81 protein-coding genes and 1 pseudogene are annotated in these 103111 nt (G+C 69.0%); 41 read left to right on the plus strand and 41 right to left on the minus strand.

Translation table 11 applies throughout. The features are described from left to right. Both QHF83_RS28080 and QHF83_RS28085 read right to left on the minus strand, forming a co-directional pair. Positions 1–312, minus strand: a pseudogene (locus tag QHF83_RS28080) (hypothetical protein); the annotation flags it as partial. 182 nt (positions 313–494) lie between these two features. Next, positions 495–2072, minus strand: coding sequence for a protein kinase (locus QHF83_RS28085; protein WP_282421036.1), 1578 nt, complete (start codon positions 2070–2072; stop codon positions 495–497). 148 nt (positions 2073–2220) lie between these two features. Between QHF83_RS28085 and QHF83_RS28090 the strand changes: the two genes are divergently transcribed. Together QHF83_RS28090 and QHF83_RS28095 are read left to right on the plus strand one after the other, a co-directional pair. After that, positions 2221–3741, plus strand: a complete 1521-nt coding sequence (locus QHF83_RS28090; protein ID WP_282421037.1) for a ferritin-like domain-containing protein — start codon at positions 2221–2223, stop codon at positions 3739–3741. Between the two features lie 112 nt (positions 3742–3853). Then, positions 3854–4927 (plus strand): hypothetical protein, encoded by a 1074-nt coding sequence (locus QHF83_RS28095; protein WP_282421038.1) that lies wholly within the window; start codon positions 3854–3856, stop codon positions 4925–4927. A gap of 360 nt (positions 4928–5287) precedes the next feature. On the opposite strand, the gene QHF83_RS28100 is transcribed toward QHF83_RS28095, so the two are convergent. The 3 genes from QHF83_RS28100 to QHF83_RS28110 form a co-directional block, all read right to left on the minus strand. Next, complete coding sequence (locus QHF83_RS28100) at positions 5288–6112, minus strand: hypothetical protein (protein ID WP_282421039.1); 825 nt, start codon at positions 6110–6112, stop codon at positions 5288–5290. Between the two features lie 477 nt (positions 6113–6589). Then, positions 6590–9922 (minus strand): ATP-binding protein, encoded by a 3333-nt coding sequence (locus tag QHF83_RS28105; protein ID WP_282421040.1) that lies wholly within the window; start codon positions 9920–9922, stop codon positions 6590–6592. Positions 9923–10183: 261 nt separating this feature from the next. Then, positions 10184–10831, minus strand: coding sequence for an HAD-IA family hydrolase (locus QHF83_RS28110; protein WP_282421041.1), 648 nt, complete (start codon positions 10829–10831; stop codon positions 10184–10186). A 137-nt stretch (positions 10832–10968) separates the two neighbouring features. Here QHF83_RS28110 and QHF83_RS28115 point away from each other — a divergent pair, with 137 nt between their 5' ends. Then, positions 10969–13131 (plus strand): hypothetical protein, encoded by a 2163-nt coding sequence (locus QHF83_RS28115; RefSeq protein WP_282421042.1) that lies wholly within the window; start codon positions 10969–10971, stop codon positions 13129–13131. On the opposite strand, the gene QHF83_RS28120 is transcribed toward QHF83_RS28115, so the two are convergent. The 5 genes from QHF83_RS28120 to QHF83_RS28140 form a co-directional block, all read right to left on the minus strand. After that, positions 13132–13581 (minus strand): hypothetical protein, encoded by a 450-nt coding sequence (locus tag QHF83_RS28120; RefSeq protein WP_282421043.1) that lies wholly within the window; start codon positions 13579–13581, stop codon positions 13132–13134. A gap of 27 nt (positions 13582–13608) precedes the next feature. Next, positions 13609–14169 (minus strand): hypothetical protein, encoded by a 561-nt coding sequence (locus tag QHF83_RS28125; protein WP_282421044.1) that lies wholly within the window; start codon positions 14167–14169, stop codon positions 13609–13611. Continuing rightward, positions 14166–14732 (minus strand): RNA polymerase sigma factor, encoded by a 567-nt coding sequence (locus QHF83_RS28130; RefSeq protein ID WP_282421045.1) that lies wholly within the window; start codon positions 14730–14732, stop codon positions 14166–14168. The genes QHF83_RS28125 and QHF83_RS28130 overlap by 4 nt, the downstream gene beginning before the upstream one ends. A gap of 188 nt (positions 14733–14920) precedes the next feature. Then, positions 14921–15988 carry a hypothetical protein gene (locus tag QHF83_RS28135; RefSeq protein WP_282421046.1) on the minus strand — a complete coding sequence of 356 codons (1068 nt, stop codon included), beginning with the start codon at positions 15986–15988 and terminating at the stop codon, positions 14921–14923. A gap of 31 nt (positions 15989–16019) precedes the next feature. After that, positions 16020–16643: a hypothetical protein gene (locus tag QHF83_RS28140; RefSeq protein WP_282421116.1), complete on the minus strand. Its 624-nt coding sequence runs from the start codon at positions 16641–16643 to the stop codon at positions 16020–16022. Between QHF83_RS28140 and QHF83_RS28145 the strand changes: the two genes are divergently transcribed. The 4 genes from QHF83_RS28145 (at position 16589) to QHF83_RS28160 (ending at position 21711) form a co-directional block, all read left to right on the plus strand. Further along, complete coding sequence (locus tag QHF83_RS28145; protein WP_282421047.1) at positions 16589–18334, plus strand: YifB family Mg chelatase-like AAA ATPase; 1746 nt, start codon at positions 16589–16591, stop codon at positions 18332–18334. The two genes, QHF83_RS28140 and QHF83_RS28145, sit on opposite strands and share 55 nt — an antisense overlap. Positions 18335–18414: 80 nt before the next feature. Further along, positions 18415–19440: a recombinase RecA gene (recA, locus tag QHF83_RS28150; RefSeq protein ID WP_282421048.1), complete on the plus strand. Its 1026-nt coding sequence runs from the start codon at positions 18415–18417 to the stop codon at positions 19438–19440. 55 nt (positions 19441–19495) lie between these two features. Continuing rightward, complete coding sequence (gene ssb, locus QHF83_RS28155) at positions 19496–20020, plus strand: single-stranded DNA-binding protein (RefSeq protein ID WP_282421049.1); 525 nt, start codon at positions 19496–19498, stop codon at positions 20018–20020. A gap of 104 nt (positions 20021–20124) precedes the next feature. Then, the gene (locus QHF83_RS28160) at positions 20125–21711 is read left to right on the plus strand and encodes a DUF4215 domain-containing protein (protein ID WP_282421050.1); all 1587 of its coding nucleotides are present in this window, start codon (positions 20125–20127) and stop codon (positions 21709–21711) included. 14 nt (positions 21712–21725) lie between these two features. Here QHF83_RS28160 and QHF83_RS28165 read toward each other — a convergent pair whose 3' ends face one another. Then, positions 21726–24101: a caspase family protein gene (locus QHF83_RS28165; RefSeq protein WP_282421051.1), complete on the minus strand. Its 2376-nt coding sequence runs from the start codon at positions 24099–24101 to the stop codon at positions 21726–21728. A gap of 20 nt (positions 24102–24121) precedes the next feature. Further along, positions 24122–24814 carry a hypothetical protein gene (locus tag QHF83_RS28170; protein ID WP_282421052.1) on the minus strand — a complete coding sequence of 231 codons (693 nt, stop codon included), beginning with the start codon at positions 24812–24814 and terminating at the stop codon, positions 24122–24124. 253 nt (positions 24815–25067) lie between these two features. Here QHF83_RS28170 and QHF83_RS28175 point away from each other — a divergent pair, with 253 nt between their 5' ends. From QHF83_RS28175 to QHF83_RS28185, 3 genes are all read left to right on the plus strand, one after another. Further along, on the plus strand, positions 25068–26063 hold the full coding sequence (locus QHF83_RS28175; RefSeq protein WP_282421053.1) for an NADPH:quinone oxidoreductase family protein: 996 nt from the start codon (positions 25068–25070) through the stop codon (positions 26061–26063). 43 nt (positions 26064–26106) lie between these two features. After that, positions 26107–27228 carry an arginase family protein gene (locus tag QHF83_RS28180; RefSeq protein WP_282421054.1) on the plus strand — a complete coding sequence of 374 codons (1122 nt, stop codon included), beginning with the start codon at positions 26107–26109 and terminating at the stop codon, positions 27226–27228. Positions 27229–27363: 135 nt separating this feature from the next. Further along, complete coding sequence (locus tag QHF83_RS28185) at positions 27364–28014, plus strand: hypothetical protein (RefSeq protein WP_282421055.1); 651 nt, start codon at positions 27364–27366, stop codon at positions 28012–28014. A gap of 1 nt (position 28015) precedes the next feature. On the opposite strand, the gene QHF83_RS28190 is transcribed toward QHF83_RS28185, so the two are convergent. Further along, positions 28016–28411 carry a hypothetical protein gene (locus QHF83_RS28190; RefSeq protein ID WP_282421056.1) on the minus strand — a complete coding sequence of 132 codons (396 nt, stop codon included), beginning with the start codon at positions 28409–28411 and terminating at the stop codon, positions 28016–28018. 132 nt (positions 28412–28543) lie between these two features. On the opposite strand from QHF83_RS28190, the gene QHF83_RS28195 reads away from it, so the two are divergent. Continuing rightward, positions 28544–32437, plus strand: a complete 3894-nt coding sequence (locus tag QHF83_RS28195; protein WP_282421057.1) for a serine/threonine-protein kinase — start codon at positions 28544–28546, stop codon at positions 32435–32437. Positions 32438–32440: 3 nt separating this feature from the next. On the opposite strand, the gene QHF83_RS28200 is transcribed toward QHF83_RS28195, so the two are convergent. Beyond that, the gene (locus QHF83_RS28200; protein ID WP_282421058.1) at positions 32441–33064 is read right to left on the minus strand and encodes a hypothetical protein; all 624 of its coding nucleotides are present in this window, start codon (positions 33062–33064) and stop codon (positions 32441–32443) included. Positions 33065–33194: 130 nt separating this feature from the next. Here QHF83_RS28200 and QHF83_RS28205 point away from each other — a divergent pair, with 130 nt between their 5' ends. The 4 genes from QHF83_RS28205 to QHF83_RS28220 are packed head-to-tail and all read left to right on the plus strand — an operon-like array spanning position 33195 to position 39876. Next, positions 33195–36764 (plus strand): MopE-related protein, encoded by a 3570-nt coding sequence (locus QHF83_RS28205; protein WP_282421059.1) that lies wholly within the window; start codon positions 33195–33197, stop codon positions 36762–36764. Continuing rightward, positions 36761–38206, plus strand: a complete 1446-nt coding sequence (locus QHF83_RS28210) for a MopE-related protein (RefSeq protein WP_282421060.1) — start codon at positions 36761–36763, stop codon at positions 38204–38206. Before QHF83_RS28205 ends, QHF83_RS28210 begins: the two co-directional genes overlap by 4 nt. A 32-nt stretch (positions 38207–38238) precedes the next feature. Then, positions 38239–39072 carry a maleylpyruvate isomerase N-terminal domain-containing protein gene (locus tag QHF83_RS28215; RefSeq protein WP_282421061.1) on the plus strand — a complete coding sequence of 278 codons (834 nt, stop codon included), beginning with the start codon at positions 38239–38241 and terminating at the stop codon, positions 39070–39072. A gap of 36 nt (positions 39073–39108) precedes the next feature. Further along, positions 39109–39876, plus strand: coding sequence for an SDR family NAD(P)-dependent oxidoreductase (locus tag QHF83_RS28220; protein WP_282421062.1), 768 nt, complete (start codon positions 39109–39111; stop codon positions 39874–39876). A gap of 319 nt (positions 39877–40195) precedes the next feature. On the opposite strand, the gene QHF83_RS28225 is transcribed toward QHF83_RS28220, so the two are convergent. The 3 genes from QHF83_RS28225 to QHF83_RS28235 form a co-directional block, all read right to left on the minus strand. Beyond that, entirely contained in the window at positions 40196–40414 is a 219-nt protein-coding gene (locus tag QHF83_RS28225; RefSeq protein WP_282421063.1) for a hypothetical protein, read from the minus strand. Beyond that, a complete protein-coding gene (locus QHF83_RS28230; protein WP_282421064.1) occupies positions 40411–41577 on the minus strand; it encodes an acyl-CoA dehydrogenase in 1167 nt (388 codons plus the stop codon). Before QHF83_RS28230 ends, QHF83_RS28225 begins: the two co-directional genes overlap by 4 nt. A gap of 155 nt (positions 41578–41732) precedes the next feature. Beyond that, positions 41733–42248, minus strand: coding sequence for a hypothetical protein (locus QHF83_RS28235; protein ID WP_282421065.1), 516 nt, complete (start codon positions 42246–42248; stop codon positions 41733–41735). Positions 42249–42471: 223 nt separating this feature from the next. Between QHF83_RS28235 and QHF83_RS28240 the strand changes: the two genes are divergently transcribed. After that, positions 42472–43275 carry a GDSL-type esterase/lipase family protein gene (locus QHF83_RS28240; protein ID WP_282421066.1) on the plus strand — a complete coding sequence of 268 codons (804 nt, stop codon included), beginning with the start codon at positions 42472–42474 and terminating at the stop codon, positions 43273–43275. Here the strand turns inward: QHF83_RS28240 and pip are convergent. Beyond that, positions 43259–44230: a prolyl aminopeptidase gene (gene pip / locus QHF83_RS28245; RefSeq protein WP_282421067.1), complete on the minus strand. Its 972-nt coding sequence runs from the start codon at positions 44228–44230 to the stop codon at positions 43259–43261. The genes QHF83_RS28240 and pip overlap by 17 nt on opposite strands. A gap of 69 nt (positions 44231–44299) precedes the next feature. Between pip and QHF83_RS28250 the strand changes: the two genes are divergently transcribed. The 4 genes from QHF83_RS28250 (at position 44300) to QHF83_RS28265 (ending at position 52986) form a co-directional block, all read left to right on the plus strand. Continuing rightward, on the plus strand, positions 44300–48139 hold the full coding sequence (locus QHF83_RS28250) for a serine/threonine-protein kinase (protein WP_282421068.1): 3840 nt from the start codon (positions 44300–44302) through the stop codon (positions 48137–48139). A 452-nt stretch (positions 48140–48591) separates the two neighbouring features. Next, on the plus strand, positions 48592–49377 hold the full coding sequence (locus QHF83_RS28255) for a hypothetical protein (RefSeq protein WP_282421069.1): 786 nt from the start codon (positions 48592–48594) through the stop codon (positions 49375–49377). Positions 49378–49560: 183 nt separating this feature from the next. Continuing rightward, entirely contained in the window at positions 49561–51489 is a 1929-nt protein-coding gene (locus QHF83_RS28260) for a hypothetical protein (protein ID WP_282421070.1), read from the plus strand. Between the two features lie 318 nt (positions 51490–51807). Next, positions 51808–52986 carry a hypothetical protein gene (locus QHF83_RS28265; RefSeq protein ID WP_282421071.1) on the plus strand — a complete coding sequence of 393 codons (1179 nt, stop codon included), beginning with the start codon at positions 51808–51810 and terminating at the stop codon, positions 52984–52986. 16 nt (positions 52987–53002) lie between these two features. On the opposite strand, the gene QHF83_RS28270 is transcribed toward QHF83_RS28265, so the two are convergent. Further along, on the minus strand, positions 53003–53704 hold the full coding sequence (locus tag QHF83_RS28270) for a hypothetical protein (protein WP_282421072.1): 702 nt from the start codon (positions 53702–53704) through the stop codon (positions 53003–53005). 251 nt (positions 53705–53955) lie between these two features. On the opposite strand from QHF83_RS28270, the gene QHF83_RS28275 reads away from it, so the two are divergent. From QHF83_RS28275 to QHF83_RS28290, 4 genes are all read left to right on the plus strand, one after another. Further along, entirely contained in the window at positions 53956–54360 is a 405-nt protein-coding gene (locus tag QHF83_RS28275; RefSeq protein WP_282421073.1) for an MYXO-CTERM sorting domain-containing protein, read from the plus strand. Positions 54361–54441: 81 nt separating this feature from the next. After that, positions 54442–56130, plus strand: a complete 1689-nt coding sequence (locus tag QHF83_RS28280; protein WP_282421074.1) for an amidase — start codon at positions 54442–54444, stop codon at positions 56128–56130. A 5-nt stretch (positions 56131–56135) separates the two neighbouring features. After that, positions 56136–57356 carry an FtsX-like permease family protein gene (locus tag QHF83_RS28285; RefSeq protein ID WP_282421075.1) on the plus strand — a complete coding sequence of 407 codons (1221 nt, stop codon included), beginning with the start codon at positions 56136–56138 and terminating at the stop codon, positions 57354–57356. Next, entirely contained in the window at positions 57356–58009 is a 654-nt protein-coding gene (locus tag QHF83_RS28290) for an ABC transporter ATP-binding protein (RefSeq protein WP_282421076.1), read from the plus strand. The genes QHF83_RS28285 and QHF83_RS28290 overlap by 1 nt, the downstream gene beginning before the upstream one ends. Here QHF83_RS28290 and QHF83_RS28295 read toward each other — a convergent pair. Beyond that, positions 57942–59042: an acyltransferase family protein gene (locus QHF83_RS28295; RefSeq protein WP_282421077.1), complete on the minus strand. Its 1101-nt coding sequence runs from the start codon at positions 59040–59042 to the stop codon at positions 57942–57944. The two genes, QHF83_RS28290 and QHF83_RS28295, sit on opposite strands and share 68 nt — an antisense overlap. Beyond that, positions 59042–60016 carry a hypothetical protein gene (locus tag QHF83_RS28300; RefSeq protein WP_282421078.1) on the minus strand — a complete coding sequence of 325 codons (975 nt, stop codon included), beginning with the start codon at positions 60014–60016 and terminating at the stop codon, positions 59042–59044. The genes QHF83_RS28295 and QHF83_RS28300 overlap by 1 nt, the downstream gene beginning before the upstream one ends. 214 nt (positions 60017–60230) lie before the next feature. Here QHF83_RS28300 and QHF83_RS28305 point away from each other — a divergent pair, with 214 nt between their 5' ends. Continuing rightward, positions 60231–60575 carry a BPSL0067 family protein gene (locus tag QHF83_RS28305; RefSeq protein ID WP_282421079.1) on the plus strand — a complete coding sequence of 115 codons (345 nt, stop codon included), beginning with the start codon at positions 60231–60233 and terminating at the stop codon, positions 60573–60575. A 78-nt stretch (positions 60576–60653) separates the two neighbouring features. Here QHF83_RS28305 and QHF83_RS28310 read toward each other — a convergent pair whose 3' ends face one another. Then, positions 60654–62126 (minus strand): NAD(P)/FAD-dependent oxidoreductase, encoded by a 1473-nt coding sequence (locus QHF83_RS28310; RefSeq protein WP_282421080.1) that lies wholly within the window; start codon positions 62124–62126, stop codon positions 60654–60656. A 238-nt stretch (positions 62127–62364) separates the two neighbouring features. Between QHF83_RS28310 and QHF83_RS28315 the strand changes: the two genes are divergently transcribed. After that, positions 62365–62727, plus strand: coding sequence for a cupin domain-containing protein (locus tag QHF83_RS28315; RefSeq protein ID WP_282421081.1), 363 nt, complete (start codon positions 62365–62367; stop codon positions 62725–62727). Between the two features lie 14 nt (positions 62728–62741). Here QHF83_RS28315 and QHF83_RS28320 read toward each other — a convergent pair whose 3' ends face one another. The 3 genes from QHF83_RS28320 to QHF83_RS28330 form a co-directional block, all read right to left on the minus strand. After that, entirely contained in the window at positions 62742–63437 is a 696-nt protein-coding gene (locus tag QHF83_RS28320; RefSeq protein ID WP_282421082.1) for a DNA-binding protein, read from the minus strand. 60 nt (positions 63438–63497) lie between these two features. Continuing rightward, positions 63498–65333, minus strand: coding sequence for a hypothetical protein (locus QHF83_RS28325; protein ID WP_282421083.1), 1836 nt, complete (start codon positions 65331–65333; stop codon positions 63498–63500). Between the two features lie 68 nt (positions 65334–65401). Continuing rightward, on the minus strand, positions 65402–66052 hold the full coding sequence (locus tag QHF83_RS28330; protein WP_282421084.1) for a hypothetical protein: 651 nt from the start codon (positions 66050–66052) through the stop codon (positions 65402–65404). A 157-nt stretch (positions 66053–66209) separates the two neighbouring features. Here QHF83_RS28330 and QHF83_RS28335 point away from each other — a divergent pair, with 157 nt between their 5' ends. Continuing rightward, positions 66210–67280: a hypothetical protein gene (locus tag QHF83_RS28335; protein ID WP_282421085.1), complete on the plus strand. Its 1071-nt coding sequence runs from the start codon at positions 66210–66212 to the stop codon at positions 67278–67280. An 11-nt stretch (positions 67281–67291) separates the two neighbouring features. Here QHF83_RS28335 and msrB read toward each other — a convergent pair whose 3' ends face one another. Continuing rightward, entirely contained in the window at positions 67292–67684 is a 393-nt protein-coding gene (gene msrB, locus QHF83_RS28340) for a peptide-methionine (R)-S-oxide reductase MsrB (RefSeq protein ID WP_282421086.1), read from the minus strand. Positions 67685–67824: 140 nt separating this feature from the next. Here msrB and QHF83_RS28345 point away from each other — a divergent pair, with 140 nt between their 5' ends. Further along, positions 67825–68457: a Uma2 family endonuclease gene (locus QHF83_RS28345; protein WP_282421087.1), complete on the plus strand. Its 633-nt coding sequence runs from the start codon at positions 67825–67827 to the stop codon at positions 68455–68457. Here the strand turns inward: QHF83_RS28345 and QHF83_RS28350 are convergent. From QHF83_RS28350 to QHF83_RS28370, 5 genes are all read right to left on the minus strand, one after another. Further along, a complete protein-coding gene (locus QHF83_RS28350) occupies positions 68433–69593 on the minus strand; it encodes a homogentisate 1,2-dioxygenase (RefSeq protein WP_282421088.1) in 1161 nt (386 codons plus the stop codon). The two genes, QHF83_RS28345 and QHF83_RS28350, sit on opposite strands and share 25 nt — an antisense overlap. Further along, complete coding sequence (locus QHF83_RS28355) at positions 69590–70744, minus strand: VOC family protein (RefSeq protein ID WP_282421089.1); 1155 nt, start codon at positions 70742–70744, stop codon at positions 69590–69592. The genes QHF83_RS28350 and QHF83_RS28355 overlap by 4 nt, the downstream gene beginning before the upstream one ends. 16 nt (positions 70745–70760) lie before the next feature. Next, a complete protein-coding gene (maiA, locus tag QHF83_RS28360) occupies positions 70761–71411 on the minus strand; it encodes a maleylacetoacetate isomerase (protein ID WP_282421090.1) in 651 nt (216 codons plus the stop codon). Next, on the minus strand, positions 71408–72385 hold the full coding sequence (locus tag QHF83_RS28365) for a fumarylacetoacetate hydrolase family protein (RefSeq protein ID WP_282421091.1): 978 nt from the start codon (positions 72383–72385) through the stop codon (positions 71408–71410). The genes maiA and QHF83_RS28365 overlap by 4 nt, the downstream gene beginning before the upstream one ends. Positions 72386–72655: 270 nt before the next feature. After that, the gene (locus tag QHF83_RS28370; RefSeq protein ID WP_282421092.1) at positions 72656–72967 is read right to left on the minus strand and encodes a hypothetical protein; all 312 of its coding nucleotides are present in this window, start codon (positions 72965–72967) and stop codon (positions 72656–72658) included. 348 nt (positions 72968–73315) lie between these two features. Between QHF83_RS28370 and QHF83_RS28375 the strand changes: the two genes are divergently transcribed. Then, positions 73316–73789: a hypothetical protein gene (locus tag QHF83_RS28375; RefSeq protein WP_282421093.1), complete on the plus strand. Its 474-nt coding sequence runs from the start codon at positions 73316–73318 to the stop codon at positions 73787–73789. A 72-nt stretch (positions 73790–73861) separates the two neighbouring features. On the opposite strand, the gene QHF83_RS28380 is transcribed toward QHF83_RS28375, so the two are convergent. Together QHF83_RS28380 and QHF83_RS28385 are read right to left on the minus strand one after the other, a co-directional pair. Further along, positions 73862–76099, minus strand: coding sequence for a DUF3160 domain-containing protein (locus QHF83_RS28380; RefSeq protein WP_282421094.1), 2238 nt, complete (start codon positions 76097–76099; stop codon positions 73862–73864). A gap of 89 nt (positions 76100–76188) precedes the next feature. Further along, positions 76189–77076 carry a hypothetical protein gene (locus QHF83_RS28385; RefSeq protein ID WP_282421095.1) on the minus strand — a complete coding sequence of 296 codons (888 nt, stop codon included), beginning with the start codon at positions 77074–77076 and terminating at the stop codon, positions 76189–76191. A 568-nt stretch (positions 77077–77644) separates the two neighbouring features. On the opposite strand from QHF83_RS28385, the gene QHF83_RS28390 reads away from it, so the two are divergent. From QHF83_RS28390 to QHF83_RS28405, 4 genes are all read left to right on the plus strand, one after another. Continuing rightward, positions 77645–78160 carry a hypothetical protein gene (locus QHF83_RS28390; protein WP_282421096.1) on the plus strand — a complete coding sequence of 172 codons (516 nt, stop codon included), beginning with the start codon at positions 77645–77647 and terminating at the stop codon, positions 78158–78160. 670 nt (positions 78161–78830) lie between these two features. Then, entirely contained in the window at positions 78831–79826 is a 996-nt protein-coding gene (locus QHF83_RS28395; RefSeq protein ID WP_282421097.1) for a hypothetical protein, read from the plus strand. After that, on the plus strand, positions 79823–80374 hold the full coding sequence (locus QHF83_RS28400; protein ID WP_282421098.1) for a hypothetical protein: 552 nt from the start codon (positions 79823–79825) through the stop codon (positions 80372–80374). The genes QHF83_RS28395 and QHF83_RS28400 overlap by 4 nt, the downstream gene beginning before the upstream one ends. Positions 80375–80390: 16 nt before the next feature. Continuing rightward, a complete protein-coding gene (locus QHF83_RS28405) occupies positions 80391–81071 on the plus strand; it encodes a hypothetical protein (RefSeq protein WP_282421099.1) in 681 nt (226 codons plus the stop codon). Positions 81072–81094: 23 nt separating this feature from the next. On the opposite strand, the gene QHF83_RS28410 is transcribed toward QHF83_RS28405, so the two are convergent. Beyond that, the gene (locus tag QHF83_RS28410; protein WP_282421100.1) at positions 81095–82429 is read right to left on the minus strand and encodes a cytochrome P450; all 1335 of its coding nucleotides are present in this window, start codon (positions 82427–82429) and stop codon (positions 81095–81097) included. A gap of 102 nt (positions 82430–82531) precedes the next feature. Between QHF83_RS28410 and QHF83_RS28415 the strand changes: the two genes are divergently transcribed. The 5 genes from QHF83_RS28415 (at position 82532) to QHF83_RS28435 (ending at position 88447) form a co-directional block, all read left to right on the plus strand. Then, positions 82532–83542 carry an NADP-dependent oxidoreductase gene (locus QHF83_RS28415; RefSeq protein ID WP_282421101.1) on the plus strand — a complete coding sequence of 337 codons (1011 nt, stop codon included), beginning with the start codon at positions 82532–82534 and terminating at the stop codon, positions 83540–83542. Positions 83543–83637: 95 nt separating this feature from the next. After that, on the plus strand, positions 83638–84951 hold the full coding sequence (locus QHF83_RS28420) for an efflux RND transporter periplasmic adaptor subunit (protein WP_282421102.1): 1314 nt from the start codon (positions 83638–83640) through the stop codon (positions 84949–84951). 37 nt (positions 84952–84988) lie between these two features. Further along, entirely contained in the window at positions 84989–85708 is a 720-nt protein-coding gene (locus QHF83_RS28425) for an ABC transporter ATP-binding protein (RefSeq protein ID WP_348980475.1), read from the plus strand. After that, positions 85708–86913 carry an ABC transporter permease gene (locus QHF83_RS28430; protein WP_282421104.1) on the plus strand — a complete coding sequence of 402 codons (1206 nt, stop codon included), beginning with the start codon at positions 85708–85710 and terminating at the stop codon, positions 86911–86913. Before QHF83_RS28425 ends, QHF83_RS28430 begins: the two co-directional genes overlap by 1 nt. Continuing rightward, on the plus strand, positions 86906–88447 hold the full coding sequence (locus QHF83_RS28435; protein WP_282421105.1) for a TolC family protein: 1542 nt from the start codon (positions 86906–86908) through the stop codon (positions 88445–88447). The genes QHF83_RS28430 and QHF83_RS28435 overlap by 8 nt, the downstream gene beginning before the upstream one ends. Before the next feature lie 3 nt (positions 88448–88450). Here the strand turns inward: QHF83_RS28435 and QHF83_RS28440 are convergent, their stop codons facing one another. After that, positions 88451–89497: a hypothetical protein gene (locus QHF83_RS28440; RefSeq protein WP_282421106.1), complete on the minus strand. Its 1047-nt coding sequence runs from the start codon at positions 89495–89497 to the stop codon at positions 88451–88453. Between the two features lie 317 nt (positions 89498–89814). Here QHF83_RS28440 and QHF83_RS28445 point away from each other — a divergent pair, with 317 nt between their 5' ends. Continuing rightward, a complete protein-coding gene (locus QHF83_RS28445) occupies positions 89815–91014 on the plus strand; it encodes a hypothetical protein (RefSeq protein ID WP_282421107.1) in 1200 nt (399 codons plus the stop codon). A gap of 7 nt (positions 91015–91021) precedes the next feature. Here QHF83_RS28445 and QHF83_RS28450 read toward each other — a convergent pair whose 3' ends face one another. Genes QHF83_RS28450 through QHF83_RS28460 form a run of 3 tightly spaced genes read right to left on the minus strand, consistent with a single transcriptional unit; the run spans position 91022 to position 95120 of the window. Continuing rightward, entirely contained in the window at positions 91022–92164 is a 1143-nt protein-coding gene (locus QHF83_RS28450; RefSeq protein ID WP_282421108.1) for an FAD-dependent oxidoreductase, read from the minus strand. Positions 92165–92191: 27 nt separating this feature from the next. Then, positions 92192–93670, minus strand: coding sequence for a LodA/GoxA family CTQ-dependent oxidase (locus QHF83_RS28455; protein ID WP_282421109.1), 1479 nt, complete (start codon positions 93668–93670; stop codon positions 92192–92194). Positions 93671–93722: 52 nt separating this feature from the next. After that, positions 93723–95120, minus strand: a complete 1398-nt coding sequence (locus QHF83_RS28460; protein ID WP_282421110.1) for a ferritin-like domain-containing protein — start codon at positions 95118–95120, stop codon at positions 93723–93725. Between the two features lie 337 nt (positions 95121–95457). On the opposite strand from QHF83_RS28460, the gene QHF83_RS28465 reads away from it, so the two are divergent. Together QHF83_RS28465 and eutB are read left to right on the plus strand one after the other, a co-directional pair. After that, positions 95458–96858, plus strand: coding sequence for an ethanolamine ammonia-lyase reactivating factor EutA (locus tag QHF83_RS28465; RefSeq protein ID WP_282421111.1), 1401 nt, complete (start codon positions 95458–95460; stop codon positions 96856–96858). A gap of 14 nt (positions 96859–96872) precedes the next feature. Then, a complete protein-coding gene (gene eutB / locus QHF83_RS28470) occupies positions 96873–99071 on the plus strand; it encodes an ethanolamine ammonia-lyase subunit EutB (RefSeq protein WP_282421112.1) in 2199 nt (732 codons plus the stop codon). 15 nt (positions 99072–99086) lie between these two features. On the opposite strand, the gene QHF83_RS28475 is transcribed toward eutB, so the two are convergent. The 3 genes from QHF83_RS28475 to QHF83_RS28485 form a co-directional block, all read right to left on the minus strand. Next, positions 99087–99671, minus strand: coding sequence for a hypothetical protein (locus QHF83_RS28475; RefSeq protein WP_282421113.1), 585 nt, complete (start codon positions 99669–99671; stop codon positions 99087–99089). A gap of 80 nt (positions 99672–99751) precedes the next feature. Next, positions 99752–101392 (minus strand): WGR domain-containing protein, encoded by a 1641-nt coding sequence (locus QHF83_RS28480; RefSeq protein ID WP_282421114.1) that lies wholly within the window; start codon positions 101390–101392, stop codon positions 99752–99754. A 90-nt stretch (positions 101393–101482) separates the two neighbouring features. Next, positions 101483–102754: an AarF/ABC1/UbiB kinase family protein gene (locus QHF83_RS28485; RefSeq protein ID WP_282421115.1), complete on the minus strand. Its 1272-nt coding sequence runs from the start codon at positions 102752–102754 to the stop codon at positions 101483–101485. Between the last annotated feature and the right edge of the window lie 357 nt (positions 102755–103111).

Raw genomic sequence — 103111 nt, forward strand, 5'->3', positions numbered from 1 at the left:
AGGCGCGGCCGGAGTCGCCGCAGGGGGCGCCGCCTGTGCTTTGGCGCCTGCCGGAGGCGCGGCCGGCGCAGCGGCGGGAGGCGCCGCCGGTGGAGCCGCCGGTGTGGCCTGCGCCTTTGCGGCCGGGGGCGCCGCGGCCGGCGCGGCAGGCTTCGCAGGTAATGCTCCTCCCGACTTCGGTGCGTCCGCCGCGGCGGGAGATGTCATGCTCGCCAGTGCTGCCGCGAGCCCGAGCGCGGCCCACGCCGCGCGCCCCTGGTTCGGTGTGCGCCGGATCTCACTGTCCGGCCGAGCCAACCATCGTCGTTCCATGCGCCGGCATTGGAACGCACCCCCGCGCCGTTCACAAGAAAAAAGGTACGCCTTTTCCGTGCCGTACACTTCCGTCCGCGTCGTTGGTCCCCGGTCGCCCGACCTCCCAGTCAATTGGAGCGGCGTTCCATGACAGAAGAATATTCTGGTGGTGGTTTGTCTTCCCTTATCGTTCTCGTATTTCAACGCGCCCGGCGCCGACGCTCGCCGCGCGCTGCCCGCAGGCCTGCCTCTTCCTCGGCGAGCGCCGCGAGCTCCGCGCCCTCCTCCGCCTCCCGCGCGTCCTTCTCGGGCCGCGGCAGCTCCTCGATGCGTTTGCCTCCGGCCGCGATCCGCATGCGCTCTCCCCCGCGCTTTCGCGCGAGCTTCTCCCGCCGGATCTCATGCCAGAGGCGCAGCTCCTCTTCCTCCTCGGGGGTGGGATCCACCGGGGTCAGATACTTCACCGCGTGCGCGGCGAGCCCCACGCCCCAGCCGAGTACCGGGAAAAACCACCACATGCCTCCCGCCGTCAGCATGTCGAGCAGGAAAAAAAACACGCTGAACACGCCCCACATCGCCGCGTGCCGGACGAGCCTCTGCTTTTGACGGGCCCGCCGCGCGGCCGGCCCCTCCGCCGGGACCCGAGGCGTCGCCGGCGGGGCCGAAGGCGTCGCCGGCGAGACCGGATCCAGCGCCGGCCTGAGCGCCACGAGCGCCGCGCGGAGCTCCTCCTCCGCGACCCCGACTTCCCGCGCCGCCGCCGCGAGATCCGCATACGCGTACTTGCGCCCCTCCGCCTCCATCTTCGCCTTGCGCTCGAGCGCGAGCGCGATCGCCTGCCCGAGCTCCTGCGTGGAGTAACGCCCCGCCGTGATCGAGCCGGGCGAAGGCCGCGGGGCCACGCGCGGCTCGCCCTTCGGCCCCTTCGAATCCGCCTCCTCCGCGAGCGGCTCGAGCAGCTCCACGATGTCGTCCATCGATCCGTATCGCTCCGCCGGCAGACGCCCGAGCGCGCGGCTGAAGACCTCGCGCAGCGCCGCCGGCACGCCCTCGGCTTGCATCGGCCGCGGCGGCTCCGACATCATCGCCGCGACGATCGAGAGCGCGTCGTGCGCGTCCCACGGCCTCGTCCCCTCGCAGAGCTCGTAGCCGAGCACGGCCCAGGAGAACTGATCCGTCCGCCCGTCCGCGGCCTTCCCGCGCACCTGCTCGGGCGCCATGTACATCGGCGTCCCGAGCACGCCGCCCGTCGTGGCGAGCGACGCCGCGTTCGGCTTCGCCGTCGGGCCCGCGGGATCCACGGGCGCCTGGCTGCGCCGCGCAATGCCGAAGTCGAGCACCTTCACCCGCCCGTCGCGCCGGACCATCACGTTCTCCGGCTTGATGTCCCGGTGCACGATCCCCGCCCGATGCGCGGCCGCGAGCGCGCGGGCCACGTCGATGAGCCAGCGGATCTTGCGGCGGACGGGCACGCTCGGGTCGCCGACGTAGGCGCGCATCGTCTCGCCTTCGACGAGCTCCATCGCGATGAAGGGCTGCCCCTCCCATTCGCCCGCGTCGTAGATGGCGATCGCGTTCGGGTGATCGAGCGCCGCGACGGCCCGCGCCTCGCGCAGCGCGCGCGCAGCCGCCTCCTCGTCGCCGGCTGCGAGCGTCTTCAGGGCGACCTTGCGATCGAGCTTCAGATCGTGGGCGCGATACACGACGCCCATGCCGCCCTCGCCGAGCACGGCCTCGATCTCGAAGCGACCCGCCACCACGTCGGAAGCTTTCAGCATACGGCGCGCGAGGGTAGCGCCCGCCGCGCCGGCGCGCGAGCTTTCGATGCGGGCGCGAGGGTGCGCCGGATCTCGACATCATCCTTCCTTCCTTTGGGGCCACGGGCGCCGTACGATCGGGCTCTCCACTCCACGAGGAGGAACTCTCATGCATGATCGGCTTGCTTTTCTTTCGTTGCGCCTCTCGATCTTCGCCGCCCTCGGCCTCTCCGCGATCGCCTGCGGATCGACCGTGGATGGCGGCGGCGAAGGTGGTGCCGGCTCGGGGGCGAGCTCCAGCACGAGCACGAGCTCGAGCTCGAGCTCCGGCGGTTCGTCCGGCTGCGTCGGCGGAACGCCCATTCTGCTCGCGGACGGCACGGACAGCGGCTACATCCGCTGCGACGACGGCACGATCCACCGCGCCGCGGCCGTCGCGTGTGATCCCACGATCCAGGCGGCCGCCTGCGAAGGCACCGAGATGTACAAGGACTGCACGTCGGACGCCGATTGCACGGCCAAGCCCCATGGCAAGTGCATCCACCACGACGGGAACTTCGAAGTCCCCGGGCCCTCCTGCGGCTGCGTGTACTCCTGCGCGAACGACGCCGAGTGCGGCGCCGATTCGGTCTGCGTCTGTCAGGGCGTCGTCGAGAATGACGTCTCCTGGTCGCGCTGCTCGGCCATCGCGAAATGCGCGACCGACGCCGATTGTGCGAGCGGCGAGTGTGGCATCACCTCGTTCAACGACGGCTGCTTCCAGCAGATCGGCCTCGCCTGCCGCGCGGACACGGACACGTGCCGCGTCGACGCCGATTGCATGGCCGGTTCTTCTTGCGCGACGCTCCCGTACAGCACGGTCGGCGAGGCCGGCACGTTCAACTGCGAGACGCAAAACTGCGCGATCGGCCGGCCCTTGCTCGTCGCCGGCGCGGCCCGCACCGCGCCCGCCTCGAACCGCGTCGACTGGATCCTCGCGGAGATCACGCCCGACACGGAGACGCTCGATCCGGCCGTCCGGACCGCGCTCGCCGAGGCGTGGACCGAGATCGCCGCGCTCGAGCACGCGTCCGTCGCGAGCTTCGCGCGTTTCACCCTCCAGCTCATGGCCCTCGGCGCGCCGCCCGAGCTGCTCTTCGCCGCGCAACAGGCCGCCGCCGACGAGGTCGAGCATGCTCGCGTCGGGTATGCCCTCGCGAGCCGGTATGCCGATCGCCCGATCGGCCCCTCGAAGCTCGATCTCACGGGGGTCCCGCTCGACACGGATCTCCGCGTGGTGCTCGGCTCCCTCATCGAGGAGGCCTGCGTGGGCGAGACGATCGGCGCGGCCGAGGCGCTCGCGCTCGCGGGAATGGTGCGTGATCCCGTCCTCGGCCAGGTCCACGCGCGGATCGCCGAGGACGAGCAGCGCCACGCCGAGCTCGCCTGGCGCACCTTGCGATTCCTGCTCGCCGGCGCCGACGAGGACACGCGCCGCTTCGCGCGCGCCGCGTTCGATCGGGCGATCGAGGCCGCGTCCGCGGACCCGTCGATCCGTCGCGCCGTCGTCGCCGAGGACGTCGGTCTTTTGTCCTCCAAGCAACTTGGCGCCCTCCGCCGGCAGGCTTTGCGTGACGTCGTGCGTCCTTGCGCCGATGCGCTCCTCGCGCCCGTCGCCGCGCCGATCGTCTCGGCCGACCTCAATGCCTGAGCGGCGCCGCGCGCGCTCGTGACCCCGCGCGGCTCTGGGGTCCACGGCCCATAGCCGCGCGTTTCTCCCTTGACACAAGCGCGAAAAATCCGGTCTGCTGATCTCTGACCGCATGCTTCGCCGTGCCCGCGCCCCGATGGCCCTCGGCGGCCTCGCGCTCCTCGCGATGGGGCTCGCGTCCCTGTTGCTGGGCTCGCGATCGGCGCCCATGGCCTCGGCGGCCGTGCAGGTCGAGGCGCCGATTTCCCCGCCCGCGCCTCCGCCCCCGCCCGCGAGCGCATCTCCCGCGACGGTGCCCGCGGTCCTCGCCGAGGAATCGCCGCCCGCGCCTACGCCCGTCGCGACCGCGAAGCCGGGCGAGCGCGCGGACGCCCATTTCGATCGTTCCTGGCGCGCGCCGCTCGCCGGCGGGCTCTTGATGTTCCCGCCGTCGTGGTCCTCGGAGGACGGCCAGTACGACCTCGTCCTGCACCTCAACGGCAACACCGACCTCGTCGAGGAAAACTACGGATTCGCGGGCGTCAACGCCGTCGTGGCCATCCTGAACCTCGGCGTCGGCTCGGGCGTCTACGAGGACCGGTTCGCCGATCCCGCAGGCCTCCGGCTCATCCTCTCCCGCGCGCAGGACGTCATGGTCGCGCGTGGATTGAAGAACGCCCGCCTCCGTCGCATCGGCCTCTCGGCCTGGAGCTCGGGCTACGGAGGCATCATCAAGATCCTCCAGCACGAAGAGTTTTTCGATCGAATCAACGCGATCGTCCTCGTCGACTCCATCCATTGCGGATACGACCCGCACTCGAAGGCGCTCAAGCAAGACCAGATCGAGCCCACCCGGCGTTTCGCGAAGAGGGCCGTGGAGAGCAAGGCTCTGCTCACGATCGTGCACTCGGAGATCGAGACGTACGGTTATCACAACGCGCACCGCACGACCGATTTCGTGCTCGAATCGGTGGGCGTCGCGCGCACGGCGACGAACGTCTTTCAGCCCTTGCCGAACGTCCCGGCGATGAAACACGTCGTGCCGAACGCATACATGAAGCCGCTCGAACCGCTCACCGAGGCGCACCGCGGCGAGCTGCACGTGCGCGGGTACAGCGGCACCGGGCCGTACACGCACATGCTGCACCTCATTCAATTCTCGACGACCGCGCTGCCGGACCTCGTGGCATTCTGGGGCAGGCGGTAGCAGCACCGGCCACGAATCTCATCTGGGAGGCGTTGCGCTGGGGCGTTGCCCCAGGCCCCACCAGGGGCTATCCGCCCCTGGACCCGGACCAGCGCAAGCGCTGGACTCGGGGTCGATGAACTGCGCGATGCGCAGTTCATCGAACGAGCCGGGTCAAGACCAACGACGACCCTGCCAGCCGAGACCGCCGTGACTGGCAACGCTGTGTCTGGTCTTGCCACCGGCCCGTTGGAAGAACTGCGCGGAGCGCAGTTCTTCCACCCCGAGTCCAGGGCTTGCCCTGGTTCGGGTCGAGGGGCGAACAGCCCCCGCGGGGTCCGGGGCAGCGCCCCGGCTCCACGGTCCCAGATGAGACCCCGCTCAGCCTCCCGGCGCCGCGGGCGCCTCGGTCGTCTCCTCCGACAGCTCTTCCTCGCCGGTGTTCGGATCCACGTCGGGCGCGCTTCTGCGCGTGCGAATGTGGTGACGAATCGCCTCGTTTTGCTTCACCACCGGCGCGAGCAGCGCGCTCCGCATCTGCGCGTGGTGCTCCGTCGGCTCGTCGTACGTGCCGAGCACCTTGGCGACGATGCGCAGAAGATAGTTCTGCCCGACCTCGCGCGCGGCCTTCACGACGCCGAATTCGAGGTTGTCGACCTTCTTCAAGGCCTCGTCGTATTTCTGCGCGAGGCTCGCGACTCGGTCCGCGTTGACCGAGAGGCCGAGCTTCTGCACGAGCGGCGCGAGATCGCCCTGCAGCTTTCCGACGATCGCCTTCACCGTGACGAGCTCCACGTCGTACGGGGCGCCCGTCACGGCCGCGACTCCATTGGGGAAGACCTCGTGCAGGAAGTGCTCGACGTCCGCGATGAGCGCCGCGTCCTCGACCTCGTCGGCGCCCTGGATGAGCGCTTCCCCCGCGTCACGCAAACCGGACAGGCCCTTGTCGAGCCGGATGTCGGCTTGCTGGAGCGCGCTCTGGTCGCGGACCTGCTTGGCCGAGCGCTTGCCCGACCTGCGCTGCGTGGCCCAGCGCTGCTCGAGCGCGTGGGTCTTCTCGTCCGCGGCGATGGCCTCCGTGGCGAGCGTCTCGATGGCGGGCGCGTGTAGCTTCTGCGCGATCTCCCGTACGCGATAGAAGGTGTACCGACGCCGTCCGGTCGGGAACTGGTTCAACTGGAGTAAGTCTGTGAGGTCAACCAGCATCGCAGCCATGCTCGTCGCATGACAGCGGGCGTGTCAAGGCGAACGTGCGGCCCCGAGAGGCCCCTCGGCGTTGGAATCTTGCGTGCAAACGGGCCGCGGAGGCCTCGTGCCGGGAGACGCCGCGCGTGCAGGGGGGCCGCGGAGGCCTCGTCGTGGGGAAGGTCGGTCATGCAAGGGGCCCCGGGGGCCCTGGATGTGCGCGGGCGCGGGCGTTCGAGGCGGGGCGAGGCCCGGGAGCACGGCGAGCCGCGGCGGGAGACGGGGCGCTCCGGGGTCAGGCGACGACCGGCGCTGCGTGCGTAAGAGGCCCTCGGGGCCTCCGACACGAGCGACCGCGCCCAGCGGGGGGGCCCTCGGGGGCCCGCGCATGGCGAAGCGCGGTCAGCGCCTCCCCCCTCGGGGGTCTCGGCGCGGGGAAGGTCGCGCGATGGCCGGGCCCAGGGTGGATTTTGCTGGGCCAGCGCGACGGAGAGGGGCCTACCCCTTGCCTTCGGGCTGCGGCCGCACGCCCAGAAGCGCCGCATGGAGCGTGTCCATGTCGACGGGCTTGACCAGGTGTGCGTAAAACCCCGCCGCGCGCGCGCGGTCGCGATCCCCCGGCTGCGAATATCCGCTCAGCGCGAGCAGGCGCAGGGGCGACGGCGAGAGCTCGCGGAGGCGCTCGGCGAGCTCGTAGCCATCCATCACCGGCAAGCCAATGTCGAGCACCGCGATCTCGGGCCGGAAGATCCGGCCGATCTCGAGGCCACTCGGACCGTCGAACGCCACGCGGGTCTCGTAGCCGGCCGCGCGCAGCGCCTCCGCGAGCAGCACGGCGGCGTCCTGGTTGTCGTCCACGACGAGCACACGGCACGGCGACGCGGACGCCTCGCCCATGGGCCGCGCCCAGGCGCGCGGCGGCGGGGCCACCCTCGACGCGGCGAGCGGCAAGCGGACGATGAATTCGCTGCCGAGGCCGAGGCCCGCGCTCCGCGCCTCGATGCGCCCGCCATGCGCCTCCGTCAGGTTTTTCACGATGGCGAGGCCGAGCCCGAGGCCTCCCTCGCTCCGATCGATCGCCCGGCCGCCTTGCACGAAGAGATCAAAAATGCGCGGCAGGAAATCGGGGGTCATGCCGATTCCCGAGTCCCTCACGCGCAGCGTGGCCCATTCGCCCTCGCGGGCGGCCAGGATCTCCACGTGGCCCCCCTTTTCGGTGTACTTCGCGGCGTTCGTCAGGAGGTTTCCGACGACCTGCGCGAGCCGCATCTCGTCCACGTCGACGACGAGCCCCTCCTCCGGCACGGCGACGTGCAAGGTATGGCCGCGCTGCTCGATGAGCGGGCTCGATTGCTCGATGGCCTTCGCGACCACCTGCGCGAGCGGGACGGGACGGCGCCGCAGCTCGATCTTGCCGCGCGCGATCCGCGAGACGTCGAGCAGATCATCCACGAGCCGCACGAGGTGCTGCACCTGCCGCTCGATGACCGCCCGCTCCCGCTCGAGCGCGGAGCCATTGCGCAGCCGCATGAGCTCGAGCGCCGTGAGAATGGGGGAGAGCGGGTTTCTGAGCTCGTGTCCGAGCATCGCGAGGAACTCGTCCTTCGCGCGGCTCGCCGCCTCGGCGCGTGATTTCGCCTGCGATCGAGCCTGCGAGAGCGAGATCTGGGAGGCGACGCGCGCGACGAGCTCGCGGGCCGAAAACGGCTTGATGAGGTAATCGTCGGCGCCGGCGTCGAGGCCCTCGACCCGCGCCGCCTCGCCCGCGCGCGCGGAGAGCATCATGATCGGAATGGAGGACGTCCGCGGGTCCTGCCGGAGCTCAGAGAGGAGCGCGAATCCATCCATGCCCGGCATCATCACGTCGCAGAGCACGAGGTCCGGAGGCGAGCGCCGCGCCTCCGCGAGCGCCGCCATTCCCGTGGGCACCGCCGTCACGTCCCACCGCGGGGCCAAGAGTCGTCGCAGGTACTCGCGCATGTCGGTGTTGTCGTCCACCACGAGGACGCGCGCCCGCGACGCCGCCTCGCGCGAGGTGGGCTCGCTCGTCGCGGAGAAATGCAGCACGTGCTCGTCGGACGCGGGGAGCCAGCCGAGGGCCTCTTCGAGGAACGGCGCCGGGCCGATCGCCGTGGAGGCGAGCGAGAGCGGCGCGCCGACGCGATCCGCCGGCAAATGCGCGGCGCCCGTGGGCACGCGGATGCGGAACGTGCTGCCGCGCCCGACCTCGCTCTCGACCTCGATTTCGCCGCCGTGCAAGCGCACGAGATCTTGCACGAGCGAAAGGCCGATCCCGGCGCCCTCGTGCGTCCGGGACCGCGCGCCATGGACGCGGTGGAATCGTTCGAAAATCTTCGGCAGCTCGGCCGCGGGGATCCCGGTGCCCGTGTCCCGGACCGTGAGGATCACCCGATCCCCGGCGGGGCGCAGCGACACGACAATCTCGCCATCGAACGTGAATTTGAGCGCGTTCGAGAGGAGGTTGAGGACGATTTTCTCCCACATGTCGTGGTCGACGTACATCGGCTCGGGCAAGGGCGGGCAATCGATGCCGAGCCGCAACCCGGCGCGCTCGATCGCCGAGCGGAACGTGGCGGCGAGCTCGCCGGTCAATCGGGCGAGGTCCGTCGCGACGAACGACGCGTCGAAACGCCCCGCCTCGATACGCGCGAAATCGAGCAGGCTCTTCACGAGCTTGAGCAGCCGCTCGGCGCTCCGTTGCGCGAGCTCGACGTGCGCCCGTTGCGCCTCGGTGAGCGGCGGATCGCCCATGGCGAGCTCTTCGAGCGGGCCCAGCATCATGGTGAGCGGCGTGCGGAACTCGTGGCTCACGTTGCTGAAGAACGTGGTCTTGGCCCGATCGAGCTCGGCGAGGGCCTCGGCGCGCCGCCGCTCGGATTCGAGGGCGCCGGCGTTCGTCAGCGCGCTGCCGATCTGGGCCGCGGCGAGCTCCAGGTAATTGCGATATCCAGCGTCGAGCCGCAGCCGCGGGCTGATGCCGAGCACGAGCGCGCCGGCCCTCCGGCCGAGGCCATGATCCTCGATGGGCAGCACGATCGCTTGCTCGATCGGCTCGGGCCACGGCCCACACGAGAGCTCTCCGACGCGCCTCCGCACGTCGTCGAGGACGATCCCGCCGCGCTGCGCCTCGAGCTCGCCGATCGGCCAGGGCCCCTCCGCGTCCTCGGGCGACGGCGCCCAGCACGCGCGGTGATCCGCGGGCAAACCGGACATCCCCGCGAGGCGCGCGACAGCGCCGGTCTCGTCGAGCAGATAAAGCAAAACGAAGGGGACGTCGTTTCGATTTTCGGCGAGGTGCGTTGCCGCCGTCTGGCAGACCTCGACCTGCGAGCGCGCGCCGAGCATCGCGGCGCCGAGCGCGCCCAGGTTTTGCAGCCGTCTGCGCCCGAGCACCTCGCCCGTCTCCTCGGAGCACGCGCAAAACACGCCCGCGATGGCGCCGCTGTCGTCGTTGATGGGGCTGTACGAATACGTGAAATACGCCTCTTCGGTGTACCCGTTCCGATCGACGGGCAGGAGGACCTCGTCGCCGGAGAGCGAACGCCCTTCACGTAAAACCGTCTCCGTCCAGGGGCCGATGATGTGCCAGATCTCCGACCATACCTCGGACGCCGGCCGCGCGAGGGCGGTCGAGTGCCTCTGGCCGAGAATGGGCACGTACGCGTCGTTGTGAAAGCTGAGGAGCTTCGGTCCCCACCAGACGAACATGGGGTGCCGGGCGCCCAGGATCATCTGGATCGCCGTCTTCAGGCTGCGATCCCAGGCCGCGGGCACACCCAAGGCCGTGCCTTGCCACGCGTGCGCCCGCATGAGGGCGCCCATTCCTCCACCCCCGCGGAGACAATCGGCCGTATTCGAACACGCTCCGTCAGGGGGCGGTAGTTGCATCATTTCTCGAGGGAGGACACGCGAACGGGTCCGGGCACGACGACACTAAAGGATCTGTATGTCCCGCGTCGCTCCGTATCTTCTTCGAAAAACGGAGGATGTGGTGCAGGAATCCCTCGTCGGGGGAACCCTGACCGGAGTCCGGCGCTCCCCCAGGAATCCGCTCGTTTGGCCCGAAAAACGTCAGCTCAGGACGAGCGGGACGAGGTCCTCGGGTTTTTCGAGCCAGTGCGAGGGCTCGGACGGGGCGAGGTGGGCGCGTGTCATTGGGCCCCAGAGCGCGGCGCCCGTCGCGACCCCGGCGCTCTGCCCGGCGTGCATGTCGTGCAGGCTGTCGCCCACGAAGATCGCGTCCTCGGGCCGGGATCCGAGCCGCGCGAGGGCGAGCTCGACCGGCTCCTTGTGCGGCTTCGGGTTCGTCACGTCGTCGGCGCAGACGAGCACCGAGAACGCGTCCAGAAGCCCCGAGACCTCGAGCCCGCGCAGGGTGCTGTGCCGGTTCTTGCTGGTCACGATCGCGATCTTGACGTCCGCCTCGGCGAGCGCGCGGACACAGGCGACCGCGCCGGGGTAGGGCCGCACGCACGCGTCGTGATGCGCGAGGTTGTAGGCCCGGTACGTCTCGATCATCGCGAGCACGGCCTCGGGATCGTCGGAGAAGCCGGCGAGCTGCGCCTTGAGGGGCGTGCCGACGCCGCGGAGGAGCACGTCGTCCTCGCACGGAGGCAGGCCGTGGACGGCGAACGTGTGATGATAACTGTCGAGGATGAGCCGGATCGAGTCGATCAGCGTGCCATCGAGATCAAACAGGACCGTCTTGTATCGCCGCATGAGTGCCGCGTCATTACCACATTCCCGCCCGGGCGCACGCGGCGCGGTCGCACGAGCGGACAACCGGAGATTTCGGGGAACTCGACCAGGCGCGGCGTGTCCCTGCCCCTGCCGCCCAGAACCCCGAGGCCCATTCGATGCTTTCGACTCCGCGCTACTTTTCCGCCATCCTTGTGACCGCGCTGCTCGCGACGAGCGGGCACGCCCTGGCGCAGACCGCGCCGAAGCCGCCGCTCCCTTTGAAGACCGTGCGACTCTACGAGTCGGGGGTCGGGTACTTCGAGCGATCGGGCAGGGTCGGTCGTGATGCCGGGCTCGCGTTGCCCGTGCCAGTCTCGCACCTCGACGACGCGCTGAAGACGCTCGTCGTGCTCGGGACCGACGGGAAGACGAGCGTCGCGGGCATCGAGTTCGCGAGCAGCATCAGCGTGGAGAAAGGCCGGGCGCTCGCGGGTTTGCCCGACGGATCGGGCCCCGTGACGCACGCGAACCTGCTCCGCAGCCTGAAGGGCAGCGGCATCGAGCTCCGCACGGCGCGCGAGACCGTGAAAGGAAAACTCGTCGACGTGCTCGACCCGAGCGACGACGAGCCGGGCCCGTGTGTACCGGTCGCCGAGGACGAGGGGGCAAAAAAGCAAGGCGAGGGCGCGCCCGCCCGGTGCGTGCCGCGAAAAGAGACGACGCTGCTCGTCCTCACGACGGAGGCCGAGATCCGCAAGTTTTTCCTGTCCGACGTGGTCGGCGTCAAACCCACGGATCCTTCCCAAGGCGCGCGCCTCGGCGCGAGCGCGTCCGTGGCCTCGCCGCAAGGCGCGTCGGCGCGTCGTGATTTGCGGGTGCTCGCCGAGAGCACGTCCGACGTGACGCTCGGGTATGTCGCGGAGGCGCCGGTGTGGCGCTCGACGTACCGAATGGTGCTCAGCAACAAGGAGCAACGCGGCATTCTGCAGGGCTGGGCGCTCGTGCACAACGACACGGACGAGGAGTGGAACAAGGTCAAGATCGAGCTCGTCAACGGCCGCCCCGATTCGTTCCTGTATCCGCTCGCGGCTCCGCGCTACACGCGCCGCGAGCTCCTCACGCCGAGCGAGCCGCTCTCCACGATCCCGCAGCTCGTCCTGCAGACCGCGGACGCGATGTGGAGCGAGATGATCGGCGATACGTTCGGCGCCGGCGCCGGCGGCCTCGGCCTCTCGGGCTACGGCGAGGGCGGGGGCGGGCGCGGAGAGGGGCTCGGGGTCGGTAGGATCGGCACGATCGGGCACGGGAGCGGCACGGGCGTCGGCGACGGATCGAGCACGGTGCTCTCCGTGGGGGATCTCGCGAAGATCGCCGAGGCCGAGGGCATGGAAGCGGGCGCGCTCTTCCGGTATTCGATGCCCGCTCCGATCGACCTCCGGGCGCACGGCTCGGCGCTCCTGCCGTTTTTGCAGCAATCGATCTCCGCGCGGCGGATCGTGTGGTTCGGAAGCGCGGGCGACGTCGGCCGGAGCGCGGCGCGCATCAAGAACGACACGAAGCAGACCTTGCCCGCGGGCCCCATTTCGTTCTTCGCCGACGGAGGTTTCGCGGGCGAGGCGCAGATCGACCGCCTGAAGCCCAGCGAGACCCGCTTCATCGCGTTCGGCACGGACATCGACGTCGAGCTCATGCAAAACAACATGCTGGTCACGGACGAGGTGCAGCTCGTCGAGTACCAGGGGGATCAGCTGGTCGAGCATTTCATCCGGCACACGCGCGTCGATTACACGATCGAGAACCGGAGCGGCGGGGCGCGGACGGTCTTTTTGAACCTCAACCTCGTGCGCAACGCGACCGTGAACGGCGCGGACGAGCTCGATTTCGACGTCGTGTCGAACAAGCCGCTCGCGGTGTTCGCGAGCGAGCCGCGATCGAAGAAGGTGCGGCGCATCGAGGCCGACGAGGGTGTGTCCCGGCAAACGGACATCCGTACGCTGAGCCCGCAGGCGCTGCGGGCCATGGCGGCCGCGCCGAAATTGTCCGCGGCGCAGCGTGCCGCGCTCGAAGAAGCGGCGAAACACCTCACGGATGCCGAGGCGCGCGCGAGCCTCTTGCCGAAACGCAGGGCGGATCTCGACGAGCTCATACAGGATCTCGGCCGGCTGCGGGGCTACCTCGCCGCGACGCAATCGAAGGACGACGGGGAGAAGTTCACGAAGCAGATCCTGGAGAAGGAAGCACGGGTGAAGGAGCTCCGCACGCGGATCGCCGGCCTCGGGACCGAGGTGGAGGGATATCGATCGCGGGCACGGACGGCGCTGCAGAAGCTGCGGAAGTAATCAGGCGCCCGGCGGCTCCTCCCGGCTCGACGACGCCCACGTGTGTTCGAGCCGCGCGAGGAGCAGGGGCCCGGCGATCCGCTCGTAGCCGGCCCGGAGCAGGTCGTTCGCGGTGGCCGGCTCCGTGATCCCGTCCGTCGCGACGGTCACGTGCGGAATGGCATTCTCCGTAAAACCCTGTTCGAGGAGCCTCCCGTCTTCGAGGAGGAGCCCCACGACCACGGCCTCGACCCCGCCGTCGTCCCGCCGCGCGTACCCCGTGACGGCGAGGGTGAAAGCGCGGCCGAGGTCACTCGCCGTGAAAGGAGGCGGCAGATCGGCCGGGTTTTTCGTGCCGTACCGCAGGGTGCAATGATGGGCGATCGGGCGGGGCAAGGTGCAGAAGCGCCGCCGGAGGATCTCGGCGGAGGGCGGATCGAGGACGAGCGCGAAATACCCGTCGGGGTGCATGGATCTGCCGAAGCTTAGCGGAGAACGTCAGCGCGCGCCGCGGGAAGCATTGCGGAGGCGCACCAGGAGGACGCGGGCGAAGCGGCGGAGCTTCTTCCAGAGCGACGGAGGTTCCGCCGCGGCGGTGTCGAGTGGCGCGGGCGCGGCGGCCTCGGGCTCGGCCGTCTCCTCGGCCCAGGCGACGAGGCGTTCCCGCAAGGGCGCGGGCGCCGGGACGCGTGGCGCGAGCGCTTCGAGGACGACATCGAGCTCCTCGGGGAATGGATCCGACGTCTCCTCGGCCCAGGTCACGAGCTTCTCGCGCAGCGCTTCCGGCGCCCGCGTGTCGGGGTCGGGCGCGAGCGCCGCCAGCACCGAGCGCAGGATCGGATCGGAGGCCGGCGCCGGCTCCGGCGCGTCGCTCGGCGGGAGCTCGGGCAGGACCAACGGCGCGGGCATCGGGCGCGGCGCCTGCGGCTCGGCGCGCTTCTTGGCCGCCGCCTCGCGGACGTCGTTGCGCGGGCGGACGAAGAGCGTGATGAGCTTCGCGAACCCCTTTTTCGGCGCGGGCGCCGGGGTTTGTTGCTTCCTCGCCTGCGAGTGCTTCATAAGTTGCTCCCGAGCTCGAGCTTGAGTTTTTCGATAAGCCGTGAGAGCCGCGATTTGACGGTCCCGAGCGGAATCGAGAGCGCCTGCGCGATATCCTCGTAGCTGAGGTCCTCGTGGTATCGGAGCAAGAGGAGCGCGCGATCGGTCTCGTTGAGGTCCTTCACCACGTCGTTCACGCGCTCGGCGCGTTGCCTTTGCTCGATGCGCGAGATCGGGTCCGTGCTCGCCGGGTCCGTGGCCTCGTCCGCGCCAAGACCCTCGGATACCTGCCGCTCCCGCTCCCGCACCCGCATCCGACGCGAGTCAATCGCCTTGCGCACCGCGATCTTGACGACCCACGCGTGCTTGTCCTCGACGGACGCGTCGTACTGGTGCGTGCGCAGAGCCACGATGACCGCCGTGAAAGCCTCCTGGGCCGCGTCGTCGACGTCGGGGCCGGCGTGGAGGATGCTGCGGACCCACCCGTAGATGAAATCCGTGAGCGTGCCCCCCGCCACCCTGTCGCCCCGAGCCGCCGCTTCCAGCAGGTCGACGGTGATGCGGTGCGTTGCTTGTCCCTTCATCATCAAACGTCCGGCCGTACCACGAACGAGGGGCGCGGATGGTTCCCGCATTTCGAACGTCGCGACGTCGCAACGTTCGAAATGTCGCTTGATGAAACGTCGCCGCGTACCACCAACGATGGGGGCGGATGGTTCCCTCGTTTCGGACGTCGCGACGTCGCGGTGTCGCTTCCGGCCGGCCGGGCCCTTCAGCGCCGCTCGGGCAAGACGATCACGGTCCCCTCGGACGAAAGCTCGAGCCTTCGCCGTGTGGATCCCTCCGTCATTTCGATTTCCATCTTGCCGGTCGTGATCACGCGCGCCGTGGGGCGCTTCGGCGCCTTTCCGGAGGGGCGCCCGACGGCGATGGGCGCGGGCCAGAGCTCTTTGCCGCGCTCGTCGTACCGCATGGCGAACACGGCCTCCTCGCGCCGCGCCAAAGGCCCTGCGGCCGAGCCCGCGCCGACGAGGACAAACGTATCCTCGGCATCGACCAGGATCCCGACGGCCGCACCCGGATCCGGCTTCCATGGCAGTGTGAGCCCGGATCGGCCCCACGCGCGCATGCCCCGCTCGTCGATCCGCGAGGCGCGCGCCTCACCTTCGCCCGAGGCCACGACGACGTGCCCGTGCCCCGGCCAGTACAGCGCGGAGATGGCCTCGCAATGGGGGATCTCGAGGGCCTCGTAATCGGCGAAGATCCCGCCCTCCGAGGTCCAGGCGCGGAGCGCCGCGAGCTCTCCTGCCGCATCACAAAAGGCGACGCCGACGGACGACTCCGGGCCGCGCACCACCGTCATTTCCCGCACGCCCGGCACGATCCCCGCGAGCGGCATTTCCTTCGTCCACGCCCGCGTGCCGTCCGCGGCGACGACCAGCACGAGCGGTTTGTCGGGCTGTGACGAGTCTTCGATCAGGAGCGCCTGCCGATCGCCCGGGAGGGTCTCGACCTGCAAGGAGAGTGGGAGCCCCACGTTCGCCCCGAAATGCGAGAGGACGGCGTCACGATGGTGGGAGAGATGCGGGTCATCCTCGAACCGTTTGACCAAAAAGCGCCGCGGTTCGGTCGCCGGCAACGAGCGATCGGAGGGCACGTCGGGCGCGGGCGCGAGGTCGGGCGGCGGAGGCGCGGGCATTGCGGCCGCGGAAGTGGCTTCCGGCGGAGAGGCGTCGGTCCCCGCGTCGCCCGGCGCGGCGCTCTCGTCGCGGCGGCATGCGGGGAAAACCACGAGCGCGGCGGCGAGGAGGAGCGTACTTGACGAACGCCTACGAATCATCGCGCGGAGTGTACCGCCCGGACGAGCCGTCTCAAGGGCCGTCGAAGGTCGCGACCTCCGAGACGTAGGCCTCGTCGCCGCACGTGCTCACGACGACGAGCGAACGTGAGCGCTGCCGCGGCAGTGGGAAAAACGCGAGGAGGCGCGTGCCGCCGTCGTCCCGGCGCTGGGTGCCGGGCGTGACGAGCGTGGTCTTCGTGCCGTCGAGCACGACGACCGTGGAGACGCAGGCCTTCGCCTCCGCAGGCAAATCCGCGGTGCAAGACTCGGTCGTGCACGCGAGCGCGAGGGGGCGCGGCAGGAGCGCGCGGGCCGGATCGAGATCGATCTCGGCGTGGAACGAGCCGTCCTGCTCCTCGATACGAAAATCACGGCCGGGCACGAGCACGATCGGGCGACGGCCGGGGACGTGGACGAGCAGCGGAATGTGATCCGGATGTACATGGAGCGCGCCGTACGTCCCGACGAACCGTCCCGACGTGTCCACGGAGAATGCGCCTTTCGCGCCCTCGAGCGGGACCACGAGCGCGGCGTCGGTGCGCGCGGGGAGCAGGATTCGCCCCTCGACGTGGACGCGGGAGGTCCGGTCGCATCCCGCGATTGCGAGCGCTCCCAGCCCGAGCGCGACCATGGATCGAACGAGGCGACGCCCCATCGGCGACGACCCTACCACGCGCGCCGGGAAGGCGGGACCCCTGGCGGCCGCCAGGCGGACCTTCATGCCGCCACCCCCGGCAGCGCGAAAAAAACAGGTTTTTCCGCATTTTTCGGCCCGGTACGGCGCTCGCAGACGGGGCGGGGATGCAGGCGACGGCCCTGACCTTCATTCTCGTGGGCCTCGATGCGTCTCCCGTGCGCGTCGAGGTGGACTCCGGTCGCGGGCCGGCGTCGTTCCAGCTCGTCGGGCTCGCCGAGGCGAGCGTGCGCGAGAGCCGCGTGCGCGTGCGCTCGGCGCTCTCGCAGATCGGCGTGGCCCTCGACGAGCACGTGATCACGGTGAACCTCGCGCCCGCCGATCTACGCAAGAGCGGCGGCGCCTTCGATCTGGCGATCGCGATGGCGGTGCTCGGCGCGCTCGGCAAGGTGCCGGGCGAGTCGCTCCGCGGGCTCGCGTTCCTCGGCGAGCTGTCGCTGACGGGCGCGATCCGGCCCGTGCGTGGGGTGCTCCCGGCGCTGCGCGGCGCGGCGGCGCGGGGGCTCGGGCGCGCCGTGGTTCCGCGGCACAACGGGGCGGAGGCGGCGAGCGTGCCGGGGCTCGAGGTCCTCGTGGCCGATCACCTCGGCGACGTCGTGGCGGCGCTCGCGGGGGAAGAGGATCTCCCGTCGGCCGGGCCGCGGCCGTCGCTCGCGTCAGACCTCGCGGAGGCGGCCGTGGATCTCGCGGAGGTGCGAGGCCAGCACGTGGCGCGGCGCGCCCTCGAGATCGCGGCGGCGGGCGGGCACAACCTCCTGATGATGGGCCCGCCGGGCGCGGGAAAAACCATGCTGGCGCGGCGGCTGCCGACGATCTTGCCGCCGCTCTCGTACGACGAGGCCCTCGAAGTGACGGCCATCCACTCGGTGGCGGGGCTCTTGCCCTCGGATCGAGGCCTCGCGCAGGCGAGGCCGTTTCGCGCGCCGCACCACACCGTGAGCCCCGCGGGCCTCGTGGGCGGGGGCGATCCGATCCGTCCCGGCGAGGTCTCGCTCGCGCACCACGGCTGCCTTTTCCTCGACGAATTGCTCGAATTCAAGCGGAGCGCGCTCGAGGTGCTGCGGCAGCCGCTCGAGGACGGCCTCGTCACGATTTGTCGTGCGCAGAGCCGCGTGGCGTTCCCGGCGAGGCCGCTCGTGGTCGCCGCGGTGAATCCATGCCCGTGTGGTTTGTTCGGGGACGAGAAGCGCCGCTGCGCTTGCACGCCCGAGGGCGTGCGGCGTTATCGAACGCGTTTGTCCGGGCCACTTCTGGATCGGCTCGATTTGCAGGTGCCGCTGCCGCCCGTGGACGTCTCGCACCTCGCGGGCAAGGAGCGCGGGGAGGCGAGCGCGGAGGTGCGGCGGCGCGTGATCGCGGCGCGGGCGATCCAATCGGCGCGGCGGGAGGCGGGCGAGACGAGCGCCCCGACGAACGCGGAGCTCGGGCCGCGCGACGTCGAGCGGGTGGCGGCGCCGGACGCGGCGGGCCGGGCGATCCTCGGGCAAGCGGTGGAGCGGCTCGGCCTCTCGGCGCGGGCGTACGGCAAGGTGCTGCGCGTGGCGCGGACGATCGCGGATCTCGACGGCGGCGGCGCGGTGCGGGCGAGCCACGTGGCCGAGGCGATCCAGGCGCGGCTGCTCGATCGCGACGGCGCGGCGGCTCGGCGCTAGCCGACCAAGAAAAACGATTTTTTTAGCAACTGGTTTCGGCGGCGGTCGAAGTAACGGGCAAGAAAGGCGGTTTTCCCATGATGACGGAGCTCTTGGAGAAGATGCGGACGGTGAAGACGGTCGTTGGCTCGATCGAGAAGCAATTCGGCAAAGGGGCGATCATGTCGCTCGGGGACGAGGCGGAGACGGACGTGAGGGTCATCGGCACGGGGTCGATGGCCCTCGACGCGGCGCTCGGCATCGGCGGCTACCCGCGCGGCCGGATCGTGGAGATTTACGGCCCGGAGAGCGGCGGCAAGACGACGCTCACCCTGCACGCGATGCGCGAGGCGCAGGCCGCAGGCGGCGTGGCGGCCTTCATCGATGCCGAGCACGCGTTCGACGTGACGTATGCGCGCGCCGTCGGGGTCGACACGGAGCGGCTGCTCGTCTCGCAGCCGGATTGCGGGGAGCAGGCGCTCGAGATCGCAGAGACGCTCACGCGGAGCGGCGCGGTCGACATCGTGGTGGTCGACTCCGTGGCGGCGCTCGTGCCCAAGGCGGAGATCGAGGGCGACATGGGCGACGCGCACATGGGGCTGCAGGCGCGGCTCATGAGCCAGGCGCTGCGCAAGCTCACGGCGATCGCGCACCGGACGGGCACGACGCTCGTGTTCATCAACCAGCTCCGGCACAAGATCGGAGTCACGTTCGGCAACCCCGAGACCACGACGGGTGGCAATGCGCTGAAGTTTTACGCGAGCGTCCGGCTCGACGTGCGCCGCATCGGGCCGGTGAAGGTCGGCGACGAGGCGGTGGGCTCGCGGACGCGGGTGAAGGTGGTCAAGAACAAGCTCGCGCCGCCCTTCCGCGAGGCCGAGTTCGACATCCGCTGGGGGACGGGCGTCGACGCGGCCTCGGACCTCATCGATTACGGCTGCCAGATCGGCATCGTCGAGAAGAGCGGGGCGCACCTCTCCTTCGGCGGCGAGCACCTCGGGCAGGGGCGCGAGCGCGCGCGGGAGACGCTGCTCGCGAACGAGCGGCTCTTCTCGGCCCTGCGCACCGCGGTGATCGCGGGCTCGGAGGCGCGCGTGGGCGCGCGGCCGGCGGAGAAGGCGGCCTGATACCACATTTCAGGAAAAACCATTCCAATCGGCAGAGACGAAAGCGGAGGACGACATGAGCGACGGCTTGAACAGGGTGGTACTACTCGGCAACCTCGGCGCGGATCCGGAGCTCCGGTATGCGGCGAACGGGACCGCGGTGTTGCAATTCCGCATGGCGACGAACGAATCGTTCCTCGATCGGAACCGCGAGCTCACGGAGCGGACCGAGTGGCACAGCGTGGTCGTGTTCGGCCCGCGAGGCGAGGGGCTCTCGCGGGTGCTCGCCAAGGGATCGTGCGTGCTCGTGGAGGGTACGCTGCGCACGTCGAGTTACGAGAAGGACGGGCAGAAGCGGTACAAGACCGAGGTGCACGCGCGTGACATCTGCTTCGCGGGCGGCCCCTCGCTGGCGGCGCAGCGCGAGCACGCGGGGGCGATGCGGCGCGATGTGGACGACGACATCGCGCCGCTGGAGACGCCGCTCCCGCAGGAGGGGCCGGAGGCCGTGCCGGAGCCCGCGCCGCCGGCCCGTCCCCCGCGCAAGCGGAACGGCGCGCCGCCGCGGAAAACGGAGATGCTCGAAGAGATGCCGTTCTGAAGCAGGATGGGGGGCGACACGGCCCGGGACGCGGGAAAACGCGTCCCGGGCCCACGGCTCGGCCTTGTGGCAGCACGGCCCCCGTGGCAAATGTCGGGCATACCATGGCACTGCGACTTACCACCACGCCGATTCTTGCCCTTCTTTTCGCCGGTTTTGCTGCTGCCAGCGGTTGCGGCCGCTCGGTCCCCGGCACCAGCGACGGCGGCTCGGACGGCGATGGAGGGTTTGCCGGAAACGGCGGCACGGGGGGCTTCGGTGGCGTCGGAGGCGTGGGCGGCGTCGGAGGCGTGGGCGGCGTCGGGGGTGTGGGCGGCGTCGGGGGTGTGGGTGGCGTCGGGGGTGTGGGCGGCGTCGGGGGCTCCGTGGGCTTCTGCGGCGACGGCATCCTCGACGCGGGCGAGCAGTGCGACGACGGTGGGCTGAACAGCGACACCGGCGCGTGCAAGACCACGTGTGAAAAGGCGGTCTGCGGCGACGGGTTCGTCTACGCGGCCGTCGAGGCGTGCGACGACGCCAACGGGGTCGACGGCGACGGCTGCAACCACGACTGCATCCTCTCGGGCACGGTGCTCTACACGGAAAGCCAGGGCGTCCCGGGGTCGACGGGCGAGGAGTTGACGAGCATCCGGCTGGACAACAAGGGAAACCTCGTCGTCGGCGGGATCGTGGGGGTGGCAGGCAACCCGGGGCACTACGACGGGTTCGTCGCCAAGCTCAATCCGCAGGGCAACCCGATGTGGTATCGGCAAATCGACGGGGCGGCGGGCCTCGACGATGGCATTTACGGCGTCGCGGTCGATCCGGCGGGCAACGTGTACGCCGTCGGGTACGAGACCCTGGCCGACGCGACGACGAACCTCATCGCTCGCAAGTTCGACACGAACGGCGAGCCGATGTGGGCGCGAAGCTTCGACGGCGAGGCCCATGGCTACGATTACGGGTGGGGCGTCGCGATGCCGGGCGGGGGGCACCTCTACGTCGCCGGGGGCATGATGACGAACGCCGGGGGGAGCGAGTTCTCCTTGCTGAAGTTGTCCAGCCAAACTGGCCAGATCGTGTTGGAGCGGCACACGGACGGGCCAGGCAACGGGACCGACTCGGCGCAGGGAATCGCGATCCACGGCGTTTTCATTTACCTCGCCGGCTACTTCACGAACGAGGCAGGCTTCACGGACGTTGTGTTGACCAAGCTGCAAGAGAGCGGAGGCGATCTGACCGAGGTGTGGACACGCACCCACGACGGCGCGCTTCACAACGACGATTACGCGCTCTCGGTCGCGGTCGCTCCGGATGGAAACCTCTTCGTCGGCGGCGCCGAGACCACGAACTTCAGCCTCGACGCCTGGCTGCGCAAGTACGATCCGAACGGGCAGGAGCTCTGGACCCGGACCCATTCGAGCCAGATCCCCGCGGGCCCGGACCAGATTTACGCCGTGGCCAGCGACCCGAGCGGCAACGTGGTCGTGACGGGCTACGAAGTGACCCCCTCGCTCTCGACGGACATCTGGACCCGGAAGTACGATTCCGCCGGCAATGTGCTCTGGACCAACGTGCACAACGGCACGGGGGACGGCGCCGATTACGGCGAGGGGATCACCACGAACGACGCTTCCGAGGTGTTCGTCGTGGGCACCGAGCTCACGACGGATCAGGGCTACAATGCCTGGATCCGCAAATTCGCGCCCTGAACCTCTGTCCCCTTTCACGAAGGTTCGGCGGCGCGCTTGCGCGTGTGCCGCCTGCGGGCGCGCGGCACCTCCTGCCAGACGAGGACGGGCCCGAACCCCCAGACATGACCCTCGACTTGCGCCAGCAGCGATTCGGCCGGGATCAAGGCCGGTTGCTTCAGGCTCGCCTCGCGGATGGCGAGCCAGCTTTCGAGGAGCATCGGCGGCACCGAGAGTCGCGGACGCCCCGTGGCTCCCTCGACGCGCAGCGCGAGGGCTTTCACGTCGGGGTGCGCGCCGAGCTTTCTGCGCAATCGGCGGAGGACGCGGGCGAGCAGAGCGCGATCGTCCTCCGTCGGGTCTCCGAGGGAGAGCAGGAGGTGCGCGCCCATGATCTGGAGCATCGGCTCGGCGCGGCTCTGCGTCAGCAAGTCTTGGAGGGCTGCGGCGTCGACCGTGCCTCCTCGCTCCCGCAGTGCGACCCGCACGAGCTCGGTTTTTCGAAGGTCTGATCGTCCGGGCCGGAAGTCTGCCTGGCCGAGGAAGATCGCGGCGCCTTGCAGGTCGGCGCGTCGGCTGTCCGGCGCGTCGCCGTAATCGCGGAGGAACTGGAAGATCTGGGTCTGGAGGCCACGCGTCGCGATCACGGCCTGGCTCAACGTGCCCACCGGCGTCTCGACGGAGAGGCGATAAACGCCGGGGTCGAGCTCGACGGTGCACGTCGTCCATGCCGCCTTGCCTTCGGGCCCCCGCTTGGATGCGCGCTCGAAATCGACGAGCGAACGGCCCTCGATATCGCGCAGATGGAGGCCGGCGGCGGGGTGGGGGACGGGCTTGGCCGGGTTGGGCTTGGCCGTGAGCGTATCTCGCACACACACGAAAAGCGAGCTCCCGCGCCCGATTTTCACGGTCGGGGTCCGGCTCTCGCGCGCAGCGTGGGTGCGGTACGAGGGTGGAGCGTTGGTCGCCGCGAGCGGCGCGGGGGAGGGGATGGTGAGCTCCACCGTGCCGAAGGTGTATTCGAACCCCGGAGCCCGGCTCGCGGACGCCATTGCCGATACGACGTACGGTCCCTCCGGGGGCTGCCTCCTGGCACTCGGGCGTTCAATCGTGGAAAAAATTCCCATGACCCTGGGCGCGACGACCCTGGGCCGGACGACGAGGTAACTCTCGCGGATCTGGTTGCCGATGAACGCCTGAATCTTGAAGAGCCCCGGCCGGGTCAGGGTGTGGTCGCGCTCTCGGGAAAGGGTGATGTAGGGTTTGTAGGAGGCATCGATGAGTTCGAGCTTCGGCGGATCTTTCTTCGTGACCCCCAGGTGGTCCCCGACCTGGACCGTACGGTACGCTTCGTTGAGGGCGACCTTCGCGTCACCCGTCTCGGAAAAGCCGGGCAATTCGAACACTTCCGACCGCCGCCCCGCGCCTTCCACGATTTCGACCATGTAAAGGCCTGCGGGGAGGCGCTCCTCCACGACCTCGGCCTCGGCGATCCGCCTGGAGACGACGTCGAGCGAGCCGCCGAGGACCCGCAGCTCTTTGCCGACGTCTGCCTTGCCCACGTGGACCTCCACCTTGAACTTCGTCCGCGGGGCGTTCGCGACGAGGAGCCGCGACTCCTCCTTGAGCTCGGGGATCTGAGAGGTCTCCGGATCGTCGCTCTCGCGCATCTCGGGGCGGAGCAACTTCCTCATGTTGCTGCGCACGTAGTCGAAGAGCGCGTGGGCGGTGATGACACCATGTTCGTCGCTCGCGCCTCCGCGGAGGCCCATGAGCAGCGCCTGCGTGAAGACGCCACGCATTTTGCCGCCGATTTCGGTCGCGCGCGCCTTCCGGGTCGATTTGGCCGCGTGCATGAACACGAACGAGGCATTGGATCCGCCGGGCGGCAGGAAGGGGTCGCACTTGGGCGGATCGGCGGAGACCTTCGCGGGCGTCGCGCAACAGTCCATGAAGAGGACGACCTCCGCGAAGTGGCCGGGCGCGACGACGCACGCCCGCAGGATGTTCGGGATACTGGAGTGGTTGTACTCGGTTCCGAACGCGTTCGCGGTCAGGAGGACCTTCGTGTCCTGGCCGCCGGGCTCCCGCATCTCGGTGCCGTGACCGGCCACGTAGACATACAGCCGACCGCCCTTCTTGACGCCATTTTCCTTCGGGAGCTCCTCGAGCACCTTGACGATCTCCTTGTTGACGGTCACCTCGTTCGGTTCGGCGTCGGCGGGTGACCTCGGCATGTCCCCGGCTGGCGAGAGGATCTTTTTGATTTGGACCTCGGGAACGTCGCCGCCCCCGGGATCCTTCAGCCAGGCGAAGAAATCCTGCGCGTCGTTCTTCGGGCCTTCCAGCTTTCCGAGACTGGGGTGGTAACGCCAGATGCCCACCACGATCGCCCAATCGTTCTTGGCCATGGCAAACCCCTCCCCGCGCGTCACGGATAGTGCTGCCGGATGAACGCCTTGTCCGTCGCCGAGAGCTCGTCGTTCCAGCCGACCTCGAATTCGTCGAGGGTCCACTCCTTCTTGACCGGGTAGATCATGATCGAGGAGGGATCGAACTTCGTGAAATTCGTCTCCCTGTCCACCGCGATGACGTTTTTGTAGATCACCTCGCGGCTCCAGTTGTTGGGCGGGCCGGAGAGATCGGCGTAGACTTGGTCCTCGTTCCAGCGGATGCCCGCGGCAGGGCTCATGTGCTCATGGATGAGCCCGAGGGCGTGGCCGAACTCGTGCAGGACGACGCGGCGCAGCTTCTCGTCCGGGGTGTTCTCGTCGAACCCCTCGAAATTCATCGTCGGCCGCGTCTTGTCGTTGAACGGGGGAAAATAACACTCCCGCCCCATCGCCGACCAGTGCCCCCGCCACCGGAACGAGATCCGGATCGGCGTGTTCGTTGTATTGCGGCGAAAGACGAACCGGAGGTTCGCGCGGCCGCGCGCGGTCCACTCCTTGGCGAAGGTCTTCACCCGCTCCTGGACCGAGGGAGCTCCATCCAGGAAAGACACCTCGATCCGGTCCCCTGGGTTCCATTTCGCTCTCTCGCGGATCGCCGCCCGGCTTTCGCCAGGGAACTGCTCACCTAGCAGCATGGCTCCACAAAAATCGCGCTCTGCGCCGTTGCTCATGACTGCTCCCTCCCACACAGGACTCCCATTCTCGAAATGGAGCCTCGGTGTCCGAGCGGCAAGCCTTCGGCCCTTGCGAGGTGAGGGACGACCATGACTCGACGAGGAAGGATTAAGGGTTTTTCGGGGCGGCGGCCGCGGTGCTCGACCTCACGCCCTGACGGGCCGCGGGCGCTCCAGCGGATGGGACGCTCTTCGTCGAAACATCGTTCCGTCGCGCCGAACGATGTTCTAGAAAGACCACGAACACACGATGAAAGCCGTCCTTTGCAAGGCCTTCGGGCCCCCCGAATCGCTCGTCGTCGAGGATCTCCCGAGCCCCACGCCCGACGCGGGCCAGGTGATCGTCGCGGTCCACGCGGCCTCGGTCAATTTCCCCGACCTCCTCGTCATCCAGGACAAGTACCAGTTCAAGCCGAGCCTGCCCTTTTCGCCGGGCGGCGAGGTCGCTGGGATCGTCACGTCGGTGGGCAGCGGCGTGACGTCGCTCGCGGTCGGCGATCGGGTGGTCGCCTGGGCTCCGTACGGCTGCTTCGCCGAGGAGGTCGCGCTGGGCGAGGGGCAGGTCATCAAGGTGCCGGACGGGATCGATCCCGTCACGGCCTCGACGCTGCTCGTGGCGTACGGGACGACGCATCACGCGCTGGTCGATCGGGCCGCGCTTCGGGCCGGCGAGACGCTCGTCGTGCTCGGCGCGGCGGGCGGGGTGGGCGTCGCCGCGATCGAGATCGGGAAGCTGCTCGGCGCGCGCGTCATTGCCTGCGCGTCGAGCGACGACAAACTCGAGGTTTGTCGGGCGCGCGGGGCCGACGAGGTCGTGAACTACAGCCGGGAAGACCTGAAGGCGCGGCTGAAGGCGCTCGCGCCGAACGGCGCGGACGTCGTGTACGATCCCGTCGGAGGCTCGTTCGCCGAGCCGGCGCTGCGCGCGATGGCCTGGCGAGGCCGCTACCTCGTGGTCGGATTCGCCGCGGGCGACATCCCGAAGATCCCGCTGAACCTCACGCTGCTGAAGGGCTGCTCGATCGTCGGCGTGTTCTGGGGTTCGTTCACGATGCGCGAGCCTTCGCTGTATCGCGAGGGTCTCGCCGAGCTCTTCGGGTGGGTTCGGGACGGTCGCATCCGGCCGCACGTCGAAAAGACCTATCCGCTCGAACAGGCGAGCGCGGCGCTCTCCGCGATGTCCGAGCGGCGCGTGAAGGGCAAGGTCGTGCTCGTCACGGAGCGGGGGGCCGCGGAGGCGCGCTGAGCGAAGTGCACGCCGGGGCCTTCTGGCCTACGCTAGCCCCGCCATGACGCCGATCGAAGAGCTCGCCGTTCTCCTCCGGCCCGCGGGGGGCGGGCTGCACCTGGTCTCGACCGGGCGCGCCGAACAGCTCGCCCTGCAACGCGCGCTCTACCAGGTCACGACCGACGAGGCCGTGCAGGAAAAACACCTCGAAGCGCTCGCGCGGATCGGCGCGGCGCGCGTCGTGATCCTCGGCGTGCCCTCGGACGTCGGCGCGGGCTTCCGGCGCGGGGCGAACCTCGGCCCCCAGGCGATCCGCTCGCGCTTGCTCGAAGAACAGCCGGATTTTCCGGCGCGCGCGGCCGAGCTCGGCATCGTCGACATCGGCGACGTCTTCGTCGTCCCGCAGCTCCTCTCGGACGACATGCTGAGCGAGGCGCAAAAGGCCGCTTCCCGGAAGGCGCTCTACCCGAACGTCCCCGCCGATGTGGCCGAGCGCCTGCCCGTCTCGCCGCTCTCGATCGCCGAGCGCGCGCTCGATCTCGTGTTTCAGTTGAACCCCACCGTAAAACCCTTCGTCATCGGCGGCGATCATTCGACCGCCTGGCCCGTGGCCGCCGCGCTCGCGCGTGTTCGCCCGCCGTCGAAGGAGCGCTGGGGCATCGTGCAGCCCGACGCGCACACCGATCTTTTGCCCGAGCGCCTCGGGATTCGCATGTGCTTCGCGACCTGGTCCTACCACGCGAACGAGCTCTTCGGGCGTGATGGACGGCTCGTGCAGGTCGGCACGCGGGCCTCGCGGCACGAGCGGGGCCACTGGGAGCAGAGCCTCGGCGTGCGGCAATTCTGGGCGGAGGAGTGCCTCGCCAAACCCGAGGCGACGCTCGACGCGCTCGTCGCGCACCTGAAAGCGCGGGGCGTGACGGGCGTTTATTTCTCGAATGACATCGACGGGACCGACGAGCGATTCGCCGACGCGACGGGCACGCCGGAGCCCGGCGGGCTCGAGCCGGATTTCGTGGTGGAGCTCATCCGTCGGCTCGGCCGCGACGTGGGGATCGTGGCGGGGGACGTCATGGAAGTCGCGCCCGTGCTCGGCCCGCGCCCCGACAGCCAGCGGCAGACGGTGGGGCTCGCGGTGCGATACCTCGACGAGACGCTCCGCGCGATGCTCGCAGGGCGCTGATACAGCTCCTCGCGGACCCATTGACAGCCTTTCGTCGGTGCTGTCTTCTCCCGGAAAGCCGGAGGGTCCATGAGTCAGATCGAGCGTCGTCGCAAAAATGGGTGGAGCGCGGTTCCCGTCGTGATGGTCCTTGCGATGGGATCTTGGGGCTGCGCTCATCTGCCCAAGACGGGCACCGAGTCCACGGGCGAGCCGCTCAACGTCGAGGTCCGGACCGAGACGCACACGTACGTCACGCAGGCGAAGGTCGGCGAGGTGCAGCATCGCGATTCGTCGGGACGGCTCGTGGGCACGTCCTCGCTCTACGAGAATCAGGTCGGCTCGTACGACGTCACGCGCTGGCAGGTTTTTCAGGGCGAAACACCCATCGACGATCAGGACTTCTTCAACATCGCGGGCGACACCGAGGCGGCGAACCGGATCGCCGACTATCGCGCCACCGGCGTGACCATGAACCGGGTCGGGCTCGGGCTCGCGATCGTGGGCGGCGCGGCGATGCTCGCGGGGATCATCCTCGGGTCCACGGTCACGACGAAGGACGAGTACGGCACGGAGTCGCGCCCGCTGTGGACGACGGCGGCGGCGACGGGCGGCATCCTCGTGGGCCTCGTGGGCGGGGGCATCGCCTGGGCTGGTTACGCGCGGACGAAGCGCGAGCACCCGATCGACGATCCGCAGAAGGCGGCCAACGCCGCGCGCCGGTACAACAAGGAGATCGGCGAGCAGCCCGAGGACAACGACGACGAAGAAGAGGAAGAGCGTCCGCGTCGCAAGCGTCGCCGGTGATCTAGGGTTTTACCTTCTCGGCGAGATCGAACATCGGCGCGTAGAGCCCGTACATCGAGAGGCCGACCGCGCCGATGGCGAGCGCAATGCCGCCGAGGAAGAGGCCCACCGCCATCCCGCCCTTGCCGCTCTTCCGCGCGAAAATTCCCGCCACGCTGAGCGCGATCGCGCCGGCGGCTCCGCCGAGCGGGGTCACGTGTCCGAGCACGGCGCGCGTCACGAACGGCAAGGCCGCGCTGCTGCCGAACTCGCCGTACATCTTCGCGAAGGCCGGGAGCACGAGCCGGTCGAGGAGCACGAGGGCCGTCGCGAGCGAGGCGACGACCAGCGCCAGCACGAAGTCCACGGGGTTCAGGCCCACCACGCGGGCTTCCTTGGGGTCTTCCGGGTTCGTCACGATCGCTCACCGCCTCGGGGCCGGGAGTGTACTCACGCGGGCCTCGTTGCAAAGCACGAGGCGCGGCGCGTGGGGAAGGTCGGGGGCGTGCTCGTGATGGCCCGAGCGCGCGAAGGCGGGTAAGAATGGACGATGCAAGCCGGCACGGTCGTCGCGCAGCGATTCGTGATCGAGCATCTCGCGGGCGAAGGCGGCATGGGCGAGGTGTACCGAGCCACGGACATCGGCTCGGGGACGCCCGTGGCGCTCAAGGTCCTCCGCTCGGCGGGCGCGCAGACGGAGGAACGATTCCAGCGGGAGGTCGCCGCGCTCGAGCGCCTCTCGCACCCCGCGATCGTCGCTTGCCTCGGGCACGGCGTGCTCCCCGGAGAGCGGCCGTGGCTCGCGATGGAGTGGCTCGAAGGCGAGGATCTCGCGCGGCGCATCACGCGCGGCCCGCTCGCGCCCGAGGACGCGCTCACGATCGCGCGCACGGTCGCGGAGGCGCTCGGGGCGGCGCACGCGATCGGCGTCGTTCACCGCGACGTGAAACCCCACAACGTCTTTCTCGTCGATCGAGATCCGGCGCGGGTGAAGGTCATCGATTTTGGCCTCGCGCGGGTGACGGGCACGCAGACGGCCACGCTCACGGGGGCGCTCGTCGGCACGCCTGCGTACATGGCACCCGAGCAGATCCGCGGCGCGCGTGACGTCGATGGGCGGGCCGATCTCTACGCGCTCGGCGCCTTGCTCTTCGAATGCCTCACGGGGCAGAAGCCGTTCGTCGCGACAGACCACATCCTCGGCGTGATCTCGCAGATCCTCTTCGAGCCCGCGCCGCGCCTCCGCTCGCTCGTGCCGTCCATGCCCCCCGAGCTCGACGCGCTCGTGGCGGCCCTCCTGGAGAAGGATCCCGAGCGGAGGCTCTGTCCGGCGAGCGAGGTCGCGACGGCGCTCTGCGCGATCGATCCGGGCCGGTTCGGACCGCGGCCGGTCCTGACCGAGCGGCCGCCTTCGCTCACCGGCGAGGAGCTCCGGCTCGTGTCGGTCGTGCTGCTCGCGGCGCCGCCCTTGCCGAGCACCTCGCCGCTCGACGACACCGTGCTCGAGCGGCGTGATCCCGCGCTCGTGCAAGCGGTCACGCGCGTGGCGGCGCCGCTCGGCGGGCGGATCGAGGCGCTCGGGGACGGCACGGTCCTCGTGGCGCTCGCGGGGCGCGGAGCCGCGACGGATCAAGCCACGGCCGCGGCGCGATGCGCGCTCGAGATGCGGGCGCTCGAGGCGGGGCGGCTGCTCGCGCTCACGACGGGGCGCGGGAGCGCGGGCGCGGGATCCTTGTTCTCCGATGCGGCCGCGCGCGCCGGCGCGCTGATCCGCGTCGCGCCTCCGGACACGGCCGGCATCGTCATCGACGAGACGACACGCGGGCTGCTCGACGCGCGTTTCGCGCTGGAGCGCCTTGGGGATCTCCACGTGCTCGTCGGCGAAGATCCGTCGGGCGAACCTTCGCGGCAGCTCGCGGGCCGGGCCGCGCCGTTCGTGGGGCGCGAGCGGGAGGTCGGGTACATCGAGCGGCTCTTCGAGGACGTCGTGGGCGAGTCGCGCGCCGTGGCCGCGGTCGTGGTGGGGGAGGCGGGGGCGGGCAAATCACGGCTCGGGCGTGAGGTCCTCGCGTCGTTCCGGCGCATCGAGCCCTCGGTCGAGATCTGGGTCGGGCGAGGCGAGCCGCTGAGCGCGGGCGCGTCGTTCGGACTCATCGCGTCGGCGCTCCGCGACGCGGCGAAGATCCGCGATGGAGCGCCGGCCGAGGTTCGTCACGACGCGCTGCGTGTGTTCCTCGATTCACGCGTCGCGCCGGTGAACGGAGAGCGCATCACCACGTTCCTCGGCGAGCTCGTGGAGGCGCCTCGGCCCGGGGCGGACGAGGGCGAGCTCCTCCGCGCGGCGCGCCGGGATCCGATGCTGATGGGCGATCAGCTCCGGCTCGCGTTCGAGGATCTCGTGGAGGGCGTCACGACCTCGCGCCCGCTCGTCCTCGTGCTCGAAGACCTGCACTGGGGCGACGGTCCCACCGTAAAACTCCTCGATCGTTTGCTCCGCAACCTTCATGCGTCGCCGCTCTTCGTGCTCGCGCTCGGGCGGCCGGAGACGCTGGAGCTCTTTCCGGGGATCTTCGCCGAGCGCGAGGTGCACCACCTGCGCCTCTCGGGCCTGTCGCGGCGGGCGGCGGCGACACTCGTGCGGCGGAGCCTCGGCGACGACGCGCGGGAAGAAGACGTGCAGGCCATCGTGGATCGCGCCGCGGGGCATCCGCTGTTCCTCGAGGAGCTGGCGCGCGCGGCGGTCGAGTCCTCGGGCTCGTCGACGCTGCCGGAGACCGTGCTCGCGATGGTGCAATCGCGCATCGAGCGGCTGCCGTTCGAGGCGCGGCGGATCCTGCGCGCGGCCTCGATCTTCGGCGAGACGTTCTGGCGCGGCGGGGTCACGGCGCTCGTCGGCGACGCGCTCGGCCCGGCCGAGGTCGAGCAGTGGATCTCGCTCCTCTGCGATCGCGAGGTCGTAGAGGCGCGGCGCGAGGCGCGTTTCCCGGACGAACGCGAGTACGGCTTCCGCCACGCGCTCTTTCGGGAGGCGGCGTATGCGATGCTCACGCCCGCGGATCGCGAAGTCGGGCATGCGCTCGCGGGCGCCTGGCTCGAAGCCGCGGGCGAGACCCGCGCGGCCGTGCTGGCGGAACATTTCGATCAAGGCAGCGACCTCGAGCGCGCCGTCGTCCACCACCATCGCGCGGCGCGGGAAGCGCTCGAAGCCGGCGATTTCGTGGCCGTGAACCGGCACGTGGATCGGGCGATCGCGCGGGGCGCCGCGGGGCGTTTCCTCGGCGAGTGCCTCGCGTTCAAGGCCGAGGCTGCGCACTGGCAGGGCGCGTTCGAGGAGGCCGAGCGGCTCGCCGAGGAGGCGATGCGCGTGCTCGAACCGGCGACGCCGCGCTGGTTCGAGGCGGCCTCGGCGTTCGCGATCGCGGCGGGCAGGCGCCTCGCGCAGGACAAGCTCGCCTCGCTTTGCGGAAACCTCTCGGAGCTCGGCGCGCGCGGCGAGCAGAGCGACGCGTACATCCAGGCGGCCATCCGCGCGGGCCTCCAGGCCTTCATCGCAGGACAGTACGAGGTCTCGCAGGAGCTCTTGCGCCTGATCCTGCCCTTCCTCGAAGATCCATCGGACCGCGAGCTCGGCACGCAGGCCTTGCTCCAGGTGCTCGCGGCGAGCCGCGCGAGCCGCGCGTGGCGGTACGACGCGACGGCCGCGCATTTCCTCGAAGCCGCGGCGATCTTCGAGCGCGCGGGTGACTTGCGGAGCGCCTGCTCGCAGCGCCTCGACGCCTGCTTCTTTTTCATCGACCTCGGCGACGCCGAGCGCGCGCGCGAGCTCTGCCACGAGCTCCTTGCCGCGGCGAATCGGCTCGGTTTGTCGCGGATCCTCTCGGCCGCGCGGGGGAGCCTCGGCAGCGCGCTTTACGTCCTCGGCCGGTACGACGAGGCGCTCGCGACGCTTCATGAGGCCGAGCGGGATCTCGACGCGCAGGGGGACATGCGCCTCGGGGGCCTCACGCGGATCAAGCTCGCCCGCTGCTTGCTCGCGCAGGGAGAGCTCGACGCGGCGGCGGCGAAGGCGCTCGAGGCGCGCCGCCTGCTCGCGGGCATGCGCCGGTACGACACGATGGCGCTCTCCGTCCTCGCCAGCATCCGGCTCGCGCAAGGCGACGTGCCCGCGGCGCTCGAGCATTCCGAGGCGGCGATGGTGATCCTCGCGTCGATCGGTCGTATGGGCACCGACGAAATCGGCGTGCGGCTCGCGCGTGTGCTCGCGCTCCGCGCGGGAGGCGATTCCGAGCAGATGCGCGCGGAGCTCGCCGCCGCGCGTGAGCGCGTCTCGTGGATGGCTTCGCGCCTCGATACCGAGGAGGCGCGTCAGCGGTTCCTGTCACGCGTGACGGAAAACCGACGCGTGCTCGAGCTCGCCGCGGAGGAGGGGATCACGGGCGGCTGAAGCTCAGCCGCAGCCGCCTTCGACCGGCAGCGCATCGACGTCGAAGGGCTCGCTCGTCGGGACCCACGGACCCTGGGCGTCGAACGTGAGCGCGCCGTGCAGCGAGATCGAGCAGGGGAACGTTCCTTCGACCACCAACGTTCCGCCGCCGGAGACGGCCGGCGCGGCGCTCATCGGTTGCGGGGGAAAACCTCCCGGCGTGGCGCAATCGCTCGCCTGGTTCGTCACGTCCGCATACGAGACGACCCACGGGGCCGTGGCCTCGATTGCGATCGTCGAGGTCGTGCCCATCTCGACGAAGAGGCGGAAGCAGACGTTCCGCGCGGGATCGGCCTTGAAGACGATGAACCGCGGGACGTGCGTGAACAGGTTCGACGCGGAGTATTCGACGTCGCTGCCGCCGCCGCCCGCGCCGCCGCTTCCGCCACCGCCTCCGGCGCCGCCTTCGCCTCCGGCGCCGCCCACGCCGCCGCTGCCGCCTTCGCCGTCGCCTCCGCCGCCGCTGGCGGCTTCCCCACCACTTCCCTGGTTCGTGTCCTTGATCTCGCCCTTGCATGCGAGCAGGGCGAGCGCGAGGACGGCGTTTGCCGCGATGAACGGTGCGGATCGAAAGGAAGAAAGGCGCATGGTGAGACCTCCGGCTGTCCTTCGCCGATGGTACGCCGCGCACCGAAGAGCGTCACGCGATCGCGATTGCAAACCTCCCGCTGCGACCATGGACAATCGGACGCGGCCTCCTCTAGATTGCTCTGCTGGCATGTTACGCTTTCGCGCCTACGCGTGCGCCTTCGCGGTGCTCGCCGTTCTCCTCCTCCTCGGTCCGCGTGCCTACGCCGCGGACCTGATCCTCGACGGCAGCGTCGCCGGGCCCGCGGTGTGCCCCGACGGCGGCACGCCCGTGGATCGACTCTGCCAGGTCAACGCGACCCCCGCGCAGAACGTCGCCTGTCGTTACGGCGGTGAAAAAACGTTCGGCGTCGTGTCCTTGACCAAGGGCGCTCTCGTCTGCGTCGCCCCCTACGACGGGACGAACAAGACCACCACGGGCAACCTCGTCCTCAAAGCCAACCAGATCACCATCGACGCGACCTCGCGCATCATCGCGAAGGGCGCGGGGTATCGAGGGCTTCTCTGCAACGATGGCGAGGGACCCGCGACGTCGCCCCTCGCCGGCGGGCGCGGCGGCTGCTCGGTGCTCGATTCCGGCGGCGGCGGCGCGCATTTCGGCCAGGGCGGGCGCGGCACGAAGGACTGCCAGATCATGGGATCCGCGACCGCGTGCGAGTTCCCGCAGGAGTGGGAGGAGGACTGCGGCAACCTCGCGGCAAACGGCAGCTCCTGCGTCGCGGCGAACGATCCGAACAAGGCCGTCTGTTACGGCACGACGAACAGCGCGAACGGCGCGGGCGACGGGTTCCCCACGGTCGCGGGCCTGCCGTACCGACACAGCATCTACGAGGTCGAGTTCGGCGCGGCCGGCGGCGACAAGGGGTGTCGCGACGGCTACGAGGCGGGGCTCCGCGCGGGGCGCGGCGGCGGGCGGATCGTGCTCTTCGCGGCGACGGCGGCCCAGAACGGCGTGATCGACATCGCCGGCGGGATCAGCGCCGACGGACACCGCGGCTGCGCCGTCGGCAACGACTCGGCGGGCGGCGGCGCGGGCGGATCGATCCTGCTCATCGGCGATCACGTGAACGTGGCCAGCACCGCGCGCATCAGCGCCCACGGAGGCCGCGGCGGCGACTCGCAGCCGAAATGCCTGCCTTGCACGGTGAACGCCGACTGCGGCGCCGGACAAACCTGCCAGGCAGGCCGCTGCAGCCCCTGCAACTGCACGCCGTGCACCTCGAGCGCGCAATGCAACGCGCTGCTCGGGCAGACGTGCCAGAACCTCGGCGGCGACCTCGGCTTTGTCTGCGCGAACGGCGCGAAAGAGTGCACGCCGATCGACCCGATGGACAACGAGGTCGAGTGCCGCGCCACGCAGAACAACGGCACCTGCGACGATTGCGCGGGCGGCGGCGGCGGCGGCATCATCAACGTGCAGTCGCGCGTCGGCACCATCCACCCGCAGGCGATCTTCGACGTGCGTGGCGCGAACGGCGGCATCTGCCCGATCTGCGCCGGCGAGGCGGGCGGCGGCGCGGGCGAGCTCCAGATCGACAGCGCCTACGTCGGCGAGATCTGCGACGGCTGGGACAACGATTTCGACGGCATGGTCGACGAGGACCTCGGCGTGATCCCCTGCCCGGACGGGTCGATGGTCCAGGCGTGCCTGAACGGCGTCCCGCAGATCTGCAATTACGACCCCGCGCAGTGCCTCGTGCCGGCGTCGGACGCGCGCCCGCGCTTCGCGCTCGTGCTCGACACGTCGGGCTCGATGCTGAACGACCTCGCGGGCAACCCCACCTTCGGCGACGGCTCGCTCGATTATCCGGGCGTCGATACGGGCAGTGATCCCGACACGACGGCGGGCAACAATTCCCGCCTGTTCATCGCGAAGCAGGCGCTCACGCAGGTGCTCAGCGCCTTCCCGGAGAGCGATTATGCGCTCGCCCGGTATTACCAGGACGTCGGCGTCAACCGGAGCTGCCAGTCCGCGGCGAACTTCGAGTGCGCGCAGAGCTGCTGCTCGTATGACGATCCCTCGGACAACCTCCCGCCGCCGTACCCCTCGGTGTACCCGGACAACCAGTGCGTCCTCTCGCAGCTCTATCCGAGCGCGGGGTACCCGAACAACGCGACGTTCACCGGGAACATCCCGATCGGCTGGCCGAAGGAGGCGATGGAGATGACCCCGACCTCGGACTGCATCAACTACGCCGGATCCTGCGGTCCTCCGCGGCGCGGCGCGCAGTTCCTCGTCGGGTTCAACCAGCCCGTCAACCGGTATCTGAAATGGCTCGACGGCGTCGAGGACGCCGACGCGATGTTCGACGCGACCACCCCGGAAGGCAACCACTGCTCCATGGGGAACTGCGAGGTGCGTGGCTCGGGTCCGACGCCGCTCGCCGGCGCGCTCCAGGCGACGCACGATTACCTCAAGCCCGTCGTCACCTGCGACAGCGCCGCGGCGTGCCGATCGTACGCCGCGATTCTGCTCACGGACGGCGCCGAGAGCTGCCAGGGCAACCCCCAGGCCGCCGCGGCGGCGCTGCTCGCGGGCATCAACGGAAAACCCGTCCCGACCTACGTGATCGGCTTCTCCGTGCTCCCGAGCGAGCAGACGCAGCTCAACCAGATCGCGGCCGCCGGCGGCACGGGCCAGGCGTTCTTCGTGTCGTCGAAGAGCGAGCTCGCGAACGCGCTCGCGCAGATCATCGGGCAGAACCAGAAGTTCGAACTCTGCAACGGCCTCGACGACGATTGCGACAACCTCATCGACGAGGATTTCCCCGAGAAGGGCCAGCCCTGCACGGACGGCGAGATCGGCGTCTGCCTCGGCGTCGGCACGTACGTCTGCAAGGCCGACGGCTCTGGCACCGAGTGCGGCATCACGGACCCGGGCGCGACGCCCACGGCCGAGGTGTGCAACAGCATGGACGACGATTGCGACGGCCTCGTCGACGAGGACGCCGCGGGCCTGCCGCTCGATTGCCCGAGCTGCATCCCGTCGCCCGAGGTCTGCGACGGCGTCGACAACGACTGCGATTTCAACATCGACGAGGAGCCGGACGTCTCGACGAACCAGCCGACGATCTTCGGCATTCCCTGCGGCGAGCTCATGGCGCCGAACGATCAGAGCCCTTGCCAGCTCGGCACCATGCTCTGCATCAACGCCATGCCCGTGTGCGTGGGCTTCGTCGGTCCGAAGGAGGAGCTCTGCAACGGGCTCGACGAGGACTGCGACGGCGCGGCTGACAACATGGCGCCCTGTCCCGGCGACAGCAAATGCATCGAGGCGCAATGCGCGATCCCCTGCACGGGCGGTGAATTCCCGTGCCCGCCGGGCCTGTCGTGCAACGACGACGGGTATTGCCTCAAGGCGACGTGCGATGACGTGAACTGCAACCCGGGCCAGGTCTGCGTGGACGGCATCTGCGTAAACGCGCCCGACGGCGGCATGGGCGGCGCGGGCGGCGAGGGCGGTAGCGGCGGGAATGGCGGCGATGGCGGCATCGGCGGTGGTTCCACGACCACCACGGGCAGCGCCGGCGCGTCGAACGACGACGCGTATGGATTGGCCACGGGCGGCGGCGGTTGCACGTGCGGCGTCGTGGCCGACGAGCGGCAGAACACGGCCGTGATCGCGGGGCTCGTCGCTCTCGCGTGCATGGGCCTCGGTCGTCGCCGCGGCGCGCGCGCGTCGCGCAAGGAGGCGGCATGAAAGCGGGACGAACGATGCGGCTCGGGGTCTTCGCTGCCTTGTTGCCGAGCATGTTCGCCGTCCTCTTCGGGAGCGGCTGCGTGGACGACGCGTTTTGCTTCTCCTGCGGCGCGGAGCCCTCGGGCAGCGGCGCCTCCGGCGGCGTGGGCGGTGTGGGCGGTGAGGGCGGCGAAGGTGGAATCGGGTTCGGCGGTTTTACGCAGGTGGGCGGCGGGCCGCCCTGCGACGCCGACCTCCTGAACGACGTCGACAACTGCGGCGCGTGCGCCAACAAATGCCTCCTGCCGAGCGCGTTCCCGCGCTGCGAGCAGGGCGTCTGCGTCGTCGACACCTGCGTCGCCGGCTCGTACGACGTCGACGGGGACCCGAAAAACGGCTGCGAGTACGCCTGCCCGGTGCCGGTGCTCGGCCCCGAGCAATGCAACGGCATCGACGACGATTGCGACGGCAAGGTCGATTCGGCCGATCCGGATCTCACCGCGCCCTCGAACCTCTGCACCGTGACGGCCGGGACGCCCTGCGAGGGGACGATGGTCGTCTGCAACGGCGCGGCGGGCTGGTCGTGCGTGTATCCGCCCGAGGTCGAGGTCGTCTCCGGCTTCGTGCGCATCACCGAGACCCGCTGCGACGGGATCGACGGCAACTGCGACGGCAGCGTCGACGAGTGGTTCCAGGAGCTCGGCTCGGCCTGCGACGATGGCGGCCTCGGCAAGTGCGTCGACGTCGGCAAGGTCGTCTGCGATCCGCAAAACCCGGCCACGACGATCTGCGATCTCTCGGTCCTGCCCGACGCGGCGCCGCCGACGGCCGAGCTCTGCAACGGCGTGGACGACGATTGCGACGGGTTCGTCGACGAGGAGCTCGATCCCTCGGCCTTCGAGATGGATCCGATCCCCGGCTCGAACCCGCCCGCCTTCGTGGATCGTTACGAGGCCTCGCGGCCCGACGCGAGCATGCAGGCGGCCGGCATCCTCGAATCGGTGGCCTGCAGCAAGCCACAGGTGTTGCCCTGGACGGGCGGGTCGTTCGCCGAGGCCGAGGCCGCGTGCGCGGCGCGCGGGCCCGGTTTCCGCCTGTGCAGCGCCGTCGAGCTCGAAGCGGCCTGCCGCGGCCCGGCGAGCATGCTGTATCCGTACGGCGCGACGTACGACGCGATGGCATGCCTCGGCGTGGACAACCCCGCGGCCATGGGCGCGGCCGTACCGACGGGGAGCCTCGCGGCGTGCGTCTCGGGCGCGGGGCCGCGGGATCTCTCGGGCAACGTGACCGAATGGACGCGCACGCAGACGAACGCCGCGGCCGCGCCGAACCGCATCTTCCAGCTTCACGGCGGTTCGTACATCTCTCCCGCGCTCGGGCTCGCCTGCACCATGGAGCTCCCGGCCCGCGCGGCCGAGGGTACGCTCCTTCCGAACATCGGCTTCCGCTGCTGCCGGCAATAGTTTTCCCACGGGAAGCGGGGTAGAGTCGCCGCGTGACGCCTCTGCCCCCCATCCCCACCGCGCACCTCTTTCGCGACGTCTCGCGAGCCCTCCACGACCTGCTCGGTTCGCTCGGTTCGGACGACTGGAGCAAGCCGACGGTCCACGCGACGCGGGACGTGAAGGATCTCGCGGCGCACCTGCTCGACGGATCCCTCCGGCGCCTGTCGTTCCAGCGGGACGGGCACGTCATCCCAGCGCCCGAGATCCGCTCGTTCGAGGCGATGGTCGAGTTCATCCAGCGGCTCAACACGGAGTGGATGCTGGCAGCGCGCAGGCTCTCGCCGCGCATGCTCATGGACATGCTCCGCCACGCCGACGAGGAGGTCGCCGTGCTCTTCGAGGGTCTCGATCCCGAGGGCCCAGCGATCTTCAGCGTGGCGTGGGCAGGCGAGGAGTGGTCGCAGAACTGGTTCGACGTGGCCCGCGAGTTCACGGAGAAATGGCATCACCAGCAGCAGATCCGCGACGCCGTGGGCAAGCCCGGCCTGAAGGAGCGGCGCTACATGCACCCGGTGATCGACGCCTTCCTGCGAGGCGCCCCGCACGCCTATCGTGATGTCCCGGCCGCGGACGGCGCCGGGGTCGATATCGTGATCACAGGCGAAGCGGGCGGTACGTGGCAGCTCGTGCGCGCCGCGGATCGGTGGGAGCTCGTGGCCTCACGCGAAACGCCGGCGCAAACGACGGTCGAGCTCGACGCGGATCGCGCATGGCGGCTCTGGACGAAGGGTCTCGACCCCACGAAGGCACGAGCCGAAGCCGTCGTGCGCGGCGACGAAGCGCTCGCGGCGCCGATCTTCCGCATGGTCACGATCATGGCGTAGCGTGCATCGGCGGCGCCTTCGTAGTAAGGCCTCGCCATGCACGTCGCCATCACGGGTGCGTCCGTCGGCATCGGGGAGGCCTTGGCGCGCGCGTTCGCCGCGAAGGGCGCGGTCCTCTCGCTCGTCGCGCGTCGCAAGGATCGGCTCGACGCCATCGCGCGCGAGCTCTCGGGCCGGGCCTTCCTCCACCAGGCCGACCTCTCCTTGCCGGAGCGCGCGACGGACTGGATCGCGCCAGCCGAGAAGGAGCTCGGTCCCATCGACGTGCTCGTGAACAACGCGGGCGTGCAGAACATCGAGCCGACGGAGCTCGCCGCCGTCGACGCGGGCGAGATGCTCCTGCGCCTCAACGTCCTCACGCCGCTGCGCCTCACGCGCGCCGTCTTGCCGGGCATGATCGCGCGGCGCAGCGGGGCGATCGTCGACATCGCCTCCATGGCGGCGGTCACACCCATGCCGGGCATGTATTATTACAATGCCTCGAAGGGCGCCCTGGCGAATGCTTCCGAGGGCCTGCGGGGCGAGCTGCGCGGCACGGGCGTGCACGTCGTCACCGTATATCCGGGGCCAGTCGACACGGACATGGGGCGCAAGGGCTACGACAAGTACGAGCACACGCTCACGTCGAAGCTCTCGCCCGTCGGCACGGCGGACGAGCTCGCGCGGCTCGTGGTGCGGGCCGTCGAGAGGAAGAAGGCGCGGATCGTGTATCCGCGCTCGTATGGCGTCGCGCTCTGGTTTCCGCGGATCGCGCGGTGGGTGACGTCGCGCTTCTCCCCGCCGATCAAGCGGTTGCCAGGCTGAACCGCTGCGCTGGGGCGTCGCCCCAGGCCCCACCAGGGGCTGTCCGCCCCTGGACCCGGACCAGCGCCAGCGCTGGACCTTTGGTGGAAGAACTGCGCTCCGCGCAGTTCTTCCAACGGGCCGGTGAGATCGCCCCGCCCGTCGCGACGCAGCGTTGCTGTCTTGGTTGGCAGGGTCGCTCGCGGTCTTGACTCGGCCTGTGCGATGAACTGCGCATCGCGCAGTTCATCGTCCTGGGTCCAGCCCCTGGCTGGTCCGGGTCCAGGGGCGGACAGCCCCTGGTCGGGTCCGGGGTGAAACCCCGGCGAGGCGCTTCCCTCTAAAAAAAACCGCCTTCGAGCATCGAGGCGAGTAGCTCCTCGTCTTCGGGGGATTTTTCGGTGCGGGCCTCGGTTGTGGGGGTGTCCTTGGCCGGGGGCGTGGCCGCGGGGGGAGTGGGCGGGGGCTCCCGGAAGTTTGGGCAGCCCCGCGTCGCGCACTCCACCGTCAAGACCCCCACGTAGGTCGCTCGCGCGCCGCAGCGGGGGCAGACGGTCATCCCTTCACCTCGTACTCGCTCTGCAGGAGCTTTGCGATCGTGGCGAGCTGCATGTTCGACGTCCCCTCGTAGATCTTGCCGATCTTCGCGTCGCGGTAGAACTTCTCCGCGGGGAACTCCTTCGTGAAGCCCACGCCGCCGAAGAACTCCACGCAGAGCGACGCCGTGCGCTCGGCGACCTCCGACGCGAACAGCTTTGCCATCGCTGCTTCCTTCACGAACGGCAGACCTGCGTCCTTGCGCCGCGCGGCGTTGTAGACCATCAGCCGCGCCGCCTCGATCTCCGTCGCGACGCGCGCGTACTGGAACTGCATCCCTTGGAAGCTCGCGATCGTCTGGCCGAACTGCTTGCGCTCGCCCATGTACCGCATCGCTTGATCGAACGCGCCTTGGCACAGACCGATCATCTGCGCGCCGATGCCGATGCGGCCCTCGTTCAGCGTCTCGATCGCGATCTTGTAGCCCTTGCCCACCTCGCCGAGCACGTTCTCGGCGGGCACCTCGCAGTCCTCGAGGACGAGCTCGCACGTGCTCGACGCGCGGATGCCGAGCTTGTTCTCCTTCTTGCCCACGGAGAAACCCGGGAAGCTCCGCTCGACGAGGAACGCCGTGATGCCGCGGTAGCCCTTCGACGGGTCCACGTTCGCGAGCACCAGGAAGAGCGAGCTCTCGTTCGCGTTCGTGATCCAGAGCTTGCGACCGTTCAGCACCCAGCGACCGTCCTTCTGCGTCGCGCGGGCTTGCAGGGCGAACGCGTCCGAGCCGCTTGCGGCCTCGCTGAGCGCGTACGAGCCCACCCAGTCCTTGCAGAGACGGGGCAGGTACTTCTCCTTCTGGGCGTCGTTTGCCCAGCGGAGGAGCGCGTTCGCGACGAGCGTGTTTTGCACGTCCACGAGCACGCTCACGCTCGGGTCGACGACGGCGAGCGCCTCGACGGCGAGGATCGCGTTGAAGAAGCTCGAACCGGCTCCGCCGTAGTTCTCGGGGATCTCGACACCCATCAGGCCGAGCTCGAACAGGGGCGGCAGGAGCGCGGGATCGAGCGCGCCCTTCTCGTCCATCTCGCTGACGAGCGGCGCGACGCGCTTCTTCGCGAAGTCGAGCACCGAGTCGCGGAAGAGCGTCTCTTCCTCGGACAGGTGCGTGAGCGGGGGATGCGACACGTGTGATCTCCTTGGGGTAACCCCAGGCGCCGTAGGGTCGGGGGTTCGGGGGCGCAGCTCGGCTTGTCCGAGCGTGGCCCCCGAGCGTCGAAAGAGGCGGCGGATTATGGGGGGGCGCGAGCGGGTCCGTCAACCGAGCCGACGAGGCGGCGCGTCTACCATTGCCAGCGCAATCGCACCATCGTCCCTGGGGCGAAATGGAAGGCCTTCTTGCCGTCGATGGGGGCGTCCTTCTCGTCGTTCACGGTGACCTCGAGGTTCTTGCCCTGGACCCAGGTCTCGCCGACCTCGCCTTCGGCCACGAGCAGCCAGTCGCTCTCGGCGCCTTCCTTGCCGACGACGCGGAAAACCTCGGCCCTGTTGCCCTTCTGCGGGACGGTTTGGCTCGTCGCCACGAGCGGCTCGATGAGCAACTTCTTGCCCGCCTTCGACTTGACTTTGCCGTGAATCTCCGCCTGGTGGACGACGACCTCGGTCGTGTACTTGCCGGGCTTCGGCTCGATGCTCGCGGCCGCCGTCGGCGCGGCCGTGGGCGTGGGCGTGGGCGCCGCGGGCGCGGTCGCGATGGGCTGCGCGGCCGTGACCTCGGGTTGCGGCGAGGCCGGGGGAGGGGGCGTCTGCCCACCTCCGCAGGCCGCGACGCCGAACCCGAGCCCGAGGGAGAACAACATTGAAAACGTCCACTTGATCGGTCGCATCTTTTTCGTCCCTCGCCTCTTCCGGCCCTGTGCCAGCGTCCTTGGTAGCGCAACTCGGGCGGGCCCCGCTAGCAGGATTTTGTCCTTGTCCGGGTGACGTTACGGAGGGTGGTCGGTGCGTCGATCAGAGTCGATTCGTTGACGATCGAGGCGCCGCCGTTCGATCGCGCCGGGGCCGTGATAAGAACGCGAAGCCATGCGTCGCCTTCGCCCTGCTTCGCTGTTCGTCCTCGCCGCGCTTGCTTGCTCCGGCTGCGCGGAGAGCGCATCGAATCCGAAGACTTCGCCCAGCGCGGAACGCGCGCCCGTGGCCACTTCCGCATCCGCGCCGGCATCCGCATCCGCGGCCGCCCCCGTTCCCGCTCCCGCGCCGCCCCGCGATTCTCGCCGCGCCTACATCGTCGCGGCGATGGGCGATTCCCTCACGGATGCCCGCTCCCACGGCGGAAAGTTCCTCGATTCCCTGCGCGCGCATTGCCCCGAGAGCCGGTTCGACAATTACGGCATCGGCGGACAGATGGTGAACCAGATGCACCGCCGCTTCGCGCGGGACGTCCTCGGCGAGCCTGCGCCCTCGGACAAACCGGCCTACACGCACGTGATCATCTTCGGCGGCGTGAACGACCTCTACAGCGACGAGACGGCCTTCCGCACGCCCAAGCTCATCCAGGCCGACCTCGCCGGCATGTACGCCCTCGCGAAGGGGCGCAACATGCAGGTCGTCGCGCTGACCGTCGCGCCCTGGGGTGGTTTTTCCAAATACTGGAACGACAAGCGGGCGGCGGCCACGGCGCAGGTGAACGATTGGATCCGGGCGCGCAAGGCCGCGGGCGAGGTCGATCACGTGGTCGACGCGTTCGCGCTGCTCTCGTGCGGCAACCCGAACTTGATCTGCCCCGACTATGCCGTGCCCTTCAAGGACGGGCTGCATTTCGGGCCGAAGGGGCACGAGAAGCTCGGCGAGGTGCTCCTGCGCGACGTGTTCACGAATTGCCGTTAGTGCCCGCAAAACGATCGGTCGCCTCGAGCTGAAGACGACTCATCTCCGCGTCGCCGGTATGCCCGCCGGGCACGAAGTGGAGCTCTGCGCCCGGCCATGCTTGGGCGAGCTGCCAGGCGACGTCCGCCGGCCCGGCGAGGTCGAGCCGGCCGTGGAGGAGGACGCCCGGAATCCCTGCCAGCCGTGATGCATTTCGGACGAGCTCGTCCTCTTCGAGCCACGCGGCGTGCGAAAAGTAGTGCGTCACCAGGCGGGCGAAGGCGATCATGTATCGTTCGTCGGACCAGCGTGGATTGGGCGAGACGTACCCCTCTTCGAGCGACAGCAACGCATCCTCCCAGGCAACCCAATCGCGGGCTGCCTGGAGCCGGACGCGAGGATCCGCGTGCTCGTTCAGGAGCCGGTCGTAGGCCGCGACCAGGTCGCCGTCGCGGTCGGCCGCTGGAACGCCGGCCCGAAAGCGGGCCCATTCCTCCGGGAAGTACCGCCCGACATCGTGGCTGAACCACCGGACGTCGGCCCGGCGGGTCAGCGCGATCGAGAGGAGAATCATCTCGGAGACCCGCTCGGGATGACGCTCGGCATAGGCAAGCCCGAGCGTGACGCCCCACGACGCGCCCCAGACGAGCCAGCGCTCGATCCCGAGGTGCTCGCGGAGTCGCTCGATGTCCGCGATCAGGTGGTGGGTCGTGTTTGCCTTCAGGTCGGTCGAGAAATCGCCGGCGTGGGGCGTGCTCCGGCCGCAGCCGCGCTGGTCGAACTGGACGAGCCGGTAGCGGTCCGGATCGAACCAGCGACGCCGCCCCGCGCTGCTGCCTCCCCCCGGCCCGCCATGGAGGGCGACCGCGGCCTTCCCGTTCGGGTTGCCAGAAACTTCCCAATGGATCGACTGGCCATCGCCGACGTCGAGCATGCCGGTTTCGTAGGGCTCGCGAGGCGGGTACGGTTCGCGCATGTCGTGCCTCCCTGGGGATTCGGATCGTGGCTCGTGTGGCCTTAGGTTGTAGCGCGCCGAAGGAGGCGCATGCAGTCGGGAGACGTCATCGACGATCGGTTCGTCATCGAGCGGCTTGCCGGCTCGGGGGGAATGGGCTCGGTCTTCCGGGCGCACGATCGCCTCTCCAGCGAGCCGGTGGCCGTCAAGGTGCTCCATGACCGGGAGCCCCGCGACATCGCGCGGTTCGATATGGAGGCGCGTGTGCTCGCTGGGCTCGATCATCCGGGCATCGTCCGGTACATCATGCACGGCATCACCGGCGCGGGCGAGCCCTTCCTCGCCATGGAATGGCTCGCGGGAGAGGATCTCGGCGCACGGCTCGCGCGCGGGAAGCTCACGATCGAAGAGAGCGTCGCCGTCCTCAGCGCGGCAGCCTCGGCCCTCGCGACGGCGCATGCGCGCGGCGTGGTGCACCGCGATATCAAGCCGGGCAACGTCTTTCTCGTGGATGGCGCGCTCGATCGCGTCAAATTGCTCGATTTTGGCCTCGCGCGTATGCCGCTTTCGCCACGATTCACCCGAACGGGCGTCGTGCTGGGAACGCCGAGCTACATGGCGCCCGAGCAGGCGCGCGGCGCGCCTTCGCTCGACGCGCGCGTCGATGTCTTCGCGCTCGGCGCCGTGTTGTTCGAGTGCTTGACCGGACAGCCCGCATTCCAGGGCGAGCACGTGATGGCCATCCTGGCGAAGGTCTTGCTCGAAGATCCTCCGCCCCTGCGGAAAATCCGGCCCGAGGTGTCGGTGCGGCTCGAAGCGCTGGTCGCGTGCATGCTGGCGAAGGATCCGGCCGATCGGCTCGCCGATGCGGGGGAGGTCGCGGAGGCGCTCGCCTGTCTCGATGCGCGGGACGCTTGGTCGTGGCTCTCCGAGGTGCCGCCCGCGGAGGCGCTGACGAGGAGCGAGCAACGATTGCTGAGCATCGTCGCCGTCGGCGCGGTGGCCGAGGAGGACGTCGAATCCACGCGCACCAGCCGAGGGGCGCTGGAGTCGGCCGCGGAGACGTTCGGCGCGCATGTCGAATGGCTGGCGGACGGCTCGATGCTGGCGGTCTTCATGAATGCGGCGAGCGCGTCGGATGTGGCGGCGCGGGCGGCGCGATGCGCGCTCCAGATGCGCCTGCGAGCGCCGGACGTGCCCGTTGCGATCGCGACTGGCCTCGGCGAGGTCGCGGAGGCTTTGCCGGTCGGACAGGTCATCGATCGGGCCGCCGCGCTCCTGCGCGCGGCGGGGCGCTGGGTGCTCGTCGACGAGGTGACCGCGGGGCTTTTCGACGCGCGCTTCGTGGTGGTGCGTGGGCCGAGCGGGCTGGAACTCCACCGCGAAGAGGAAATCAGCGCGACGGCGCGCACCTTGCTCGGCAAACCGAGTCCCTTCGTGGGGCGCGGACGAGAGCTGCGCGCCCTCCTCGACCTGCTCGACGAAGCCATCGCCGAGGGCATCGCACGCGCGGTGCTCGTGACCGGGCCGCCTGGAATTGGAAAGTCCCGCCTTCGCCAGGAGTTCGTTCGCGCGGCCTTCCAGCGCCATCCCGGGGTCGACGTGTGGATCGGGCGCGGCGACACGATGAGCAAAGGGTCGGCGTTTTCTCTCATTGGCTCGGCATTGCGCCATGCGTTCGTGATCGCGGGCCACGAGTCCATCGACGAGCGAAGGCGCAAGCTCACCGAGCGGGTCGCGCGCCACGTGGCCGAGCCCGAGGTCCGCCACGTGGCCGCGTTTCTCGGCGAGATGATGGGCACGCCCTTCCCCGACACCGACAGCGCGAAGCTTCGCGCCGCGCGCCTCGATGCGCGGCTCATGGCTGATCAGATTCAATTCTCCTTCCGGCAATTCATGGCCGCCGCGTGCGACGCGCATCCGGTCTTGCTCGTCCTCGATGACCTGCACTGGGGCGATCTTCCCTCGGTGAAGCTCATCGACGCGGCGTTGCGGGACCTCGCGGGCAAGCCGCTCGTCGTGGCGGCGTTCGGTCGTCCCGAGGTGCACGACGTGTTTCCCAAGGTATGGGCCGAGCGGGGGTTGTCCGAGATTCGCCTGGGCGAGCTGACCCCACGTGCCGCGGAGGAGCTCGCTCGAAGTGCGCTCGGGGGTACGGCCGAGCCTCGGACGATCGCGCAAATCGTGCAGCGCGCCGCGGGCCATCCGTTTTTCCTGGAGGAGCTCATCCGAGCGGTGGCCGAGGGGCACGGGGAGCAATTGCCGGAGACCGTGCTGGCCATGGTCGAGGCGCGCCTCGCAGCTCTCCCGTCCGACGCGCGGCGCGTGTTACGCGCGGCCAGCGTGTTCGGGGAGGTCTTCTGGTGCGGCGGCGTGGAGCACCTGCTCGGCGAGGGGGATGAGGCGCTCCGCGCGCACGAGTGGCTCGACATGCTGGCCGCGCGCGAGGTCGTGCAACGCAGCGAGGTGAGCCGGTTTCCGGGGGAGGAAGAGTATACGTTCCGGCATTCGCTCCTGCGGGAGGGGGCGTATGCGATGCTGACGGAGCCCGACCGCACGCTCGGGCATCGGCTCGCGGGAGAGTGGCTCTTGCAATGGGGCGAGGGCGACGCATTGCGCCTGGCGGAGCATTTCGAGCGGGGAAAGAGCCCGGAGCGCGCGGCGGCGTGGTATCTCGCGGCGTCGAGGCAGATGCTCGACGCCAATGACCTGCGCGGGGCGATCGCCTGCGTCGAGCGTGGCCTCGCCTGTGGCGCACCGAGGATGCTTCGCTCGGAGCTCCTGCTCGTCCGGGGCGAAGCCCGCGCGTGGAATGGGGAATGGGCGCTGGTCGGACCGGACATGGACGAGGCCCTGCAGGGGCTGACGCCGCGCCAGCCGCTCTGGTACACCGCAATGGCATACAGGGTCCTGAGCGCCGCGCTGTCCAATGAGCCCAGCGCGTTCTCCAACGACGTTCTGGCCCCGTTCGATGTGGAGCCGAGCCCCGCATGCGCAAGACACTTCGTCTATGCTCTCGGGCTCCTCTTCAAAGCCCTGATATTGCTCGGCAGGCATGACCTCGCCTGGCCCTACATGACGCGGATGGAGCAGGTGGGCAGCCGGATCGCGGAGGACGACCCTTGGGTCCGGGGCAAGCTGCAGGAACAGCGGAGCTTGGCGCTCCTTTACGATGGGAATCTCTGGGCAGGCCTCACGGCCGCCAAGGCTTCCCTGGCGAGTTATGAGCAAGCCGGCGATCGGTTGCATGCGGCCTCGAGCCGCTTGACCATCGATGCGTTGTTCATGTTCCTCGGGGCGTACGCGCGCGTGGAGGAGGACGTGCGCGCTTTACCTCGAGGCGACGAGGAGTCTGGTTTGTATTCCGTCGGGTGGAGGAGCCTTCTCGCGTCTACGCTCGCGGAACGCGGGGCCCTGGAGGAGGCGCGCGTGCTCGCGGAGAGCGTCCGAGACTTCACGGTCACGCTGGGCAGCCCTTATTACGAAAGCATCGCCCGAGAGAACCTTGCTTCCATCCTCCTGCGCGCCGATGACCTCGACGCGGCGGAGCGCGAGGCGCACGCGGCCAAGGCCCTCTCGGGCACGACGCCCTGGCGCGCGGCGGCGGAGGCGAGGCTCGCGGCCATCCTCCTTCGGCAGCAGCGCGCGGACGAGGCGCTCCGTCTCACCGAGGACGCGGTCACGCGGCGCGACGCGAGCGGCGGGATCGGACCTCATGACATGTACCTGCGCCTCGTCCACGCCGAGGCGCTCCACGCGACGGGCCATCACGCCCGCGCGCGGACCGTGCTGCTCGAGGCCCGCGACCTCTTGCTCTCGCGCGCGGCGAAGATCCAGGACCCCGAGCTGCGCCGGAGCTTCCTCGAAAACGTCTCCGAGAACGCGCGCATCCTCGTCCTCGCTGCCGCCTGGGAGCAAGCCGCCGCTTAGCTCGTCTGCGGAAGACGCCGGCGGCCGAGAGCAATCCATGTCACCAAATCTCCCCTCCGCGACCCCCGCGAAGCCGTCTCGCGCCCAAAAATCCGCCTCCCGCCCCCCGCGCCGCCGCCCTCTCCCGAACGGAAACCCCGATCGACCCCCGCGCCCCCGCCGTGCCGGAACGGAACACCCGATCGACCCCCGCGGAGCCGCCGTTTCGCCAACGGAACGCCCGATCGACCCCCGCGAAGCCGATTTTCCGCCAACGGAAGCCCAAATCGACCCCCGCGAAGCCGCCGTTCCGCCGACGGAACGCCTCCGCGAGCGTCGGGATCGTGCCTCCAGTCTCGCGGAACACCTTCGCGAGGCGTCCGAGCTGGACAGTTTGGGATCTGGACTCGTAAGCTGCCCCCCTCGACGCCCGGCTCTGAAAGCTCGGGCGCGTTTCATGAGGGAGGTCGTTCGTGGCGAAGAAGTCGAGGCAGGTCGATAACCGCATTCAATCGAGCGGGCACGTCATCAACGCGGCGAAGACACACGCCGAGCACGTCGCCGAGAACCTCGCGGCGCGCGCGAGCTTCGTGCAAGGGGCGAATACGAAAGCGACGAAGGAGGTCTTTCAGATCCTCCTCGCGTTCTTGACGGATACCCTCGGCGCCTCGTCCCAGTCCCTCGACCAGGCGGAGCTGCGTGTCCTCGCGGAGCGCGCCGACGACGTCGGCGTGCGCGAGGCGCGCGACGCGGCCGCCGCGGACCTGCTCCGCGCCGCCGTGCGCGTCAAATCGATGGTCTCGGACGCGCTCGGCACCGCCGGGCTCCACACCTACGGCCTCGCGGGAGAGACCCCGCGCGCGCCCCGCGAGCTCGCGAGCCACGCGCGGAGCGTGTCGGACCTGATGACGAACAAGCCCTTCCTGGTCACCGTGGAGGGCGTCACCTTCGACAGCGCCGCCATGGCCGCGACCCTGGACACCAAGGCCCACACCCTCGCTCAAGCCCTCGCGACCATGCTGCGCGAGGAGCAGGAGCTCGCCGATCAGCTCGGCCGTCGTGACAGCCAGGTGCTCGGGTGGATCGAGGACCACCAGGGCATCACCGACACCCTCGTCGGCCTCTTCCGTCTGGCCGGTCGCAAGGACCTGTCCGAGCGGGTGCGTCCGACGACCCGCGCGCTCGCCGGCGAGGAGATCACGCCGCCCGCCGAGACGACGAGCGAGGACCCGTCGGGCGGCGGACCGGCGCAGGGGTAGTGCGGCGCTCTGCTTCGTCGATCGGAGCACACGCGCGCGGCGGCTGGCACGAGAAATGACAAAACTTGGAGGGCGATCCGCCGTCTTGGGCAGGCTACGGGGCGGTCGCTACGCCGCCGAACGGTGGTTGGGGCGTCGCCCCGCTCCCCATCTCCTTACGCCTTCGGATCACGAGGATAGCGAATGAACAAACTCGTCGGAAGTATCTGGGTGGTGCGCTTTCTTCTATGTCTCGCCGTGCTCTGCACGGCCTGCTCGAGTTCGCCCCCGAGTGGGACGCCTGGCGGCAGCGGCGGCGGCGGCGGCGGCGGCGGCGGCAGCGGCGGCGGCGGCGGCGGCAGCGGCGGAGTCGCCGGTGCCGGCGGCGGAGAAGCCGGTGCCGGCGGTGAGATGCCGCCCCCCTGCCCCAAGCTGGAGGATCTCGACAACGCGAACATCGACATCCCCGCGATCACGCTGAGCGGCGCCATCACGGTCAACGGCGCCGTGCCGGCGACGGGGAACAATCGCAGCGCGGTGCGGCTCCGGAACCTCGAGACCGGAGACAGCGTGATGCTGGGGAGGCTCGGCGACGCAACCTACGTGGCCAAGTCGATCGTGCCCGGGACTTACGATCTCTATTATCACTGGGACACGACGGATTCGCAGGAGTATCCGCGGAACGAGGGCGTGCGGCTCAAGACCGGTGTCACGCTGACGAGCTCGCAGACGTTCGACGTCGATATCCCCGCAATCACGTTGAGCGGCGCGATCAAGGTCAACGGCAGCGTGCCGGCGGCAGGGAACCAGAGCAGCGGGGTGCGGCTCCGGAACCAGGAGACCGGAGACAGCGTGATGCTGGGGAGGCTCGGCACCGCAACCTACGTGGCGAAGCTGATCGTGCCCGGGACCTACGACCTGTATTATCACTGGGACACCTCGGATTCGCAGGAGTATCCGCGGAACGAGGGCGTCCTGCTGAAGACCGGTGTCACGCTGACGAGCTCGCAGACGTTCAACGTCGATATCTCCACGATCACGCTGAGCGGTGCCATCACGGTCAACGGGAGCGTGCCGGCGGCGGGGAACCAGGGCAGCGGGGTGCGGCTCCGGAACCAGGAGACCGGAGACAGCGTGATGCTGGGGAGGCTCGGCGCCGCAACCTACGTGGCGAAGCAGATCGTGCCCGGGACCTACGATCTCTATTATCACTGGGACACGACGGATTCGCAGGAGTATCCGCGGAACGAGGGCGTGCGGCTCAAGACCGGTATCAAGCTGACGAACTCGCAGACGTTCAACGTCGATATTCCCGCAATCACGCTGAGCGGCGCGATCAAGGTCAACGGCAGCGTGCCGGCAGCGGGGAACCAGAGCAGCGCGGTGCGGCTCCGGAACCAGGAGACGGGAGACAGCGTGATGCTGGGGAGGCTTGGCACCGCAACCTACGTGGCGAAGCTGATCGTGCCCGGGACCTACGACGTCTATTATCACTGGGACACGTCGGATTCGCAGGAGCTGCCGCGGAACGAGGGCGTGCGGCTCAAGACCGGTGTCATGCTGACGAGCTCGCAGACGTTCAACGTCGACATCACCACGATCACGCTGAGCGGGGCCATCACGGTCAACGGGAGCGTGCCAGCAGCAGGGACCAAGAGCAGCTCGGTGCGGCTCCGGAACCAGGAGACGGGAGACAGCGTGCTCCTGGGGAGGCCCGGCGACGCAACCTACGTGGCGAAGCTGATCGTGCCCGGGACCTACGACGTCTATTATCACTGGGACACGACGGATTCGCAGGAGCTGCCGCGAAACGAGGGCGCCCGAATCAAGACCGGAGTCACGCTGACGAGCTCGGAAACGTTCAACGTCGACATTCCCGCAGTCACGCTGAACGGCGCCATCACGGTCAACGGGAGCGTGCCAGCAGCAGGCGACAAGAGCAGCGCAGTGCGCCTCCGGAACCTGCAAACCGGAGACAGCGTGATGCTAGGAAGGCCCGGCGACGCAACCTACGTGGCAAAGCCAGTCGTGCCCGGGACCTACCACATCTATTATCACTGGGTCTCCACGGATTCGCAGGAGCTGCCCCGGAACGAATCAGCCCGCCTGGGCTGCGTGCTGATCGCGCCCTGATCGCGCCGCGCCGGGGTTTCACCCCGGGCCCCGACCAGGGGTTGTCCACCCCTGGACCCGGACCAGCGCAAGCGCTGGACCCTGGGTGGAAGAACTGCGCGATGCGCAGTTCTTCCAGCGGGACTACGTCGCCGGTCGAAAGGTCGGCGCGGCTGGCTTGGTTGGCAGGGTGGCTTGCGGTCTTGACGCGGCCTGTGCGATGAACTGCGCATCGCGCAGTTCATCGTCCTGGGTCCAGCCCCTGGCTGGTCCGGGTCCAGGGGCGGACAGCCCCTGGTGGGGCCTGGGGCAACGCCCCAGCGCAACGGCTTCAACAACATGGCGTTCGTCGAGGATCTGAAACAGGGACAGCGCGGCGTTCGGTTCGCCGTCCCGCGGGGGTTCGAGGTCGCGGAGGAGACGGAGCGCTCCGCCATGCTCGTAGACAAGGGCCGCGGATTTTCCCTTTCGCTTGGGGCTTTCACGCATCGGCTCGACCTCCTGCCTGCGCATGACGCGCTCCTCCGGCGCGACGTCGAGCGGCACGCGCGTGACCTCTTCGAGACGTACTTCCGACAGGCGCCGCCTGCGGATCCGAAGGCGCGCCCGCGCACGGAGGACAAGGCCTGGTCGCCGGTCGTCGAGACCCTCCCGGTGAACCTGGGCGCTGCGCGCGTGCTCCGCGTGGTGCATCGCCTTTGGTACGAACCGGGCCGCGAGACCTTGATGGGCCACCTCCTCGTCCCGCTCGCGCGTGGCCTCTTCGAGGTGCGCGTCCTTCCGCCCACGTCGCGGCTGACCGGCGTGCGCGAGGCGGCTGTGGCCGATCGCGCGACGGCGGCGCTTGCCGGCACGGATCCCGCGGCCTTCTTGCGGGGCATCGATCAACGCGCCTCCGACGATCCCGCGCTCGACGCCTCGTTCCCGCGGCATCCGCTCAGCGTGGCCCGGAAAGGATTACGATTCGTGCTCGAAGACGCTGGCCTCGAGATCCTCGAGCCCGACGTGCAGACGCGCCCCGGCGAGGTCGAGGTCTCGGCTGCTGGGTTCGCCGTCACGCCGCCGCCTCGGTATCGGCACGTGGCAAAGGATCCGCCTTCTCCGAAGCTTGCTTCGTGGAGCCGGGTTTCTTTCTCGGGGACCGATGGGATCCAGCTCCTCACGGTCTCGCGCACCGGGACGCGCCTCGCCGAGCGCAATGGGCGAAAGCTCGCGCGGATCGCGGAGGACCTCACCCGCGCGGCCGTGCCTGCGGGCGCCGAGGGCGTGCGCGTGAGTGCCGTCGCGCTCCCGGACGAACGCGGGCGCTCGCATGCGGAGACGTATCATGCCTATGTGAAGGGCGCGTCTCGGCAGCAATCGCTCTTTCGCTGGTTCACCGAGCCGGACGGCGAGGTCGTGATGATCGCGATCGGCGCGGCGATGTGCGTGCCCCTGGACGAGCTCGCGGACGACGCGGAGGCCGTGGTGCGATCGTTCCGGCGACTCGGGGTGAAGAAATGGTGGCAGATTTTCTGAGCCGTCGGCTGGGGGCTCAGTCGTTCTTCTTCTCGTCGAACTCGTCGTAGTTCGGCTGCGCGCCGAACGTAATGGCGAGGCCGCCGTGGATGCCGGGCATGGTGGTGTACTTGGAACTGCCGTAGACGGTCAACTCTGGCGTGAGCGCGATGTTCGGCGTCACGCGGACCTGCACGCCCAGGCCGACCTCCGGCATGACGCTCCAGACATCCTTCTCGCAATACGGCGGATAACAACCGTAGTCGTAGTCCTCTTCGCTGACGTCCGCGAGGACGGCCGCGTTGGCGTGCACGAAGAGGGACACGGTCTTCGACGTGTTGAAGCCCAGGGAGAGCGGCGCCGCGAAGCGGACGATCTGCGTGACCTCGTCGAAGCCGTAGGACATCGACGGGAACACGCCGTAGTAGACGCCGGGGGTAAAGGCCATGTCCACGTCCTTCGTGCGCAGGAAATTCAGCTTCACGTCCGCGCCCAGAAAGGGCCCGACCATGATCCCGACGTCCACCCGATCCGCGGCTCCGATGCGGAGCTGATACCGCGGGTGCAGATCGCCGGGCTCGCCATTGAAGCGAAAATCGAGGGAGCCCTCGAGCGCCACGGTATGCGAGACCGTGCCCCGCGGGATCGTGCGCGGCGTGGCGTACTGGTTCCCGGTGCAACCGGTGAGCGCCGCGAAATGGGCCAGCAAAAAGAAAGAAGCGAAGATTCGACTCGACATGCGGAGCCTCCATGCGCCGGCGATCGGGCGCGCCCCATGCGAGGTTCGAGTGCAGGACACGTGCCAGCACCGAGATTGCCGCGCCGAGGGGATCACGCGCGCATCTGCGCGAGGAGACGTTTTCCTGGTGTTGCACCGCATTCACGCCCCGCGACGTGGTTGTCGTGGGAGCACCACTTGCCACGGAGAAACGAACGGATCCTTTCGACCGCGACGGCGATCCGGAGATACGATGCGAGCCGGAGGCCCTCATGCGCCGCATATTCGATGCCCTCTCTTGCCCCGTCGCCTGGTCGCTCGCCGTGCTCCTCGTCGTCGGGTGTGGGGGGCGTGAATCCGCCCCGGATCAGGGCTGGTTCGGGCCGTTTCTGGAGTCGCAGGCAGCCGGCGGAAGCGGAGGCAGCGGAGGCGAGGCCGGAAGCGGAGGTACGGCCGGAAGCGGAGGCAGCGGAGGCGAGGCCGGCAGTGGAGGCGACGCCGGCAGCGGCGGGACCGACAGCGATGCGGGGACAGACGTCGACGCCGGAACCACGACGTACCGATCCACGGGCGGCGGATGCGCGTGCCACGTCGGGGCCTCCTCCGAGGCGCCGCGTGGGCTCGTCCTGCTCGGGCTCGTGCCGCTCCTTGCATCCCGGCGGCGAAGGCGCGCGTGAACGCCCGCGGGGCAATGGTTCCTTGCTGCAAACCCGCGGCCCATGGCCTAGGATTCGCCCTCCTCGCCCGGAGCGTTTCCCATGACGTACGATCTCAAGACCGCCAATGCCCCCCGCATGACCGGCTTCGCGCTCGAAGCCGCAGCGCTCGCCCTCGAAAATCCGGCGACGGGGCAGCTCCTCGGGCAGAAGCTCCTGAAGGACCTCGGTATCCTGGATCTCCGGTACACGGACCTCCGCGACGCGCCCTCCGTGGTGCCGAGCCTGCCGCGACCCGCGAGCTTCACGGCCTCGGCCGCGCCGCCGGTCGACCTCGAAGGCCTCGCGCGTTCGGCCCAAAAAACCAAAGGGTTCGCCTTCGAGTCGGCCGCGGACTTCGTCGCCGCCTACCGCGAGGGGCGCGCCGATCCGGTGAAGGTCGCCGAGCGATTCCTGGAAGCCGCCCAGCGCCTCGACGCGGGCGAGCGCCCGCTCCGGGTGTTCATCGAGCGAAACACCGACCGCCTGCTCGCCGCGGCCCGCGAGAGCCGCGAGCGATATCGCAAAGGCGCGCCCCTCGGCCCGCTCGACGGCGTGCCCGTGTCCGTCAAGGACGAGCTCGACGTGGAAGGGTATCACACCACCGTCGGCACGCGGTTCTTGAAGCTCCGCCCCTCCGAGGACGCGACCACGGTCCGCCGCTTGCGCGAGGCGGGCGCGTTGATCCTCGGCAAGGTCAACATGCACGAGATCGGCATCGATACGTCGGGATTCAATGCCCACCACGGGACGCCGACGAACCCGTATGCGCCGGGCCATTACACGGGCGGCTCGTCGAGCGGGTCGGCCGCGAGTGTCGCGGCCGGGTTCTGCCCGATCTCGATCGGCGCCGACGGCGGCGGCTCGATCCGCATTCCCGCCGCGCTCTGCGGCATCGTGGGGCTCAAGGCGACGTGGAGCCGCATCAGCGAGCACGGCGCATTTCCGCTCTGCGCGAGCGTCGGCCACGTCGGCCCGCTCGGCGCGACGGTGCGGGACGTCGCCCTCGCGTATGCCCTCATGGCCGGCCCTGATCCCAAAGATCCGAATTCGATCCACCAGCCGCCGCACCACCTCGACGGCCTCGGCCGGGACGATCTCGAAGGCGTGCGCATCGGCGTGTATCGGCCCTGGTTCGAGCACGCGGCGCCCGAGATCGTCCGCGCCGCGGAGGGGGCGCTCGATGTCTTCCGCGCCCGCGGCGCGCGGATCGTCGAGATCGAGATCCCCGAGCTCGAGCGCGCGCGCGTCGCGCAGGGCGTGACCATTCTCTGCGAAATGGCCTCGTGCATGGCGCGGCACGACGCGGAGCACCGGCGAGCGTTCGGGCTCGGCGTGCGGATCAACCTGGCGATGGGGCGTGCGCTCGCGGGCATCGATTACGTGCAAGCCCAGAAGGTGCGCACGCGGTTTTCCGAGCACCTCGCGCGGGTGTTCCAGGCGGTCGACGTCGTCGTCACGCCGACGACCGCGCTCACGGCGCCGCGCATCGCGGACGACGTGTTTCCGCGCGGCGAGAGCAACCTGGAGGTGACGAGTGGGCTCATGCGGTTCGTCTATCCGGCGAACCTCACGGGCAACCCCGCGCTCTCCGTGCCCGGTGGATACGACACGAGCGGGCATCCGATCGGCATTCAGCTCCTCGGTCGTCCCTGGGAAGAGCACCTCCTTTTGCGCATGGGTGAGGTGCTCGAGCGAGAGGTCCCGCGGAAGGCGCCGGCGATTCACGTGCGCCTGCTCGACGGGGTCTGACGCGGATGGAGCCAGCCCCGCTCCCGCGTTCGCGCGCCCGCCTCGGGCCGCTCCTCTTGCTCGCCCGAAGGAGCCTGCTCGGGAGCCGCTTCACGTTCGCGCTGCTCGTCCTTTCGGTCGCCGCGGGCGCGGGATTCCAGATCCCCAATACGTCGAACCTCGCTGGCTTCTCCGAGGCCCTGCTCGAAGAGGAGCTGCGCCACGGGGCCGGCGACGTGCGCGTCGAGCCGCGGGACGAGCGGCACTTCGATGACGGCGCCGCCGCGGCCGCGAAGGTCTCCGAGGCCGCGGACACGCCCGTCCGCGCCGCCGTCCCCGTCCTCGTCCTGCCCGGCGCCGTCGGCAAAGGCGGGCGATTCCGGAATGCGCTCGTCTACGGCTACGATTTCCCCGGCGATCCCGCGCTCCGGCCCTTCCACCTCACGGACGGCGCACTCCCCGCGCGCGGCGATTCGAACGGCGTGCTCATCGGCACCTCGCTCGCGAATCGGATCGGCGTGAAGGTCGGCGACGCCGTCGATCTGCGTGTCATCCTCGGCGGGCCGCCCGGCGCCGCCGGTGAGCCCGTGGGCGCGACCGTGATGACCGTGCGTGGCCTCGTCGCGGGCAGCGCCGGCGCCTATCGCAGTGTCTTCCTCGACCGCGGCTCCCTCGCCGAGAAGACCGGCACCCCGGCCGCCGCCTCCGTCGTTCACGTCCACCTCGACGACCACTTCGCCGCCTCGGCCCTCGCCTCGCGCCTCGAAGCCCGCCTCCCCGAGGCCCGCGTCGTCGGATGGCGCGAGGACGACCCGTACGTGACGAACTACCTCGCCGCGAACCAAACCGTGAACGCCGTCTCCTACGCGATGGTCGTCGCGGCGATCAGCATCCCCGTCTGGGCCCTGTTCCACATCCACGTCCTCGGCCGCCGCCGCGAGATCGGCATCCTCGCCGCGCTCGGGTTCTCGCGCCGCGAGATCTTCGGCCTGTTCCTGCTCCAAGCCCTCGTCGTCGCGCTCGTCGGGCTCGTCGTCGGCGCGGCGCTCGGCTACGGGATGCTGCTCTACTTCCAGGCGCACCCGATCTTCTCGTGGGAGGCGCTCGTGGTTCGTCCCGTCATCACGGTCGCGGTCCTCGCGGGGCCGTGCCTCGCCGTCCTCGCCACCACCCTGCTCGCCGGCAGCGTGCCCGCCTGGCGCGCGGCCCGGACCGACCCGGCGCGGGTCCTGCGCAGGATCGACTGATGGCGACGGTGCTCCGCTGCGAGAGCCTCGTGCGTCGCCTCGGCGAGCGTGACGTCGTCCGCGGCGCCTCGCTCGACCTCGACGAGGCCGAGTCCGTCGCGCTCGTGGGTCCGAGCGGCTGCGGCAAGACGACGCTGCTGCAGATGATCGGCCTGCTCGATCGGCCCACCGCGGGCCGCGTGGTCCTCGCTGGTCACGACGCCTGGTCACTCTCGGATGCAGTGCGCGCCGAGCTGCGCCTCGCATGGATCGGGTTCGTGTTTCAGCAGAACAACCTCGTCGAGACGCTGAGCGCGCGGGAGAACGTGGCGCTGCCCGCGTGGCGGCTCGGGGCCTCGCGCGGGGAAGCGGAGCGCTCGGCGGATGCGCTCCTCGAAAGGTTCGGTCTCGCCGCGCGTCGCGACGCGCTGTCCTCCGAGCTCTCCGTGGGCGAGGCGCAACGCGTGGCCATCGCCCGCGCGCTCGTGAACCGGCCGCGCCTCGTGCTCGCCGACGAGCCGACGGGCAGCCTCGACAGCGCCTCGGCGGACGTCGTGATGGAGGCGCTCACCGCGGCTGCAGCGCTCGGCGCGGCGCTGCTCGTGGTCACGCACGATCCGCGGATCGCGGCGCGAGCAGGGAGGACCGTTTCGATGCGCGACGGGCGGCTCTGAGGAGCAGGAACGCGCCGAGACAAACACCCGCCGCGATCGTCACGACGCCCGCGTACTTCAAGGGCCCCGGCCACGCGAGGCGCGACGCCGCGATCTGGAGGAAGACGACGATCGGCAGGTGTGTGACGTACACGAAGTACGAAGCGTCGGCGAGCAAGCGGACGAGCGGACGCGCGCGGTTCACGAGCCGGCCGCACGCGCCCAGGAGAACCGCGACGGCGAGGCACGAGAACGCCGCGCTCGTGACGAGCGCCCACGTGGGCGCGCGCGCCGGTGCGCCCGCCGCCGTGCTCGCGACGAGCGCGGGGACGAGCGCGGCGAGCAGGACGAGCGCGAGCCCCGCGAGCCACGGGAGCCTGCGCGCATACGCCGCGAGGTCATCGGGAGCGAGCAGCCAGCCCCATGCGAAAAATACCGCGAAGTAGGCCGCGATCAGAGGTTCGACGAGGAACGAGAGCGGCGTGTCGAGCTGGAGTTTTCCCGCGACGAGGAGCAGCGCCGAGACCGGGAGGATCGCGATGACGGGCAAGGCGAGGGGCGAACGAAGAGGTCGTCGTGGCAGGACGGCGGCGAGCGTGGAGAGCAGGAGGAGGTAGTAAAGGAACCAGAGATGCGCGAGCGTGACGGGTAGCTCGGACGCGCGCAGCGCGGGCACCTGGCTTCCCACCGCGGCGCGACCTTCGAGCGTGCGCCCGTGGTCCCAGAGCGCGTTCATCGCCGCGGAGACCGGCACGAGCGCCACGAGCAGCGGCACGAGCACACGCGCGGCCCGCTCGCGCGCGAAGCCTCGGAGGCCCCGGCGCAGGACGATGCCACGCGAGACCATGCCGGAGAGCAGGAAAAACGCCGGCATCAGGAAGGCGCGGCCCACCCACACCACGAAGTCCGCGGCGAGGTGTGTCGAGCGATCCTTGATCGCCCAGCCGATCGGCGTCTCCAGGAACGAGAGCAAGCCGTGCACGAGGAGGACGAGCGCCGTGGCGAAGGCCCGCGCGCCGTCGAGGGCGTGGATGCGCGCCTCCTCGCGCTCCATTAGCCGCGTGTCCCCGCGGGGCGCTCGGCGTGCTCGCAGAGCAGCCCTCCGAGCAGGTGGAACTCGAGGTAGGCGCGCGCGACGTCGATCGCGCCATCCATCCGCGCGCTCTTGCCATCGAGGCCGATCTCGCCCTCGCCCTTGTGGAAGCGAAACGCGAGCGTCTCGCCCGCGCCGAGCCCGCGCGTCATCACCGGCTCGAGCAGCGGCTCCCGGTCGAGCCCGAACAGGAACAGATCCCGCTGCACGATCGACGAGAGTTTGTCCGAGAGCGCCGTGAGCGAGAGCTCCCACGCGCCCTCGCGCAGCATCGCAGCGACGGATCCTTGACGGATGAGCTCGGCGTTGGCGCCGTCGAGCGATCGCAGCTCCGCGCGCACGAGCATCCACGCGAGCCCGAGCGCGCCGAAGCCGAGCGAGAGATCCGCCACGCGATAGCCTTTCCGACCCGGGTCCTGAAACGAGCCGCGCGTGTTGTCGCGCATGGCCATGAACGCCTTCACCACGCGGTGCATGAACGACGGCTCTCGCACGAGCGCGAGCGCGCGTTCTTTCGTGTAGACCGTCTCGGGCCGCGACCCTCCTTCGACGATCACGTCGAACGGCTCGAAATCGGCGTCCGCGAGAGGCTCCTGCGTGCGCAGGTGCCGGTGCAGATCGAGCGACAGCGCGTCGCCTTTCTTGAAGATCTCGAGATGGATCGCGAGCGGCGTCCGCGCGCCCGTCGTGGTCGTCCCGTCGGCGAGGAACTCGAGATCCGCGATCAGCGTCTTTTCCGGGTAGCGGCGCGTGTTCGTCACCGTGATCCGCCGCGCGCGCCGATCGATCGTCACCTCGGTGTCGTCGTTCTCCAGCACGAGTCGGTTGCTGTCGTTCGCGTCGCGGCGGCCGACGCCGGCGAGCGGACAAACGACGCGGCCGGGAAAATATCGTACGCCCCGTTTCCGATGGGTCTCGATGTCAGGAAACATCACGATGGTCCTGCTGGAATCATGCCGCGGGCGTGGTCCGGGAGCGGGTCGAAAAGCATAACGCACCTCGTCGAAACTGCGTTGTGTAAGTCATCCAACGAAGAAATCATGGGAAAAGGAACGCGAGTGGCTTGTGGGCCGGCTCTGATCGCTTGTACCCTTTTCCGGTTCCGTGGCGCCATGTAGCGCCACCACAAACTCGAGAGAGGAGCCCTTCATGGCGTATCGCACGAACACCCCGGAGCTTTACGAAGGCAGGCATTACGGCGAGAGCGAGCAGTGCGTGGCGCTCGTCAAGTACGCCTGCGGCGCGCCGCATACGTCGGCGTGGAAGAAGGGCGCCCAAGTGATCGGCAACGCGGAGATCCGGTCGGGTACGGCGATCGCGTGCGGCTGGGAGGGCGACCGGTACATGAGCCGCGCCCGCGGCAACCACGCGGCGATCTACCTCGGCCAGTTCGGCAATCAGATCGAGGTGGTGGATCAGTGGTCGGGTACGCCGGCCGGTCGCCGCTACAAGACGCACAAGCCCGAGAAGGCGTACCACGTCATCGAAGGCTGATCCCCGAGCCCTCTCGGACACGAAAGCCCGCCCGTGCCTCCTGGCGCGAGCGGGCTTCGTGTTTTCAGGACGGGAAGATCAGCCGTTCTGCAGGATCTCGTCGACGGCGCGCTTGGCGCTCTCGATCGCGCCCTGCATCCAGCCGGCCCAGATCGAGGTGTGCTCGCCGGCGAAATGGATCCGGCCCTCGGGCCGCGGGAGGACGGCCAGCATCCACCACTGATTCGGCAGGATCTCCGTCCACGCGCCCTGCGCCCACGGATCCTCGGCCCAGACCTTCATGTGGAACGAGAGCTTCTCGGCCTCGATGTCCGGGAAGAACTTCGCCAGCTCGGCCTGGATGTACGCCTCGCGCTCGGGCGCAGCGATGGCCGCGAAGTCGTCGGCATTCTTGTCTTGCAGGTACGCGAGCAGGATGCCCGTGTCGCCAGGCTGGGTCGCCGTCAGATCCCAGATGCGCTCGGCCTTCGTGTCGGTCTTCGCGAGCTTGAGCCCGCCGAGCTCGCCGAGCGGATCGTTCTTCCAGAATCGCGTCTTCGTCTGGAACATGGCGCGCGACGAGGTCATCATGTGGACCTCGTCCATCGCCTTCTGCTTGTCGTCCGGCAGCGCGGGCGAGAACGCGACGTCGCGCAGCGGCTTGAGCGGGATCGTGCAGATGAGGTAATCGGCCTCGTAGGTCTCCGACATGCCCTTTGCAGAGGCGGTGACCGTGACCTTCGTTTCGTCCTGCGTGATCGATTTCACGACCCGCTCGAACAGCACCTTGCCGTCGAGCTTCTCCGCGAGCTTCTGCGCGATGAGGTCGTTGCCGCCCTGGACGTGGTAGGTGAGGCTCCAGTCCTGGTCCGCGGTCTCGAGCGCCATCCACGCGAGGACGCCGATCTTGTAGACCTCCGTGCCGTTGTCGGACGCATAGAGCGGGATCCACGCGTCGGTCGCGCCCTTGTCCTTGAGGTAATCGGTCCAGACCATTCCGTCGTATTTCTCGACGATGCCGGCGAGCGGGAAGCTCCCGTCCCGGGGATTGCCGAATTCGGCGAAATTGGCCGCGATGTATGTCGACCACATGCCGAGGCCCTCCATGGCCTCCTCGGGCGACAGGCCCGGGAGCGGCCACGGCGTGCCCTCCGTGTGGACGAAACGATTGCCCCCCAGGTAATAGAGCGGCGTCCCGTCCGGGAACTCCTCGAGCTTCAGGCCGAGCTCCTCGACGTAGCCGATCGTGTGGTCGTGCACGTCGGGGATACGCGTCGCCCCGAGCTCGGCATACTGGCCGTTCTCGAAGCCCTCGCGCTGGGTGTGGACCCGGCCGCCGGCGCGCGCCTGCGCCTCGAGCACGGTGACGTCCCACCCCTTCTTCATGAGCTCGTAGGCCGCCGAGAGCCCGGCGAGACCTCCGCCGAGGACGAGCGCCTTTTTCGTCGATGCAGGCGGATTCGCCGGCGGGTTCCCATCGTCCGGCCCGCAGCCCGGCAGGTACACGGCGACGCCGGCGGCAGATAGGAGCTCGAGGAAGCGACGGCGATCGAACCTGGTCTTGCTTTTCATGAGGACCTCTTTGCGCTGCGCCTCATCCGCGCCGGGAGCAGCGCTCCCCCCCCATGCCCCAATCCCGTCCCTGCGGCAATCGGGCTCGCACGGTATCCGCGTATCCTTCCTCTCCTCTATGTGTTCAATTTTACTAGGTTATTGTACTGCGCCAAACGAATGACGAGGCAATGGTTCCCCCTCTCACGTGGTTGCGAAAAGATTGACGCGGGCGTGCGTCTCGGCTTACGCCCCTCGCATGCCGACCTTCATCGAGAAGCCGAGCCGCATCGAGGCGGCCGGGAACAAGCCGAAGCTCATCGACGAGTACGTGGGGCGCGTCAACACGGGGACCGATAGCCTGAGCGTGGCGCACATGCGGAGCCCCGGGGGCTGGGTCGAGCCGGGGCAGCGGCCGGCGTTCGACGAGTTCACGGTCGTGCTGCGCGGGACGCTGCACGTCGAATACGAGGGAGGATCGGTCGACGTGCGCGCAGGTCAGGCGATCATCACGCACAAGGGAGAATGGGTCCGCTACAGCACGCCCGGCGAGGAAGGCGCGGAGTACATCGCGGTCTGCCTGCCGGCGTTCTCGCCCGCGACGGTGAACCGCGACGCCTGACGCTCGGCAGGCTGTCAAGGCGAGGGCGGCGGCGTGAGCACGAGATCCGCCGCCCCACGCGGGGCAATCTCGTAGCGATCGAGGTATTGCTGCGAGAACCCCGTGATCTCCACGGCGGCGCCCTTCGTGAGCTTCGTCGTGTCGATGAGGGGCTTTTCGCCCGCAAAGCACACGTAAATCTCGACCTCGCCGGAGCCGTCGTCCACGTAGGCTTTGATGCCATAAGGTTTGTCCTCGACGATGGCGTTCGAAACGAGGCCCTTGACGCGGACGAGCTGGCCTTCGGTCGATTCGCCGACGTCGCCGGTCGCGACGTCCTTCGGCGTGACCGCCTCGACGCCTTGCAGGATCTCGGGGCCGGAGGCGTTCGTGACGAGCACGGTCTGCTTGGAGACCTGCTGGATCTGTCCGATGACGCGGACCTTGGCGCCGATGAGGATCTTGAGCTCGTCGTAGAGGCTGACATAAATGCCGCCGGTGTCATCCTGGACCGCGAATCCGAAATCGCCGGTGGCGGTGAGGAACGTGCCCGGCGTGACGGAGACGAAGCCCTCGATCTGCGTGTATTGGTTGGCGCCGAGGGCGCGCGCTTCGGCGATGGGGACGAGGTCCGGAGGGGGGAGCTCTTGCGACTGCGGGAGCTCGTTGTCGGAGCAGCCAGCGAGGAGCGCGGCGAGAGGAAACACGAGGAGGAGTGCGCGGTGATGCATGCGCTTCCTGTACCGCGCCGGGGTCGGGCCGCGCAAGGCGGAGCGGGGCGAGTCATCGGGTCACCGCGGGATCCGGCGCACGGTGCCGTCGGAGTACGTGCCGTAGATGTAACCTCCCTCGATCGCGAAGAACCAGCCGGTCGCGACCTGGTCCACGGGCTCGCTCCCCCCACACTTGAGGGATTTGCGGCCGCCGTAATACGCATAGGCGTCGTCCACCTCCAGGTCGTCGTAGACGCCGTGCAGGTTCCCGACGTGGTACCCGAGGCTCCACATCGCCAGCGACGCCTTGTCGAGCGCGTAGACATCGATGCCCATATCGAACATCCCATCGAAATAGACGCGCTGCGCGTCGAGGGCGATTCCGCCTTCGCCCTGGGCGATCTTCTGGACGGACCCGGATCCGTCGCGCGGGGCGCGCTTCACCCAGGTCTGGAAGATAGCCCCCGAGGCGATGGGCGGCGCCGCGGCATACACGTGCGTCTCGTCCACGCGGAGGCCGATGATCCGCTCGTCGTCGATCCAGAGCGTGACCGCAGGACCCGAGCCATCCTTGGGCGCCTTCATGACGGCTTTGTTCGCCTTGTTCACCCAGAACACCTCATCGCCCGAGACGGCGATCGACTGGGGTTCGGACGCGGCGCTGACGAGCTCGATCGCGCCTCCGCCGCTGGGGACGCGCATGACGCTGCCGCCGAGCTCATTGGTCCAGTAGACGTGGGTGTCGTCCACCGCGAGGCGATACGGTTTGGCCTGGCCCGTGGCGAGGACCTCCTTGGGGCCGCCCCATTTGCTCACCCTGGAGATCGCGCTCGTGCCGGACTCGATGAAATAGACGTGCGTCGCGTCGATCTGGAGATCCGAGGGGCTGTCCCCCGTCGCGAGGATCGAGCTCATCCCGGGATTGCAGGTGCCCGCGATGCACGTCCCTGCGCACGTCACGCCGCACGTGCCGCAGTGCTGGGTCGAGGTCATGAGATCGGCGCAGACGCCGTTGCACAACGTGAACCCGCCCGGGCAGGAGGGGACGCATTGGCCGTCGTCACATACGGTCCAGCCGCCCTTGGGCACGGTGCAGGCGGTGCACGAGGCGCCGCAAGCGTTCGCGTCCGTATTCACGTCGACGCATTGGTTGCCGCATTTCGTGTACCCGGGGAGGCACTCGAAGTCGCAGGTCGCGGCCGTGCAGGTGGCCTTGCCGTGGAGCGGGGTGATGCACGGTTTGGAGCAGCCGCCGCAATGCTGGGGCGAGGAGAACAGGTCCACGCAAGCGCCGTTGCAGCTCGTGGCCGGCGGGGCGCAGGAGGGCGCGCAGCCAGCGCTCGTGCAGACCTCGCCGAGGGCGCAGGCATTGCCGCAGGCGCCGCAGTTCGCGGGGGTGAGGAGCGAGGTCTCGCAGCCGGCCTGCGCGGTGCAATCGGCGAAGCCTTCGTGGCAGCTCCCGAACTGCTGGCAGGCGCCGCCCACGCACGCCGAATGGGCGTTCGGGGCTGCGCTGCACGGCGTGGCCACAGAGGAGGTGCCGCACTGGTAGAGCGGCTCGTCGCGGCGGAGGCAGCGGCCGAGGTAGAGGAACGTTCCGGCGGGGCAACATACGTAGCCGTCGCCGTTGCTCCCGCCGCCGGCGCCGCCGCCACCTGTGCCACCGACGCCGCCCGAGCCGCCGCCAGCACCGCCGATGCCGCCGGCGCCACCTGTGCCACCTGTGCCACCGATGCCGCCGATGCCACCGATGCCGCCGATGCCGCCGGAGCCGCCTCCAGCACCGCCGATGCCACCGGAGCCGCCGCCGACGCCACCTGTGCCACCGACACCGCCGGATCCGCCGCTACCTTCGGATCCTCCGTGGCATCCTACCCAGACCAAGAATCCCGCCAGAACGATGGTTCGTCGCATGACCTCTTGGTTGTGAGGTCCGCCGCGCCATTCACGTTCTGGCGGAGTTCGTTCGAGGACCGACCGGTTCAGGGATCGACGGGGCAACGCGGCGCGATGTATTCGCCGTTGGCCGTCTCGCCCCAGTACTCGCTGTCGACCCGGAAACGAACCTCGTTCTCGTCGATCGAGAGGATCTCCAGCGTGCCCGCGCCGATCGTTCCGCCACCAAAGGAGCAATCATCGGGCTCCGACGAATAGGGCTCACCGGTCTCGGAGAAGTTGCTGTACGCGAGGAGCTCCGGGCTGTCGAGGTTGTAGACGCCCACCTGCTGCAGCGCGGGGGGAAGCGCGATGCTGAGCTGCCAATGACCGCAGCCGAGATCCGTGGTGGGCGAATCGCAGGAGGCGCCGAGGTCCGAGACGCGAAGGAAGAGATCGTCCGGGTTCAGCTCCGGCACGCCGCCCACGCTGGAGCTGCTGGGGAGCGGATCCTGGTTGGCCCAGTATTCGTCCCAGAGAACGTCGAGCTGCGCGCGGGTGAGCGCGACGGCGAGGGAATTCGAGCCGCTGCCATTGCCACCGGTGCCACCATTGCCACCGGTGCCACCACTACCGCCGGTGCCGTTGGCGTTTTGTTGGCTCTTGGCGTTGTCGTCGCTGCCCCCCTGGACGACGTAGTTGCCGCAGGCGGCGAGGAGGAGGGGGAGGACCAGGAAGGAAAGGCGCTGGAGGTTCATGCCCACCCCCTAAACATGTTTCGTGCCAGGCGGATGAACCTGCGATTTCGGGGGTTTGTTGGATGGTGTGCCAAATGTGTCGGCACAGTGTGCCCGTATGTGCCGGATGCGGGGTGAAAACACGCGAGGGCGCGCGTGTGGTAGGCTCGGCTTCGCCATGTCGCTGACGCGGCTCCACATCGCTCGGTTTCCCGGCCTCGCGCCGGGGACCGAGCTTCGCCTCGTCGAGCCAAAGACCGTGCTTCGTGGACCTCGCACCGCGGAGACGAGGGCGCTCCTGCGCCTCGCGGCGATGGCGATGGCCTTCGATTTCACCGGCCTCGAGGGCGAGGCGTTCGAGCTCGATTACGAGCTCACGCTCGGGCGCGCGGACATGCGGGTGCGGCTCCAGAACGCGCCGGGCGCGCTGGCCGATTGGCGCTGCGAGGTGAGGACCGAGCTGCGCACCGACGCGCTCGTGTATCGACTCGAATGCATCGCCGATCCGCGCGGTGCCCGCGCCTTCGGCGCCGAGGGCGTCTTCTATTCGAGCAAATCCCCGCCCTTCTCACCTTTCGCGGGCAGCTTCCTCGAGCCGCTCGTCCGCGCGCTCCGCGGGCGAGGGATGCCCGCGGCGCAAGACGGCCGTGTCCTCGGCGGGATGATTACGCTCCTCAACTTCCCCTTGTACGGCGGCGTGGGCTGGCTCGACGAGGGGCTCGGCGCGTTCGACGTCCTGACCGGCGCCGCCTCGTCCAGGCGCTCCGGCGATGGCATGGAGCCGCCGCGCCTCGTCCTCGACGACCGCCCGGACGGCTCCCGCGCCTTTCGCTTCCGCGGCCTGCCGATCACGAGCCACCCCGTGGGCGAGGCGCTCTCGGACCTCCCGCGCAAGGAGGCCTATTTCAACGACGAAGGCTTGTGGCTCGAGCGCGGCTCGAGCCCGCTGTTCCTGCGCCGGTTCGTCGCGCTCACCGGCTTCGACGAGGCGGCCATGCTGGTCCGGCGCGATCCGACGAACGAGCGCCATTTCGGCCCGCTCGCCTTCCGGTTCCGGCGGGGAAGCGCGTCCGTGGAGCACGAGGCGCTCTCGTTTGGTGAGAAGCGGCTGCTCGCGATCTTGCATTACCTGGAGCTGCCGCGGCTGCTCGTGATCGCGGAGCATCTCGGCCATGGGCTCAGGCCGGCGTGGCGGCAGGCCTGCGAGGAGGCGCTCGGGTCGCGGCGAGCGCTCTTGTGGGAGCCTTAGCCTCCGGCCTTCTACCGAGGCACGAAATCGAGCGAGGCCGAGTTGATGCAATACCGCATGCCGGTCGGGGGCGGGCCGTCGGGGAAGACGTGGCCGAGGTGGGCGTCGCATTTGGCACAGCGGACCTCGGTGCGGAACATGCCGTGGCTCGTGTCTTCGATCTCCTTGACGATGTCCTTCGAGAGCGGGGCCCAGTAGCTCGGCCAACCGCTGCCGGAGTCGTACTTCGTGGACGAATCGAAGAGCGGCTCGCCACAGCAGACGCAGGTGTAGCGCCCGTCGGCCTTGTGGTTCCAGAACTTGCCCGTGAAGGCCCGCTCGGTACCGCCGCACCGGCTGACGCGGTATTGCTCGGGGGAGAGGCGCTCGCGGTAGGGATCCTCGCGCTCGGGTTGGCTCGACATGAAAGTCCTCCGCCGCGCATCCTAGCGCGAGGCGCGGCGCCGTTCGAGCCCCGGCGCACGAGCGCGGCGGTCGGGCGCTTGACGGGCCTCGGGGGAGGCTGTAGCGGCTAGGAGGCCCCTACCGATGGAGGAGCGACGTCGTGGCTGCCAAGATGCCCCTCGTGACCGAGGACGAGTACATCGAGTTCGAGCGCAAGAGCCTGGACAAGCACGAGTTCTGCCGCGGCGTGATCACGGCGATGGCCGGCGCCTCGGCGCGGCACAACGCGCTCTGTGCCAACATGATCGGGCTCCTCTTCGGCGCCCTCCGCGGCGGCCCATGCGCCGTCCTGACGAGTGATCAACGCGTCTACGTCGAGGCGACGGGCCTCTACACCTACCCCGACGTGGTCGTCGTCTGCGGCGCGCCGCAGTTTCACCCGAAGTACCGCGAGAACCTCCTGAACCCTCGGATCATCGTGGAGGTCCTCTCGCCTTCGACGGCGCGGCACGACCAGACGTCCAAGTTCTCCCATTACCGCATGATCCCCTCGCTCGAGGAGTACGTGCTCGTGTACCAGGACGAACGGCGGATCGAGCATTACAAGAAGCTCCCCACGGGGCAATGGTTGCTCACCGAGTGCACGGGGGACGAGGGGAGCGTGGAGCTGCCCGCGCTCGGCTGCACGATCCGGCTTGCCGACGTGTATGCAGGGGTCGAGCGGTTCGCGCCGGCGCCGGAGGGCCAGGGAAACGAGCCCGAAGCGGCTCAGCCCTCGACGAAGCTGTCCTGATAGCCCGGATCCTCGGCGCCGAGCGCGGCCTCGGTCGGGAGGAGGGGACCTTCCGTGTCGAGCATGACGGCGAGCTCGCTCGTCTCCTTCGTGCCGATGCTGGCCTCGTAGGAGCCCGGGTGCGGGCCGTGCGGGATGCCCGCCGGGTGGTGGGAAATGCTGCCTGGACCCACGCCGCGGCGCGAGGTGAAGTTGCCGCGGCAATAAAAGATGAACTCGTCGCAGTCGTACGACGAATGCGGGTACGGGCAGGGGATCGCCTGCGGGTGGAAATCGACCACGCGCGGGACGAAGCTGCAGACGAGCGCGCCGCGCGCGGCGAAGGTGCCGTGCCAGTCGGGCGGGAGGTGCACGAGGCCCGCGCGCGGCTGGAAGTTCAGGATCGGGAAGACGAACGGATACACCGTGCCGTCCCAGCCGACGACGTCGAGCGGCGAATGCGCCATCGAGAAGCCGTGGAAGCCGCCGTCGCGCTTGACGACGAGCTTGCGGATCCCCTCGTCCATGGGCCCGACGAAAGCGGGCTTCTTGAAATCGCGGTGGCTGTAAGGCGCGTCCATGCGGAGCTGCCCGACGTCGTTGCGCCATTTCGAGGGGATGTGGATCCCGCCCATCGCCTCGATGCAGAGCCACGATTGCAGCCCCGCGTCGGGGATGAAGCGATAGAAGAGACCCCGCGGCACGTAGACGTAATCGTCTTTCTCGTACCGGAGGTCGCCGAGCATCGTGCGCAAGAGCCCGCTGCCCTCGAACACGTAGAAGAGCTCGTCGGCGTCGGCGTTCGAGAAATAGACCGGATCGGGCGCGTCCGGGCGGGCGATGCCGAGGACGACGTCGCCGTTGTAGAGCAAGGGGACGCGCCCGTCGATCTGCGGGCCGCTCGGCGTCGGGACCGAGGTCGATCGATAATGGCGCTTCGCCAGGGGGCGCTGCGGGGCCGGCGTCGGGAGCGCGAACCCGTGCTCGGCGGGCGCGACGCGGTGCTCGTGCGGGCGCCGCTCGTGATACGCGATGGTGTAGGGCCCGTCGAACCCGCGACGCGTCAGGCACTCCTCCCAGCGGAGGGCGCCCTTCGCGTCGCGGAGCACCGTGTGGTGCTTCGGCGCGAGCTCCCCGAAGGCGAGGCGCTCGATCATGCGACCTTGCCTTCCGTCTTCTGCTGCCGCTCGATGCTCTCGAAGAGCGCGCGGAAATTGCCGCCGCCGAAGCCCCGATCGCCCTTGCGCTGGATGATCTCGTAGAAGAACGGCCCGGCGTTCGGATCCCCGTGCGTTCCGGACGATTCCTTGAGGAAGATCTGGAGCAGGTATTTGCCCTCCGCCTCGCCGTCGACGAGGACTTCGAGATCGCGCAGCACGTTCACGTCCTCGTCGATCTGCTGGACGCCGAGCGACTTCAGGCGCGTCGGGAGCGCGTCGTAATACGAGCCCGGCGTGGGCATGAACTGGATGCCACGCTCGCGCATGTGCTTCACCGAGGTGAGGATGTCCTTCACCGCGATCGCCGCGTGCTGGACGCCGTCACCGCGGTGCTCCTCGTTGAAGATGTTGATCTGCGAGCTCTTGAAATACGGCCGGTACGGCTCGTTGTTCGCGAACTTCACGCCCGAGCCCGGATCCCACATCACGGCCGAGCGGAGCCCGGAGCCGTGATCGCCGCCCTTCTTGACGTCCTCGGTGTGGAACTGGATCTCCCAGAACCGCTCGAAGCCGAGCACGTGCTCCATCCAGAGCAGCGCCGGCGCCATCGTCTGGAAGTTCGTCGTGATGTGATCGAAATGCGTGAAGCCGAGCGAGTTCTTGCCGCCGCGCGGGATGTCGTAATGCACCGCGCCCGGGAAGAGCTTGCGATAGCCCTTGCGCTCGACGAAGCGGAACGTCGTGTCGCCGAAGGGCGACGTGATCGAGAACGAGGCGAACTCGCCGCCGTCCTCCTTCACGCGCGTGATCTCGTCGATCGGCGTGCCGCCGCGCCCGTCGAGCAGGCGGAACGCGCGCTCGATGTCCTCGACCTCGAAGATCAGCGTGCCGACGCCGTCCGGGTGCTTGCGGAGGTACCGCCATGCCCGCCCGCCCTCGCCGAGCGGCTGCGAGCACATGACGATGCACTCGCCGGCGCGGAAGACGACCGAGCGCTGCTTGGCCGCCTCCTCGAGCTCGGGGCTCGAATGGGCGATCTCCTCGAAATCGAGCTTCTCCGTGTAGAACTTGCGGCTCCGCTCGAGGTCGCGGACGTAGTAGTGAAGCGCCTCGATGCGCTTGATCCCGATGGATTCCACCTTCGACATGATCTCGATGACTCCTTCAACCACCGATAACGGCGTCGATTTGCCGATCCGGATGAGCGGCCTGGAAGGCCGGTAGCGACGCGCATTGCTCTTCGATGCGCACGAGCGACGGGAACGGGCCGAGGTCCACGCCAAAGCGCCGTGCGGCAAAAAGCTGGGGCACGAGGCACACGTCGGCCACCGTGGGCGCGTCTCCCACAGAGAATCGGCCCTGGACGGGCTCGGCGAGCGTCTGGTACGCGGCGAGGCCCTTCTCGATGAAGCGGCGCGCGAACGCCTGCTCGTCGCCGCCGAGCTCGCTCTTCACGAGCTTGAGCACCGAGAGGTTCTGGAAGGGCTGGATGCCGGCGTTGATCGTCTCGGCGAGCTGCCGCGTCCGCGCGCGGAGGAACGAATCGGCCGGCAGGAGCGGCTGCTCCGGATATCGCTCCTCCAGCCATTCGATGATCGCGAGCGATTGCCCGAGCCTGTGGACGACGCCGCCCTCCTCGACCTCGAGCGTCGGCACCTGCGCCATCGGGTTCTTTTCGCGGTAATCGTCCCGGAACTGCTCGCCGCCGTCCTTGACCAGGTGGACGGGGACGTACTCGAAGGGGACGCCTTTGAGGTGCAGCGCGATCCGCGTGCGATAGCTGCAGGAGCTGCGCCAGTATCCGTAGAGCTTCATGGAGAAACCACCTTCTGCTCGATGCGCCCGAAAATGTTCTGCCCGTCCTCGCCCCGCATCTCGATGGCGATGGTGTCGCCGGGCTTCATGAACGGCGTCTTCGGCGCGCCCTCCTCGATGGTCTCGATCATGCGGCGCTCGGCGAGGCAACTCACGCCGCGCGCGCGATCGACGTTGGAGACCGTGCCGCTGCCGAGGATCGTCCCGGCGCCAAAGGCGCGGGTCTTCGAGATGTGCTCGACGAGATCGAAGAACGAGAAGTGCATCTCCGGCCCGGCCTCGGGATCGCCGATGAGCGCGCCGTTGTAGGTCGAGACGAGGCGGAGATGGACGCGGCCGTCCCGGAACGCGCCGCCGAGCTCGTCGGGCGTGACCGCGAAGGGCGAGAATGCGGTGGCCGGCTTCGATTGAAAGAAGCCGAATCCCTTGGCGAGCTCGGCGGGGACGAGATTTCGCAAGGTGATGTCGTTGGCGAGGCAAAGGAGGCGCACGTGGCGGTGCGCGTCTTCCTTTTTGGTGCCGAGGGGGACGTCGCCGAGGATGACGCAGATCTCGGCCTCGAAATCGAGGCCCCAGCGCGCGTCGTGGAGGACGATGTCCTCGCGCGGGCCGAGGAGCACGGAAGAGCCGCCCTGGTAGACGAGCGGATCGGTGCGCAGCGTCTCGGGCGGCTCGGCGCCGCGGGCCTTGCGGACGAGGACGATGTGATTGATGTACGCCGAGCCGTCGACCCACTCGTAGGCGCGCGGCAAGGGCGGCGCGAGCTTCGCCGGATCGAGGGGCTCGCCCGGGATCTCGCCACGCTCGAGGCGGGCGGCGAGGTCGCAGAGGCGCGCCTCGGCTTCGTCCCAGCGATCGAGCGCGGCCTGCATCGTGGGGATGTCGGACGGCGCCGGGGTGAACACCGCGCCGTCGCCTCGGACGACGACGAGCGTGCCGTCCCTTCCCGGTCCTCGTAAGCTCGCGAGCTTCATACGTGCCTCTCCGCCGTGCTTGGCGTGGCGTCGGGTAGCACGAAGAGGCAGGGAGGTTCAACCCCGGAGGCGGGCGCCGGAACCCCCACCGCACACGGCAGGCCCCGAACGGCCCTTCGCGTACGCCGGACACGTGTCAGGAACTCGCCGAACGGCCTTCGGGGGTGCCTGTCCGGAGGAGCCGGCGGCGCCTTTGTGCTCCCGGTCGTGGCTCGCGACGGCGACGCCGACGAACGGCGGGCCCACCGTTCGTCGGGTCCTTTCCGATCGTCAGTCGCAGCGCCTGATGCAGCGCCGATAGCGCCGGTGGCACTCGCTACTCGCGAGGCCCGGGGGCCGGCGCCGGTAGTAGCCCCCGCGCCAGCCCGCGCGTGGCTCCTCCAGATCGAGGCAGTCGATGTATTCGGCTTGGCAGAAGCTCTCACAAATGCGCTGCGTGGAGAGCTCTTCGGTCGACGAGTCGGTCTCCTCCACGAGAGATACGCTCTCTTCGTTGTCCGCCGCCATGGAGACGCTCGGGAACAGGGCTGCCAGCGCCCCGAACACGACCGCGATTGCTGTGTTTTTCCTGATGGAATTCATGGCAAATCCCTCCTCTGCGAGGCCCCCATTCACGCAGGCGCCCGAGCGAAACGTGAGCCGTCGCCGACGGATGTCGATAGGCTCCCTGGTAGACGAGGGGACGAGGACGATGGGATGGATGCACGCGGAGCCGTCGACCCACGCGCAGGCGCGCGAACGCACGCCGGGCGTCGGGCGGCACGAAGGGGCCGGGAGGTTCAACCCCGGAGGGCCGGAGGCCCCGAGGGAGGTGTGAGACGGCCTCGGAAGCAGGGATTCTTGCGTTGTCCGACCATGCCCGGTAGGCGTCGACCGCATCCGCCCGAGGGGGAGGTCCCCGAGGCGAGGCATCAGGAAAGACCTACGGACATGAAGAAGCTCGTTTTCGTATTCGCGGCCCTCGCGCTTTTTGGTTGTGCCAAGGAGGAGGCGGCCCCGAGCCCCGCCGGCGGTTCGTCCGCGAAGGCCGCCGCCGCCCCCGCCGGCTCCACGGTGCCCGCGGCGGCCGAGGCCAAGCCCGAGGCCAAGGCCGAGGCCAAGCCCGCCGCGCAGAAGGGCCTCGCGTCGGGGGAGGTCGTCATCGGCTACCTCCGCGACCCGAAGGACGAGGGGCAGTGTGCCGCCCTCGTGGCGCCCGAGGCCGAGAAGGCGAAGTTCGACGACGCGAAGGTCGCCGACCTCGCCAAGACGCTCAAGCTCGACGTCGCCAAGTCCTGCCCGAGCGAGGGCGTCGTGGGCGTGTGCAACGCGATGGGGATGCTCGTGAATTACACCGGGCCGAAGTACACGAAGGAGTCGGCCCAAGCGGATTGCACGAAGAGCCGCGGCAAGTTCATCGAGTGAAAGCTGTGCCGACGTGAGCCGCCCGAAGCCTCCTTCGGGCGGCCACGTCAGGGCTCGGGGGCGACGCGTCTCTCAGCGGGACACGAGGTCCGTCATCCACGGCACGTCGGCGGGCGTCGCGGCTGTGAGGCCCTGCGCCCACTCCTCGTCGGTCATTCGCTCGAAGTTCGACGTGATCTTCTCGAAGTAGGACGAGGCCAGGCCCACGAAGGCCCGCGGCGTGCCGCACGGGTCCGCCGTCACGACCATCAGGCGCGGCAGGCCCGTCCCCACGTGCAGGACACGGCCGACCATGTTGCCGACCTCGTCGGTCGGCTGCGTGTGCACGTCGGCGATCGTCGGATCCTCCTGGACGCTCTGGTAGTTGTCGAAGAACAGGTTCGCGTACCAGCCCGTCGCGCCCTCCGGATCGCCGCAGCCCATCTGCACCTTCACGGCCTGGTTGATGAAATCGAGGTGCTCCTGCGTGAGCGGGACGCCATCGCGCTCGTTCTTCGCCATCTCGCCGAGCTTCGTGGCCACGTCGCGCAGCGTGGCGAAGTAGGCCGGGATCTGCGCTGCGAGACCCGCGTTGCCCGAGAGATCGAGGGTCCCGACCAGGGCGGAGCCGTGCTCGGCGAGCTCGGCGACGCGGGTATAGAAGGCCGGGTACGGGTCCACGAACGCGTCCGGGAACTGGCACGACGCGCCGCCCGTGTACGATTGCTTCGCGTAGAGCAGCGTATCGTGCCGGAGCTCGGCCCAGGACGCGAGCTGCGTGTTCATGAGCCTGCGGCCCCAGGCCTCCGTCTTCGCGACGCCGGGCAGGCTCGCGAGGTCGCCGGCGAGGGTCTTGCTCGGCGAGAGCTCGCGCAGCGAGACGAGCCAGCGGTTGTAGAGGTTGTCGTTCCAGAACGATTCGGGGTGCGCGTCGACGAGGACGCGCATCATGTGCAGGTCCGGCGCGTACTGGAACTGTTCGAGCTCGGGGGAGAGGAGCTGCCCGGCCTGATCGTTTCCGAGCGCGGCGAAGCCGACATCGAGCGGATTCGGCATCATGCGATAGACCTCGCCCTTCTTCACGCGGTCGTAGACCACGTTCGAGAAGACGTGCGAGTCGACGACGTACCGCTGGCCGAAGAGCGCGAAGCTCGACGAGAGCGGGAGCGTGCCACGCCCGAGGCCGTTGATCATGATGTGGCTCGAGATCCGCTGCGTGCCGTAGCCCTTTTGCAGCACGACCTCGGCGATCTTCTCGTCCGCGAGCCCCGCGAGCCCCGAGGCGTCGGCGACGCCGAGGTCCCCGAGCAGGCCGTCGAGCTCGGGCAGGGTCATGTAATCGCTCTCGCCGACGAAACCGCGGATCGCGTTGTCGATGCGGGTATACCGCTTCTGCTGCTCGCCTTGCGCGAGGGCGTGGAGGACGTAGGCGCCTTCGAGCTGCCTGCGCTGGAAGACCTGCCCGCCGTCCGGTTGCGTCTCGATGATGCGGAAATCGATGCGGCCGAGCCACATCATCGAGCGGAAGTAACGCTCGAGCTCCGGCGAGTCGGTGTAGTGGCCGCGCGGCTCGAACTGCGAGAAGTCGACGATGCGATCGCTGCCGAAGAGGCGCGTCTGGCCCGTTCCCTGGTGGGCCTTGGCGCCGTCGACGAGCGCGACGATGTCGGCCTCCTGCGCGCCCGCGACGGGCGAGACCGCCTGCCCGGTGAGCAGCGAGAGCGCGACGGCGGTGAAGAGATCCGCGTCCGCGCGCGCCTCGACGCCGAGCGCGGAGCCGCCGCCGGCCGCGAGCTCGGCGCGCATGGATTCGAGCAACGTTTGAAGCTCGGGCGCGAGGGACGCGATCTCGACGGCCTTGAGGATGGCGTCGTAGGAGCGGTGGACGGCGTAGAGGACCGAGTCCGCCGACACGTAGAGCGGCAGATCGAGCGCATAAATGCTCTCGTAGCCGTACACGAACGTCGGGAAACGTTTCTTCTCCGAGATGACGAAGCCGTTCTTCTGGAGCTTGTCCATCTCGTCGGCGTCGAGGCCGAGCGAGGAGGCCTGGATCAGCGGGAGGCCGTCGGCCTGCGCGGGATCGTAGGAGAGGCCGTTCGCGAAGGAGACCTGATACTGGCTCGCGAAATCGGCGGCGGTCATGTTCGCCGATTTTTGCGCCTCGGCGAGAAGCGAATCGAGCTCGGCCTGTTGATCCGGCGCCATCGGAGTGGGCGGCAGGGCCGTTCCCTCGGGCTTCTTGGGCTGATCTTCCAATGTCGTGAAACACGCGGTGGCGAGGACCGCGAGGAGCGGGACGGAGCACAAGCGAAGCAGCGGCGTGCGCATGTTGGATTTCCCTTCCGCGGCGGCTCGAATCGCCGCGCGCGCCATTGCGCCTAGCAAGGTGCGTGCCCCGTGTGGCGCGCTTGGTATGTTCAGGTCGAGCCCATCTCCGCCTTGATCCGCGCGATCTCCTGCGCCGCCTCCGCGGCTCGTTTCTCGGCGGCGGCGAGCTTGGCCTGCTTTTCGGCGAGCTCGGCCTCCTGCTTGGCCTTCCGCAGCTTGGCCTCCTTCTCCTTCATGGATGCGAGGAGCGCCTTCTGCCGCGCGAGCTTTGCTTCGAGGCGCGTGATCGATTGAGAGAGCTCGGGGAGGGTCGGGGTCCTCGATCCGCCGCTCGACAGGAAGAATCGGTCGACGAAATCGCGCGGCACCTTGCCTTCGAGGCTCGCGTGCACGAGCTCGCCAATCTGACCGGCCGTGAGCTTGCGGAGGGCGTTCACGCCGTTGATCAGCTCCGTCCGCGGGCCGGCGACGAAGGTGTCCATGGCCTGCTCCGCGAGCGAGGTCTTGGTGACGGCCTCGTCGGCCTTGACGATGGCCACCGAAAGCTTCAGCGCGGTGGCTCCGAGCGCGGGCACGTTCGCGGCGCCGAGCGGCCCCACCCATGCGCGCATGGTCTCGAGCTGGGCGCCGAGAATGGGCCGCTTGAGGTCACTCGGGCTCTGCCCCTCGAAGAGCTGCCGATAAAGCGGGGCCTGAAAATCCTGATTGTACGCCGCGAGCACGGCCTTTTTCGTCTCGTCGACGAGGACATTGAGCACATCGTCGGCGGCCACCATGAGTGCCTTGGCGAAGGCGATGGCATCGAGGAGGGCGTCTTCCTCGACCTTGCGCTTGCGGAGCTCGGCGCGCAGGACCGTGAAGGGCTCGGCGAGCGGAGCGGTCTCCGGGTACGCCTTCGCGGTCAACTCGGTGTGGCGAAGCTCCTCGTCGACGTCTTCGAAGGGCTCGTCGATGGCGATGGTATGGGGTCCTGTCATGGGTTGCGACCCTACAAGGTGGGCGGGGAAGGTGTAAAGGGAAACGTCAGAGCGCGCAGAATCGGGGCGGGAGGCTTCGGAGAGGAGCGCGTCTTCGCGCGGAAATGCGCGGGGAGGGTTCGACGGGAGGTTTTTGGCGAGGCGCGCCGCGCGGGGAGGGGTCTCCGCGGGAATTTCTCGGCGGGGAGGTCGGGGGGAGAGGCCTTCCCCGCGGGATTTTGTCGCCGAAGGACGGGCGGGGGAGGGGTCCCCGCGGAGAATTGCGGCGCGGATCCTTGGCGGGGAGGGGTCGCCGGGGAGGAGCGCGGCGCGGAAATGTTCGTGGGGAGGCTTCCCCGGGGTGGGCGAGGTTGGGTTCGGTCTGGTGCGGAGGGGTGCCGTTGACGGGGGGGCCGTTGTGACGTCTCATGCTAGGCATGGACGTGCGGCGAGTCCTGGCCATGCCCTCTCACCGCGCGCTCGCCCCCGACAAGGTCAAGGTCGAGTTCACGATGAGCTTGACGGTAGAGCCGGTCCAAGGAGCGGGTGTCACGCAATGAATTCACCGATTCGTCTATGGGTTCGCCCGGTGCAGGAGCTCCCGCAGGGGGTTCAAGGAACCGCCCCCCGGCAGTTCCACCGGTATGACACCTTCGCGCGGGAGCTCTCCGACGCGCTCGGGGCCGTTGTGGATGTCGTGGAGCGGCCACCCGAGGAAGCGACCGAGACAGGGCTCGTCTTCATGCACGTCGATTCGCCGCTCTTTACCCACCTCATGAGCCGCGCATCCGAGGGCAGCCCACGGGGGATCCATCATCGGATGTTCTTGTTGCATGTGCTACCGAGCGAGGCCCAGGAACTGGACAAACTGGCTCCTCTGGGGGCCCTACTCGCCCAGCATTACGGGAGATGGAAGTTTCGTCAGCCCCAGTTCCGCGGCGATATTTACGGGCCGAAATCATTCGAGTCCACCCTGGCAGCGCATTTTCGACCCGTCCCCCATGAGCAGACAGACGATTACGTGCTCTATCAGAGCGAGCCGCGCCTCGACCTGCCGAAGGCGGTGGCCCTGTACATTTCGTTGGTGCTTCCCGCAGGCGTGTAACCTCGCGCGCGCGAGGATCCTCTTCACGGGGTGAGCGCGGTTGGGTTCGGTCTGGTGCGGAGGGGTGCCGTTGACGGGGGGGCCGCTGTGACCTGTCATGGTGGGCATGGACGTGCTGCGAGTCACCCGTGCCGCGCTGATGCTCGTGGGCGCCGCTCTGCGGTTCTTTCGGCTCGGGCTTCCGGTGCTCTTCGCTTTTTGCGTTTCGGCATGGCTCCTCGGGTGCGGCGCGGCGGGCGTGCCCGCGGTGGGGTGGGCGCAGGAGCTGCACGGGAAGAGCGTATTTCGCGTCTGCCGGCGGCATCCCCGCGTCGGCCCGAATGCGCGTTACTGGTACGAGCTCGGGGACGGAGTGCATCGACCGGCGTTCGAACCGCTCGAAAAGCTCCTGGAAAACCCTTCGGTCAAGGCCGTTTTTATCCATGACCCCCTCGCGCCGCCCGAGAGCCGGAGGCTTTTGGGGCTCGCGTATCAGGATCTGCCCTGCGACAAGCCGCCGCCGCCGCCGCCTCCGGTGAAGATCGCGGCGAAGGAGCCGGAAGCCGGGCCGGCCGAGCGCACGACCATCCGAACCGTGACGCGGACGTCGGCGATGAGGCCCTGCGACAGGCCGGGAAACAGGCCTCCGGATCAGCGTTTCCTCGGGCAAACGGCGCCCACGCCCGCTCCGATGCCTGGGACGAGGGTTCCGTGTGCGCCGCCTCCGCCCGGGAAGACATATGAGGAGCAGAAAGTCAACCTGGCGCGGAGGGAGGCCGAGGAGGAGGCGAGGAGGACCGGGGAGCGGATTGGGCGCGCGTGGGGTGAGACGCTTGGCAAGGCGGATGAAGCGAGGAATACGCTCAATTTCAGTCTCGGCGGGGGGCGCCCCTTCGACGTAGCGCTTTGGAACAACCCTGGAGGCGCCGAGGCGATGCGGGCCGATCTGGCCCGCCGACTGAATGCAATCCCGGATCTGCCGACGTACGATGACGAGGGGCTCGCCAAGATCGCCTGGGAGGCATTCCTCAAGGGGTATGGGAAAGGCTGGGCGGACGCCGAGGCCAAGTTCGCGATCGTGAACGCCCTGGCGGATACCTTGTTGACGCTCGCCACGGCGGGAGCGGGGGCCCTGGAGACCGCGGGGGCGAGGGCGCTGCGGTCGGCTCAGCAGAGGCTACGCAGCATGCCGGTGTTCCTGCCGAGCGCGGCGGGCGGACCGGGCGGGTTCTTGCGGCGGCCGAAGCTGCCGAGTGCGCCGGCTCCGAGCCCGCCGCCTGCGGCGCAGCCGAAGCCGCCCAGCGGGACGACGGTCACGACGACGACGAAGCCCGTGTCAAGCCCAAACGGCGGCGCGGGGCAGGCGGGGGGGAAAGCGCGGCTTCCACCCAAGGGCACGCCGGAGAGGCGGGCGATTGAAACGGCACGCGACAAGGGTGTACGTCTCAAGAAGGCCCAAGAGCTCGAGAATATTCGAGAGGGAGGCCGAGGGAGTGGTGTATGGTCGGACAAGGAGCTGGATGATATCCGTAAGACTGGCGAGTTTCCGTTGGATGCCCGCTGGCACCATGATCCTACCGTCGCGAACCGGCCTGACCTTGCGGCCGACCCTTCTGTCGTGCGACCGGTGCGAGGAGGAACGCAGGGACATCTCAAAGCGCATGGCGGAGATTTCAGAAAACCATGAGTAACAACGACCCCGGAATTCTGGAGCGAGTGCTCATACGCCGCTACGGACAGCCAGACGAGACGTACAAGGAGGGCATGCGGGCAAAGATATGGGCAAGCGGCACGGCATCCGTCTCGGTACTGTACTATTCGACCGATTGGACGAGACCGCCCGCGTCGGAGTTTCGCATGCATCAGCAGATTTACGGCGCGTGTCGTGGGGGAACGCTCGTGGATAGCTCCCTGAAAGTAGCCATGCCGGCGTGGGAGACGCCGTTTTACCTCTATAGTCTCCACGGATTGGGAGAGCAGGTGGAGGTCAAGCGTGCCCTGGCGCTGGACCCAGAGCTTTCGTTCTTCATGGATGCATCGAACGTGTGTTTCTACGGCCACAAGCATGGCAGGTTGTTCGTGTACGATACGACGTTCGACGAACTCTATGAGAGCGGTCCGATCGAATCCGCGCTGGAGGAAATCATCGCACAGTGGGAGGAGGCCAAACCCAGCGAGTCGTCGCTCGGGAGGGCGGGACCGGTGATTGTTGACCCCGACAAACCGTTCGCGTAGGATGCGGGGCAGGGACATGGACGACAAACTCGACCTCGGCCAGGCGTACGCGCCGCCCGCCGCGTCGCCGCCCGCCGCGTCCCTCCCCGGCGTGGTCTCGCCCTACGACAAGATCGTGAGGTTATCTTTCCCGGTCGGCGCCGTGGTCGGGCTGGTCATGGGCAGTGTGGACTATCTCCGGAGCGCCTACGCGTTGAGCTTCTTCCATGCGCAGAAGTCCACCCCGGGAATCCTGTGCGTCGCCCTGCTCCGCGGGTGGGGCGCCGCCTGCGCCGTGCTCGCCGCATCCCTCACGGCGGTCATCCTCCTCCATCGCGCGGGGCGCAGGGCGAGTGGACCCATCAAGGTCGATCACGCGCGCGTGTACCTCGTCCTGGCGACGCTCCCACTCCTCAGCGTCGTCACGGCTCCGTTCTGCCTCCTCGGCGCCCTGCTTCTGTGGTTGGCAGAACCCGCGGGGACGACGAGCGAATTTGGGGCATCCCTGTCCGATTTCGTGAGATCGGCCGATTTCAAGTACCTCCCGGCCTATGGCGCGCTCGTCGGGCTTTGGCTCACGTGCCTGCTCCGCATCGGAGCAAACTGGCTCACCACGAAGAAACACGGCCTCGCCCTGAAGCTCTTCGTCGCGTACGCCTCGCTCGCCATACCCAATGCTGTGCTACGAGCTATCTTCTCGATCGTGGATCCGGTTTGAGTCGGCTCCTCAATCTGCCCGTTTCAGGACGCCCGCCGCTCCATGACGACCGGCATCCCGCGGGAAGGCGCGATCGTCACCCCGCGACGGACCTCGTGCACCTTGCCGAAGAGCGGCAGACGTAGCTCCGCGCGCGCGAGGATCGTGGCGAGGATCATCTTCATCTCGTAGAGCGCGAAGGCCAGCCCGATGCAGCGCCGGATGCCGCCGCCGAAGGGGAGCCACTCGTGGGGCGCGAATCGCTGGCGCAAGAAGCGGTCCGGATCGAATCGCGTCGGATCCGGATAGAGGTCCGGCCTCCTGTGAATGAGGTAAATCGAGACGAGGGCGGGCGTGCCCTCTTCGAGGTCGTAGCCGCCGATCCGCATCGGCCGCTGGAGGACGCGGCCGACCATCATGACCACGGGCTGCAGGCGCAAGATCTCCCGCGTCGTCGCGTCGAGCAGCGCGCAGCGGGCGATACGCTCGGGCGCGAGATTGGGCAGCGCGCCCTCCGTTTCGAGCTCGCGGACGAGGCGCGCCCGCAGGCTCGTCGAGGCGAGGATCCATCGGAGCCCCCAGGAGAGCGCGGTCGCGGTGGTCTCGTGGCCCGCGGCGAGCAGGGTCACGAGCTCGTCGCGCAATTCGCCGTCGGTCATGGGCTCGCCTTGCTCGTCGCGCGCGTCGAGCAGGAGCGAGAGGATATCGTCCCCGCGCTCGCCCGAGGCCCTCCGGCGCCGGATCTCCGCGTAAAGCATCTCGTCGGCCTCCTGGAGCGCCCGGGCCAGGCGGTTCCAGCGCGTGAGCGGGCCGCGGTCCTTCTGGAACCACGGCAAGAGGAAGAGCGGGCTCGTCGCGAGATCGAGGATGCCCACGAGCCGCTCGCGCAATCGATCGAAGAGTTCGCCCTCGCCGATGCCGAAGACGACCCGCAGAATGACGTCGAGCGTGATCGCCTGCAGGCGCTCGTGCACCGGGAAGCGCTCGCGCTCGGGCCAGGCGGCGATCGAGGCTTCGGTGAGCGCGATCATGCGGGCGCCGTACGAGGACATGCGCTCGCCGTGCAGCGGCGGCATGAGCAGCTTTCGCTGGCGCAGGTGCTCTTTCCCGTCGAGCAGGAGGAGCGAAGCATTGCCGAGGAGCGGCCTGAGCACGGCGTTGGCCTGGCCGGCGTGGGCGTCGTCCGGGCCGAGGGCAAAAATCTCCTTCGCGGCGTCGGGGTGGTGGAAGATCACGGCCGGCTTGGGCATGGCCGGAAAGCGCATGGTGAAGACGTCCGGGTACCGCTTCGCCATGGCGTCGAGGAAGGGGAACGGGCGGTACAGAAACGGCAAGAGGGTGACGGCCGGGTGCAGGGGGAGTCCGGGGACGCGGGACATGGGCGCAGCATAGGGGGGATCGCGGCGGAGGGAAGGGGCGGCGCGTGGGCCGTTGCTCGAGGCGCGCCGGCCGGATACGGTGCGCCCCGAGAGGAGCAGACGATGACCGAAGTGAACCGTTCCTGGCGCCTCGCGGCGCGGCCTCAGGGCATGATCAAGGACAGCGATTTCACCTGGCACGAGGAGCCCGTGCCGGCGGAGCTCGGGCCGGGGCAGATCCTCGTCGAGACGCTGTATCTGTCGGTGGATCCGACGCAGCGAATCTGGATGGAGCGCGACTCGTACCTGCCGGCCGTCGAGATCGGCGCGGTCATGCGGGCGGGCGGCGTCGGGCGTGTGCTCCGTTCGAGCCTCCCGGATTTCTCGCCGGGGGACCTCGTGTTCGGGATGACGGGGTGGCAAACGCACGCCGTGCTCGAGCCCTCGATCCGCGGGCCGCGGAAGCTGCCGGAGGGGGTGCCGCCGACGATGGCGGTCTCGCTCTTCGGGATCACGGGGCTCACCGCGTATTTCGGGCTGCTCGACGTGGGGAGCTTGAAGGAAGGGGAGACGGTCGTGGTCTCGGGCGCCGCGGGCGCGACGGGCAATGCGGTCGGGCAGATCGCCAAGATCAAGGGTTGTCGGGTCGTGGGTATCGCGGGTGGCCCGCAGAAATGCGCGTGGATCAAGGACGAGCTCGGGTTCGACGCGGCGATCGATTACAAGGACGAGGACGTCTACAAGCGGCTGGGCGAGCTCTGCCCGGACGGGATCGACGTGTATTTCGACAACGTCGGCGGCGCCATCCTGGAGGCGGCGCTCTCGCACCTCGCCATGCGCGGGCGCGTCGTGCTTTGCGGCTCGATCGGCGATTACAACAGCGCCGAGGCCGGGTCCGGGCCGCGCAACCTCATGAACCTGGTCATGAAGCGCGGCCGCATGGAGGGGTTCATCGTGACCGACTACGCGGCTCGTTTCGGCGAAGCGATCGGCGACCTCGCGCGGTGGGCGGCCGAGGGGCGCCTCAAGGATCGTGTCGACGTCGTCGAGGGCCTGGCGAACGCGCCCGCCGCTCTCCGGCGGCTCTTCACCGGGGCGAACACCGGCAAGCAGCTCGTCAAAGTGGCGGGCTGACGCCTTTCCCGCGGGGGGGCGCGCGTCGACCTCCGACGATCGACCACGTCCCCGCGTAGGGAGCCCGCCTCGGCAACCGTCCAAGGGGAACGATCATGACATCTCCTCGAACCATCGAGCCGACTGCCGGGGATCCCGAGGTCCTCAAGGTCGTCGCGCGGGGCAAACGGCGGCGGCTGCCGTGGCTGCTCGTCGCCCTCGTCCTCGTCGCCGGCGGCGGCGGCGGCTTTTACGCCTGGAAGAAGAAGACCACCGCCGCCGCGGAGAGCACGAAGTACCAGTCGCAGAAGGTCGAGCGCGGCGACCTCCGGGTGACCGTCACGGCCACCGGCACCTTGAAGGCGCGCAACACCGTCGAGGTCGGCGCGGAGATCACGGGCCGGGTCCTCGAGGTCCACGTCAATTTCAACGACAAGGTCACGAAGGGCCAGATCCTCGCCGAGATCGACACCGAGCAATACACGGCCCGGATCGAGGAGGCGACGGCGCAGCTCGCCTCGGCGAACGCCTCGCTCGTGAACGCGCGCACGACGGCCAGCGAGAACAAGCAAAAGCTGACGCGGGCCGAGTCCATGCTGGCGCAGGGGCTCGCCCCGGCGCAGGACGTCGAGACGGCGCAGGCGAACTACAAGCGGGCGGAGGCGCAGGTGTCGTCGGCGGGCTCGCAGGTGACCCTCGCGCAGGCGTCGCTCAAGGTCGCGAAGACGAACCTTTCGAAGGCGGTCATTCGCTCGCCGATCGACGGGATCGTGCTCAACCGGGCGGTCGAGCCGGGCCAGACGGTGACCTCGGGCATGCAGACGCCGGTGCTCTTCGTGCTCGCGGCGGATCTCGGGCAGCTCCAGCTCAACGTGCAGGTCGACGAGGCCGACGTGGGCGCGGTGAAGGAGGCGCAGGAGGCGAGCTTCACGGTCGACGCGTATGCGCAGCAATCGTTCGCGTCGAAGGTGCTGGCCGTGAAGAACATGCCGACGACCGGGACGACGGTCGTCACGTACGAGGCATGGCTCTCGGTCGACAATTCGAAAGGATTGCTCCGGCCGGGCATGACGGCGACGGCGACGGTCGTGGTCGACGAGCGGAAGAACGTGCTGCTCGTGTCGAATGCCGCATTGCGGTTCAACCCGAACCGGAAGTCGAGCACGCAGCAGCAGCAAGGCATCTCGGTGAACCAGTTCCTGCCCATGGGCGGCCGGCCGGGGGGGATGGGGCAGCAAAAGCGCCCGGGCGGCACGGGCGGCACGGGCGCGCCGCGCGAGCCTGCGCTTTGGCTGCCGACGGGCGGCGAGCCCCGCCGCGTGAAGGTGGAGGTCGGAGCGACGGACGGCATTCGCACGGAGATTCGCTCGGAGGAGATCACCGAGGGGACCGACGTCGTGGTCAGCATGATCGAGGCGCCGCGTGGCTGAGCTGCCTCGCCCGGACGGCGGCGCCGCGGCGCATCACTTGGGGGCTGCGCTCGGACAAGCCGAGCTACGCCCCCAAACCCCCATCGTCGAGTTCCGGCGCGTCGAGAAGATCTACGGCGAGGGCGAGTCGGAGGTGCGCGCGCTCGACGGCGTCGACATGCGCATCGATCCGGGGGAGTTCGTCAGCATCATGGGGTCGAGCGGCTCGGGCAAGTCGACCGCCATGAACATGATCGGTTGTCTCGACGTGCCGACGTCCGGCGCCTACCTCTTTCGCGGCGTCAACGTCTGCAACCTCGATCAGGACCAGCGCGCGCTCCTCCGGCGCCATTTCATCGGGTTCGTCTTCCAGGGGTTCAATCTGCTCGCGCGGACGACGGCGCTCGAGAACGTGGAATTGCCGCTCGTCTACCGGCGCGTGCCGGCCGACGAGCGGCGGCGGCGCGCGCTCAAGGCGCTCGATCTCGTGGGCCTTTCGTCACGCGCGGGGCACACGAGCGCCAAGCTCTCGGGCGGTCAGCAGCAGCGCGTGGCCATTGCGCGGGCGCTCGTGACGGAGCCGTCGCTCCTGCTCGCGGACGAGCCGACCGGCAACCTCGATAGCGCGCGGAAGGTCGAGATCATGGAGCTCATGGTGCAGCTGAACCGCGAGCACGGCATCACCGTGGTGATGGTGACGCACGAGCCGGACATGGCCGAGTACGGGACGCGGACGGTCGTGTTCCGCGACGGCAAAATCATCTCGGGGAATCGCTGATGCTCTGGGCCACCTTGATCATGTCCTTGCGCGAGGTGCGGAAAAACGCGCTTCGTTCCTTCTTGACGATGCTCGGCATCATGATCGGCGTCGGCGCGGTCATCGCGATGGTGACGATCGGCGAGGGCGCGACGCAGAAGGTGCGCAGCGACGTCGGCGCGCTCGGCGAGAACATGCTCGTCGTCTCGCCCGGCGCGGCGCGGCGCGGGCCGGAGCGCACGGCGGGCAATCCTTTCCAGAAGGACGACGTCGAGGCGATCGAGCGTGAGGTGACCGGGATCAAGGCCCTGTCTCCGACGGCGCAGTCGAGCACCACGGTGGTCTTCGGCAACCAGAACTGGCCGACGAGCGTGATCGGCGTCGACGATGGGTATTTCGAGGTCCGCGGCTACAAGGTCGAAATGGGCCGGAGTTTCTCGGAGGTCGAGGCCGCCTCGGGCACGCCCGTGTGCATCATCGGCAAGACCGTGCGGGACAACCTGTTTCCCGGGACGATGCCGATGGGCCAGCGCATTCGCGTGAAGCAGGTATCCTGCCTCATCGTCGGCTTGCTCGCGTCGAAGGGCCAGGCCGCGATGGGCGGCGATCAGGACGACGTGGTCTTGATGCCGCTCCGGGCCTTCCAGCGGCGCATCGCGGGCAACAACAACATCAGCTCGGTGTATCTGCAGGTGGAGGAGGCGCAGATGACGTCCTCCGTGCAGGCGCAGGTGGAGGACCTCCTGCGCGAGCGGCGCCGCATCCAGCCCGGCGCGGTCGACGATTTCAACGTGCGCAACATGCAGGAGATCGCCGATACGATGAGCAGCGTGACCGCGTCGATGACGGGCCTGCTCGGCGGTATCGCGGCCGTGAGCCTGCTCGTCGGGGGCATCGGCATCATGAACATCATGCTCGTCAGCGTCACCGAGCGGACGCGCGAGGTCGGGACGCGGCTCGCGATCGGGGCGCTCGCGAGCGAGGTGCTGCTGCAGTTCCTCGTGGAGGCGGTGGTGCTCGCGCTCCTCGGGGGCATTCTCGGGATCCTGTTCGGGCTCTCGCTCTCGTACGCGGCGACGCAGAGTTTGTCGCTGCCGTTCGTCATCTCGCCGGGCACGGTGGCCGGGGCCTTCGCGTTCTCCGCGGCCGTCGGGGTCATCTTCGGATATCTGCCGGCGCGCAAGGCGGCGCGCCTCAACCCCATCGAGGCATTGCGTCATGAATAGAACGTCGAAATGGTGCGTCGCCGCGTGTTCGCTCGCGCTCGGCCTCTCCGCCGCGGACGCGGACGCTCAAGCGGTCCCGGCGAGCGCGGCCACGCGAGGCTCCTCGCCCGTGGTCCACGAGATCACGGAGAACGACGTGGTCACGCTCGTGCTCCGGCACAACCCCGACGTCGCTTCGGCCATCCTCTCGGAGAAGCAGGCGGCGGCCTTGGTGCGGGCGCAGGAGGTGCGGTACCCCTTCGTGCTCACGGCGAACGGGGGATACACGCACAGCGCGTCGCCCGCGCTCCAGCGCGATGGTTCGGTGAGCGTCGGTGAGCGCGACGTCTTCGCGCTGAACGCGGCGTTGCGGAAGGATTTCGCGACCGGCACGGTGGTGTCGCTCTCCGTGCAGAGCAGCCGCAGCTCGACGTCGAACCCCGTCGGTGAGCTCGTCACGGCGGGCGCGGCGGGCGTGGGATATTCGATGTCGACGCGGCTCTCGCTCACGCAGCCCATTCTCCGCGGCGCGGGAACACGTATCGGCGAGGCCGGCCTCCGGGCCGCGGAGCTCGATCGGACGGCCGCGCACGAGGGGCGCGAGCGGGTGGCGAGCGAGGTCGTGCGGGATGCGCTCACGTCGTACTGGGAGCTCTGGTATGCGTCGCGCGCGCTCACGATCGAGAAGGCCGCGAGCGCTCTCGCGAAGGTCGAGCGCGACGCGGCCGATCAGCGGCGCGAGAAGGGCGCGGCCGCGGCCGTCGATGTCCTCTCGTACGAGACGCGCATCGCGACGCTCGGCGAGTCGGTCACGTCGGCGGAGCTCACCGAGATCCAGCGTGGTCTCGAGCTCGCCCAGGCCCTCGCCGTCATCGATCCGAACGCGCGCCTGCGCGCCTCGGGGGAGCCCGTGGACCCGCCGGTGCCGACCGTGGCGGAGGTCGAGAAGGCGCTCGCCTCGCTGTCGCCGGAGCTCAAGGAGCTCGAGGCGCGCGTCGCCTCGGCCGAATCCCGCGCGCAGGTGGCGGGGGATCAGTATCGACCGCGCCTCGACGTGGAGGGATACGTGGAGCTCCGTGGCCTCGGCAATGGCAGCATCGCGCCGGCGTTCGCGCAGATCGGCACGTTCGGCGCCGTCGGCGGGTACGTGGGGTTCGTCTTCGAGGCGCCGCTCACGACCGCGCGTGAATCGGCCGAGGTCGAGAATGCGCGCATCAACGCGCAGATCTCGAAGAACAACCTCGAAGCCGCGCGCAGCCGGATCCGCATCGTCGCGCTTCGCCTCGTCGCGCAGCTCGAATCCGCGGAGGCGCGGCGCAGGGCGGCGACGCAGACCGTGGCCATCGCCGAGAAGCAGCTCGAAGCCGAGCGCGCGCGGTTCGCGCTCGGCACCTCGACGCCGCTCCAGGTGCAGCAAGCCGAGGACACCGTGCGCACCTCGCGCCTGCGCGTCGCGCGGGCGACGGTGGATCGGATCCAGGCGATGCTCCAGCTGGATCACTCGATGGGCCGCATCGCGGCGCGCGTCGGCGGCGGATCCACGCCGGAGAAGTAATGCTCAGCCGAGGGGCCGCGACGCGAACGGGCGCCGCGGCCGCACGCGGCCAGTGAGCGCGAGCCACTCGGCGGCGCTGATGGGCTCCTCGAAGAGCGAGGCGTCGCTCCCATGCAGCCGGAAGAGCTCCACGATGAAGCGCATGCGATCGGCGAGCGAATCCCAGCGCTCCGCGCGGCTGCCGCACGTCGACTGGATGTCGGCGTCGAAGCGCAGGACGAACGTGACGAGCTCCGGATCTTCGAGCGCTTCGAGGTACTCGCCGAAGGGCCCATCGGGCAGATCCGCGCCGAGCCTGTGGATGGCCGTCCCGCCGCCGAGCTCGAGCTCCAGCATGGCCTTCGTGACGAGCGCGCGCGTGGTGGGGCCGCCGGGCATCGCGGCCGCGATCCGGCCTTGCAGGCGCGTCTGCTCCTGCAGCGCGACGTACAGGTTCGCCGCGTAGAGCAGCTCCGCTTTGCGTTTGCCCGCGGGCGTCCGGGCCGCTTCGAGGTAGCATTCGAAGGCGCGGCGCAGGATGTCCTGGCCGCCCCGATCGGGCGAGCCTTTCGTGAACGAGGCGAAGAACGCGGCGAGGGACTCGTCTCCTTCGCGGTAGGCGCGCGCGAATCCGGCGAAGGCCGGGGCGACTTCCATGAAGACCTCGCGATTGCCTTCGCCGACCTCCCGCGAGACGTCGCGCATGGTATCGAGCAAGAACCGCGCGCCCGGGACGCGCGCGGCGGCGCGGGCGACGTATTGTTGTCCCGGGAGATCCTCACCGCGAATGGATTGTCCGGCGCGGCGCGAGGCCCAGGCGGCCATCGTGCACCAGTTGATGCCGGCGCCGCTGCCGAGGAGCTCGGCGACTTCGAGCGAGAGATCCCCATAGGCCTGGGTGATGAGCAGGTTGCGCGCAGCGGCGTCTTTCATCGCCACGACCCGCGCGATGTAATCCTCCGTCACGCGGCGCTCGACGCGGACGCCCGCCTCGACGAGGCGCGGGGATTCCTGGAGAACGGGCCGACGGGGAAGGACGTCCCATGCAAAGCTGAGGAGGAGCGCGATCATGCCGATTCTTCGAAGCACGCGGCGGGCCAGCCCAGCTGGGCCCGCCGGCGCGCCGTTTTTCCGCGGATTCGCCGGGCGTCATGATTTTCGGGCGCTGGAAACGTGCTCGGGTGCAGGCCCGAGCCTGCAGCATTGCGTGCTCCGGCGCGCAGGCAGGAGTTCGGCAAAGGGCGGGCATTCGACGGCAAAGTACGCCTTTCGGCGTCTTCCCGGCTCTCCAAGCTTCGCCCTCGCTCCAGGGTCCTCGTTTTCCGATCCAGCGCCCAAGCTCCGGGCTTGCCGTGCCGTCCAAGCCCGGCCATGACAAGAGGAACCACGTGAAGCGCGCGCCCGAGACGACCCTCCTCCTCGCCTTGACGCTGCTCGTCGGCTGCAGCCGCTCGATCTCGCATCACCTGCTCGATGCCACCATGTCGAGCGCGCACCGGCCGGCGCCGCTCGGCGTCTCCGCGGCGGTGCTCCCGGAGGAGAAGAGCCATTATCAGCTCCTCGGCGGGGACATGCATTGCCACGTGAGCCCTCCCGATTCGCCCCGACACGTGAGCCGAGGGATGGAGGAGACGGTGGAGCTCGTCCGCGCCGAGGGGCTCGATTTCGTGGTGCTCACGCCGCATGTGCCGTCGCAGTTCTTCCAGAGCGAGTCCTTGCGGCAGAGGGTGCGAGGCGAGCTCGCGGCGCTCGAGCGGGCCGTGCCGCGAGGGGAGGGGGAGCCGATCTTCGTCGTGGGGTTCGAGTACACCGACCACCATTACGGCCACATCGGGGCGGCGTTCGCGGATCTCGACGCCGTTTATGCGGACGTCCCGGCGCGCGCGGCTCTCACCGATCCGGCGAAGTTTTTTCAGGCATTCGTGCAGCGCGGAGGGCTGCTCGTGGTCAATCATCCGCTGCTCACGCCCGTGGATTCGATCATCCGAATGGCCCGGGCAAACCTCTCGTGGCGCCCGTTCACGGAGCCGGGGCCGTATCCGGAGGAGATCGTCGCGGCCGATCGGATCGCGCAGGCGTTCGAGGTGTACAACCTCGCGGTGACGGAGCTCCGGGACCGCTTCCTGCTCGGCGACATGGCCTCCACGCTGGAGGCGACGTTCGCGCGGCTCGATCGGGAGGTCCCGCTGCGCGCGCGGCCGCTCGTCCCGGTCGGGGGCTCGGACAGCCATAGCGGCCATCTGCGGGCGACGACGTTCGTGCTCGCGGAGGAGCGCTCGGCGAAGGGCGTGCGGGACGGCATCGTCGCGGGGCGCGTCTGCGTGCGGGATCCGGCGGCGTGCTCGTTCGAGGTGCGCACGTCGGGCGGGGCGTGGCTGCCGCCGGGGAGCGTGATTCGTGACGCGACGATGGTCGAGGTGCGGGCCCGGGGCGAGGAGATCCGTTTCTGGGCGAATGGCACCACCCTCACGCCGGAGGAGTCGGGGCAGAGTGTATTCGTCCCGGTCACGCCGGGGAAATGCAGCGTCCTCCGGGCGCGGGTCGACGCGGGGTATTCGGGGCCGGTGTACGTGAATTGCCCGTTCTAGACATCCCTCACGCTCGCTCGCGCGGCACACGCCGATCGGGCGCGACGCTCGGCGTCAGCTCGTGGGCGGCCGCGCGAAAAGCTTCGTGTCGTCGCCGCCAGAAAGGCGCCTCCGGCCAGCGCCGCTCCGCGTCGTAGGTTTTTCCTCGCGTTCGCAGGTATTCTGCAAAATGAACGTGCGCCGCGCGCGCATGGGCGGCCATCGCCTCTCTCCCTGACAGGAGCGCGTTCGCCGCGGAGAGGCCCGCCGAGAGTCCCTCGAGGAGACCTTTGCCGCTCAGGGGGTCGAGCGCGCACGCAGCGTCGCCCACGGCGATCCAGCCGTCGCCAGAAACCTCGTCCCAGCATGCGCTCTCCGCAGGGGCAGCTTTCGGCGAGCCGGTGAGACGGCCCCTGCCCGCCCGGAGGCGTGTCCGCGGCGCGCCCGAGAGCGCTCGTTGCCACGCTTCTGCGACCCCGCGCCCGCCCCGCGGCAGGAGGTCGGCGTCGGTCATGAAGGCGGCCACGAGGGTTCGTCCAGGCAATCGCGCCGAATACCAGAAGCCGGAAGGGGTCGCTTCGATCAACGTGCGCGCGTCCTCTTCACTCGTGCCCTCGACGTAGCCCACCAGGGCGACCAGGCGATCGAACCTGATCCGGCGCGCGCTGGGCGCGGCGAGGCGGCGTCCAGCCCTGCCCGCGGCCTCGATCACGGCCTCCGCGTGTATCGCTTCGACGCGGCTGTCCACGTCGATGGTGAGTCGATGGCCCCCGCGGGATGGCTCGCAGGCCTGGACCTGGGCGCCGGTGCGCAGCGTCGCGCCCGATCGTATGGCTTCCGCGGCGAGGAATCGATCGAATCGCAATCGATCGAGGTGCCACCCGTGTCCGTAGGGGCTCCAGATGAACTCGTTCTCGTGCAGCTCTTCGCTCCCCCACGCGGACACGGTGCCCGGCGAGGGAAGGTGCCCTTCTTCGAGGAACCGCTCCCATATCCCCAGTCGTTGCAAGGGCAAGAGCGCCTCGGGGGACAGGGTCTCGCCCGCGCGCAGGCGTTCGTATCGCCCGCGTTCGAGCACGAGCACCCTCTGGCCTGCGCGCGAGAGCGTGATGGCGGCGGAGCACCCGGCCGGCCCGCCGCCGATGACGGCCACGTCGAAGAAGGGAACCATGGGCGTTTTCCTGATGCGCTTTCCGCCTCAGATCTCGCTGCGCTCGGCCTCGACGAAGACCTCCTCGCCCGCCGCATTCCGGCGCGGCACGATGATCCCGAGCCGCCCGAACTTCTCGACGAGCTCCGTGTGGTCATCGATGTCGCTCGTCCAGCCTGCGCTCGGCCTGGTGTCGTCCGAGCGGCGCATCACCATCGAGGGCCGTTGCGACGGCCACCATCCGACGCCGCATTTGAGGAAATCGGCCTGCCACGGCACGGCCATGCGCGCGGTGAGCGCGCCGGGCACGAGCGTCTCCTGTTCGCCTTCGGCGTTCACGAACGGGGCGGTCGTGAGGCGGCAGGGCTCGGCGTACATCGCCGCGGTCTTCATCTTCTCGCCGGCCTCGATGCCCGGGTAGAAACCGCCGCCCACGCACGCGTCGAGCGCCGCGCGGTCGAGGCCGCCTGGCGTTATGCCCACGGGCTCCTCGGGCGCGGATGCATCGTCGACGAAGTTCTCCGCCACCCACGCGTCGAGCGCCGCGAGCTGGACGTCGGTGAACGCGAAATCGTTCAGGATGCCCGAGTCTTGCGCATCCTTGACGAGCGCGTATGCCGTCTGTCGCAGCGCGCTGGCCGCGGGGTCGCCCTTTCGAGACAGCGTCGTCCCATCGCGCGGGATGCTGTTCCACTGGGCCCATTGCTCGACCCAGCGCAGGCGGCTCGCGCGATTCAGGATGGGCAGGATGTCCCGCTTGAACGAGGGCGTCGCCGGCGGCGCCACGAAGCCACGCGTGACCGACGCCTGGACCGCGATATCGTAGAGGGTGGTGATTCCACCGATGGCGGGCGCGTAATCGGGCGGCGCCACGATGACCCAGCTCGGCGCGTCGACCTGCCGTGTCTCGCCGTTCGGGAGCCGGATCGTCGCCGTCACCGGGCCGTCCGATACGTCGTCGTGCCAGCCCGGGTTGTTGGCGAAGCTGGTGATGGGCTGTCCTGCCGGCACGGAGGCAGAATGGCCGTGCCCGCCGAGGACGAGCAGCCGACCTGCCGCGTCCGTGCGCAGCTCGCCCAGATAGACCTCGGTCCCCATGAAGCGCGCCGGTCGGCTGGCCACAGCCGTCTGGTTTGCGCCGACGATCGGGTCGAAGATCGGCGCGATCACGAGCTGGTCCTCGGGCACGTCCGGATTTCGAGGCATCTCCGTGGCGAAACCCTTCGAGGCTGCCTTGCGGTTGGCGAGACGAACGTGCCAGGTGATCTCCGCGTCGGCCGCGGTGATCTCCCGCAGGAGCCGCAGCGCTCCCTTGTCGGTCCTCTCGTACTCGTAGACGCGGAACCGCGCGGCCTGCCGCAGGATCCGGCCCGACGCGTCCTTGTATCGCTCCACGGGCCGCTCACCTTTCGGCGTAGGCACGACGCCCCGCTCGCCGGGGATCTCCGGACCGATGAAGAATGCGTCGCTGCTGTCGCCGACGCGCGCGACGCCGATTCCTGGGTGGATCTTGTAAACCTTCGCCATGATATCGTTCTTCGTCCTTCTCGGTATCTTGAACTCCAATGGACCTGGGTCATCAAGCGACGGGTAAGAAGGAAAGGAGGGAGCGGTTTTCGCGGCGCGCGGCGTCGAGCATCTGAAGGCTCGCGATCAGCGCCCTCGCCGAGGGGCTCGGGTCGATTTCGGCGAGCCGCGCGAGCAGGCGCTCCGAGCGCGCGGTGAGCTCCCTCAGACGTTGCAAGCCTTCGGCTCTCCCGGACGGCAGGGTGTCGGGGGCGCTCCACGCGGGGGCTGCGCGGTCGCCGTCCGGCGCGCCGCCTTCCTTGCGCGGGAGCTGCAAGATCCGCCGGGTCACGCGCGCAATGCCCGTCTTCATCTCGTCCAGCGATCCATCCACGTACCTCGCGCGCGCCTCGTCCGACGCCGGCGTGGAGAGCGAAAGGCCGATGAGGAGCAAAAGCAGGTGATAGCGGACATCGAACAGCTCCGCCCACATGCGCGAAAGGGGGTTGGTGATACGGTTCTGCTCGCGCTCGGCGTCGGTGTGCGGCTCCGTCGAGAGGCTGGGATTCGTCGGGACCGGGAGGATGCGCGGAGGGGTCGCCACGACGCTGCGATACCCTTCGAGGAAGGCGTGGAAATGCGAGTCGTCGTCGTCGAGCAAGCCCTCGCCTTGGGCCATGATCCGATAGAGCGCCTTGAATGCATCCGCGCGGTCGCCGACGGGGTCGACATAGAAATGGGGCACGCTGCCGCTCCATTCGGTCGCGTTCGTCTGGTAGGGCAGGACCTCGGCCCTGGGCCTGAGCGCGCGGATGTGCCAGCCGGCCGGCATGCCCATCTCCGGCGTGAGCATGAGCGGGCCCTCGGGACCATCCTCCTTCTGGAAGAGCCAGTAGATCTTCATGTAAATGGCGCCCACCCGATGCACGTCACCGGGGACGGCGTCGTTCGCCTCGGCGAGGATCGCCTGCACCTCGTTCCGCAGCTCGGGCGGGACGAGATCGAGCGAAGGCATCTCGAGCGCGACGTATTTGGCGAGGGCGACGCGGCTCGCGGGCTCGAGGTGGAACGGGAGGGGATCGAGCTCGCTCGGGGGCCCGTCGTCGCGGCGCCCGAGAAACGGCTCGGCCCCGAGGACACGCAGCAGGTTCTGCACCGTGGCGAAATGCGCCATCTCCTGTTCGGCGATGGTCCGAATCGTCTTCGCGAGAGGATTTCGTATATCGTCGAACGAAAACGCGGCATAGAGGTACTGGACCATCAGCGAGTGCTCGACGCCAGCCGCGATCCGCAAGAGCTCGATGGCCTCCTCCTCCGGGGACGCGACATCCTCGACGGTGGGGATCCCCGTGGCCTGGAGGAGGCTCTTCATGGCCTCCTCGCGCAGGACGCGCGGCGTTCGCGCGGTCGCGAGGCCCTGGATCGATGGCCGTTTCGCACCCACCCAGGACAACCGTTTGATTTTGGTCATGCAGGCTCCTTGCGCGTGCCCGATGGAAATCGAGCCTCCGCGGGCACCGTTTTGCATGGCGCATGCCACGATGGTTTCCTTCTCTCACGAGGAGGAATTGCGTGCGTCAGGGCGGTCGTGGCGCCGAAGGAGGGCGCGCCGCAGCATACCCTTGCGTGGTCGCGCAATGTCTTGCAGCCCGGCTCATCCGTCGCGGAGCGCGCGAGCCCAGGCTCCCCACCATCGGAGGGGCGAACCTCCCGAGGCGAAAGGACGCTATCCCCGGGCCGAGATCCGTGGTCTACTTGCGGGGGAGAGGAGCCTGGGGGGGCGCGCGTTGAGCGGTACGGTCAGCCTGTTGGGTCTCGACTTCGGCAGCACCACCAGCAGCGCGATGGTCGCGTCCGCCATGATGGTGCGCAATTGCGTCACCGGTCGGGTGGAGCTCCGCCGGCTCACCGAGGAATATCGATCCGTTCCGGTCTTCACGCCCCTCCGTGAGGGACGTATCGACGAGGGCGCGGTCGTTGCGCTCCTCGAGCGTTGGCTCGCCGAAGGGGGTTTGCAGGGGAAAGAGATCTTTGGCGGCGGCGCGCTCATCACGGGGCTCTCGGCCCAGCGGGACAATGCCGCGGCGCTCTCGTCGCTGCTCCGTGCGCGTCTCGGCGACGCCATCCTCGTGGCGATTGGCGACGCGAACCTCGAATCCTGGATGGCGTTTCTCGGGAGCGCGGCGCGGCTCTCGCGACGGCACCCCGAGGTCGAGATCGTCAACCTCGACATGGGCGGCGGGACGACGAACCTCGCGCTCGGGATCGACGGAGAGGTCCGCCGCACGGGCTGTTTTTTCGTGGGGGCGCGGCATCTCCAGGTCGAGCCCGGGACGTATCGGATCGTCGCGATGTCGAGGTATGCTCGGGCGCTCCTCGACCACCTGGGAATCGCACGCGGGCCCGGCGACACGCTGTCTTCCGGCGACGTCGACGCGGTGCTCTCGTTTTACGTCGAGCTCCTCGAAGCCGCGGTCACCGGGCGCGCCGAGCCGTTCACGACGCCCGTCGCGCGCTTGCATTTGCACACGGACCTCGGGCTCGAACCACCCGCGCCGCGCGTGCCCCGCGTCGTCACGCTCTCGGGCGGCGTGGGCGCGCTCGTCTACGACAAACTGCGGGGCGCGCCGTGGCCACCGGCGACTTGTTTCGGGGATCTCGGCATCGATCTCGCCCAGCGAATCCTCGCGTCCGACGTCCTCGCGCGGGACCTCGCGTCATGGATCCCCGACCATTTCGGCCGCGCGACGGTCTTCGGAATGATGCGGCACAGCATGGACATTTCCGGCGCGACCGTTTTTCTTTCCTCGCCCAGCGTCCTCCCCCTGCGCGATTTGCCCATTCTCGGCCGTCTGGGGAGCGACGCGGATGCCGAGCGTGTGCACGCGCTGCTTCGCCTCGTGCGCGAGACCCCGTCCGGCGGTTGCTTGCGGATCGAATGGCTCGGCCCCGCGCTCGCGGCCATTCGCCGGCTCGGCGCTTTGCTCGGCGACGAATTGAGGGCGCGTCCGCTCCGACCCGAACAGGCGCTCGTCTTGTTCGTGGCGGAGAACGTGGGCAAGACCCTCGGCCAGTACGTCAGCGACTGGGGCAAGAGCCCGGTCCGCCTCGTCGTCATCGACGAGGTCGTCGTCAAAGACGCCCGCTTCGCGCAGATCGGGCGCATGAAGGATCACGTCGTTCCCGTCTGGTATCACGGGCTGGATTGAGAATCGAGGAGACGATGCAAAGTGTTCCGCCGACGCTCGTGCCATTGTCCGACATCGTCGTTCCCCGGCCGCGGCCGCCGGAGCTCTATCGAACGACCGTCCTCGACGAGGAGATCTCGTTTCTCGGCCTGAAAGCGCTCCTCGGCGTCGCAGACGAGAACAAGGCGGGCGATCGAAACGCGGGGCTCGCGGCGAAGAGCGTCCGGCACCGCGAGGCCGCCCGGACGATCCTGTCATCGCTCACGCTGCGGCACCTCTACGACCATCCGCTCACCGACGACGACGGGAGCGTCGATTCCGTCATGCGGGTCAACTACACGATCGATCACGCCGTCTTCGCCGAGATCGAATCGATGACCGTGGGCGGGCTGAAAAACCATCTCCTGCGCTCGCCGGGCGCGGAGAGCGCGCGCGTGGGCAAGGCCTTGACCGGCGTGATGGCGGCCGCGCTGGCGAAGATCTGCGATGTGCACGAGCTCATCTTTCTCGCTCGACGCATCCCGCGGTCCACGAAAGCGCGGACGACCCTGGGGTTGCCCGGGACCTTGTCCTCGCGCCTGCAGCCGAACCATCCGACCGACGATCTGCGCGGGATCACGCTCCTCTTGTACTGGGGGCTCTCGATGGGCGCGGGCGATGCGCTGCTCGGCATCAATCCCGCGATCGATACCGTCGAAAACATTTCCGGACTCCTGCGCCACCTCGACAAAGTCCGCCGAAAGACGGGCGTGCCCACGCAGATCTGCGTCCTCGGGCACGTCAAAACGCAGCTCGCTTGCCTCGAACGAGGCGCGCCGGTCGAGATCCTCTTTCAGAGCCTGGCCGGCACCGAGAAGACGCTCACGGCCGAGTTCGACGTGACCGTCGAGCTGCTCGACCAGGGGTATCGGACCATGCGCGAAAAGGGAGCGCTCGGGCCGGACGCGCGGCAATTCATGTACTTCGAGACCGGTCAGGGGAGCGAATTCACCTACGGCAAGCACCACGGCATCGACATGACGACGACGGAGGCCCTCTGTTACGGCCTCGCCCGCCGTTACGATCCCTTCATGGTGAACAACGTCACCGGCTTCATCGGTCCGGAGACGCACCTCGACAATTTCGAGATGATCGTGTCGAACCTGCAGGACCACTTCATGGGCAAGCTGCTCGGTTTGCCCATGGGCATGGCGCCGTGCTTCACGCTCCACTCGCACATCACGCTCGAAGGCCAGCAGATGGCCACGCAGATGCTGACCGCGGCGGGCGCGAATTACTACATGGATGTCGCGCTCAATACCGATCGAATGCTCGCGTACTTCGATACCAGCGGCCACGACGACCAGACCTTGCGCGAGCTCTACGGCAAGCGCGTGACGCCGGAGTACGAGGCGTGGGCGATCGAGCGGGGGATCTTTCGCAAAGAAGAAGACGGTAGCCTCGCTCGTGGCCCGAACTGGGGAAATCTGCGCCAGTTCCTTTCATCGGATGCGGAGCTCGAAGGGCTCGTCGCGACCACGCCGGCCCTGCATGGCTTCGAGAACGCCGGTCCGCGGCCCGCCGACGAGGTCAGTCGCCGCGTCCGGCTCCATCAGGCCGTGGGCCGCGAGGCGACGCAGAGCGTGCTCTGTATCGATGCGCTGCAAGAGGTCGTCGATCTCCGGGTGATCGCCACGGAAGCCCATTCCAAGGAAGCGCACCTCCATTCACCATACCTGGGCGCCCGGGTCGCCGAGGCCCACCGCGCCGCGCTCGTCTCCGAGCATCGTCAGGTGCAGATCCTCGTCTCCGACGGGCTCAGCGCCGAAGCCGTCCACCACAATGCGGGCGAGCTCCTCCCCGTGCTCCTCGACGGTTTGAATGCCCGCGGCATCACCATGGGCAAACCCATCCTGGCCCCCAATGGGCGGGTGAAGCTCTCCGAGGACATTGCCGACCTCGTGCAATGTGACCTCGTGATCTGCCTGATCGGCGAGCGCCCCGGAGGCGACGCCCTCGCGTCGCGCAGCCTCTCGGCCTATCTGGTGTATTGCCTGCGCGACGACGAGACGAGGCGGAAAGCCGCCGCGTTCAGCGGCAATCCCGAGGCGCGTTTCGAGTACACGGTGCTCTCGAACATCTACACGGGCGGGCTCCCGCCGCTCGAAGCGGGCGGCGTCATCGCCGAGAAGGTGTTCGAGGTGCTGGAGCGTCGCGCGGCTGGCAATCGCCTGGAGGCGTTGCTCTCGTCTTGAGGCGGGAAAGAAGGATCAGGGCACGCGCTTCGCCGTGGCCTTCGCGGTAATCGGGCCGGCGCCGGGCGTGGGGCACCAGCACTTCGAGTACACGAGCGTCCCGGTCGCCTCGTCGCCCGCGAGCTCGAGCGTGATCTCGCGCTTCTCGCATTGATCCTCGCCCGAGAAGCAATACGACGTGTCGCTCTTCAGGGTGAGCGTGCAGCCATCCGCTGAGACGGTCCCGGTCGCCGTGTACGAAGCGGGCGTGGGGGGCTCGGGGTTGCAGCTATGCATGGGCGCCGTGTCGTCGCCCTCGAAGGTGACGCTGATCGAGACGTCGGACGCGTTTGGCGTGACGGTCAAGAGATCGCCTGCGGGGACGCAGCCGTCCACGTCTTGCTCGTACGTGATCTGCCACTTGCCCGCTGCGGAGCAGGACCCGGGAGTTCCGCCGCCTGTTCCGCCGGTGCCACCGGTCCCACCGGTCCCACCCGCGCCGCCGGAGCCGCCCGCGCCGCCATTGCCGGCGCTGCCGCCACCGTCACTGCAGGCAGGGAACACGGAGAGCGCGAGGGCCACTGCAAGGAATGTTGAAGAGAACGCAAGAGAAGGTCGCATGAGGGCCGAGGATAGCCGCCGCGGGCGGACCTCGCCAGGCCACAACCTTGCTCTTGCGCGGGAGGGAAGGGGTTTTTCGGTTACTGCGCGAGGCGGCGAATCTCGCCGAGCACGCGGTAGAACCCGCCGCCGGCGGCCTCGCGCACCTCGTCGACGACGTAACGCGCGCCCTCGACGCGGATGTTGCGCGGGAACTGGCAGTTGTACGACGATTTGAAGCCCGGCGAGACGACGTGCACGCGGAGCTTGCCGCCTTGCTTCACGCATTCGACGATCACGCCCTTCGACGTGTCGCGCGTGGTCTCGAGCTGCGTCGAGGGGATCTCCTGGACCTTCGCCGGGGCCTTGATGTCACGCGGCGTGGGCACCTCGCCCGCCTGCGCCTTCTGGATCGCGTCCTCGCTCGCGTCGATGCAGGCGAGCGATCCGTCGGTCGTGACGATGTAGAGCCGCTCGTCGCGGTATTGCATCGAGTACGCCGAGCCGCACCCCGTCGCGAGCTTCCACAGGCGCTTGCCGGCCGCGTCGAAGCAATAAATGGTGGAGCTCGAGTCGCCGCCGAAGATGTACTTGCCGCCGGGCGAGGCCGCGCAGGAGTAGACCGTGTCGTCGCAATCGCAGACGACGCCGGGTTTGCCATCCTTCGAGAAGACGTACACCTTGTCGTCGGTCGTGCCGGCATAAACGTCCGAGGCCTCCTGCCAGCCGAAGAGCACGGAGCCGCGCGTCTTCGCCTCCCAGAGCGCCTTGCCGTCCTTCCAGGCGTACTTCGTCACGCCCCCGGAATGGCCGTGATAAACGCCCTTCTCGTCGGCGCGCACCATCCAGCCGCTGCTGCCCTTGCTCTTCTTGCGCCAGTTCGTCTCGTTCTCGTGATCGAAGATCGCGAGGTTGCCGTCGGCGTCGGAGACGCAGAGCTTGCCGCGGTAGATGTCGAGCCAGAAGATGTCGACGTTCTCCTCGACCTCGTAGGCGAGGCGCGGGACGTGGCCGCCGAGGTCGTAGACATTGCCGTCGTCGCAGCCGGCATAACGCCAGTCGTCGTCGGCGATGATGCATTTCACGCCGTCGGGGAGCTTGTATTGCTGTTCGATCGTGCCGTCCGCGGTCACGGCGAACACGGCGCCGCTCTGGTTGCCGACCCAGAAGAGCTTCGTGTCGATGTAGATGCCGAGCGCGGCGGCGCCGGAGTCGAACTTCCACAGGACGGGCGCGCGCTTCGCCGTCGAGGGCTTGCTCATGATGGTCCGGCGCGTGACGGCGCGCTTCTGCCGCACGCCCATCACGGCCGACTCGTAACCCTTCTTCTTTTTCTCGTTGATCTTCTTCTGCGCGAACGCGATCGCCTCGGCCGCCGTGCGGAACTTCTGCTCCTGCTTCTGCCCGCCGTCGCCGATCCGGCCGTACCGAATCGAGACCTTCGTCCCGTCGATCACCACCTCGTAAAACTTGTGCGAACCCCCGCCGTCCTCGGAGAGCTCGAGGTACGTGCGGTTCGAGTCCGCGGCAGCAGCAGCGGGAGCGGGAGCAGGCGCGGGCGCGGCAGCAGCGGCCGCCGTGGTCCGGCCGGAGGAGGAAGCGGAGCGGCTGCGTTTGGCGGCGGGCGCGGGGGCGCGGGCAGCGCTCGTCCGCGGGGCCGAGGTGGTGCGGGTCGACGCCGCGCTCGGAGACGCTTTGCGCGCGCTCTTTTTCGTGGTGCTCGGTGTGCGTTTGGTGGCCATGGCGTGCTCTCCTCCGGGTTTCCGGGAAGCCGATGAGAGCACGACGCGCGGGGGCGCGTCACCAGGGATCAGGCCTGTTCCGGGCGGATCTCAGGCCATGAACGAGCGTTCTTCCGCCGCGTAATCGACCTCGACGTCGAGCCGGGCGAGGACCGAATAGAACCCGAACTGGAGGCGGTTCATGAAGAGCATGCCCTCGGGCATGGGCACGAAGGAGGTGTCCCCGGTCTTGAGCGTCTCCTTGCCCGCCTCCTTCATGTGGTGGACGAGGCTCGCCACGTAGTCGCGCGTGATCCGGAACGGCGAGGAGAACTGCGGCTCGAACGCGCGGCGGATGTACGAGAGCACGCGCTTTTCGTGATCGCCGCCCCGGGTCTCCAGCATGATCTTCGCGGCCTCGGTGAACGTGGCCTCGTCGCGCTCGACGGCCGCGCGGTGCAGCTTGCGCGCGACGCCGCGCCGCTTCTCGGGGATGGGCTGCACGCAGCCGAAATCGAGGAACGCCACGCGGCCGTCGTCCTGGAAGAAGTAATTGCCCGGGTGCGGGTCGGCGTTGAACATCTCGCCGATCAGCGTGCCCTTGTAAACGAACCGCCACATTGTGCAGCAAAGCGCGACGCGATCACGCTCGGGCAGGCCAGCCGCCTCGTCGAGCGTCCGGCCGCGAACGAACTGGGTCGTGAGCACACGGCGCGACGAACGATCGAGATCGACCCGAGGGATCAGGATCTTCGGGTCGCCCTCGTGGACACGGGCGAACTCGATCTGGCGGCGCGCCTCGATCGTGTAATCGAGCTCCTCGCGGAAGCGGGCGCGGACCTCCTCGAGCATCTTCGCAGAGCCGACCTTGCGCGTGCCCATCATCGAGAGCGCGCCTTCGAGCAGCCCCGCATTTTTCAGGTCTGCCTCGACGGCCTCGGCCACGCCAGGGTGCTGGACCTTGACCGCGACCTCCTCCCCTTCGAGGGTGCGGGCGCGGTGCACCTGGCCGATGGAGGCGCTCGCGACAGCCTTCTCATCCCATTCGGCGAAGAGTCGATCGAGCGGGGCGCCGAGCTCTTCCTCGACGAGGAGGCGAATGGCCTCGGGCGAGGATCGAGGCGCCGCGGCGAGCAAGCTCTTCATCGAGCGCTGGTAAGCGTCGCGATGCTCCTCGGGGACGAGCCCGTCGATGTAACCGGCCATCTGGCCGACCTTGGCAGCAACGCCGCGGAGGTTGCCGAGGACCTCGGCCGCACGCTTGGCAGCCGCGTCGTCGCCCTCACGGCGAAGGAGCAGGCTCGTCCCCGTGCGCGCGCCGATCTCGGCGAGCCGGACGAGGCGGCCGAGGCGGCCCGAAGGAAGCTTGGTTTCGTCCGACATCCCGCCGCGGACGTAGCAGACGGACGCAGGGTGGTAAAGACCTCCCCCTTCGGCAGCGTAGCGCCGGGGCGCTGCCCCGGACCCCGCGGGGGCTATTCGCCCCTCGACCCGAACCAGCGCAAGCGCTGGACCCGGGGTCGATGAACTGCGCGATGCGCAGTTCATCGAACGGGCCGTGGCAAGACCGGCGAGGTGCTTGCCAGTCAAAACCGCCTCGGCTGGCGAGGCCTTCGTGGTCTTGCCACGGGCCCGTCGGATGAACCGCGCATCGCGCGGTTCATCCGCCTTCGGTCCAGGCCGTGCCTGGTCCGGGGTGCAGGGGGCGGACAGCCCCCTGCTGGGGTGCGGGGCAAAGCC

It is taken from the genome of Polyangium sp. 15x6, from assembly GCF_029960785.1.
Lineage (GTDB): Bacteria > Myxococcota_A > Polyangia > Polyangiales > Polyangiaceae > Polyangium.

Bases quoted from the DNA above. Each gene is read 5' to 3' on its own strand.
- QHF83_RS28385 (WP_282421095.1), bottom strand. From the start codon at position 77,076: ATGACAGGACCCCATACCATCGCCATCGACGAGCCCTTCGAAGACGTC.
- QHF83_RS28105 (WP_282421040.1), bottom strand. From the start codon at position 9,922: ATGCGGGCGCACGCGTGGCAAGGCACGGCCTTGGGTGTGCCCGCGGCC.
- QHF83_RS28450 (WP_282421108.1), bottom strand. From the start codon at position 92,164: ATGGTTCCCTTCTTCGACGTGGCCGTCATCGGCGGCGGGCCGGCCGGG.
- QHF83_RS28275 (WP_282421073.1), top strand. From the start codon at position 53,956: ATGCGCCGCATATTCGATGCCCTCTCTTGCCCCGTCGCCTGGTCGCTC.
- QHF83_RS28205 (WP_282421059.1), top strand. From the start codon at position 33,195: ATGTTACGCTTTCGCGCCTACGCGTGCGCCTTCGCGGTGCTCGCCGTT.
- QHF83_RS28210 (WP_282421060.1), top strand. From the start codon at position 36,761: ATGAAAGCGGGACGAACGATGCGGCTCGGGGTCTTCGCTGCCTTGTTG.
- QHF83_RS28260 (WP_282421070.1), top strand. From the start codon at position 49,561: ATGAACAAACTCGTCGGAAGTATCTGGGTGGTGCGCTTTCTTCTATGT.
- QHF83_RS28415 (WP_282421101.1), top strand. From the start codon at position 82,532: ATGACCGAAGTGAACCGTTCCTGGCGCCTCGCGGCGCGGCCTCAGGGC.
- QHF83_RS28250 (WP_282421068.1), top strand. From the start codon at position 44,300: ATGCAGTCGGGAGACGTCATCGACGATCGGTTCGTCATCGAGCGGCTT.
- QHF83_RS28420 (WP_282421102.1), top strand. From the start codon at position 83,638: ATGACATCTCCTCGAACCATCGAGCCGACTGCCGGGGATCCCGAGGTC.
- pip (WP_282421067.1), bottom strand. From the start codon at position 44,230: ATGCGCGAACCGTACCCGCCTCGCGAGCCCTACGAAACCGGCATGCTC.
- QHF83_RS28180 (WP_282421054.1), top strand. From the start codon at position 26,107: ATGACGCCGATCGAAGAGCTCGCCGTTCTCCTCCGGCCCGCGGGGGGC.
- QHF83_RS28310 (WP_282421080.1), bottom strand. From the start codon at position 62,126: ATGAAAAGCAAGACCAGGTTCGATCGCCGTCGCTTCCTCGAGCTCCTA.
- QHF83_RS28485 (WP_282421115.1), bottom strand. From the start codon at position 102,754: ATGTCGGACGAAACCAAGCTTCCTTCGGGCCGCCTCGGCCGCCTCGTC.
- QHF83_RS28270 (WP_282421072.1), bottom strand. From the start codon at position 53,704: ATGTCGAGTCGAATCTTCGCTTCTTTCTTTTTGCTGGCCCATTTCGCG.
- QHF83_RS28195 (WP_282421057.1), top strand. From the start codon at position 28,544: ATGCAAGCCGGCACGGTCGTCGCGCAGCGATTCGTGATCGAGCATCTC.
- QHF83_RS28090 (WP_282421037.1), top strand. From the start codon at position 2,221: ATGCATGATCGGCTTGCTTTTCTTTCGTTGCGCCTCTCGATCTTCGCC.
- QHF83_RS28435 (WP_282421105.1), top strand. From the start codon at position 86,906: ATGAATAGAACGTCGAAATGGTGCGTCGCCGCGTGTTCGCTCGCGCTC.
- QHF83_RS28285 (WP_282421075.1), top strand. From the start codon at position 56,136: ATGGAGCCAGCCCCGCTCCCGCGTTCGCGCGCCCGCCTCGGGCCGCTC.
- QHF83_RS28125 (WP_282421044.1), bottom strand. From the start codon at position 14,169: ATGAAGCACTCGCAGGCGAGGAAGCAACAAACCCCGGCGCCCGCGCCG.
- msrB (WP_282421086.1), bottom strand. From the start codon at position 67,684: ATGTCGAGCCAACCCGAGCGCGAGGATCCCTACCGCGAGCGCCTCTCC.
- QHF83_RS28395 (WP_282421097.1), top strand. From the start codon at position 78,831: ATGCCTGGGACGAGGGTTCCGTGTGCGCCGCCTCCGCCCGGGAAGACA.
- QHF83_RS28375 (WP_282421093.1), top strand. From the start codon at position 73,316: ATGAAGAAGCTCGTTTTCGTATTCGCGGCCCTCGCGCTTTTTGGTTGT.
- QHF83_RS28110 (WP_282421041.1), bottom strand. From the start codon at position 10,831: ATGCGGCGATACAAGACGGTCCTGTTTGATCTCGATGGCACGCTGATC.
- QHF83_RS28200 (WP_282421058.1), bottom strand. From the start codon at position 33,064: ATGCGCCTTTCTTCCTTTCGATCCGCACCGTTCATCGCGGCAAACGCC.
- QHF83_RS28315 (WP_282421081.1), top strand. From the start codon at position 62,365: ATGCCGACCTTCATCGAGAAGCCGAGCCGCATCGAGGCGGCCGGGAAC.
- QHF83_RS28355 (WP_282421089.1), bottom strand. From the start codon at position 70,744: ATGTCGAAGGTGGAATCCATCGGGATCAAGCGCATCGAGGCGCTTCAC.
- QHF83_RS28160 (WP_282421050.1), top strand. From the start codon at position 20,125: ATGGCACTGCGACTTACCACCACGCCGATTCTTGCCCTTCTTTTCGCC.
- maiA (WP_282421090.1), bottom strand. From the start codon at position 71,411: ATGAAGCTCTACGGATACTGGCGCAGCTCCTGCAGCTATCGCACGCGG.
- QHF83_RS28085 (WP_282421036.1), bottom strand. From the start codon at position 2,072: ATGCTGAAAGCTTCCGACGTGGTGGCGGGTCGCTTCGAGATCGAGGCC.
- QHF83_RS28135 (WP_282421046.1), bottom strand. From the start codon at position 15,988: ATGATTCGTAGGCGTTCGTCAAGTACGCTCCTCCTCGCCGCCGCGCTC.
- QHF83_RS28440 (WP_282421106.1), bottom strand. From the start codon at position 89,497: ATGATCGCGCTCCTCCTCAGCTTTGCATGGGACGTCCTTCCCCGTCGG.
- QHF83_RS28430 (WP_282421104.1), top strand. From the start codon at position 85,708: ATGCTCTGGGCCACCTTGATCATGTCCTTGCGCGAGGTGCGGAAAAAC.
- recA (WP_282421048.1), top strand. From the start codon at position 18,415: ATGACGGAGCTCTTGGAGAAGATGCGGACGGTGAAGACGGTCGTTGGC.
- QHF83_RS28460 (WP_282421110.1), bottom strand. From the start codon at position 95,120: ATGACCAAAATCAAACGGTTGTCCTGGGTGGGTGCGAAACGGCCATCG.
- QHF83_RS28400 (WP_282421098.1), top strand. From the start codon at position 79,823: ATGAGTAACAACGACCCCGGAATTCTGGAGCGAGTGCTCATACGCCGC.
- QHF83_RS28305 (WP_282421079.1), top strand. From the start codon at position 60,231: ATGGCGTATCGCACGAACACCCCGGAGCTTTACGAAGGCAGGCATTAC.
- QHF83_RS28290 (WP_282421076.1), top strand. From the start codon at position 57,356: ATGGCGACGGTGCTCCGCTGCGAGAGCCTCGTGCGTCGCCTCGGCGAG.
- QHF83_RS28220 (WP_282421062.1), top strand. From the start codon at position 39,109: ATGCACGTCGCCATCACGGGTGCGTCCGTCGGCATCGGGGAGGCCTTG.
- QHF83_RS28185 (WP_282421055.1), top strand. From the start codon at position 27,364: ATGGGATCTTGGGGCTGCGCTCATCTGCCCAAGACGGGCACCGAGTCC.
- QHF83_RS28455 (WP_282421109.1), bottom strand. From the start codon at position 93,670: ATGGCGAAGGTTTACAAGATCCACCCAGGAATCGGCGTCGCGCGCGTC.
- QHF83_RS28165 (WP_282421051.1), bottom strand. From the start codon at position 24,101: ATGGCCAAGAACGATTGGGCGATCGTGGTGGGCATCTGGCGTTACCAC.
- QHF83_RS28330 (WP_282421084.1), bottom strand. From the start codon at position 66,052: ATGAACCTCCAGCGCCTTTCCTTCCTGGTCCTCCCCCTCCTCCTCGCC.
- QHF83_RS28350 (WP_282421088.1), bottom strand. From the start codon at position 69,593: ATGATCGAGCGCCTCGCCTTCGGGGAGCTCGCGCCGAAGCACCACACG.
- QHF83_RS28240 (WP_282421066.1), top strand. From the start codon at position 42,472: ATGCGTCGCCTTCGCCCTGCTTCGCTGTTCGTCCTCGCCGCGCTTGCT.
- QHF83_RS28265 (WP_282421071.1), top strand. From the start codon at position 51,808: ATGGCGTTCGTCGAGGATCTGAAACAGGGACAGCGCGGCGTTCGGTTC.
- QHF83_RS28410 (WP_282421100.1), bottom strand. From the start codon at position 82,429: ATGTCCCGCGTCCCCGGACTCCCCCTGCACCCGGCCGTCACCCTCTTG.
- QHF83_RS28480 (WP_282421114.1), bottom strand. From the start codon at position 101,392: ATGGCCACCAAACGCACACCGAGCACCACGAAAAAGAGCGCGCGCAAA.
- QHF83_RS28175 (WP_282421053.1), top strand. From the start codon at position 25,068: ATGAAAGCCGTCCTTTGCAAGGCCTTCGGGCCCCCCGAATCGCTCGTC.
- QHF83_RS28295 (WP_282421077.1), bottom strand. From the start codon at position 59,042: ATGGAGCGCGAGGAGGCGCGCATCCACGCCCTCGACGGCGCGCGGGCC.
- QHF83_RS28115 (WP_282421042.1), top strand. From the start codon at position 10,969: ATGCTTTCGACTCCGCGCTACTTTTCCGCCATCCTTGTGACCGCGCTG.
- QHF83_RS28380 (WP_282421094.1), bottom strand. From the start codon at position 76,099: ATGCGCACGCCGCTGCTTCGCTTGTGCTCCGTCCCGCTCCTCGCGGTC.
- QHF83_RS28170 (WP_282421052.1), bottom strand. From the start codon at position 24,814: ATGAGCAACGGCGCAGAGCGCGATTTTTGTGGAGCCATGCTGCTAGGT.
- ssb (WP_282421049.1), top strand. From the start codon at position 19,496: ATGAGCGACGGCTTGAACAGGGTGGTACTACTCGGCAACCTCGGCGCG.
- QHF83_RS28235 (WP_282421065.1), bottom strand. From the start codon at position 42,248: ATGTTGTTCTCCCTCGGGCTCGGGTTCGGCGTCGCGGCCTGCGGAGGT.
- QHF83_RS28325 (WP_282421083.1), bottom strand. From the start codon at position 65,333: ATGCGACGAACCATCGTTCTGGCGGGATTCTTGGTCTGGGTAGGATGC.
- QHF83_RS28365 (WP_282421091.1), bottom strand. From the start codon at position 72,385: ATGAAGCTCGCGAGCTTACGAGGACCGGGAAGGGACGGCACGCTCGTC.
- QHF83_RS28405 (WP_282421099.1), top strand. From the start codon at position 80,391: ATGGACGACAAACTCGACCTCGGCCAGGCGTACGCGCCGCCCGCCGCG.
- eutB (WP_282421112.1), top strand. From the start codon at position 96,873: ATGCAAAGTGTTCCGCCGACGCTCGTGCCATTGTCCGACATCGTCGTT.
- QHF83_RS28475 (WP_282421113.1), bottom strand. From the start codon at position 99,671: ATGCGACCTTCTCTTGCGTTCTCTTCAACATTCCTTGCAGTGGCCCTC.
- QHF83_RS28100 (WP_282421039.1), bottom strand. From the start codon at position 6,112: ATGCTGGTTGACCTCACAGACTTACTCCAGTTGAACCAGTTCCCGACC.
- QHF83_RS28280 (WP_282421074.1), top strand. From the start codon at position 54,442: ATGACGTACGATCTCAAGACCGCCAATGCCCCCCGCATGACCGGCTTC.
- QHF83_RS28225 (WP_282421063.1), bottom strand. From the start codon at position 40,414: ATGACCGTCTGCCCCCGCTGCGGCGCGCGAGCGACCTACGTGGGGGTC.
- QHF83_RS28095 (WP_282421038.1), top strand. From the start codon at position 3,854: ATGCTTCGCCGTGCCCGCGCCCCGATGGCCCTCGGCGGCCTCGCGCTC.
- QHF83_RS28130 (WP_282421045.1), bottom strand. From the start codon at position 14,732: ATGAAGGGACAAGCAACGCACCGCATCACCGTCGACCTGCTGGAAGCG.
- QHF83_RS28370 (WP_282421092.1), bottom strand. From the start codon at position 72,967: ATGAATTCCATCAGGAAAAACACAGCAATCGCGGTCGTGTTCGGGGCG.
- QHF83_RS28120 (WP_282421043.1), bottom strand. From the start codon at position 13,581: ATGCACCCCGACGGGTATTTCGCGCTCGTCCTCGATCCGCCCTCCGCC.
- QHF83_RS28335 (WP_282421085.1), top strand. From the start codon at position 66,210: ATGTCGCTGACGCGGCTCCACATCGCTCGGTTTCCCGGCCTCGCGCCG.
- QHF83_RS28320 (WP_282421082.1), bottom strand. From the start codon at position 63,437: ATGCATCACCGCGCACTCCTCCTCGTGTTTCCTCTCGCCGCGCTCCTC.
- QHF83_RS28140 (WP_282421116.1), bottom strand. From the start codon at position 16,643: ATGGGGCGTCGCCTCGTTCGATCCATGGTCGCGCTCGGGCTGGGAGCG.